111 protein-coding genes and 2 pseudogenes (2 of these 113 only partly in view) are annotated in these 112,115 nt (G+C 70.2%); 69 read left to right on the top strand and 44 right to left on the bottom strand.

The window, feature by feature from the left end; genetic code table 11:
* From ASC56_RS14120 to ASC56_RS14110, 3 genes are all read right to left on the bottom strand, one after another.
* Positions 1-371 carry the start of a pseudouridine-5'-phosphate glycosidase gene (locus ASC56_RS14120; RefSeq protein WP_055491715.1) on the bottom strand. The gene continues 535 nt to the left of window position 1, outside the view, so 371 of the gene's 906 nt are visible here — the first part of the coding sequence; the start codon lies at positions 369-371; its stop codon lies beyond the left edge, outside the window.
* A 108-nt stretch (positions 372-479) separates the two neighbouring features.
* On the bottom strand, positions 480-1,034 hold the full coding sequence (locus ASC56_RS14115; protein ID WP_055491714.1) for a methylated-DNA--[protein]-cysteine S-methyltransferase: 555 nt from the start codon (positions 1,032-1,034) through the stop codon (positions 480-482).
* An 82-nt stretch (positions 1,035-1,116) separates the two neighbouring features.
* Entirely contained in the window at positions 1,117-1,986 is an 870-nt protein-coding gene (locus ASC56_RS14110) for a glycerophosphodiester phosphodiesterase family protein (RefSeq protein WP_055491713.1), read from the bottom strand.
* Between the two features lie 278 nt (positions 1,987-2,264).
* On the opposite strand from ASC56_RS14110, the gene ASC56_RS14105 reads away from it, so the two are divergent.
* The 6 genes from ASC56_RS14105 to ASC56_RS14080 all read left to right on the top strand — a co-directional run bounded on the left by ASC56_RS14105 (position 2,265) and on the right by ASC56_RS14080 (position 10,584).
* A complete protein-coding gene (locus tag ASC56_RS14105; RefSeq protein ID WP_055491712.1) occupies positions 2,265-3,137 on the top strand; it encodes an MHYT domain-containing protein in 873 nt (290 codons plus the stop codon).
* Between the two features lie 40 nt (positions 3,138-3,177).
* Positions 3,178-5,322, top strand: coding sequence for an excinuclease ABC subunit UvrB (gene uvrB, locus ASC56_RS14100; protein WP_055491711.1), 2,145 nt, complete (start codon positions 3,178-3,180; stop codon positions 5,320-5,322).
* A 161-nt stretch (positions 5,323-5,483) separates the two neighbouring features.
* Positions 5,484-6,062: a TerD family protein gene (locus ASC56_RS14095; protein WP_055491710.1), complete on the top strand. Its 579-nt coding sequence runs from the start codon at positions 5,484-5,486 to the stop codon at positions 6,060-6,062.
* Between the two features lie 45 nt (positions 6,063-6,107).
* Entirely contained in the window at positions 6,108-8,072 is a 1,965-nt protein-coding gene (locus ASC56_RS14090) for a TerD family protein (protein WP_055491709.1), read from the top strand.
* A gap of 294 nt (positions 8,073-8,366) precedes the next feature.
* Positions 8,367-9,365, top strand: a complete 999-nt coding sequence (locus ASC56_RS14085; RefSeq protein WP_055491708.1) for a TerC/Alx family metal homeostasis membrane protein — start codon at positions 8,367-8,369, stop codon at positions 9,363-9,365.
* Between the two features lie 118 nt (positions 9,366-9,483).
* Entirely contained in the window at positions 9,484-10,584 is a 1,101-nt protein-coding gene (locus ASC56_RS14080; protein ID WP_055491928.1) for a calcium:proton antiporter, read from the top strand.
* 25 nt (positions 10,585-10,609) lie between these two features.
* Here ASC56_RS14080 and ASC56_RS14075 read toward each other — a convergent pair whose 3' ends face one another.
* A complete protein-coding gene (locus ASC56_RS14075) occupies positions 10,610-11,881 on the bottom strand; it encodes an MFS transporter (protein WP_055491707.1) in 1,272 nt (423 codons plus the stop codon).
* Between the two features lie 283 nt (positions 11,882-12,164).
* Between ASC56_RS14075 and aroQ the strand changes: the two genes are divergently transcribed.
* Together aroQ and ASC56_RS14065 are read left to right on the top strand one after the other, a co-directional pair.
* Entirely contained in the window at positions 12,165-12,638 is a 474-nt protein-coding gene (aroQ, locus tag ASC56_RS14070; RefSeq protein WP_055491706.1) for a type II 3-dehydroquinate dehydratase, read from the top strand.
* Positions 12,639-12,699: 61 nt separating this feature from the next.
* The gene (locus tag ASC56_RS14065; protein WP_055491705.1) at positions 12,700-14,484 is read left to right on the top strand and encodes an ankyrin repeat domain-containing protein; all 1,785 of its coding nucleotides are present in this window, start codon (positions 12,700-12,702) and stop codon (positions 14,482-14,484) included.
* 55 nt (positions 14,485-14,539) lie between these two features.
* On the opposite strand, the gene ASC56_RS14060 is transcribed toward ASC56_RS14065, so the two are convergent.
* From ASC56_RS14060 to ASC56_RS37940, 4 genes and pseudogenes are all read right to left on the bottom strand, one after another.
* Complete coding sequence (locus ASC56_RS14060) at positions 14,540-15,268, bottom strand: amino acid ABC transporter ATP-binding protein (protein ID WP_055491927.1); 729 nt, start codon at positions 15,266-15,268, stop codon at positions 14,540-14,542.
* A gap of 65 nt (positions 15,269-15,333) precedes the next feature.
* Positions 15,334-16,272: an amino acid ABC transporter permease gene (locus tag ASC56_RS14055; protein ID WP_055491704.1), complete on the bottom strand. Its 939-nt coding sequence runs from the start codon at positions 16,270-16,272 to the stop codon at positions 15,334-15,336.
* Positions 16,269-17,153: an ABC transporter substrate-binding protein gene (locus ASC56_RS14050; protein ID WP_055491703.1), complete on the bottom strand. Its 885-nt coding sequence runs from the start codon at positions 17,151-17,153 to the stop codon at positions 16,269-16,271. Before ASC56_RS14050 ends, ASC56_RS14055 begins: the two co-directional genes overlap by 4 nt.
* A 486-nt stretch (positions 17,154-17,639) precedes the next feature.
* Positions 17,640-17,825: pseudogene (locus ASC56_RS37940) on the bottom strand (MBL fold metallo-hydrolase); the annotation flags it as partial.
* Between the two features lie 32 nt (positions 17,826-17,857).
* Between ASC56_RS37940 and ASC56_RS14045 the strand changes: the two are divergent.
* The 17 genes and pseudogenes from ASC56_RS14045 to ASC56_RS13975 all read left to right on the top strand — a co-directional run bounded on the left by ASC56_RS14045 (position 17,858) and on the right by ASC56_RS13975 (position 29,568).
* A complete protein-coding gene (locus tag ASC56_RS14045; protein WP_055491702.1) occupies positions 17,858-18,376 on the top strand; it encodes a recombinase family protein in 519 nt (172 codons plus the stop codon).
* Complete coding sequence (locus tag ASC56_RS14040) at positions 18,333-19,430, top strand: hypothetical protein (protein ID WP_199835985.1); 1,098 nt, start codon at positions 18,333-18,335, stop codon at positions 19,428-19,430. The genes ASC56_RS14045 and ASC56_RS14040 overlap by 44 nt, the downstream gene beginning before the upstream one ends.
* Before the next feature lie 142 nt (positions 19,431-19,572).
* Positions 19,573-20,676, top strand: coding sequence for a DUF4037 domain-containing protein (locus tag ASC56_RS14035; RefSeq protein WP_055491701.1), 1,104 nt, complete (start codon positions 19,573-19,575; stop codon positions 20,674-20,676).
* A 207-nt stretch (positions 20,677-20,883) separates the two neighbouring features.
* Positions 20,884-22,517, top strand: a pseudogene (istA, locus tag ASC56_RS14030) (IS21 family transposase).
* Positions 22,514-23,326 carry an IS21-like element helper ATPase IstB gene (istB, locus tag ASC56_RS14025; protein ID WP_055491700.1) on the top strand — a complete coding sequence of 271 codons (813 nt, stop codon included), beginning with the start codon at positions 22,514-22,516 and terminating at the stop codon, positions 23,324-23,326. Before istA ends, istB begins: the two are co-directional and overlap by 4 nt.
* Before the next feature lie 486 nt (positions 23,327-23,812).
* Positions 23,813-24,190 (top strand): hypothetical protein, encoded by a 378-nt coding sequence (locus tag ASC56_RS14020; protein WP_055491699.1) that lies wholly within the window; start codon positions 23,813-23,815, stop codon positions 24,188-24,190.
* A gap of 93 nt (positions 24,191-24,283) precedes the next feature.
* Positions 24,284-24,514 (top strand): hypothetical protein, encoded by a 231-nt coding sequence (locus ASC56_RS39655; RefSeq protein WP_159039650.1) that lies wholly within the window; start codon positions 24,284-24,286, stop codon positions 24,512-24,514.
* A complete protein-coding gene (locus ASC56_RS40600; RefSeq protein WP_159039649.1) occupies positions 24,511-24,711 on the top strand; it encodes a hypothetical protein in 201 nt (66 codons plus the stop codon). Before ASC56_RS39655 ends, ASC56_RS40600 begins: the two co-directional genes overlap by 4 nt.
* Before the next feature lie 130 nt (positions 24,712-24,841).
* The gene (locus tag ASC56_RS14015; protein WP_055491698.1) at positions 24,842-25,366 is read left to right on the top strand and encodes a helix-turn-helix domain-containing protein; all 525 of its coding nucleotides are present in this window, start codon (positions 24,842-24,844) and stop codon (positions 25,364-25,366) included.
* Complete coding sequence (locus ASC56_RS14010; protein ID WP_055491697.1) at positions 25,363-25,620, top strand: hypothetical protein; 258 nt, start codon at positions 25,363-25,365, stop codon at positions 25,618-25,620. The genes ASC56_RS14015 and ASC56_RS14010 overlap by 4 nt, the downstream gene beginning before the upstream one ends.
* The gene (locus tag ASC56_RS14005) at positions 25,610-26,128 is read left to right on the top strand and encodes a hypothetical protein (RefSeq protein WP_055491696.1); all 519 of its coding nucleotides are present in this window, start codon (positions 25,610-25,612) and stop codon (positions 26,126-26,128) included. The genes ASC56_RS14010 and ASC56_RS14005 overlap by 11 nt, the downstream gene beginning before the upstream one ends.
* On the top strand, positions 26,125-26,364 hold the full coding sequence (locus tag ASC56_RS14000; RefSeq protein WP_055491695.1) for a hypothetical protein: 240 nt from the start codon (positions 26,125-26,127) through the stop codon (positions 26,362-26,364). Before ASC56_RS14005 ends, ASC56_RS14000 begins: the two co-directional genes overlap by 4 nt.
* Positions 26,364-26,747, top strand: coding sequence for a helix-turn-helix domain-containing protein (locus ASC56_RS13995; RefSeq protein WP_055491694.1), 384 nt, complete (start codon positions 26,364-26,366; stop codon positions 26,745-26,747). Before ASC56_RS14000 ends, ASC56_RS13995 begins: the two co-directional genes overlap by 1 nt.
* Positions 26,729-27,460: a hypothetical protein gene (locus ASC56_RS13990; RefSeq protein WP_159039648.1), complete on the top strand. Its 732-nt coding sequence runs from the start codon at positions 26,729-26,731 to the stop codon at positions 27,458-27,460. The genes ASC56_RS13995 and ASC56_RS13990 overlap by 19 nt, the downstream gene beginning before the upstream one ends.
* Positions 27,457-27,933 (top strand): hypothetical protein, encoded by a 477-nt coding sequence (locus ASC56_RS13985; protein ID WP_159039647.1) that lies wholly within the window; start codon positions 27,457-27,459, stop codon positions 27,931-27,933. Before ASC56_RS13990 ends, ASC56_RS13985 begins: the two co-directional genes overlap by 4 nt.
* A gap of 245 nt (positions 27,934-28,178) precedes the next feature.
* Complete coding sequence (locus tag ASC56_RS13980) at positions 28,179-28,712, top strand: hypothetical protein (RefSeq protein WP_055491691.1); 534 nt, start codon at positions 28,179-28,181, stop codon at positions 28,710-28,712.
* A 343-nt stretch (positions 28,713-29,055) separates the two neighbouring features.
* Positions 29,056-29,568, top strand: coding sequence for a hypothetical protein (locus ASC56_RS13975; protein ID WP_055491690.1), 513 nt, complete (start codon positions 29,056-29,058; stop codon positions 29,566-29,568).
* Between the two features lie 168 nt (positions 29,569-29,736).
* On the opposite strand, the gene ASC56_RS13970 is transcribed toward ASC56_RS13975, so the two are convergent.
* The 4 genes from ASC56_RS13970 to ASC56_RS13960 all read right to left on the bottom strand — a co-directional run bounded on the left by ASC56_RS13970 (position 29,737) and on the right by ASC56_RS13960 (position 31,733).
* The gene (locus tag ASC56_RS13970; RefSeq protein ID WP_055491689.1) at positions 29,737-30,093 is read right to left on the bottom strand and encodes a hypothetical protein; all 357 of its coding nucleotides are present in this window, start codon (positions 30,091-30,093) and stop codon (positions 29,737-29,739) included.
* A gap of 536 nt (positions 30,094-30,629) precedes the next feature.
* Positions 30,630-30,758, bottom strand: coding sequence for a hypothetical protein (locus tag ASC56_RS42790; RefSeq protein WP_267887626.1), 129 nt, complete (start codon positions 30,756-30,758; stop codon positions 30,630-30,632).
* Positions 30,759-30,775: 17 nt separating this feature from the next.
* A complete protein-coding gene (locus ASC56_RS13965) occupies positions 30,776-31,237 on the bottom strand; it encodes a hypothetical protein (RefSeq protein ID WP_055491688.1) in 462 nt (153 codons plus the stop codon).
* Positions 31,238-31,403: 166 nt separating this feature from the next.
* Positions 31,404-31,733 carry a DUF6415 family natural product biosynthesis protein gene (locus ASC56_RS13960; protein WP_055491687.1) on the bottom strand — a complete coding sequence of 110 codons (330 nt, stop codon included), beginning with the start codon at positions 31,731-31,733 and terminating at the stop codon, positions 31,404-31,406.
* 203 nt (positions 31,734-31,936) lie between these two features.
* Here ASC56_RS13960 and ASC56_RS13955 point away from each other — a divergent pair, with 203 nt between their 5' ends.
* A complete protein-coding gene (locus tag ASC56_RS13955) occupies positions 31,937-33,184 on the top strand; it encodes a helix-turn-helix transcriptional regulator (protein WP_234376955.1) in 1,248 nt (415 codons plus the stop codon).
* Between the two features lie 122 nt (positions 33,185-33,306).
* Here ASC56_RS13955 and ASC56_RS13950 read toward each other — a convergent pair whose 3' ends face one another.
* The 9 genes from ASC56_RS13950 to ASC56_RS13925 all read right to left on the bottom strand — a co-directional run bounded on the left by ASC56_RS13950 (position 33,307) and on the right by ASC56_RS13925 (position 38,851).
* Positions 33,307-35,508, bottom strand: coding sequence for an FtsK/SpoIIIE domain-containing protein (locus ASC56_RS13950; RefSeq protein ID WP_055491686.1), 2,202 nt, complete (start codon positions 35,506-35,508; stop codon positions 33,307-33,309).
* A gap of 86 nt (positions 35,509-35,594) precedes the next feature.
* Positions 35,595-35,765 carry a DUF6257 family protein gene (locus ASC56_RS40595; protein ID WP_159039646.1) on the bottom strand — a complete coding sequence of 57 codons (171 nt, stop codon included), beginning with the start codon at positions 35,763-35,765 and terminating at the stop codon, positions 35,595-35,597.
* A gap of 14 nt (positions 35,766-35,779) precedes the next feature.
* Positions 35,780-35,965: a hypothetical protein gene (locus tag ASC56_RS13945; protein ID WP_055491685.1), complete on the bottom strand. Its 186-nt coding sequence runs from the start codon at positions 35,963-35,965 to the stop codon at positions 35,780-35,782.
* A gap of 21 nt (positions 35,966-35,986) precedes the next feature.
* Complete coding sequence (locus ASC56_RS13940) at positions 35,987-36,334, bottom strand: hypothetical protein (RefSeq protein WP_055491684.1); 348 nt, start codon at positions 36,332-36,334, stop codon at positions 35,987-35,989.
* On the bottom strand, positions 36,331-36,504 hold the full coding sequence (locus ASC56_RS41180; RefSeq protein WP_199835984.1) for a hypothetical protein: 174 nt from the start codon (positions 36,502-36,504) through the stop codon (positions 36,331-36,333). The genes ASC56_RS13940 and ASC56_RS41180 overlap by 4 nt, the downstream gene beginning before the upstream one ends.
* On the bottom strand, positions 36,501-37,613 hold the full coding sequence (locus ASC56_RS37935; protein WP_234376954.1) for a hypothetical protein: 1,113 nt from the start codon (positions 37,611-37,613) through the stop codon (positions 36,501-36,503). The genes ASC56_RS41180 and ASC56_RS37935 overlap by 4 nt, the downstream gene beginning before the upstream one ends.
* 155 nt (positions 37,614-37,768) lie before the next feature.
* Positions 37,769-37,939, bottom strand: coding sequence for a hypothetical protein (locus ASC56_RS40590; protein ID WP_159039645.1), 171 nt, complete (start codon positions 37,937-37,939; stop codon positions 37,769-37,771).
* Positions 37,929-38,378, bottom strand: coding sequence for a hypothetical protein (locus ASC56_RS13930; protein WP_159039644.1), 450 nt, complete (start codon positions 38,376-38,378; stop codon positions 37,929-37,931). The genes ASC56_RS40590 and ASC56_RS13930 overlap by 11 nt, the downstream gene beginning before the upstream one ends.
* Before the next feature lie 14 nt (positions 38,379-38,392).
* Positions 38,393-38,851: a hypothetical protein gene (locus tag ASC56_RS13925; protein ID WP_055491925.1), complete on the bottom strand. Its 459-nt coding sequence runs from the start codon at positions 38,849-38,851 to the stop codon at positions 38,393-38,395.
* A 229-nt stretch (positions 38,852-39,080) separates the two neighbouring features.
* Between ASC56_RS13925 and ASC56_RS13920 the strand changes: the two genes are divergently transcribed.
* Positions 39,081-39,299 (top strand): hypothetical protein, encoded by a 219-nt coding sequence (locus tag ASC56_RS13920; protein ID WP_055491682.1) that lies wholly within the window; start codon positions 39,081-39,083, stop codon positions 39,297-39,299.
* An 83-nt stretch (positions 39,300-39,382) separates the two neighbouring features.
* On the opposite strand, the gene ASC56_RS13915 is transcribed toward ASC56_RS13920, so the two are convergent.
* Positions 39,383-40,033 carry an MBL fold metallo-hydrolase gene (locus ASC56_RS13915; RefSeq protein WP_055491681.1) on the bottom strand — a complete coding sequence of 217 codons (651 nt, stop codon included), beginning with the start codon at positions 40,031-40,033 and terminating at the stop codon, positions 39,383-39,385.
* Positions 40,034-40,195: 162 nt separating this feature from the next.
* The gene (locus ASC56_RS13910) at positions 40,196-40,882 is read right to left on the bottom strand and encodes a maleylpyruvate isomerase family mycothiol-dependent enzyme (protein WP_055491680.1); all 687 of its coding nucleotides are present in this window, start codon (positions 40,880-40,882) and stop codon (positions 40,196-40,198) included.
* A 223-nt stretch (positions 40,883-41,105) separates the two neighbouring features.
* On the opposite strand from ASC56_RS13910, the gene uvrA reads away from it, so the two are divergent.
* Entirely contained in the window at positions 41,106-44,144 is a 3,039-nt protein-coding gene (uvrA, locus tag ASC56_RS13905) for an excinuclease ABC subunit UvrA (protein ID WP_055491679.1), read from the top strand.
* 3 nt (positions 44,145-44,147) lie between these two features.
* The gene (locus ASC56_RS13900; RefSeq protein ID WP_159039643.1) at positions 44,148-44,555 is read left to right on the top strand and encodes a hypothetical protein; all 408 of its coding nucleotides are present in this window, start codon (positions 44,148-44,150) and stop codon (positions 44,553-44,555) included.
* A 52-nt stretch (positions 44,556-44,607) separates the two neighbouring features.
* Here ASC56_RS13900 and ASC56_RS13895 read toward each other — a convergent pair whose 3' ends face one another.
* Positions 44,608-45,513, bottom strand: coding sequence for a carbohydrate kinase (locus ASC56_RS13895; protein WP_055491677.1), 906 nt, complete (start codon positions 45,511-45,513; stop codon positions 44,608-44,610).
* Positions 45,510-46,661 carry a LacI family DNA-binding transcriptional regulator gene (locus ASC56_RS13890; RefSeq protein ID WP_055491676.1) on the bottom strand — a complete coding sequence of 384 codons (1,152 nt, stop codon included), beginning with the start codon at positions 46,659-46,661 and terminating at the stop codon, positions 45,510-45,512. The genes ASC56_RS13895 and ASC56_RS13890 overlap by 4 nt, the downstream gene beginning before the upstream one ends.
* A gap of 191 nt (positions 46,662-46,852) precedes the next feature.
* Here ASC56_RS13890 and ASC56_RS13885 point away from each other — a divergent pair, with 191 nt between their 5' ends.
* Entirely contained in the window at positions 46,853-47,281 is a 429-nt protein-coding gene (locus tag ASC56_RS13885; protein ID WP_055491675.1) for a Rieske (2Fe-2S) protein, read from the top strand.
* 17 nt (positions 47,282-47,298) lie between these two features.
* Here the strand turns inward: ASC56_RS13885 and ASC56_RS13880 are convergent, their stop codons facing one another.
* Positions 47,299-48,246: a hypothetical protein gene (locus tag ASC56_RS13880; RefSeq protein WP_055491674.1), complete on the bottom strand. Its 948-nt coding sequence runs from the start codon at positions 48,244-48,246 to the stop codon at positions 47,299-47,301.
* 681 nt (positions 48,247-48,927) lie between these two features.
* Between ASC56_RS13880 and uvrC the strand changes: the two genes are divergently transcribed.
* The 12 genes from uvrC (at position 48,928) to pgi (ending at position 64,744) form a co-directional block, all read left to right on the top strand.
* On the top strand, positions 48,928-50,961 hold the full coding sequence (gene uvrC / locus ASC56_RS13875) for an excinuclease ABC subunit UvrC (RefSeq protein ID WP_055491673.1): 2,034 nt from the start codon (positions 48,928-48,930) through the stop codon (positions 50,959-50,961).
* The gene (gene rapZ / locus ASC56_RS13870; RefSeq protein ID WP_055491672.1) at positions 50,958-51,971 is read left to right on the top strand and encodes an RNase adapter RapZ; all 1,014 of its coding nucleotides are present in this window, start codon (positions 50,958-50,960) and stop codon (positions 51,969-51,971) included. Before uvrC ends, rapZ begins: the two co-directional genes overlap by 4 nt.
* Positions 51,968-53,035, top strand: a complete 1,068-nt coding sequence (gene yvcK / locus ASC56_RS13865) for a uridine diphosphate-N-acetylglucosamine-binding protein YvcK (RefSeq protein WP_055491671.1) — start codon at positions 51,968-51,970, stop codon at positions 53,033-53,035. The genes rapZ and yvcK overlap by 4 nt, the downstream gene beginning before the upstream one ends.
* Complete coding sequence (gene whiA / locus ASC56_RS13860; protein ID WP_055491670.1) at positions 53,026-54,015, top strand: DNA-binding protein WhiA; 990 nt, start codon at positions 53,026-53,028, stop codon at positions 54,013-54,015. The genes yvcK and whiA overlap by 10 nt, the downstream gene beginning before the upstream one ends.
* Before the next feature lie 149 nt (positions 54,016-54,164).
* Complete coding sequence (locus ASC56_RS13855) at positions 54,165-57,119, top strand: M14 family metallopeptidase (protein WP_055491669.1); 2,955 nt, start codon at positions 54,165-54,167, stop codon at positions 57,117-57,119.
* 225 nt (positions 57,120-57,344) lie between these two features.
* Positions 57,345-58,352 (top strand): type I glyceraldehyde-3-phosphate dehydrogenase, encoded by a 1,008-nt coding sequence (gap, locus tag ASC56_RS13850; RefSeq protein ID WP_055491668.1) that lies wholly within the window; start codon positions 57,345-57,347, stop codon positions 58,350-58,352.
* 166 nt (positions 58,353-58,518) lie between these two features.
* The gene (gene pgk / locus ASC56_RS13845; RefSeq protein WP_055491667.1) at positions 58,519-59,730 is read left to right on the top strand and encodes a phosphoglycerate kinase; all 1,212 of its coding nucleotides are present in this window, start codon (positions 58,519-58,521) and stop codon (positions 59,728-59,730) included.
* 6 nt (positions 59,731-59,736) lie between these two features.
* Positions 59,737-60,513, top strand: a complete 777-nt coding sequence (tpiA, locus tag ASC56_RS13840; RefSeq protein WP_055491666.1) for a triose-phosphate isomerase — start codon at positions 59,737-59,739, stop codon at positions 60,511-60,513.
* Between the two features lie 149 nt (positions 60,514-60,662).
* The gene (secG, locus tag ASC56_RS13835; RefSeq protein WP_107309249.1) at positions 60,663-60,899 is read left to right on the top strand and encodes a preprotein translocase subunit SecG; all 237 of its coding nucleotides are present in this window, start codon (positions 60,663-60,665) and stop codon (positions 60,897-60,899) included.
* A 213-nt stretch (positions 60,900-61,112) separates the two neighbouring features.
* Entirely contained in the window at positions 61,113-61,448 is a 336-nt protein-coding gene (locus tag ASC56_RS13830; RefSeq protein ID WP_078066843.1) for an RNA polymerase-binding protein RbpA, read from the top strand.
* Between the two features lie 299 nt (positions 61,449-61,747).
* The gene (locus ASC56_RS13825; RefSeq protein WP_079102489.1) at positions 61,748-63,019 is read left to right on the top strand and encodes an MFS transporter; all 1,272 of its coding nucleotides are present in this window, start codon (positions 61,748-61,750) and stop codon (positions 63,017-63,019) included.
* A 72-nt stretch (positions 63,020-63,091) separates the two neighbouring features.
* The gene (pgi, locus tag ASC56_RS13820; RefSeq protein ID WP_055491664.1) at positions 63,092-64,744 is read left to right on the top strand and encodes a glucose-6-phosphate isomerase; all 1,653 of its coding nucleotides are present in this window, start codon (positions 63,092-63,094) and stop codon (positions 64,742-64,744) included.
* Between the two features lie 186 nt (positions 64,745-64,930).
* Here the strand turns inward: pgi and ASC56_RS13815 are convergent, their stop codons facing one another.
* The 3 genes from ASC56_RS13815 to ASC56_RS13805 all read right to left on the bottom strand — a co-directional run bounded on the left by ASC56_RS13815 (position 64,931) and on the right by ASC56_RS13805 (position 68,539).
* Positions 64,931-67,213 (bottom strand): FtsX-like permease family protein, encoded by a 2,283-nt coding sequence (locus ASC56_RS13815; protein ID WP_055491663.1) that lies wholly within the window; start codon positions 67,211-67,213, stop codon positions 64,931-64,933.
* Between the two features lie 64 nt (positions 67,214-67,277).
* The gene (locus ASC56_RS13810; protein WP_055491662.1) at positions 67,278-68,027 is read right to left on the bottom strand and encodes an ABC transporter ATP-binding protein; all 750 of its coding nucleotides are present in this window, start codon (positions 68,025-68,027) and stop codon (positions 67,278-67,280) included.
* Positions 68,024-68,539, bottom strand: coding sequence for a PadR family transcriptional regulator (locus ASC56_RS13805; protein WP_055491661.1), 516 nt, complete (start codon positions 68,537-68,539; stop codon positions 68,024-68,026). The genes ASC56_RS13810 and ASC56_RS13805 overlap by 4 nt, the downstream gene beginning before the upstream one ends.
* A gap of 125 nt (positions 68,540-68,664) precedes the next feature.
* Here ASC56_RS13805 and ASC56_RS13800 point away from each other — a divergent pair, with 125 nt between their 5' ends.
* The 5 genes from ASC56_RS13800 (at position 68,665) to ASC56_RS13780 (ending at position 75,342) form a co-directional block, all read left to right on the top strand.
* Positions 68,665-69,942, top strand: a complete 1,278-nt coding sequence (locus tag ASC56_RS13800; protein WP_055491660.1) for an ABC transporter substrate-binding protein — start codon at positions 68,665-68,667, stop codon at positions 69,940-69,942.
* A 182-nt stretch (positions 69,943-70,124) separates the two neighbouring features.
* Positions 70,125-71,756 carry an alpha-amylase family glycosyl hydrolase gene (locus ASC56_RS13795; RefSeq protein ID WP_055491923.1) on the top strand — a complete coding sequence of 544 codons (1,632 nt, stop codon included), beginning with the start codon at positions 70,125-70,127 and terminating at the stop codon, positions 71,754-71,756.
* A 56-nt stretch (positions 71,757-71,812) separates the two neighbouring features.
* The gene (locus tag ASC56_RS13790; protein WP_055491659.1) at positions 71,813-73,138 is read left to right on the top strand and encodes an ABC transporter substrate-binding protein; all 1,326 of its coding nucleotides are present in this window, start codon (positions 71,813-71,815) and stop codon (positions 73,136-73,138) included.
* Positions 73,139-73,144: 6 nt separating this feature from the next.
* Positions 73,145-74,506, top strand: coding sequence for an ABC transporter permease subunit (locus ASC56_RS13785; RefSeq protein ID WP_055491658.1), 1,362 nt, complete (start codon positions 73,145-73,147; stop codon positions 74,504-74,506).
* Positions 74,503-75,342, top strand: coding sequence for a carbohydrate ABC transporter permease (locus tag ASC56_RS13780; protein ID WP_055491657.1), 840 nt, complete (start codon positions 74,503-74,505; stop codon positions 75,340-75,342). Before ASC56_RS13785 ends, ASC56_RS13780 begins: the two co-directional genes overlap by 4 nt.
* Before the next feature lie 139 nt (positions 75,343-75,481).
* Here the strand turns inward: ASC56_RS13780 and pgl are convergent, their stop codons facing one another.
* The 5 genes from pgl to tkt are packed head-to-tail and all read right to left on the bottom strand — an operon-like array spanning position 75,482 to position 82,093.
* Positions 75,482-76,264 (bottom strand): 6-phosphogluconolactonase, encoded by a 783-nt coding sequence (pgl, locus tag ASC56_RS13775; protein ID WP_055491656.1) that lies wholly within the window; start codon positions 76,262-76,264, stop codon positions 75,482-75,484.
* Entirely contained in the window at positions 76,261-77,319 is a 1,059-nt protein-coding gene (gene opcA / locus ASC56_RS13770; protein ID WP_055491655.1) for a glucose-6-phosphate dehydrogenase assembly protein OpcA, read from the bottom strand. Before opcA ends, pgl begins: the two co-directional genes overlap by 4 nt.
* A complete protein-coding gene (gene zwf / locus ASC56_RS13765; protein WP_055491654.1) occupies positions 77,316-78,848 on the bottom strand; it encodes a glucose-6-phosphate dehydrogenase in 1,533 nt (510 codons plus the stop codon). Before zwf ends, opcA begins: the two co-directional genes overlap by 4 nt.
* 4 nt (positions 78,849-78,852) lie before the next feature.
* Positions 78,853-79,971 (bottom strand): transaldolase, encoded by a 1,119-nt coding sequence (gene tal, locus ASC56_RS13760; protein ID WP_055491653.1) that lies wholly within the window; start codon positions 79,969-79,971, stop codon positions 78,853-78,855.
* Positions 79,972-80,005: 34 nt separating this feature from the next.
* Positions 80,006-82,093 carry a transketolase gene (tkt, locus tag ASC56_RS13755; RefSeq protein ID WP_055491652.1) on the bottom strand — a complete coding sequence of 696 codons (2,088 nt, stop codon included), beginning with the start codon at positions 82,091-82,093 and terminating at the stop codon, positions 80,006-80,008.
* Between the two features lie 369 nt (positions 82,094-82,462).
* On the opposite strand from tkt, the gene ASC56_RS13750 reads away from it, so the two are divergent.
* From ASC56_RS13750 to ASC56_RS13740, 3 genes are all read left to right on the top strand, one after another.
* Positions 82,463-83,416, top strand: a complete 954-nt coding sequence (locus ASC56_RS13750) for a heme o synthase (protein WP_055491651.1) — start codon at positions 82,463-82,465, stop codon at positions 83,414-83,416.
* Between the two features lie 109 nt (positions 83,417-83,525).
* Positions 83,526-83,882, top strand: coding sequence for a hypothetical protein (locus tag ASC56_RS13745; protein WP_055491650.1), 357 nt, complete (start codon positions 83,526-83,528; stop codon positions 83,880-83,882).
* Positions 83,883-83,952: 70 nt separating this feature from the next.
* A complete protein-coding gene (locus ASC56_RS13740; RefSeq protein ID WP_055491649.1) occupies positions 83,953-85,059 on the top strand; it encodes an amidohydrolase family protein in 1,107 nt (368 codons plus the stop codon).
* A 43-nt stretch (positions 85,060-85,102) separates the two neighbouring features.
* Here the strand turns inward: ASC56_RS13740 and ASC56_RS13735 are convergent, their stop codons facing one another.
* From ASC56_RS13735 to ASC56_RS13720, 4 genes are all read right to left on the bottom strand, one after another.
* Positions 85,103-86,110 carry a heme A synthase gene (locus tag ASC56_RS13735; protein ID WP_055491648.1) on the bottom strand — a complete coding sequence of 336 codons (1,008 nt, stop codon included), beginning with the start codon at positions 86,108-86,110 and terminating at the stop codon, positions 85,103-85,105.
* Between the two features lie 91 nt (positions 86,111-86,201).
* Complete coding sequence (locus ASC56_RS13730; protein WP_234376961.1) at positions 86,202-86,918, bottom strand: ABC transporter permease; 717 nt, start codon at positions 86,916-86,918, stop codon at positions 86,202-86,204.
* Positions 86,919-87,009: 91 nt separating this feature from the next.
* Positions 87,010-87,933: an ABC transporter ATP-binding protein gene (locus ASC56_RS13725; RefSeq protein ID WP_055491646.1), complete on the bottom strand. Its 924-nt coding sequence runs from the start codon at positions 87,931-87,933 to the stop codon at positions 87,010-87,012.
* 52 nt (positions 87,934-87,985) lie between these two features.
* Entirely contained in the window at positions 87,986-88,777 is a 792-nt protein-coding gene (locus ASC56_RS13720; RefSeq protein WP_055491645.1) for an aminoglycoside N(3)-acetyltransferase, read from the bottom strand.
* Between the two features lie 160 nt (positions 88,778-88,937).
* On the opposite strand from ASC56_RS13720, the gene ASC56_RS13715 reads away from it, so the two are divergent.
* From ASC56_RS13715 to ASC56_RS13655, 13 genes are all read left to right on the top strand, one after another.
* Positions 88,938-89,702: a metalloregulator ArsR/SmtB family transcription factor gene (locus tag ASC56_RS13715; RefSeq protein ID WP_055491644.1), complete on the top strand. Its 765-nt coding sequence runs from the start codon at positions 88,938-88,940 to the stop codon at positions 89,700-89,702.
* Positions 89,699-91,120: a Fe-S cluster assembly protein SufB gene (gene sufB / locus ASC56_RS13710; RefSeq protein WP_055491643.1), complete on the top strand. Its 1,422-nt coding sequence runs from the start codon at positions 89,699-89,701 to the stop codon at positions 91,118-91,120. Before ASC56_RS13715 ends, sufB begins: the two co-directional genes overlap by 4 nt.
* A gap of 86 nt (positions 91,121-91,206) precedes the next feature.
* Positions 91,207-92,430, top strand: a complete 1,224-nt coding sequence (gene sufD, locus ASC56_RS13705; protein WP_199835983.1) for a Fe-S cluster assembly protein SufD — start codon at positions 91,207-91,209, stop codon at positions 92,428-92,430.
* Complete coding sequence (locus tag ASC56_RS13700) at positions 92,427-92,747, top strand: bifunctional 3-phenylpropionate/cinnamic acid dioxygenase ferredoxin subunit (RefSeq protein ID WP_055491642.1); 321 nt, start codon at positions 92,427-92,429, stop codon at positions 92,745-92,747. The genes sufD and ASC56_RS13700 overlap by 4 nt, the downstream gene beginning before the upstream one ends.
* 7 nt (positions 92,748-92,754) lie before the next feature.
* Positions 92,755-93,519, top strand: a complete 765-nt coding sequence (sufC, locus tag ASC56_RS13695) for a Fe-S cluster assembly ATPase SufC (protein WP_055491641.1) — start codon at positions 92,755-92,757, stop codon at positions 93,517-93,519.
* Complete coding sequence (locus tag ASC56_RS13690; RefSeq protein ID WP_055491640.1) at positions 93,516-94,772, top strand: cysteine desulfurase; 1,257 nt, start codon at positions 93,516-93,518, stop codon at positions 94,770-94,772. Before sufC ends, ASC56_RS13690 begins: the two co-directional genes overlap by 4 nt.
* 10 nt (positions 94,773-94,782) lie before the next feature.
* On the top strand, positions 94,783-95,250 hold the full coding sequence (gene sufU, locus ASC56_RS13685) for a Fe-S cluster assembly sulfur transfer protein SufU (protein ID WP_055491639.1): 468 nt from the start codon (positions 94,783-94,785) through the stop codon (positions 95,248-95,250).
* A complete protein-coding gene (locus ASC56_RS13680) occupies positions 95,247-95,579 on the top strand; it encodes a metal-sulfur cluster assembly factor (protein WP_055491638.1) in 333 nt (110 codons plus the stop codon). The genes sufU and ASC56_RS13680 overlap by 4 nt, the downstream gene beginning before the upstream one ends.
* Before the next feature lie 132 nt (positions 95,580-95,711).
* A complete protein-coding gene (locus tag ASC56_RS13675) occupies positions 95,712-96,032 on the top strand; it encodes a multidrug efflux SMR transporter (protein ID WP_055491637.1) in 321 nt (106 codons plus the stop codon).
* Complete coding sequence (locus ASC56_RS13670; RefSeq protein ID WP_055491636.1) at positions 96,032-96,601, top strand: TetR/AcrR family transcriptional regulator; 570 nt, start codon at positions 96,032-96,034, stop codon at positions 96,599-96,601. Before ASC56_RS13675 ends, ASC56_RS13670 begins: the two co-directional genes overlap by 1 nt.
* A 65-nt stretch (positions 96,602-96,666) precedes the next feature.
* Positions 96,667-97,656 (top strand): 2,3,4,5-tetrahydropyridine-2,6-dicarboxylate N-succinyltransferase, encoded by a 990-nt coding sequence (gene dapD, locus ASC56_RS13665; RefSeq protein WP_055491635.1) that lies wholly within the window; start codon positions 96,667-96,669, stop codon positions 97,654-97,656.
* 216 nt (positions 97,657-97,872) lie between these two features.
* Entirely contained in the window at positions 97,873-98,853 is a 981-nt protein-coding gene (locus tag ASC56_RS13660; protein WP_055491634.1) for a threonine/serine dehydratase, read from the top strand.
* 111 nt (positions 98,854-98,964) lie between these two features.
* Positions 98,965-99,816, top strand: a complete 852-nt coding sequence (locus ASC56_RS13655; RefSeq protein WP_055491633.1) for a phosphotransferase enzyme family protein — start codon at positions 98,965-98,967, stop codon at positions 99,814-99,816.
* A gap of 137 nt (positions 99,817-99,953) precedes the next feature.
* Here the strand turns inward: ASC56_RS13655 and ASC56_RS41875 are convergent, their stop codons facing one another.
* Positions 99,954-100,115 (bottom strand): hypothetical protein, encoded by a 162-nt coding sequence (locus tag ASC56_RS41875; protein ID WP_234376953.1) that lies wholly within the window; start codon positions 100,113-100,115, stop codon positions 99,954-99,956.
* A 390-nt stretch (positions 100,116-100,505) separates the two neighbouring features.
* Here ASC56_RS41875 and ASC56_RS13645 point away from each other — a divergent pair, with 390 nt between their 5' ends.
* A complete protein-coding gene (locus tag ASC56_RS13645) occupies positions 100,506-101,141 on the top strand; it encodes a helix-turn-helix domain-containing protein (protein WP_055491632.1) in 636 nt (211 codons plus the stop codon).
* Between the two features lie 28 nt (positions 101,142-101,169).
* On the top strand, positions 101,170-101,904 hold the full coding sequence (locus ASC56_RS13640) for an SRPBCC domain-containing protein (protein ID WP_055491631.1): 735 nt from the start codon (positions 101,170-101,172) through the stop codon (positions 101,902-101,904).
* 83 nt (positions 101,905-101,987) lie between these two features.
* Here the strand turns inward: ASC56_RS13640 and ASC56_RS13635 are convergent, their stop codons facing one another.
* A complete protein-coding gene (locus ASC56_RS13635) occupies positions 101,988-103,814 on the bottom strand; it encodes an endonuclease/exonuclease/phosphatase family protein (RefSeq protein WP_055491630.1) in 1,827 nt (608 codons plus the stop codon).
* Positions 103,815-104,146: 332 nt separating this feature from the next.
* Here ASC56_RS13635 and ASC56_RS13630 point away from each other — a divergent pair, with 332 nt between their 5' ends.
* From ASC56_RS13630 to ASC56_RS13615, 4 genes are all read left to right on the top strand, one after another.
* Positions 104,147-105,583 (top strand): hypothetical protein, encoded by a 1,437-nt coding sequence (locus ASC56_RS13630; protein WP_055491629.1) that lies wholly within the window; start codon positions 104,147-104,149, stop codon positions 105,581-105,583.
* Positions 105,584-105,784: 201 nt separating this feature from the next.
* Positions 105,785-106,438 carry a GntR family transcriptional regulator gene (locus ASC56_RS13625; RefSeq protein ID WP_055491628.1) on the top strand — a complete coding sequence of 218 codons (654 nt, stop codon included), beginning with the start codon at positions 105,785-105,787 and terminating at the stop codon, positions 106,436-106,438.
* A gap of 13 nt (positions 106,439-106,451) precedes the next feature.
* On the top strand, positions 106,452-107,468 hold the full coding sequence (locus ASC56_RS13620) for a 1-aminocyclopropane-1-carboxylate deaminase (protein WP_055491627.1): 1,017 nt from the start codon (positions 106,452-106,454) through the stop codon (positions 107,466-107,468).
* Positions 107,469-107,785: 317 nt separating this feature from the next.
* Positions 107,786-108,352, top strand: coding sequence for a TetR/AcrR family transcriptional regulator (locus ASC56_RS13615; protein WP_055491626.1), 567 nt, complete (start codon positions 107,786-107,788; stop codon positions 108,350-108,352).
* A 55-nt stretch (positions 108,353-108,407) separates the two neighbouring features.
* On the opposite strand, the gene ASC56_RS13610 is transcribed toward ASC56_RS13615, so the two are convergent.
* From ASC56_RS13610 to ASC56_RS13595, 4 genes are all read right to left on the bottom strand, one after another.
* Positions 108,408-109,610 (bottom strand): TerD family protein, encoded by a 1,203-nt coding sequence (locus tag ASC56_RS13610; protein WP_107309248.1) that lies wholly within the window; start codon positions 109,608-109,610, stop codon positions 108,408-108,410.
* Positions 109,611-109,735: 125 nt separating this feature from the next.
* Entirely contained in the window at positions 109,736-110,725 is a 990-nt protein-coding gene (locus ASC56_RS13605; protein WP_055491624.1) for a zinc-dependent alcohol dehydrogenase family protein, read from the bottom strand.
* Entirely contained in the window at positions 110,722-111,567 is an 846-nt protein-coding gene (locus tag ASC56_RS13600) for a carbohydrate ABC transporter permease (RefSeq protein ID WP_055491623.1), read from the bottom strand. Before ASC56_RS13600 ends, ASC56_RS13605 begins: the two co-directional genes overlap by 4 nt.
* On the bottom strand, positions 111,564-112,115 hold the 3' portion of the coding sequence (locus ASC56_RS13595) for a carbohydrate ABC transporter permease (RefSeq protein WP_055491622.1). The gene runs 387 nt beyond the window's last position; only the last 552 of its 939 coding nucleotides appear in the window; its start codon lies off the right edge, out of view; its stop codon occupies positions 111,564-111,566. Before ASC56_RS13595 ends, ASC56_RS13600 begins: the two co-directional genes overlap by 4 nt.

Here is a 112,115-nt window from a genome sequence, read left to right as displayed (position 1 = left end):
CCGAGCCCGCCCGTCGCGAACACCCGTACGCCTGCCAGAGAGGCCAGCAGCGCCGTCGCGGACACCGTCGTCGCCCCGCTCACGCCCGCCGCCATCGCGAGGGGAAGATCGCGATGACCCAGCTTGCGGATCCCGTCCTCGTTCGCGACCCGCTCCACCTGCTCCTTGTCCAGGCCGACATGGGCCCGGCCGTCCAGGACGGCGATCGTCGCCGGTACGGCGCCCTCTCGCCGTACGAGGTCCTCCAGCTCCAGAGCCACCTGGAGGTTGCGCGGACGTGGCAGCCCGTGCGCGATGATCGTCGACTCCAGAGCCACCACCGGCCGGCGAGCGGCGAGCGCCTCCCGCACCTCTTCGGACACCACCAGCACGCGCCTGCCTCCTGTCGTTCGGTCTTCCCTCATCTCTGGCGAGCGGCGCCCCCGGCCAAACCCTTGCGAGCGAGCGGACAGGACACGGGGAACGCTCGTCGGGCCGGTTCAGAACAGCGGCTCAGGCAGTACCCCCTCAAGCGCCAACAGCTTCCGCTTGGTCTCCAGCCCGCCGCCGAACCCACCGATGCCCCCGTCGCTCTCGACCACGCGGTGGCACGGGACAACCACCGGCAGCGGGTTGGAGCCCATCGCCACGCCTACGGCCTGGGCGGCTCCCGGCTGACCGACCCGGCCTGCCAGGTCGCCGTACCCGACCACCGTGCCGTACGGCACCCCGGACGCCAGCTCGCGCAGCACCTGGCGGTTGAAGCCGCTGATCAGGGACCAGTCCAACGGCAGCTCGAAGTCATGCCGCTCACCCGCGAAGTACGCCGCCACCTGGCGTATCGCCTCGGCCAGGAGCGGGGAGCCGGGGTCTTCGACGGGCGCCGTCCCGAGCCGGGACGCAAGCCGCTCCAGCGCCTTGTCGCGCACCGCGTCCGAGGCGTGGAACACCACGTTCACCAGGCCGTCGCGCGTTGCGGCAAGCAGCAGGGGACCGATGTCCGTGGTGACGACGGCCCACACCAGCTGCTGCTCGCACTGCCCATGACTGTCCATGCGCCCACGGTACGGCGCGGCACCGACAACGCCCCCGGGGCGCCGACCGCACCGCCGCCCGTACCCCGAAGGCACCGTGGGGTCAGTGGGCGCCGACCGCTCTGCTCACGACGTCGGGGGCGTTCGTGATGATGCCGTCCACGCCGAAGCCGGCTGTCCGCCGGGCCAGGTCCGCGCTGTTGACGGTCCAGGCGAAGACCTTCACCGGCTTGGCATGCGGTCCCTTCATCGCGTGGACGGCGGAGACGTAACGGGCCGAGAGTTTGGTGTAGGTCGAGTTGATCTGGTCGGCGAACCGCGCGTACGCCGGCAGCTCGGTGACCTGAGGCGTGCCCAGGTACGCCGTCCTGATCGCGGGACCGAGGGCGTGGACCGTCCGCACGCTGTCCGCGCTGAAGCTCTGGACGACCAGTCGGTCCCTGAGGTGACCGGGGTCGAGCCAGCCTTCGTTGGCCAGCAGCTTGAGGGTCTGGCGTTCGATACCCGGATACAGCTCGGGGTTCTTGATCTCCAGAACCAGCTTCTGGTGATTGTGTGAGATGCGGTCCATGTACTGCCGCAGTGTCGGTACCCGTGTCCCGGCGAACCGGCGGCCGAACCAGCTGCCCGCGTCCAGGCGTGCGATCTCCCCGGCGGTGAAGTCCTTCACCCGCCAGGGTGCCCGGTGCGGGAACAGTCGCTTGACGTCGGTCGTGCGGTCCAGGGTGGCGTCGTGGATGACGACGAGCCGGCCGTCCTTGGTGCGCTGCACGTCGTTCTCGACCCAGCTGAAGCCCATGGCGGCCGCCCTGTCGATGGCGGCCAGGGTGTTCTCGGGCGCGTACGCGGAGGCGCCGCGGTGGGCGACGACGACCGGGCCGTCGCCGTCTGCGGCACCGGCGTGGTGAGCGGGCAGTATGGCGACGCTGAGTCCCAAGAGCGTGGCGGTCGCGACGGCTACGCGCGCGTGCATACGTTCCTCCTCGCATCGGCAATCACACACAGCACCAGGATGGCAGCGCAGAGTCAAGTGGGCGCAGGTGCAGGAAGGTCACAGATTGACTGGAGTTGCCCAAACCTGCTCACAGGCGCCGCACAAGTGCGGCAGCGCCGTGATTCTTTGCCGGATAATCGTTCGACCGTTCCGGTGCGGGTCATACTCTTCGCCTCGACTCGGACCGTCGTCACGGTCGCGGGGACGGGGGCAGTTCCCGAATTCAGGACGCATCAGGGTGGGGAGGGCAGCCGCACATGCAAGGCACCGTCGACGGCTTCAGCTACGGACTCGTCACACCGGTGGTGGCGTACCTCATGGCCTGCCTCGGCGGCGCGCTCGGTCTGCGCTGCACCATGCGATCGATGCTGGTCGCCCACTCCTGGCGCATCGGCTGGCTCACCCTGGGGTCGGCTGCCATCGGGTCCGGGATATGGACCATGCATTTCATCGGAATGATGGGGTTCACCGTCAAGGAGACCCCCATCCACTACGACAAGACAATGACATTCGCCAGCCTCGCCGTCGCCATCATCATGGTCGGCGTCGGTGTCTTCATCGTGGGCTGCCGGGGGGCGACCGGCGTGGCGCTCTTCACGGGCGGGACCATCACCGGCCTGGGCATCGCCTCGATGCACTATCTGGGTATGGCCGGGATGCAACTCAACGGCGTGCTCGAGTACAACACCCTCATCGTCGCCGCCTCGGTCGTCATAGCGGTCGTCGCCGCGACCGCCGCTCTCTGGGCGGCCGGACAGGTCCGCGGGTTCCTCTGGAGCGTCGGCGCGAGCCTCGTCATGGGGCTCGCCGTGAGCGGCATGCACTACACGGGCATGGCCGCCCTCACCGTCCATCTGCACGGCTTCGCAGGCACCCCGGCCGGTGACAGGCCCGCGGCCCTGCTCGCCCCGATGATGATCGGCCCCCTCGTCTTCCTGTGCCTGGCCGGCGTCGTCGTGATGTTCGACCCGCAGGTGGTCATGGGCAGGCCCGACCGGGCCCCCGTGGAGCGCAAGCCCGGTGTTCCGGCCCGCCCCGAGGTCACCCACACCGGACGACGTCCGCGACCGCTGTCCAGCTCCGGCCGACGCGCAGGCCCCCGGGGCTCCCGCACCCCACAGAACCGGTGACCGACCCCCGTTGTCAGTGGGGGGTCGTACGGTTGATGACATGCGGCCCGTTTCACAGATCGAACGCACGGTGGCGCCTTTCGAGGTCGTCAGCCCCTACCAGCCCAGCGGTGACCAGCCCACGGCCATCGCCGAGCTGGACAAGCGCATCCGCGCAGGTGAGAAGGACGTCGTCCTGCTGGGCGCGACCGGTACCGGAAAGTCCGCCACCACCGCGTGGATGATCGAGAAGCTCCAGCGCCCGACCTTGGTGATGGCGCCGAACAAGACGCTGGCCGCCCAGCTGGCCAACGAGTTCCGCGAGCTCCTGCCGAACAACGCGGTCGAGTACTTCGTCTCGTACTACGACTACTACCAGCCCGAGGCATACGTGCCGCAGTCGGACACGTACATCGAGAAGGACTCCTCGATCAACGAGGAGGTGGAGCGCCTGCGTCACTCCGCGACCAACTCGCTCCTCACTCGTCGCGACGTCATCGTGGTCGCCTCGGTCTCCTGCATCTACGGCCTGGGCACACCCCAGGAGTACGTGGACCGCATGGTCAGCCTCAGGGTCGGCGACGAGATCGACCGGGACGAGCTGCTGCGTCGCTTCGTCGACATCCAGTACACGCGCAATGACATGGCGTTCACGCGTGGCACCTTCCGGGTGCGCGGCGACACCATCGAGATCTTTCCGGTCTACGAGGAGCTGGCCGTCCGGATCGAGATGTTCGGCGACGAGATCGAGGCCCTCTCCACCCTCCACCCGCTCACCGGCGAGGTCATCAGCGACGACCAGCAGCTGTACGTCTTCCCGGCCTCCCACTACATCGCCGGCCCGGAGCGCATGGAGCGCGCCATCAACGGCATCGAGAAGGAGCTGGAGGAGCGCCTGGCCGAGCTGGACAAGCAGGGCAAGCTCCTGGAGGCCCAGCGGCTGCGCATGCGCACCACGTACGACATCGAGATGCTCCGCCAGATCGGCACCTGCTCTGGCGTGGAGAACTACTCGATGCACTTCGACGCGCGCGAGCCCGGCTCCCCGCCGAACACGCTGCTGGACTACTTCCCGGACGACTTCCTGCTCGTCATCGACGAGTCGCACAACACCGTCCCGCAGATCGGCGCCATGTACGAGGGCGACGCCTCCCGCAAGCGCACCCTCGTCGAGCACGGCTTCCGGCTGCCCTCGGCCCTGGACAACCGTCCGCTAAAGTGGGAGGAGTTCCAGGAGCGCATCGGCCAGACGGTGTACCTGTCGGCTACCCCCGGCAAGTACGAGCTCTCGCGTGGGGACGGCTTCGTCGAGCAGATCATCCGCCCCACCGGCCTCGTCGACCCGGAGGTCGTGGTCAAGCCCACCGAGGGCCAGATCGACGACCTGGTGCACGAGATCCGCAAGCGCACCGAGAAGGACGAGCGCGTCCTGGTCACCACGCTCACCAAGAAGATGGCCGAGGACCTCACCGACTACTTCCTCGAGCTCGGCATCCAGGTGCGCTATCTGCACAGCGACGTGGACACCCTGCGCCGGGTCGAGCTGCTGCGCGAGCTGCGGTCGGGCGAGTTCGACGTCCTGGTCGGCATCAACCTCCTCCGGGAGGGCCTCGACCTGCCCGAGGTCTCCCTGGTGGCGATCCTCGACGCCGACAAGGAGGGCTTCCTGCGCTCGGGCACCTCGCTGATCCAGACCATCGGCCGCGCCGCGCGCAACGTCTCCGGCCAGGTCCATATGTACGCCGACAAGATCACCCCGGCGATGGAGAAGGCCATCGAGGAGACCAACCGCCGACGGGAGAAGCAGATCGCGTACAACACCGCGAACGGCATCGACCCGCAGCCGCTCCGCAAGAAGATCAACGACATCGTGGCGCAGATCGCCCGCGAGGACGTCGACACGGAGCAGCTGCTCGGCACGGGCTACCGCAAGGTCAAGGACGGCAAGGGCGCCAAGAGCCCCGTCCCCGCGCTGGGCGGCCAGGCCGCGAAGGGCGCCAAGTCCGCCAAGGGCAAGGGGAAGGCCAAGGAGGTGGTCCCGACCGACCGGCCCGCGGCGGAACTCGCCGGGCAGATCGAGGAGCTGACGGATCGGATGCGGGCCGCCGCCGCGGACCTGCAGTTCGAGATCGCGGCCCGGCTGCGCGACGAGGTCTCCGAGATGAAGAAGGAACTGCGTCAGATGAGGGAGGCGGGCCTGGCCTGACGTTCCCCCGACTCGTGCCGGACCTCGGTATATGCGCAGTGTGTTGCAACACCGACACAAAGCGCGGTCCGGGGTTCGGCACTGTCAGTGCCCCTGCGTAGGGTTTTGCCATCCGCGGAGTACGCGGCCAACAGGGGAACAGCTCGAGAGGGGAACAGCGCGTGACGGTCAACTTGGCCAAGGGTCAGGCCATCAGTCTGCAGAAGAACGACGGAGGCACGCTGACCGCGGTGCGCATGGGGCTCGGCTGGCAGGCCGCCCCCCGGCGTGGGCTGTTCGGTTCGCGCACCCGGGAGATCGACCTCGATGCGTCCGCCGTGCTGTTCGCGGACAAGCAGCCCGTGGACGTGGTCTTCTTCCGCCACCTGGTGAGCGACGACGGCTCCGTGCGGCACACCGGTGACAACCTCGTCGGCGGTGCGGGCCAGGGCGGCGACGACGAGGCGATCCTCGTCGACCTGCAGCGCGTCCCGGTCCACATCGACCAGATCGTCTTCACCGTGAACTCGTTCACGGGCCAGACGTTCCAGGAGGTGCAGAACGCGTTCTGCCGCCTGGTCGACGAGACCAACGGCCAGGAGCTCGCCCGCTACACGCTCGCGGGCGGCGGCGCGTACACGGCGCAGATCATGGCGAAGGTGCACCGTGCGGGCCCCGGCTGGACGATGACGGCCCTGGGCACCCCGGCCAACGGCCGTACGTTCCAGGACCTGATGCCCGCGATCCTGCCGCACCTGTAGGCGGCCGGACGCCTGGGCACACGAGCGAGGTAGGGGGACGAGGCGATGACGGCCGAGCTGGTCCGGGGGCAGAACCATCCGCTTCCCCAGGTCCGACTTGAGATCCGGGTGTCGGCCGGCAAGCCGATCGTGGCAGGGGCCACGCTCGGCGACGCGCAGGGCAAGGTGCGCGGCATCGAGTGGGTGGCCCATCCGGGCGCGCCCACGCTGCCGGGCGTCGAGGTCTCCGAGCAGGCTGCGGCCGACCATCGTCTCGCGTTGGACCTGGACGCCCTGCCGGAGGGCGCGCACCGGGTCCATGTGCTGCTCGCCCTTCCGACGGGGATGGGGGGCCCGGTGCGGTTCGGCACCGTTGCCGCCCCCTTCGTGGCGGTCACCGCGCTCGACGGCTCCGAGGTCGCCAGCTACACCCTCACCGGCCTGGACTCCGAGTCCGCCGTCATCGCGCTGGAGCTCTACCGCAGACAGGGCGCCTGGAAGGTCCGAGCGGTCGGCCAGGGATACGCGGGCGGGCTCGCCGCGCTCCTCGCGGACCAGGGTCTGCCCGAGGCCCGGCAGCTGGCGGGAACCATCGATGACGCGGTGGCGCGCAGCCTGGCCCGCTCGGTGGCACCGCCCCCGGCGCGTCTGCCGGACAGCGACCGCACGCGGCAGACGGCCGCCCCGGCGGCTCCCCAGGGCGCCGCCACCGTACCGCCGCAGCAGGGCCCGTCCGGCGTGCCGCAGCAGGGCAGTCCGTATGACGACCTCCCCGGCTCGCCGGACCCGGTCCCGCAGTCCGGCCCCGGCGGACCGATCAACTACCACCACCCCGGCCGGCAGACGGCGGCGCCGCCCCCGCCCCCGCCGACCGTGCCTCCGGCCCCTCCCGGACAGCCCGCGCAGCCCGTCGCGGGCGACGCGACCGGTTGGTCCATGGAGGAGCGGCTCTACAACCAGGTGTGGGGCATGTTCGAGGACCTGGCACGCACGGCGGCCGCGTACCGCAGTGCCGTCGATTTCGCCGACTCGCGCATGGAGCAGGAACTGGACAGGGTCCTGTCCGATCCGCGCAGCCGCGTCGGCAGGCAGGGTGACGCCGCCCGTGAGGCGGCCCAGGCCAAGCACGCCCAGCTCGTCGACCAGGCCAAGGCCGCGCTCGACCGCGACCTCACCCAGCTCATCGCCGAGTCCGATGTCGTCGAGCCAGCTCTGCCTCCGGCGTTCGCACGCTGGGACAGCCCGGTCTGGCACGGCTATCAGGTGCCGATGGAGATCCCCATGGCGGTGCGCCTGGGCGACCTCCTTCTCCCCGAGAGCGAGAGCCTGCGCATCCCCATGCTGGTCCGGCTGCCGCTGGAGCGGGGTCTGTGGATCGACAGCGGCCGCGCCGGATCCCTCGACCCGCTCGCGGACTCGGACGAACTGCGCCGCCTGGCCATGGAGACGGCGGTGACGCACTCGGCACGACTGCTCGCCGTGTACCCGCCCGGGGAGTTCACGGTGCACGTCGTCGACCCGGCGGGTTCCGGCGCTGCGGTGCTCGCGCCCCTGGTGCAGTCAGGGGCGCTCGCCGCTCCGCCTGCCGCGGGCGCGGCCGGGGTGGCAGACGTGCTGACCCGGCTCACCCGGCGCGTCGACCTGATGCAGATGGCGGTGCGCGGCGGTGCCTCCGACTCCCTGCCGCCCGATCTCGACACGGCGGAACAACTGCTGATCGTCAACGACTTCCCGCACGGTTTCGACGACCGGGCCGTGACGCAGCTGCGCTATCTCGCCGACGAGGGCCCGGCCGTGGGTGCGCATCTGATGATGGTCGCCGACCGGGAGGACGCCACCGCCTACGGGCCGCTGCTCGACCCGCTCTGGCGCTCCTTGCTGCGTCTCACCCCGACGCCCGACGACCACCTCGCGGACCCTTGGGTGGGTCACTCCTGGACGTACGAGCCGCCGCGCGTCCCGCGGGGCAGCCAGGTGCTCCACCAGGCGCTCGCGCGGGTGGCCGAGGCCCGCCGAGCCTGGGGCCACTGACGCCGTCCCGCCAGCCACCAAGAACGGGTAAATCGGCTTCCATCAGTCAACTTGACGATTCCTTTGCTATTTCCTTTACCTGCTCTTGGTGATTGGGTACTCTCTTTCACACGGAGGGGAGTACTCCCTGACTGCTGCGGCGCACCCGTCAGTACGGATCAGGCAAGATCTCGGGGCGTCGGCCCGCAGGCACCGGGCGCACCACGCGCCCGGGCGTCCTCGGGTGGAAGAGACCTCCGGCAGCGACGACGCTGACGACGCTGACTCATGCCGTGACGTACTGCCGGAGGCGCAGTGAATGTTTCCCCGACCCTGTGGGTCCTGACGATCGTGGGCCTCGCTGCCCTGATCGCGGTCGACTTCTTCATCGGCCGCAAGCCGCACGACGTGTCCGTCAAGGAAGCCGGTATCTGGACGATCGTCTGGATCGCCCTCGCCGGACTGTTCGGACTGGGACTGCTCTTCTTCGGCGGTGGCCGACCCGCCGCAGAGTTCCTCGCCGGCTTCATCACCGAGAAGTCGCTGAGCGTCGACAACCTCTTCGTGTTCGTCCTGATCATGGCGAAGTTCGCGGTGCCTCCGCGGTACCAGCAGCGCGTGCTTCTGGTCGGTGTGCTCATAGCCCTGGTCCTGCGGGCCGGCTTCATCGCCGCGGGAGCCGCGATCATCGCGTCCTTCTCCTGGGTCTTCTACCTCTTCGGCGCGTTCCTGATATGGACCGCCTGGAAGCTGGTCCAGGAGGCCAGGGCCGATGAGGAGGACGAGGAGTACGAGGAGAACAGGCTGCTGAAGACGGCCGAGCGCCGCTTCGGCGTGGCCGACCGGTACCACGGCACCAAGCTCTGGATCCGGGAGAACGGCAAGCGCGTCATGACGCCGATGCTTGTCGTGATGCTCGCGATCGGTACCACTGACGTGCTCTTCGCCCTCGACTCCATCCCGGCGATCTTCGGCCTGACCCAGGACCCGTACATCGTCTTCACGGCCAACGCGTTCGCGCTGATGGGCCTGAGGCAGCTGTACTTCCTCATCGGCGGCCTGCTCAAGAAGCTGGTCCACCTCTCGTACGGCCTGTCGATCATCCTCGGCTTCATCGGCGTCAAGCTGGTGCTGCACGCGCTCCACGAGTCCGGGGTCCACGTCCCCGAGATCTCCATCCCGGTCTCCCTCGGGGTGATCTGTGCGGTCCTGATCGTCACGACGATCACCAGCCTGATGGCTTCCCGGAAGGACGCGGCCAGGGCGGCACAGCAGGACGCCGAAGGCGCTCGGAAGGACGGCGTCGAGATATGACGGCATGGGGCGTCAACGTGACCGCGGGTCCCCCGGCGCGCAGCCGGGCACCCCGTTCGAGGACGCCGATGACCGGAGCGGGAATGCGCGCCAGGGGTACGTCTGCGACGATCGCAGCATGATCGTCGGGCTCCGGTCACTCGTGGCGCGGTGGACGACCGTCGTGCCGGTGGCTGCGGTGGTCCTGCTGGCCTTCACCTGGGGGCGCGATCTGCCCGGCGCGGTCGTCGCCCTGGTGACTTTGGTCCTCGCCGGATCCGTCCTGGCCGCCGTCCACCACGCCGAAGTGGTCGCACACCGGGTCGGTGAGCCCTTCGGCTCGCTGGTTCTGGCGATCGCCGTCACGATCATCGAAGTGGCGCTCATCGTCACCCTCATGGCGGACGGCGGGGGCAAGAGCGCGACCCTGGCCCGTGACACCGTTTTCGCGGCGGTGATGATCACCTGCAACGGCGTCCTGGGACTGAGCCTCCTGGTCGCCTCACTACGGCACGGAATCGCGGTCTTCAACCCCGAGGGCACCGGAGCGGCACTCGCCACCGTCGCGACCTTGGCCACCCTCAGCCTGGTCCTGCCCACCTTCACCACGAGCAGGCCCGGCCCGGAGTTCTCCCCGGCCCAGCTCACCTTCGCCGCGCTCGCCTCACTGGTGCTGTACGGCCTGTTCGTGGCGACCCAGACCGTACGTCACCGCGACTACTTCCTCCCGATCACCCGGCAAGGGCAGGTGATCACCGCGGACGAGCACGCCGACGTGCCGTCCGCTCGCACCGCGGCCCTCAGTGTGGGCCTGCTCGCCCTCGCCCTCATCGGCGTGGTCGGACTCGCCAAGGGGGTGTCACCGACCATCGAGTCAGGTGTGGCTGCGGCCGGTATGCCGCAGGCCGTCGTCGGTGTGATCATCGCGCTGCTCGTGCTGCTGCCCGAGACGATCGCCGCGCTGCGGTCGGCGCGCCGCGATCGGGTCCAGACCAGCCTCAACCTCGCCCTCGGCTCCGCGATGGCCAGCATCGGCCTGACCATCCCCGCCGTCGCGCTGGCGTCCGTGTGGCTGTCCGGACCACTCGTCCTCGGCCTCGGCCCCCTCCATATGGCGCTGCTCGCGCTGACCGTGGTCGTGGGCTCTTTGACGGTGGTGCCCGGGCGTGCCACGCCGCTGCAGGGAGGCGTCCATCTGGTGCTGTTCGCGGCGTACCTGGAGCTGGCGGTCACCCCGTAGACGTGCGCGCGGCGCCGACGTGGGCTCAACCGGGTGCGGGTTCCGTCACCGCGACCGGGACGGGGCGGGTCTCCGGCAGCAGTGCGAAGCACCCCAGGCTGAGCAGGGCCACGGCGGTCAGATAGGCGCCGACACCCCAGGGCACCCGGCCTCCGTGCTCGGCCAGCGCTGTGGCCACGATGGGGGTGAGGGCGCCACCGATCACTCCGCCGAGGTTGTAGCCCACGGCCGCGCCTGTGCACCGCACCCGGGGCTCGTACAACTCGGGCAGATACGCGGCGATCACGGCGAACATCGTGATGAAGGAGAGCATCGCCCCGAGGAAGCCCAGGAACATCCACAGGGGTTCGCCCGTCGACAGCAGGGCGACCATGGGAAACATCCACAGGGCGACGCCGGCGCAGCCCGCCAGGCACAGCGGCCGTCGCCCGTAGCGGTCTCCCGCGAGCGCCAGCACCGGGGTCATGGCGCCCTGCACAGCGACGGTGGCCATGACACACGCGAGCATGACCGTACGGCTCACGCCGAGCCGCTCCGTCGCGTACGCCAGGGACCAGGTGGTCACGGTGTAGAAGACCGCGTAGCCCACCGCGAGCGCGCCTGCGGTCAGCAGGACGAGCCGCCAGTGGCGGCGCACGACCTCGGCGAGCGGCACGCGCGCGTGGTCGTCGATCTCAAGGAAGAGCGGGCTCTCCGCGAGCGAACCGCGCAGCCACAGACCCGCTGCCGCCAGCACCCCCGCGCCCCAGAACGGGATCCGCCAGCCCCAGGAGGCGAACTGCGCGTCCGACAGTGCCGCCGACAGCCCCAGCATCACGCCGTTGGCCAGTACGAACCCGAGGGATGGCCCCACCTGCGGAAAGCTCGACCACAGTACGCGCCGCCCGGCCGGCGCGTGCTCCGCCGTCAGCAGCACCGCGCCGCCCCACTCCCCGCCGAGGCCGAGCCCCTGGAGGAAACGCAGCACGAGGAGGAGCACGGGAGCCGCCGTACCGATCGTGCCGTACGTCGGTACGCAGCCGACCGCCACCGTCGCGGCCCCGGTCAGCAGCAGGGAGACGACGAGAACGGGCCGTCGCCCGCGCCGGTCACCGATGTGCCCGAACAGCACCGAGCCGAGGGGCCGCGCCACGAAGCCGACCCCGAAGGTCCCGAAGGCGGCCAGCGTGCCCGCCAACGGCGAGAACGTCGGGAAGAACAGGGGTCCCAGGACCAGGGCGGCCGCGGTCCCGTAGGCGAAGAAGTCGTAGAACTCGATGGCCGTTCCGGCGAGCGAGGCGGCCGCGAGGCGGAGCATGGAGGGAGCCCTTACGGTGCGTACGTCGTGCATGCCGAGTCAACTACCCAGGGTGACGGCGACTTACGGGGGCGCGTGGGGGCTCGGCGCATCCGTGGGGTGGGGCGGGCGTGCGCCGGTCAACCGGAACGACAGCTTCGGACGGGCGCGTGGCAACTCCTGGTCCGACTCGGCCCGTTCGACGGCGGGAGCAGGGGTGATCGCCTGCCCGGCACATCGTGATAGACCGGGCCGAGCAGCGGTCCTTCATTGGGCCGGCAGATCCGAACGGACCGGAGGAACCGTGCCCCACACCCTCGCCAACGCCCCGATCATGATCCTCAACGGCCCCAACCTGAACCTGCTCGGGCAGCGGCAGCCCGAGATCTACGGCTCCGACACGCTCGCTGACGTCGAGGCCCTGTGCGCGAAGACGGCGGCCGCGTATGGAGGCACGGTGGACTTCCGGCAGTCCAACCATGAGGGCGAGCTGGTGGAGTGGATCCACGAGGCGCGGTCGAACCACGCCGGGATCGTGATCAACCCGGCCGCCTACTCGCACACCTCCGTCGCGATCCTCGACGCGCTCAACACCTGTGACGGGCTGCCGGTGGTGGAGGTCCACATCTCCAACATCCACCAGCGCGAGCAGTTCCGGCACCACTCGTACGTCTCCCTGCGCGCCGACGGTGTCATCGCGGGCTGCGGTGTGCAGGGGTACGCGTTCGCGGTGGAGCGGGTCGCGGCACTCGCGGGGGCGGGGCAGAAGGAGGCGTGAGACGCCTGTGCCGGACACGAGCGGAGGACCGGTTGTCAGTGGCGGGTGTCACGATCAACTCATGAACTTCTTCGACGGATTGATCGTGCCGGACCCGCCGTGCGAGCCGCGGTCCGAGACACGTCGACTGGGCGCTTATCGCCAGGCGGACGACGAGGCGTACCCGCCCCAGGACTGGTTCGTGCCGGCGCAACTGTCCCAGGTCATCGAGGTCGGCGCCGGTCCCGACGCGCGGATCGTGCTCACCGGCTGGGAGGTGTGGCCGGGCTCGGTGACCTTACGGCTGGGTGTCTTCCTGCGGACCGTGCGGGAGGGCGGCGCGGAGCACCCCGTCCACTGGGGCGGCGGCCGGGGCGGTGCCGGAGCCCTGCGCTGCGGGGTGCTGCTCGCCGACGGGCGGCGGGTGACCACCCTGGACGGCCGGCCGTGGCCCGCGCCCGCCGAAGGACCGCCCCGACCGACTCTCCAACTGCGGGCAGGGGGAGGTGGCGGGTTCCACTACGACATCCAGCTGCACCTCTCGCAGCTGCCGCCCGCGGGCCCGATGCACCTGGTCGTGGAATGGCCCGACAAGGGCGTGCCCGAGACACACACGCAGATCGACGCGACGGCACTGCGGGACGCGGCCGCCGACGCGGTGGCGGTCTGGCCGGTGGAGGAGGACGACTCGCAGCAGGAGGAGTCAGTTGCCGCCGCCGCGACCGAGGACAGCGGCAGGGGCTTCCTGATCGCCGGTACGGGTCCCTTCGAGATCATGGCCGCATCCGCCACGGCCGTACCCCTCGGCCCCTCCGGGCGCCTCGGACACCGTCCGGAGGGCCCGCCCAGGTCCGACCCGGACCGCGGCGACTGGGAGGGGATGGCAGGGGAGAGGTGGAAGGACGCCGGGCTGATCAGGTCACGACTGGCCCATGGCGCGGATCCCGTGGGACCGGTCGGATCATGGACCGAGGAGACCCCACTGCACCTCGCCGCACAGCACGGCTCACCCGAGGCCGTCGCCGAACTCCTGCGCCACATCGAGGACGTGGACATCCGGTCGCCCACCGGGCGTACGCCGCTCTGGGAGGCCGTCTCCCATGGTGCGCGTGAGGCCGTGGAACTGCTCCTCGCCGCGGGCGCCGACGCCTGGAGTCCGCAGCTGGGCGGCCGCTCACCGGGGCGGCTGGCGCTCACCACCGAACTGGCCGGCGTCTTCGAGGCGTTGCCGGGCGCGGTGCCGCTCACCGCGCAGGAACGCGCGGCCCAGGAGGACGCCGACCGCAGGGCCGCCGTCTTCTGCGGCATCCACACCGAGGGCCTCTCGGTCGCCTTCGTGGCGGGAATCGACGAGGAGACGGCGATCCGGCGCCTGGGTGCCGACCCGGCCGCCGCGCCCCCACTGGACCTGGACTCGGAGCCCGGCCCGTACGGCACCGGGCCTGACGGCTTCGACCCCTACGACGAGGAGGCCGAGCGGTTCGTGGGGGTGACCGGCGTCCCGGGCGGCTGCGTGCTGCTCCAGCCCTCGTGGTTCACGGTGAGCACGGAGGCGGTGCTGGACGCACTGTCACCCGGCACCACCGCGTACGGGCTGTATTTCAACCCCAAGGGGGGCACGTTCGGCCAGTTCTCGCGCGACGGCCCTGGCGAACGGCACGAGGAGCTCGGGTCCGTGTGGGGCGACGAGCCCGACCTGCACTGGCTGTACCGCTTCTGGCAGTGGGAGAAGGTGGAGATGTGGGACGCCTATCGTCTGGCGTACGCCTCGCAGATGGGTGGCCTGCGTCTGACCGACGGGCGTGCGGTCGCCGGCCCGCCCCGGCGCTGGGCGGCGATACCGGAGGGCAGCCCGCTGCTGCCGTGAGCCGCCCGGAGGCGCCTCTTGCCACGCAGGCTCCCCGGCCGGAAGCGCGCCTGTCTCAGAGCCGTCCCGCCTCCACGATCCGGCTCAGGAAGCGCCGCGTACGCTCCTGCCGCGGGTCGCCGAAGATCTGCTCGGCCGTGCCGCGTTCCAGCACCACTCCGCCGTCCAGGAAGCAGACCTGGTCCGCGACCTCGCGGGCGAAGCCCATCTCGTGGGTGGCCAGCACCATCGTCATGCCGTCCTCCTTCAGATCCCGGACGACGGTGAGGACCTCGCCCACGAGTTCCGGATCGAGGGCGGCGGTGATCTCGTCCAGGAGCAGCAGCCGGGGGCGTACGGCCAGCGCGCGCACGATCGCGACCCGTTGCTGCTGGCCGCCGCTGAGCCGGTCCGGGTACTCGGCCGCCTTGGCGCCGAGGCCGAGACGCTCCAGCAGCTCGCGTGCCTGCTGCTCGGCCGTCGCGCGGTCCACGCCGTGCACCCGGCGCGGGGCGAGCGTGATGTTGTCCAGGACGGTCATGTGCGGAAACAGGTTGTAGGCCTGGAACACCACGCCGATGCGGCGGCGTACGGCGTCCGGGTCGGCACGCGGGTCGGTGATCTCCTCGCCGTCCAGCCAGATCGCGCCGTCGTCGATCTCCTCCAGCAGGTTCGCGCAGCGCAGCAGCGTGGACTTGCCGGAGCCCGAGGCGCCGATCAGCGCCGTCACCGTGTGCGGGGCGACCTCCAGGTCGACGTCCCGCAGGACGACGGAGGCGCCGAAGGACTTGCGGACGGACTCCATGCGCAGCACGGGCGCGTCGGCGGACCGTGGCTCTTCCGGTGCGTCCTGCTTCCGGAGGATGTCGCTCACAGGTTTCCTCCCTGCGCCCGCTGCCGGTCCATCCGGGCGGTCGCCCAGTCCGTGAAGCGGGTCATCGGAATGGTCAGTGCCACGAAGATCAGCCCCGCGACGATGTACGGTGTGTAGTTGAGGCTGCGCCCCACGATGATGTCGGCGGCCCGTACGGCGTCCACCGCGCCGCCGATCGAGACGAGCCCCGTGTCCTTCTGCAGGGACACGAGGTCGTTGAGGAGCGGCGGCACCTGACGGCGGACCGCCTGGGGGAGCACCACGTGACGCAGCGCCTGCCGGTTGGTGAGACCCAGCGAGCGGGCCGCGGCGCGCTGCGAGGGATGGACGGACTCGATGCCGGCGCGGAAGACCTCGGCGACGTATGCCGAGTACGTCAGCGTGAGCGCCGTCCCGCCGAGCAGTACCGGGTCGACGGTCACGCCCTGCAGCCGCAGCGCGGGAACACCCAGGACCACGATCATCAGGTTGATGATCAGCGGAAGTCCACGGAAGAAGTCCGTGTACGCGGCGGCCAGCACGCGCAGCGGGAAGAACACCGGGCCGCGCAAGGTGCGGGCGATGGCGATCAGCATGCCGAGGACCAGTACCGCGACCCCGCACACCAGCAGCAGACGGACGTTGAGCCACAGCCCCTCGAGGACCTTCGGAAGCGCCTCGCGCGCGTACTGCGCGTTGAAGAACGTCTCCTTGGTGCGGGGCCAGCCGGGCGCGTTGACGACGACCAGATAGAGGACGGCGCCGGTGAGGAGGGTCGAGAGCGCCGCGACGGCGGTGGCACGACGGGCGCGGGCACGCTTGTGGCGCTCCCGCTCGATCCGCCGCTGCGAGGGAACGTACGCGTCACCCCCGCGTGGCATGTCTCCCGGGTCGGCCACGGCCGTCGTATCGCCCTCGCCGGAGTCCTCCCCCGACTCCTGCCTGGGCACCGTCACTTGAGCACCGGAGCGTCGACGGCGTCGGAGAGCCACTGCTTCTCCAGCTTCGACAGCGTGCCGTCCTTGCGCAGGGCGTCCACGGCGGAGGTCACGCACGAGGTGAGCGCGCTGCCCTTGTCGAGCACGAGCCCGAACTGCTCGGGGGAGCCGCCCTGGTTCTCGAACTGGCCGACGATCCTGGCGTCGGTCACCTCGGCCGCGGTGATGTAGAAGGCGGTCGGCAGGTCGGTGACGATGGCGTCGACCTGACCGTTCTTCAGGGCGGACTTGGCCTGGTCGTTCTTGGCGTAGGCGGCGGGCTGCCGCTTCGGCTTCACCACGTTGTCGATGTAGTCGAGGCTGGTGGTGCCGACCTGCGCGCCCAGCTTGATGTCCTTCAGGTCCGCGATGGTCTTCGCCTTCGCGGCCTTGGACCCCTTGAGGGCGATGACGGCCTGGCGGACGTCGTAGTAGCCGGACGAGAAGTCCACGGCCTTCCTGCGCTCGGTGCTGATCGACACCTGGTTGATGTCGAAGTCGAAGGTCTTCTCACCGGGCGCGAAGGCCTTGTTGAAGGGGACGGTCTGCCAGACGACGGCGCTCTTGTCATAGCCGAGCTGCTGCGCCACGGCGTAGGCGACCGACGACTCGAAGCCCTTGCCGTTGGACGGCTTGTCGTCCTTGAACCAGGGCTCGTACGCGGGTTCGTCCGTGGCGATCGTCAGCTTGCCCGACGTCTTCGTGGCCAGCTTGCCCTTCGCGCAGCTCCCGGCGCTCGCTGCGGAGGCCTTGGCGGAGGCGTTCCCCTCCGGCTGAGGGGCGCACCCCACGGCGAGGGCGAGCAGGGCGACGGTGGCGCCGGACGCGGCGCGGCGCAGGGCGCGTTGGGCGAGTTGCATGGCGGGAGAGTGACAGTGCGACATCCTCTTTGTCGAGGTCACGTGGGCAACTGTCCGCATGGTGGGAACCGGTGTTGCATTCCTGTGAACGCTCCGGCGGTGCGCATGCCGGGGCCGCCGGTCGAGGGCGGGGGTGGAGGGACCGGCGGCCCGTACCGCGCGGGAGCCGTCACCCCGCGCGGGGCTGCCTCCAGTTGACTGCGCAACCACATGCACCGGGAGCGCGCACGGGACGCGAGAGCGTGCGAACGGTTCACACGGGGCGTGTGCGCCCGGTTCTCACGCCCTGGCGCAGGCGGATGACTTGTGGGGCGCGGGCCGAGTGGCCCGCACGGGGTGCGCACTCCCGCACACCGCACGGCCGCCCGCACACCGCGCACCCGCACACCGCACGGCCGAAGTCCGTGTCCGGCGCTCGCGCTCATGCCCCTGCCCGGAATACGCGCCCAGCGCTCACCGCCGGGCCGGCCGGAACAGGCCGGGCGCTCACCACCCCCGCGCGTGCCACTCCGGCAGGTGGGGACGCTCGGCGCCCAGCGTGGTGTCGTTGCCGTGCCCGGGATAGACCCAGGTCTCGTCCGGAAGTACGTCGAAGATCTTCGTCTCGACATCGTGGATCAGGCTGGCGAATGCCTTCGGGTTCTTGTGGGTGTTGCCGACTCCGCCCGGGAATCCTAGGGGTCCTGGGTGGGTAATACTGGGGCATGGCCGCAGTCGTCACCGCACTCCGCATCCTCGTCTTCCTGTACGCCCGCATCAGCGAAGACCCCCTCGACCAACGACGCGGCGTCGGGCGGCAGATCAAAGACCTGCGCCGGTGGGCCCTCGAGGACATCGGGGGCGAGGTCGCCGGCGAGTGGATCGAGAACGACCGCTCCGCTCACTCCGGGGAGGAACGCCCGGAGTACGACAAGATGATGGCTGCCGCGCTCGCCGCGGCTCAACAGCCGGGCGTGCGGGTCTTTGTGGGCGCCTACCACCCTTCCCGGCTGTGGCGGCAGCGCGTCGAGCGGGCGCAGGCCATCGAAGACCTGCGGGCTGTGAAGGCGTTCGTCGGCTTCGAGTCCGGCGGCTACTTCAACATGGCCAAGGCCTCGGACCGGTCGCAGCTGGCGAACCTGGGGGAGTCCGACACCGCGGAGTCCGAGGTGAAGTCGGAGCGGGTCACTCGCGCCGCGCTTGAGCGGGCCGAGGAAGGGGGCGCCGAAGCGCACCGCGCCTAGAGACATCAAGTCCTGGGCAACGCAGGCGTTTAACTCCTGGGCCCTATGCATCGACAACGTCTCGATCATCTCCGACTGGCTGTCCGACGCGCTCTGCCGTGCCGTCACCGGAGACGGGATCGTCGACCGCGCCTTGTACACCGACGATGACGTCGTCGTCCTCGAGTTCCGGCGCGTGTTGGCGATGACCACCATCGACGCCGGAGCCCTCGCCGGTGACCTCGCCGAGCGACTGCTCACGATCGAGTTGAGCACGATCCCGGACCGCGATCGGCGTGAAGAGGCCGAACTCGACGAGGCGTATGCCGACGCCCACGCCGGAATCCTGGCCAGCCTCTTCGATCTGCTGTCCCAGGTACTCAAGGTTCTGCCAGACGTGCAGCTGACGGAGCGCCCGCGCATGGCCGACTTCGCCCGTGTCCTCGCCGCTGTCGACCGCGTGCAGAGCTGGAAGACGTTGGAGTCGTACAAGGCCAGCGCACGGGATGCAGTGGCAGACGTCCTCGATGGCGAACCGTTCGCGCAGGCCGTCGTCAAGCTCGTCGACGAGGCCGGACCGACAGGGCTGAAGCTCACGGCTCAGCAGATCCTCGACAAGGTGGATGCCCCGGACAAGCTGCCGAAGAAGTGGCCCAAGGACGCCACCCGAGCTGGCGGGCAGCTCAAGCGTCTGGCCCCGGTGCTGCGCACGATCGGTGTCGAGGTGGACGACTCCGAGCGCGGTCCGGCACCCAAGCGTCAGCGGATGTACCGCCTGATGGCGACAGAAGAGAGAAGGTGCGAAACAGCGTCCACAGCGTCCCAGAGCGGCCTCAAACAGGCTCCGAGCTGCGGCGATGGGGTGGACGCTAGCGAAGGTGCCGCAGCGTCCACCCCCCGGGAAGGCGTGGACGCTATGGACGCTGAGATGGACGCTGGACTGTTCGCAGCGTCCACCCCTCACACCGTCTCCGGCCTGCGTAAACCGTCCGGCGTGGACGCTAGGGACGCTAGGGACGCTGAAATGCACCTTCTCTCTGATTCCCGCCCCAAGACTCCCTGCGCATGTTTGTAAGCACTTCTCTGGGCTCCACTACACGGATGGAAAGTGGCTCCGCCGTGTACGAAGTTGATCTGGCTCCACGGGTGAGGCGGGCGGGGCTGTCAAGGGAGATAACCGGTGGCCTCGGGGTGAGTAGGTCCAGCACAGTTGGGATATGACGATCTCCGGAGCCCAGTTCATGCCTGGCATCGAGTTGTCTGAGGTCTTGTACGAGGAGGCGGTAGAACCGATCCTTCGGGATGCGTTTCCCGGGCTGCGCTACGCGGCTGCCCGGATCGGTAGCGGCTCTGAGGTGCTGGGCTTCGACACACCGCGGTCGGCCGATCACGAGTGGGGCCCGCGGCTGGAGATCTTCCTGACAGCCGAGGACCAGACTCAGCACGGTGCTGCAGTCCGCCGCACCCTGACCGAGAGGCTGCCGAAGGAAATTCGGGGCTGGCCCACCCACTTCCAGGAAAGCGACGATCCGCTGGATCCGGTCGGGCGTATGCAGTTGACTGACGGCCCGGTAAACCATCGCGTAGACGTGCATGATGTGGACGGATGGCTGACCGAACAGCTCGGAGTGCGTTCGGCCGGTGCAGAGCTGACCACGCGTGAATGGCTGGCGATGCCGCAGCAGCGGCTTGCTGAGACCACCGGTGGAGCGGTGTTCCATGACGGGCTTGGCACTCTCACCAACGTCCGACGGCGGCTGACGTGGTACCCGGACCAGGTATGGCGGTATCTACTGGCTTGCCAGTGGCAGCGCATCTCACAGGAAGAAGCGTTCGTGGGCCGCTGCGCGGAAGTCGGCGACGACATCGGTTCGGCCGTCGTGGCCGCTCGCCAGGTGCGTGATCTGATGCGCCTCTGCCTGTTGCTGGAGCGCCGCTACGCCCCCTACAGCAAGTGGCTTGGCAGTGCCTTCGGCCAGCTCCCTGCGGCGAAGTCGCTCAAGCCGGCTCTTCGTGGCGCGCTGGCCGCGACGGACTACCGAACCCGGGAGGCACATCTGTGCGATGCCTATGAGAGTGTCGCGGCTCTTCAGAACGCATCGGGGCTCCACACACCCGTGGACCCGAAGCGGCGGCTCTACCACTCGCGCCCGTTCCAGGTTCTGCGCGCTGAGCGTTTCGCGCAGGCGCTTGCGGAGACGATCACGGACCGGGACCTTCGGACGTTGGCGCTCGTGGGAAGCGTGGACCAGTGGGCAGACAGCACTGATCTGCTCAACCAGCCTCAAGCCATTCTGGCCGCAGTACACGCTCTCAAATGAGAGGCGGCAGGGCTGAGACGGGCGCTGCCCGAACGGCTGTGACTCGTTCCGGCTTGAGCGGTCGCGGCCGGACATCGGGATCCGACGACGTGCCCTCTTTGGAGTGAATGCGCTGCTCCGTCCGCCCGACGACGGCAGGGTTTGTGCGTCGATCACGGTCATGTCGGAGGCCGTGTTGCTTGATCACGGTCATGTCGGGAGGCCGGGATGGGTTTGTCGCGGACAGAGCTGTTCGCTGCGATCCGGAGGGACAAGCGTCTTGATCCGGAACTGTCGCAGCGGGCTCTTGCGGAGAAGTACGGAGTGCATCGCCGGACGGTGAGGCAGGCCCTTTTGTCTGCTGTTCCGCCGCCGCGGAAGAAACCGGCTCCCCGGGCGACGGTCCTGGACCCGGCCAAGCCGTGGATCGACGAGATGTTGCGGGAGGACGCGACCGCGCCGCGAAAGCAGAAGCACACCGCCCGTCGGATCCATCAGCGTCTCGCCCAGGAGTACGACTTCGACCTGGTGTCCTACTCCACGGTCTGCGACTACGTGCTGGCAGGCGCCCGCAAATCGAGGCCGAGGTGCTGGAGGGACGCCGGCATCTGACGGGCATGGTCCCGCAGGTTCACCTGCCCGGTGAGGAAGCCGAGGTCGACTTCGCCGATGTCTGGGTCCGTCTGGCGGGCGAGGTCGTCAAGTGCCACCTGTTCACGCTGCGGCTGTCGTACTCCGGCAAGGCCGTCCACCGCGTCTACGCCTCGCAGGCCCAGGAGTCCTTCATGGAAGGGCACGTCGAGGCGTTCAACGTCCTGGGCGGAGTGCCGACCAGGCACATCCGATACGACAACCTCAAGCCCGCGGTGAACCGCATTTGCACCGGCCGCAGCCGCATCGAGTCCGAGCGGTGGGTGTCTTTCCGGGCCCACTACGGCTTCGACGCCTTCTACTGCATCCCCGGCGAGGACGGCGCCCACGAAAAGGGCGGCGTCGAGCACGAGGGCGGCCGCTTCCGCCGCACCCACCTGGTCCCGGTTCCCGAGGTTGCCACGCTGGAAGAGCTGAACGCGAAGATCACCGAGATCGACGCGGCCGAGGACGAACGGATCCTTGCAGGCAAACTAACCACCGTCGGCTTCAACTTCTACACCGAGGCTGACCAGCTGGCGCCGCTGCCACTGGAGGAGTTTGAGTGCGGCGTCACCCTGACGCCAAAGGTCGACCGCAGCAGCCGGATCACGGTGAGGCAGTGCCACTACTCGGTGCCGGCCCGTTTCATCGGCCAGAACGTGCGGGTGCTGCTGCGGGGCAACGAACTGCTCATCTTCGAACGGCGCAACGTCGTCGCCCGCCACCCGAGGCTGACCCGCCGGGGTGACTTCCGCGACGAACTCGACCACTACCTGGAGATCCTGCTGGTCAAGCCCGGCGCCATGGCCGGATCGACCGCGCTGGTCACCGCCCGGCAGAACGGATCGTTCACCGAGGTCCACGAAGCCTTCTGGGCCGCGGCCCGCGCCGCCCACGGCGACGCGGCCGGAACACGAGCCCTGATCGAGGTCTTGCTGCTGCACCGGCGGATGCCCGCGACCGCGATCGAGCAGGGCATGGCCGCCGCGATCCGGGCGGGCGCGGTCACCGCCGACGTGGTGGCCGTCGAGGCCCGCAGGGCCGCCGCACTGGCCCCGCCACCGCCTGAGGACCTGGACGACGAGTGCGAGCCGCCGCCCTGGGCCGAGCCCAGCGGCGTGGTGTCTCTGACGGCCCGCCGGGCCCAGCTGCCCGAGGACAACCGGCCGCTGCCGACCGTCGCCCACTACGACCAGCTCCTGACACGTCAACCGAAAGGCACCGCATGAGCACGACCGACACCACGGCCACCCAGATCCCTTCGCCCCGCCGAGACATGGGGCCGGAGGAGGCCGTGGATACAGCCATCGACGAAGCCTGCCGGGCCCTGCACCTGCCCACGATCCGCAGCAGGGTCCAGGAGATGGCCGCCGACGCCATGCGGCAGCGGTCCAGCTACAAGGACTTCCTCGCCGACCTGCTGGAAGCCGAGTGCGCCGAACGCGAGGAACGGCGCAAGCAGCGGCTGGTCAGGGACGCCAACTTCCCCCGGCCCAAGCGGCTGGAGGACTTCGACTTCGCCGAGAACCCCAACGTCACCCCCGAACTCGTCGGCACCCTCTCCGACCCTGCCTGGGTCCAGGCCGGACAGCCGCTCTGCCTGATCGGCGACTCCGGAACCGGCAACTCCCACCTGCTGATCGGCATCGGCACGGCCATGGCCGAGGCCGGACTCAAGGTCCGCTACACGACCACCGTCAACCTGGTCAACGAGCTCGCGGAAGCCGCCGACGAGAAGAAGCTGACCCGTCTCATCGCCCGCTACGGCCGCGTCGACCTGCTATGTCTGGACGAGTTCGGTTACCTCGACTTGGACAAGGCTGGCGCCAAGCTTCTGTTCCAGATCTTCACCGAGCGGGAGGAGCGGCGGGCCATCGCCATCGCGTCGAACGCCCCGTTCTCGGAGTGGAAGCAGACCTTCACCGACCCCCGGCTCTGCACGGCGATCGTTGACCGGGTCACCTTCAACGCGCACATCGTCGAGACCGGGACTCAGTCCTACCGATTCGCGCAGACCCAGCGGAAACGCCGTCGCTGACCTGCACCGACAACCGCGGCCAGCCTCCCTCACGGGAGACCGGCCGCAGCCATTTCGGGCCCAGCCGTCAAGTCCCAGTGCCGGCCGCACCATCGCCCGTTCTCGTCCAGCCGCCGCGGTCACCGGGACGTCCGCGGCTTGAGCCGAGCCGGGTCGGCAACCCTCCACGCACCTGTCGGGGATGCGTATGCGGAGGTCCACCGAGGCTTCAAAACTACCGTCAACCCCCCCATCCGGGCCAGCGGAACCACCCGATCGAAGTGGGGCCAAATCACCTTGCTACCGGGGCGTAAATCACACCAATACACGCCCCCTCCACCCCGGCAGTGGAGCCAAAACAACTCCGTGCACTGGAACCCAAACAAGTGCTTACAGACACTGCGCACGGTGCAGCCGCCTGCAGTGGAACGCCATGGGATCACCCCTCTGCGGCGCCTGCCGCAACGCCGCCTGAACCCGCCAACACCACGAAGGAGAACCAGCAGCATGACCGAACGCATCCTCACCCCAGGCCCGCTCACCGCAGCCATCGACGACATTCGCGACCACGGGTACGCCATCGTTCAGACCCGCATCGAGCGCGTCCCGGCCCGCTACCGCAGCACCCAGTGCGCCGGGCCGGACGGATGCTCCCGGCCCGCAACCCTCGTGACCCTTGCCCTGGCTGCGGTCACCGACGAGGGCCCTGACACGACCGGCTTCGGCTTCGCGAGGGACGGCGCCGACGAGATCGTCCGCATCCCGGTCTGCGACGAGCACCGATGCCAGGCGAGCCACGACCTGTACTACGCGCTGACCGGCCGGATGCGGCCGGACGGCATCCGCGCGTTCGACGTGCCCGGCCAGCACATGCAGTGGACCTGAAGACGCCGGCCGGGCCCGCGGATATCGGGCCCGGCCTCCCACCCAGCATCCCCGAAGGGAGCGTCATGACCTATCGCATTGGAGGGGGTCGCCATGACCAGCTCAGTTGAGGCCGCGGTGAAGGCCCGCATAGCCGCAGCGAAGCGGCGGACAGATGACATGCGCCGGCAGCGCGCAGAACTCGCCGCAGCCCGTAAAGCCGGCCTCGCCCGCAGGAACGCGCAGAAGCTTCGCCGCCAGGCGCAGGCGGAGGTTCTCCCGGGATCCCAGGAGAACCCCGACACCGTCACGCCTAGCCGTAACGGCGAGGGTGATGCCGCGTGACCCGCCACGAACTGATGCTCGCCGCCCTCGCCGGCGACCTCGCCCTCGTCGCCCTGGCCAGCGTGCAGGTGGCCGCCGAGTGGCGTTGGCGGCGCCGCTGCGCACGACGCAGTCTCACGGCTGCCACAGACCGCCACACAGCCCCGGAACCCCATCGACCGGAACACCCAGACCACAACCTCACGGCAACCCCATGAAGACCCGCCAGCGCCGCCCCAGAACACACGCCGCGCAACCCGCCACAAGCGCCGCACGCGGAACACCCCCACCGACACTGAACGCGCACGTTCCCGCCCCGTGCTACGCGCGCGAAGAGAGGTGATCGCTTTGCTGTCCGACGAGAAGCGGTTGCGGCTTGCCGAGCTCGCCGAGGCCGGCATGTCGGTGCGGCAGATCGCCGAGGCCCTGAACGTCGCCCCGTCGACGGTGACCCGGAACGCGAAGGTCATGGGTGTGGCCTTCGACCGGTCGGCGACGGAGCGGGCGACGGCCGCCCGTGTCGCCGATGCCAGCGCCCGACGCGCGGAGATGGCCGTGCGGCTGCTGGAGTTGACCAGTGCCGAGCTGGATCGCCTGGCGCGCCCGCACCGGGTGTACGCGTTCGTCGGTGGCCCCTCCCCGCAGTACATGGAGCACGTTCTTCCGCAGCCGGATCCGTCGGCTCGTCTGGCGATCGCGCAGACGGCGGCGACCCTGCTGGACCGGCACGCGCGGCTGGTGGCCATGCAGAGCGACACCAGCACCGACGACGCGCGCAGCATGATTGGCAGGCTTCAGGAAGCCCTCGGGGCGTACTACGAGCAGACGCAGGGCGCGGCCGGCACCGAGGACGCTGCGGGAGGTGCCGAGTGAGACGCGAGGACCTGGCCCGTGCGGTCGCGCTCGTCGGCGCCCGGCTGCGCCGCGATGCCGAGGGCGAGCGGGCTCTGATCGGGTCCTGCTCCTGCGACTGCAGGCCGCTCGTCGATGGGCTGCTGATGGTGGTGGAGCTGTCCGTGTCCCTGATGGCCGACCACGACCAGGTGAGCCGTGAGCAGGCCGCGGAGCGCACCAGGGAGCTGCTGCGGTCCCTGATGGGCACCGAGGGGGCTTCCGATGGGCGGTGAACGTTCAGGGGCGGCGCACGCACGCGCGGGTGGGCAGCGTCCGCTGTCGGATGAGCAGCGGGCGCAGATCATCGCCCTGGCGCAGCAGGAGTTTCCGGTACGGCAGATCGCGGCGGAGGTGGGCTCCTCGACCGGCTCGGTGTCGACGGTGTGCCGGCTTGCCGGGGTGGTCCTGGATCGCCGACAGACGCAGGCCGCCACCCGGGCCCGTCAGGTGGATGCGGCTGCGCGCCGCGCCGAGCTGGCCGAGGAACTCCTCGCGCTGTCCCGGGATGAGCTGGCGCGGCTGCGACGTCCGCACACCGAGTACTGGGGCGTCGGCGGCAGCACGCCGACGGTGCTGTCCCGGACGATGCCGGAGCCGCCGCCAAGGGCGCGCCGGGATCTGATCGGCGGGGCGGTCGCGTTGCTCGACAGGTACATGAGGTTGATCGAAGCGGACCGGGGCCGCTCGGACTACTCGGACGTGGACCGATGGCTTGCCGGGATGACGGGCGGCGAGCAGTGAGCGCCATCGACCCGCCGACGCGGGACGCCCTAGCGGTGATGGCCGCTCAGCTACGCGGCGATGACGTCGCGGTGGCGACGCTGCTCGATGACTGCGATGTGCGGGCCGTGGCCGAGGTCCTCGCCGATTACGCGGCGGAGGCGGTGCGCCTGGCGGGTGGCCGCACGGTCGCTGACGGCGACCTGGCCGAACTGTTGGGGTCGCATCTGCGTCGGATAGCGCGGGAGGCGGGCTGATGCGGGTGGTTGAGGACGAGCCGGGCGGGGTGGTGGTGCCGCTGGAGCTGGCTGGGCTGGTCGCTGTCCTGCTCGGCTACGGCCTCGACGTGTTCGAGGCCCGCAACGGCGGTCTGCCGGCTCTTCCTGGGCTGCGGCTGCTGCGGGCGCAGCTGTCCGCCGCTAGCGGAACCCGTGGGCGCAGGGTGGTTCCGCCAGTCCAGCCGGCCGTCACGTATCTGACGTCTGGTGAGGCAGCGAAGGTGATGGGCCTGTCAGCTCGGCGGGTTCGGGAGCTCGCCGCGGACGGGGTTCTGCGCTCCCGCAAGAGCGGCCGTGACTGGCAGATCGAAGCGGACAGCGCCTACGACAGGAGACGACGGCGATGGCAGGAAGCAGCGTGAAGGACCCCGAGGCGGCCGTACAGCAGGCCACCGTCGAGGTGAGGCAGGCTGAGGCGCGGCTGGCGTCCGGGGACCGGAGCGTGACCGCGGAGGCGCTTCACAAGCTGCGGGACAAGTTCCGGCACGCGACCCTGTCCGCCCAGGGCGCGCAGGCCCGTGCCGAGCAGGATCGGCAGAAGGCCCGCCTCGACTACCTCGCCGAGGTCGGCGCCGGCGTCGACCGGCTCGCCGCGGACGACACCGCGGGGACGATCCGCGCGGCCCTGCAGGACGCCGCGAAGGCCATCGCGCGGGTACGGGAGATGGCCGCAGCCCACGACGGGCGGGTGGCGGATCTGATCGCCGCCGCCGCTGAATTCGGCGTCGAGCCGCTTGCCCCCGGCGGGCCGCGGCGTACCTCGGCGCAAGTGGCGGTCGACCGGGAGTCGATCATCCACAAGGATCAGCGGGTGACGCCCGTCCGGCAGCAGGTCGAACTCGCGCTCGGCCTGGTGCTCCGCGGCGACCTCGAGGCCGCCGCGGCGGAGGTGCGGCCGGTGGTGCCGCTGCGGGCCGTCGAGCGGCCGGAGCGTCTGCTCCGGGGCCGTGGCGGCGCGCTCGTGCCGCTGTACAAGGACCCGAACACGCACCAGCTGGCGCTACTGCGGTCGGGGGACCTGCTCGAGCTCGGTCAGCGCGACATCGATCTGTGGCTGGCGGGTGAGCTTCAGTGAGCACAGACAGGCCGGTACCGGCGGCAGCGGAGTTGGCCGTGCATCTGGCGGCGACGGAGCAGGGCGCGGACGCTGCGGCGCTGCTCGACTCGCGGGACCTGATGCAGCGGGTTGCCGCGCTCGGCCCGGACACGTCGGGCTATCTGGGCAGGGTCACCGAGGCGGTCCGGGAGGCCGTCCAGACCAACGCCGCCTACCGGCTTGCCGGCGAGCAGCCGCAGCCGCAGCCGCCGACGAACGGCCAGGAGACCCCCACACAGCCTCAGGAGCAGGCGCCGGGCGCGCCGCGCACCTACAACGACCTGCTCGCGTATCGGGCCAGCGGCCGGGCGCTGCTGACTCGGGACTACGCGGGCGAGATCACCGCTCAGGACGTACAGGACGCCGATCCGCGGGTGGTCGGCGAGTGGGCCACGACAGGCAGGCTGGCCCACCTCGATATCGCCGCCCAGAAGCGGCGGGGCCGCCGCTGAGACCTCAAGCCCCCGCTGGTGTGCGGTTTGACATGGGCCGCGCTCCTGACTCCAGCGGGATTGCACGGCCCAGGGGTGGGACCGTGCAGCGCCCCGCCTCCCCGGAACCCTCCGAGCCGGGTAGGCGGGGCGTACTGCGTTGCAGGCGCCATGACCGCTCGTCACGTTCTGGCAACGGTGTGCGCCCGATGCCTTCACGGCTGTCACAGTGTCTGCACCAAATCGCGCCACTTCTGGGGGGAATCGTGCGCCGCACCGTCTCGGCTGTCGTCCTGCTCGCCTGCCTGCCTGTCACTGCCTGCGCCGCCACAACGGCCTCCCGGGCAACTCCGGCCGTCACCGTGACGCGCACCGTGCCGTCCTCGGCGTCGCCCAGCCCGACGCCCGCAACCGCCAGCCCCACGCCGTCGTCGCTGGCACCGGCTACGACGGCCGCCGCGGTCCGCACGGCGGCCCCGGCTCCGCCTCCCGCCAGGCCGCAGCTGTCCAACGCCTCGGCGGTGGTCTCGCAGTACTACCAGGACATCACCGATCACGACTACAGGGCCGCGTGGGCGCTCGGCGGCTCCAACATCGCGGGTACCACTTACGGCCGGTGGGTGTCCGGGTTCGCCACGACCGAGAGCATCACCCTGGGCACCGTCAGCGGTTTCGGGGCGTCTCGTGTCCACGCCGTGCTGTACGCCACCCAGACCGACGGCACGGTCAAGACGTATGAGGGCACGTACACCGTCGCCGATGGCGTGCTCGTCGGCGCCTCGATCCGTCAGAGCTACTGACGTCGGGCGCCCGTCCCGTCAGAAGCCGCCGAGGGTGAGGCCCATCTCCCGCTTGAGAGCCGCCATCTGCTCCGCATTGGGGTATTGCGTCCCAGTCCGCTAGCGGACGCTCACCGCGCGGGGCCAGCGGAGGGCAGCCGAAACCGCGAACACAGAAGACGTGCGAACCGGATCGGGGCTCGACCAGATGCTTAACGGTGGCTGGGCGCAACAACGTGTATGCAGCAAATTCTTCTCGAGGGGTATTGCGCCTGGTCACCGCGGTGCGGCAACATCAGCGCGCATTCTGCACACAGCTGCCACTGTGGCCGCACACAATCACCACACTGCCCAGGGGGGCCTCGTGCGTCGCTTCGTCCTGCCCATCGCCGCCGCCGTACTGCTGCTGACCACCGCCTGCAACAACGGGAAAGCAACGCCTACCGTCGACGGCAGCGTCCCGATCGGGAAGCCGGCTGCATCCAAGCTGGACGCCACCAGCGCGTTCAAGCAGTTGTCCGCCGCGGTGCCCACGGCGAAGCTCTCCGGCACCGTCACCGCGGACAACGACCCGAACCACCTGCTCGGCCGCCCGAACCAGTACACGTCGAAAATCACGTTCACGGACTCGCGGATCAAGGCGAGCGACGTGCAGTTCACGAAGCCGGGCGACGTCGACCGCGGCGGCGCCATCGAAGTCTTCACCGACCCGACAGACGCTGCCGCCCGCGCCAAGTACATCCAGGCCGTCACCAAGTCGATGCCCGCGCTCGCCGAGTACGACTACGTGCACGGGACGGTGCTCGTGCGGGTGTCGCACTACCTGACTCCGGCACAGGCCGCCGCGTACAAGGCGGCGGCAGACGGACTCAGCTGACAGCTCCTCGACGAGGCCGGTTATGCTCCTGCCGTCCCGCCGAGAGGGTGCTCGGGACTGCCGGGGCCTCCGATAGGCCCCGGCTCAGTCACGACAAGGCTGCGACGGACCTGCGTGGTGCAGAGGGCCACGCAGGTTACGCCACGGCTGGCCTACACCAGCGACCGACTACAGGGCGTAGCAGTCCGCGTAATTGGGCGTGCCACCAGGCACAATACGGCAGGAGACATACGACTCAAGGGTGCGGCCGTTGTGGCGGCCGACCCCGTGGACGGTCACGGATCCTCGCCACCACCAGTTGGGAACGCGCGTCCAGGCGTTGGGTGTCGCAATCCAGCCCGTTTCCACGTAATTGCCGTACTGGTTGATGCCCGACACCTGGATGTCGTCGGCGTAGTTCGTGTGAACCGTTACCTGTAGTTCCCCCGCCGCGGATGCGGTGGTCGGCACAGCCATGGCAGCCGCACTGAATCCGATCAGGGAGGCACCAACCGCGAGCCCCCGCTTAAAAGCGCCCCGTTTCATCCGGAATCTCCTTCTCCTCGGTGGTTCTAGTCACTGACGTGGCCGCTCGTGCTGCCGGCGTCACCTCGCGCCAGCGGAAGCGGACCGCGCCGCGCAGGGATCTCGTGGTCACTGGGATCCCGAACCCAAGACCAGGCGAGCCTGCCAGTGGAGGACGCGGGTGTCTTGGAGAAATCCGCACGATGCGGTGCGACCGGCTGAATCTCCTCGGTGCACATGTGCTGCACTCGCCCGCGTAGTCTGCGTAGTCGGCTGCACTACGGGGTCGCGATCGGCCGTGACCCTTGGCTGGAACTTGGGGGACGGCGCTGCCCTCTTGGCTCTGGATCCCTACCTAGTTGATGCGATCCGCAACGGCATCGTCATGAGGAAGCCGAGCGCTCCAGAGTCAGCAACTCGCGAGGATCAAACCTTGGATGCGGTTCGGCGGCTTTGACCAGCAGGTTCGCGGGGTGTCGGCACGTCTGCGGCACGCCCGGGGAGACGTGGAACGGCCCCGGCGGGAGGCTGTCCTCCGACCGGGGCCGTCGTGCAGGTCAGGGCTTGCGCGGGATCAGGAATCCGCGTTCTGCCCTGGGTTCCTGCGGGTTGCGGGAGTCCGGTTGTTGCGCGCGTTTCCACGCCGCGACCAGCTGCGCGTACCGCGGGTCAATCCACTCATCCATACGGGCACCTCCAGCGCTCAGACTACGGGCGGCTCGGGCTTCGGCATGGGGCGGATGGTGCATTCCGGAGCGTGCTGGCACTTCGCCGCCACGGACACGAGCGTCTCGTCCGACGGCGGCCCCCACAGTTCCGGGTCCGCGCTCCAGCCGAGTTCCGCGATCTTCTCGCGGGTACGGTCCAGGATCGGCGGGTCGTAGTTCGTGGGGTCCCAGCCCGGGTAGTGGTGGACGAAGGCGCCGCCCAGCCGCTGGCACAGGTCGGCGTACATGGCGGTGTGCAGGATCAGGGCGTGCCAGCCCTCATCCACGATCCGAGACGGGGCCAGGCCGACGCCCGGGTTCTTCGCGCAGGCCGCCACGAACTTCAGCGCCTCGTCGACGATGCGGCCGGCCATCTCCTCACCCATGTCCGGGTTGGCGTCCATGACCGTGCCGCGGCAGCTGGCGAACCGCTCGTCGGTGATGAGCATGCGGGCCATGACAGGGATGGGCTCCGGGTCGGGTCCGGGGTTCGGAGGTACGCTCACGGTGATCTCCGTTCGCTTGAAGCGGTTGGGGATGACCCGCCCGGCCGTGGTTCTTCGCGGGATTCACCGGCCGGGCGGGAGCTCTGTTGGTCGCGCGCCTACACGCTTCGCGCATCGGTCATGCTTGATCGCCGCCCAAGTTCTCCAGGTGGTCGCAGAGGGCGTTCACGGAGCGGGCGAGGCGCTGCGCGTGCGCGATGCCGGCGGGCAAGCCGGGCCCCGGCTCGAGACCCAGGCGCATCCGGGACTCGCCGACGCAGGCCAAAGCACAGGCCCGCGGAACATCGTCTTTCGGCAGGCCGAGCGTGGCCTTCTCCACCTCGGGGATCATCAGCATGATGTTTCCGCGCAGCAGCAGCGTGAGCGTCTCCAGCTCCTCGACGCTGGGCAGTTCGGCGTCCTCGTCGAGCAGGCGGCGGGCGGCGGTGCGCATGGTGGCGATGTCCACCGGAACATGGGCGAACTCTGCCGTTGCGGATGGCGCGGGGGTACGGTGCGGCACGTCGACTCCAACCAGTCGGCCGGCCCCGGGGCCGTTCGCGCGGTCGCCGGGGCGCTGTACGGGCTGTCATCGAATCGCGGGTGACGTGCTGGGGAAGGAGCCCCGAGGGGGGCCAGGAGGGGGCCACACTGGCTGCAGGAGGGGGCCTCGTGGGAGATGACTGCAGACGCCAGTTCGGGCTGTATCTGGCAAGGCTGCGCCGCCACACCGGCAAGTCTCAGCGGCAGTTGGCCGCTCTCCTGTGTGCGCTGTCGGGGACGCAGTCCATCACCCGTAACGAGGTGTCCCGCTGGGAGCGGGGCGGACGCGTGCCGGACACGTGGCTTCCGTTCCTCGCCGCCGCCCTGGCTACGCCTGAGACGCAGTTACGGCAGGCGGTGGCCTACGCCCGCGGTGACCGCCTGGCGCAGCTTCCAGGGGCCGCCGCGACCTTCGCTCAGCTCCTGCCTCCCGGAGACCCGCTCGAGCCGCTACAGGCGCGTACAGGTCGCCGCATCGGCGCGGACACGGTTACCGGCCTGGCGGGTCGAGTGCACGGTCTGCGCCTCGCCGACGACCTTGTGTCGGGTGGAGATCTGATCGTGCCCGCCTTCCGGGAACTGTCCGCGGCCGTGGCCCTGCACCGCGAGTCCACGTACACCGACGGCGTGGGGCGCGGACTGCTGGTGCAGATCGGGGAGCTGGCACAGATCACGGGATGGATCGCGTCGGACGCGGGCCGCCTCGAGGACGCCGAGCGCGCCTACCGGCTCGGTATCTCCGCGGCGCGGCAGGCGGGCGACGGGCCGCTGACGGCGAATCTTGCCGGATCGCTGGCCTACCAGTGGAGCAACACCGGGCGGGAGCAGGACGGTATCGCCCTGGCGCAGGCCGCTGTCGACGAGGCCGGCGAGGACGCCCCGGGCATAACGCGCGCCCTGTTCCTTGACCGGGTGGCGTGGGCGCACACCAGGGCCGGGGAAGCACAGCCAGCGATTCGGGCGCTGGGCGAGGCACACGACGCCCTCACCGACGAGGCCGGCGGCGAGGCGCCGCTCTGGGCGTACTGGGTCAGCCGCGAGGAACTTGAGGTGATGGACGCCCGCGTATTCACAGAGCTGCACCGGCCGCTGCGCGCCGTGCCCCTTCTGACGGACGTCCTGGCCCGCTACGACGCCACGCACGCCCGAGAGTTGGCGCTGTACCGGTCGTGGCTGGCGGTGGCCCTGGCCGACGCCAACGAGCCCGAGCAGGCCGCAGCCGAGGCGCTGCGCGTCATCGAACTGTCCGGCGACCTCACGTCGGACCGGACGGCCGTGCGCACCCGCACGGTCCTCGAGCGGCTGCAGGAGTTCGGCGACGTACCCGAAGTCCGGGCGGTCCTCGTCGACCACGGGCATCTGCTGCTCGCCCCCTGAACGCAGAAAGGCCCCCCGTCCGCAGGTTCGGACGCGGGGCCTCTGTACCCCTCTACGGGCACTACTTTGCAGGTGGGGGCCCTCTACCAAGGTCACTACCGGGGTAGCGGGGGGCCTCTACATCAGGCGCCCTCGGCGGTGTCGCCGGAAGGGGTGTCCGTAGCGGGGTTCGTAGAGGGGGTGGCCTCTACCCGCCGTGCGGCGAGCAGGAGTTCGGCGGGCACGGCCGCCTCGAGGTCGCTCCTGCGGTAGCCGGCGAGGTTCTTTCCGCCGACCTTAACCTGCTTGGTGGTGCGGTCGACGCCCGCGGCCTCGAGTTCGGCGGCCAGGCGCTCGGCGTCCCAGTCGCCGTAGCGGTCCTCGTCGACGTTGACGAGCCGGTCGAGGAGGTCGACGGTGTGCATCCGGTCGGTGTGCCGCATCACGTCGAGGCAGTCCGACAGCACGGGGGCGATCGTCAGGCCCGCAGAGTCGGCCGCGGCGGTGATGTCGCCGGCCGCGTCCCCGGTGAGCTGCCCGTGCTTCACCCGCAGCGCACGGCCGCGCTGGCATAGCTCGGAGAACGCCGGGCCGTCGAGGAAGTCGGCCCGCACCGTCACGAACGACGCCGGGCCCGTGACCAGCACACCCGTGCCCTTGTGCTCCTCTGACAGCACGGACGCGTCGGCGCCCTGTGCAGCCTTACCCTTGCCCAAGATCATGTCCGAGCTGGTCTGGTCGACAACCTGCGTCGAATACCGCAGCGTGATGATCTCCCGCAGCTTGGTCGGGACGCTGTCCGCGTCGGGCCGCTGGGAGGCAAAGTTGCAGATGAACCCGGCCGCGGGCCCGCGCCGTGCGATACGGCACAGGTCATTGATGACCTGCTCGCGGTCGTCCTTCTCCATCGCTGTGAAGTACTCCTGCAACTCGTCGATCGTCACGAAGATGACCGGCACGTTGTACTTCTCGACGATCGCCGGGGTCAGCTTGCCCTCGGGGCAGACGGAGACGGGCAGGCCGCGCAGCAGCACGAACCGGCGCTCCATCTCCGCCAGGAGCTCCTTGAGCATGGCCTTCAGCGCCTCGACGGCGTCATCCTCGGCGCCCATCACGAGCCGGTGCGCGACCGCCTTCATCGGCATCCAGTCGGCGCCGCCCTTGCCGTCGGCGATGTAGTGCCTGACGAAAGGGTCCAGCAGGCCCGCCGCGGTCATGAGCCTTTGGGTGAAGGTTTTGCCGCGCCGGGGCAGGCCCCCGAAGAACAGGGACTGCCACATGACCGGCACGGTGATCCGGGTACCGCGGGCGTCCTGCCCGAACGGCAGCGCCTCCCAGATCGAGAAGCGCTCCATCTTGACCAGCGGCGACGGCACCGGGTCGCCCAGGTACGGGTCATCGTCAGCAATCCACATCGACACCCGCCCGGCGTGCCCGCCACCAGCTGCGCGGACGCGGGCGGCGATGACCTGGATCTCGTCGACGCCGAGCTCGGCGGCGATCGTGGTGCGCTTCGCGAGGACGTCAGCGGCCGTCTTCCCGCCGCCCTTGGGCAGGTCGAAGATGACGGACCAGCCGCGGCCGTGGCGCACCGGGCCCATGACGCAGGTGATGCGCGGTCCTTCGTCGTCGCCCTTGCCCTGCTTCAGCAGGCCCGCGGCGCGCAGAGCGTCGTTGAGCTGCTGGGCGTTCATGTCGACGCGCAGCGGCGGCGTCGGGTTGTCGAGCAGCTTCGCGTCCTCGCCCCGACCGAGGTAGGCCAGGGGCGCGGTCACCGCGGCCGCCATGGCGGCCTGCAGCAGCGGATCGGCCAGCTCCCAGCCGACGGCGGCGCCGGCCACCGCGACGGCGGCCGTACCGAACCGCCAGCGTCGGGCCATGGTGCGCTCGCGGTGCAGTAGCGCGTACCGCACGGCCATCTCGACGTCTTCGGGGCGCTCGCGGACCTGGGCGCGCAACGCCTTCACGGCAGCACTGCGATCGTGCGCGGTGAGGGTGGGCCACAGGCCGCGGGTTGCCCGCCAGGCGCCCTTGGTCGCCAGGTAGGCGAGCCGGAACGCGTACTTGGGGATGCGCAGCGAGTGGTAGCGGGCGTGCCAGACGCACAGGCGGGCCGCGGCGGCGGTGTTGGCCTTCAGAGAGGCCGCCGAGCGGGCCCACACGGGCAGGATCGGCACGTCGGGCACGGTCAGCCAGTCGGCGAGCGCGTTGTCCGGGCGGTCGACGGCCTCGACGGCGGCCTGCGGCTCGACGACGGGCGCGGCCGGCTGCTCGGGCCCGAACTTCAGCAACGACACCCGTGGCTTGTCGTGCCCGTTGACGGCACCGATCAGGGTTTCGGTCATGATGGTCTTCTCCTGTCGTCTGTGAGGCGGTCAGGGGCCCGGGGACGGCGTCTGCTTGGTCGTGGTGCGCCGTCCCCGGGGCGGATCTACTGCTTGCCGTTGGCGGCCCGCTTCCGGGCCCGTTCGCGGATGCGCTCGATGCCGCGGTCGATGTCCGGTTGGTGCTCGATGCCGGCGGCCGCGCGGCGCAGACCCCGCAGCTCCAGGCGGACGATGGCGGCCTTCTCGGCGATGGTCAGCTTCGGGTCGTCGGGCATGGGTCTCCTCCTGGTCAGCGGTGCAGGCCCATGCGGGCGAGGACGGTGCGGACCTTGTCGGGTGACGTCTTCATGCCGGCACTGATCGCGATCCACGTGACGTCGTCGGGGCGGACGCGGCCGTGGTCGCGGTTCATCTGCCGGGCGATGCGGCCGATCCGTGTCTGCCGCTCACGGACGGCACGAGAACGAGCACTCATGGGGGTGGGCTCCTTTGCTGGTCAGCGGGTGTTGAGGTAGTCGCGCCACAGCGAGCGCAGGATCAGGAAGCAGCCCGTGGCACAGGCGCCGCCGATGCCGACAGCGACCGCGGCCACGGCGAACGCCATCGCCAGGAAGCAGGCGACGCAGCCGCCGACGATCGCGAGGCCGCCGAGCGTCAACCACTTCCGCGCGTTGAAGTCCTGGCCGTGGTGGTGCTGACAGCCCTGCTGCTGGAAGGTCTGTTGCTGGGCGGCGGCCGTCTTGGCGAGCTCGACGGCGGCGAGCGCCAGCTGTACGGCGGCCGAGTTGTTCTCCGCCTCCGACACGGCGGCCTCCGCCTTCGCGAGCGGGGTCGGCTCGTTCATGCCGTCCACCTCCTCGACCGGCGCAGGCGGACACCGGCGATCAGGCCGAGGGCGAACGCCACCGGAACCGGCTTCGACAACAGGGCGACCACAACCGCGGCGACCAGCGTGACCAGCGACGGGTACACGATCAGCAGCCCGATCAGGGCACCGAACAGGAGCCACCTCATGACCGCACCCCCGGCACGATCTCCCGCCGCAGCTCGGTCGCCTCACGGCGCGACAAGCCGAGTTCGTCCTGCAGGGTCTTGATGGTCACCGGGCGACTGGTCTCGGCGAGCGCCTGCCGGTTGAGTCGGCGCGCCTGCCGCCGCAACTCCACCGGGGTCAGCGTGACCGTCTCCGTGATGACCTGCCGCGGCACTTCCGCAGCGACGGCAGTGGTCACCTTGGCGGGCCACTCGGCCCCCTCCACGTCCTCCCAGCGAAACGGAACGGCAGCCAGCTCCCCCACGGGCGGGATGACCACCTCGAGCGCCGCCGGGACGGCGGGCGGCTGGTCGTCGTCGGCCCGCTCGACGGTCACCTCGCCCGGCTCGACGGCCGCAGGCTCGGTGACCGGCTCACTGTTCCGGTCATCCTCTCCGCCGCCGGCCGCGGGCAACTCCAGCCCGGCGGTCACGCCGAACATGTCGGCCAGGGCGGCGTCGGCTCCGTCGCACAGACGGTCGCGCTGCACCTCCACCAGACGCGCGCCCAGCTCCGCATCTCCGACGCCGACCCGCTTCGCGAGTCGCCACGACGCCCGCTCTGAGCGCCAGCGGGCGCCCTTGCTCGGGTGGTTCGCGGCACGGGCCCGGTGGTAGGCGAGCCGCTGAACCGTCTCCGCGTTCCGCCGCTGCGCCTCCATGTCGACGCCCGTGCGGTGCACGACGATGCGGCGGGCCAGCAAACCGAGGCCCTCGGCGCTCACGGTCATCGCCAAGGGGGTGACGGCGAAGATGACAGCGTCCGTCGGATGCGGGGCGACGATCGCCCCTGTGATGGACGCGGACGCCGGCAGCAGCCACAGCCCGAGGCGGACAGGCGCCGGGGCGGTCTGCCCGAGCATCGTGAGGCCGACCAGGACGAGGGCCAGGACGAGGGTGGCGCCCTCGCCGGCGGCGACGACACCCAGCGCGGTCGCCGACCGGTGGAAGACGGACGTGATGTTGCTGTACGTGCCGACGGCACCGGCCACGCCCCCTCCGATCATCGGGAGCGTGGCGGCGGCCAGGATCCAGGCCTGGCCCCTGGTAAGCCGGGCACGGGGCCCGGTGGTCATGTCGTTGGTGTTCATCGTTCGCCCAACTCCTTTGGGGCGGCGGCCCGCACCACCAGGTGCGCGGCAAGACAGATGCCCTCTCGGTCCCGCTGGTCGACGGCATCGATCAGCGCGGCCAGCAAGGCGGGGACGGGCGGCGGCGGCCCCGTACAGGGGGTGTCGTGGCTCGGTCACCGGTCCGCCTTCCGCACGTGCAGGTCGCTGCAGCGGTCCCGCCAGTCGAGGTGGATCGGGCGCTCCGGCTCCGGCACGGACCAGGCGGTCTCGCGGTGGATGGCGCGCAGCAGATCGTCGGAGAACTCGACGGCATACCCGGGATGGCCTCGGTCATCACGCCGCACGCTCCCGGCCGGCGATGAACGCGGAAACGGTCTGCAGCCGCTCGATGGGGCCCTGTTCCTGAGGGACGATCACGTAACCGTGGCCGCCGGGGGTCTCCATGACCCAGCAGGCCAGCCGGTCGGCGAGGTCGTCGTTGACGTCCGCCAGCTTGTCCAGGGGCGCCTCGATCAGGCTCAGATCATGCTCGGCGAGGATTGCGCGCAGCGTGTCGATAGCCTCGTACTCGTCGGCCAGCCGCTCGAACTCGTCGAGCTTGGCGCGGGCCTCGGCGACCATCCGCCGCAGACGGGCCGGGCAGACCTCGCCGAAGTCGGCCATGTGGTGGTCGGTGCTGGCAACCAGCGACAGCATGCCGGTGTCGGCGTCCATCATCACCTCGGCCTCGAGGACCAGGCTCACGGAACGCTCCGCGGACACGGCGGTGGTCTTGTTCGTCATGTTCAGCACCCCGATCAGACCGTGACGGCCGCGGACGCGGCGGTGTGGGCGGACTCGGACTCGACCTGCTCGACCTTCAGCGACGGCGCGCACGGCTTCATCGGCACGGGGCCGAGGTTGAGCCGCTTGTAGGTGGCGGTGATGGCGGCCAGGTCGGGCGTCTGGCGCGAGGACGGGGTGCGGAAGATCCGGAAGCGGCCGTACAGGCCGGCGGGCAGCCGGTCGAGGACCTTGCGGGCGGCGCGCTTCGACCTGTCGGCGCGGCGGGCCTGGTCCGCGGCACGCTCGAACGCGGCGGCAGCGGCCTCGATCACGTCGGTGTCGGGCATCTCTTCCGGCTCGTACAGGCCGGCCGGGTCCGGGGCCTCCGTCTCCTCGACCGGTGCGGCGAGAGAGCGGACCGCGTCAGCGGCCGACTCGACGAGGGTCCCGATCAGGCCGCGGACCGTGCGGACCCTGCGGGGGGGGGACATGAGAAGGTTGAGCACAGCGGACTCCTGTTGCGTCAGGTTGTTCCGTCAGGCCCCTGAACCGGTGTGTGAGAGCCCGGGTCGGGGGCCGCTTGCGTTGTCGGCTGGTTCCCCTGTCGACAACTCCACTCTAGGGAACATTGTGTTCCATCGTCAAGCGGTTTGACGCTGGACAATGCTGCCAGTCTGCGTAACATCAGGTTCCATGATGACGGATGGAACACTATGTGTCATGGATAAGCGATCACTGACGCAGATGGCCCAGCGCTTCAGAGAAGCGGAGACGCGGGCCGAGATCTTGCGGCAGGAGCTAGCGGCGGCGATCAGGCAGGCGGACGCTGACGGCGTCGCGCAGAAGGACATCTGCGAGGCGACGGGGTACACCCGTCAACAGGTGCGCCGAATCGTGCTGGCGGGAGACTCGGAGGCCGGTGAATCCGGCACGGCCTGATGGCACACAAGGCGGAAGCCCCCAGCCGTGCGGCTGGGGGCTCCTTTGCGATCGCGTGGAATCAGGTGGTGGGGCTGGGCGGTCTACCAGCCGCGCGCCCACCATGCGGCAATGTGCGGCCGTTCATCCCCGAGCGTGGTGTCGTTGCCGTGGCCCGGGTAGATCCAAGTCTCGTCTGGCAGAGTGAAGACCTTCTGTTCGAGCCCGGTCATCAAGCTGCGGAAATCCTCGGGCTGTGTTGTCCGGCCAGGACCGCCAGGGAAGAGGCAGTCCCCGGTGAAGACGTGCGGATGCCCGTGCGGGTCGTCGTAGACGAGGGCGATCGACCCCGGCGTGTGGCCCACCAGATGGCGCGCGGTGAGCTCCACGCGACCCACCCGGATCGTGTCCCCGTCCTCGACCGGGACGTCCGTCGGCACCGGGATGCCCTCGGCGTCGTCCCGGCCCGCGTACGTCCGCGCGCCGGTGGCCGCCACCACCTCGGCGAGCGCCTGCCAGTGGTCCCCGTGCCGATGTGTGGTGACGACGGAGGCGATGCCGTCGTCGCCGATCATGCCGAGCAGGGTGCGCGCGTCGTTGGCCGCGTCGATCAGCAACTGCTCGTCGGTGGCCCGGCAGCGCAGCAGATAGGCGTTGTTGTCCATCGGGCCGACCGCGATCTTGGTGATCATCAGGTCCTGCAGCTCGTGCACGTCGGCAGGGCCGCCGACCTTCACCGCTCCGCTGTACGTCATGGCGGCAGCCTATAGCGGGGACGGGCAGAGAGTCGTCCGTGGCTGAGGCGGCAGGGACGGGCCGAACCTTCCGGCAACGCAGCTGGGCGTACCCCCTGCTCGAAGAGCTTGGGGGGAGTGCCAGCCGCCGTGAGCTGATCGGAACGCACATTGTTCGGAGCTCTAAAGCGGGGGCAGCGTCGGCAGCGGTCCTCCCTCGACCTTCAGGGCGGAACCGTCGCGGCGGCCGCAGAGCCAGCCGAGCAGTTCCGGCGCGGGACCCTGGACGGTGACCTCGGGCTCGGCCGCCTGCCGGCCCGTGCTCCACGCGCGCGTGCCGTCCGTGACACGGGTGGGCGGTACGTCGGGACCTCCTGTGAACCGCGCCGCGAGGAAGTCGATCTCCCGCTCGACGAACTCCGGAGCCAGATCCTCCAGCTCGTACCCGATGCCGAGATCGACGTGGTGCAGCTCGACCTCGATCCACCGCCGGAACGGCAACCGGCCCGCGGTGTCGGTGACCCCGTTGCGCAGCTCGACCGTGCGCGACCAGTCCGCGACTGCGGCCCCCGCCTCCTCGAAGCGGGCCGCGCTCTCGCGCAGGTCGGCGAGGTGCAGGTCCAGCGGACGCGGGGCGTCCCGCTCGATGTCGGCGTCCCGGGCCTGCGCGGAGACGTACATGGGGCGCCCCTGCAGCACGTTCACGAGCGCGTCCGCGTTGCGGGCGAGGTGGGCGAGGACATGGCCGCGGCTCCAGCCGGGCAGCCGTGACGGCTCGGCCACGGCGGCGTTGTGCAGTGCGGCGGATGCGGTGAGGAGTCGGTCGGTCGCGTCACGTACAGACGCCAGGTCGCGCGCGTGATCCGTCATGAGGCCGACCCTAGCCGCACCACTCCTTCGGGTGAAGGAGGTGAACCGGGCCCGCTAATCGAATGCGCGTGCTATATGGTCGAGTGCGGCGTCGGGCATGCTGGATGGGCGGGGATTGTTATGAACCCTGGAATCCGACCGGCGTTGTCAGTGGCTCCCCCTAGTCTGAGAAAGCACAGGGGCCCCGCCCCTGTCGCTTCTCTCAAGAAAGGTGCGGACCGGCGTGGCCGACCGTCTCATCGTCCGTGGCGCGCGCGAGCACAACCTGAAGAATGTCTCGCTCGACCTGCCGCGCGACTCGCTCATCGTCTTCACGGGCCTGTCGGGGTCGGGCAAGTCCTCGCTGGCCTTCGACACGATCTTCGCCGAGGGCCAGCGGCGTTACGTGGAGTCGCTGTCCTCGTACGCTCGGCAGTTCCTCGGTCAGATGGACAAGCCGGACGTCGACTTCATCGAGGGCCTCTCGCCGGCGGTCTCGATCGACCAGAAGTCGACCTCGCGCAACCCGCGCTCGACGGTCGGCACGATCACCGAGGTCTATGACTACCTGCGTCTGCTCTTCGCGCGCATCGGCAAGCCGCACTGTCCCGAGTGCGGCCGCCCGATCTCGCGCCAGTCGCCGCAGGCCATCGTCGACAAGGTACTGGAGCTGCCGGAGGGGAGCCGGTTCCAGGTGCTCTCGCCACTGGTGCGCGAGCGCAAGGGAGAGTTCGTCGACCTCTTCGCCGATCTCCAGACCAAGGGTTACAGCCGCGCGCGCGTGGACGGCGAGACGATCCAGCTCTCGAACCCGCCCACGCTGAAGAAGCAGGAGAAGCACACCATCGAGGTGGTCGTCGACCGCCTCACGGTGAAGGACTCCGCCAAGCGCCGTCTGACCGACTCCGTGGAGACCGCGCTCGGTCTCTCCGGCGGCATGATCGTGCTCGACTTCGTCGACCTCCCCGAGGACGACCCCGAGCGCGAGCGCATGTACTCGGAGCACCTGTACTGCCCGTACGACGACCTGTCCTTCGAGGAGCTGGAACCCCGCTCCTTCTCCTTCAACTCGCCCTTCGGCGCCTGCCCCGAGTGCACCGGCATCGGCACGCGCATGGAGGTCGACCCCGAGCTGATCGTCCCGGACGAGGAGAAGACCCTCGACGAGGGCGCCATCCACCCCTGGTCGCACGGACACACCAAGGACTACTTCGGCCGCCTGATCGGCGCCCTCGCGGACGCGCTCGGCTTCCGGACCGACATCCCCTTCGCGGGCCTGCCGCAGCGCGCCAAGAAGGCCCTGCTCTACGGCCACAAGACGCAGATCGAGGTCCGCTACCGCAACCGGTACGGACGCGAGCGCGTGTACACGACGCCTTTCGAAGGCGCCGTCCCCTTCGTGAAGCGCCGGCACAGCGAGGCCGAGAGCGACGCCAGCCGTGAGCGCTTCGAGGGCTACATGCGCGAGGTGCCCTGCCCCACCTGTGAGGGCACCCGCCTCAAGCCGGTCGTCCTCGCCGTCACGATCATGGACAAGTCGATCGCCGAGATCTCCGCGATGTCGATCAGCGACTGCGCGGACTTCCTGCGGGAGCTGAAGCTCGACGACCGCGACAAGAAGATCGCCGAGCGCGTCCTGAAGGAGGTCAACGAACGGCTGCGGTTCCTGGTCGACGTCGGCCTGGACTACCTGTCGCTGAACCGCGCGGCGGGCACGCTGTCCGGTGGTGAGGCCCAGCGCATCCGTCTGGCCACCCAGATCGGCTCCGGACTCGTCGGCGTCCTGTACGTGCTCGACGAGCCGTCCATCGGCCTGCACCAGCGGGACAACCACCGGCTGATCGAGACCCTGGTCCGGCTGCGGGACATGGGGAACACGCTCATCGTCGTCGAGCACGACGAGGACACCATCAAGGTCGCCGACTGGATCGTCGACATCGGCCCCGGCGCCGGCGAGCACGGCGGCAAGGTCGTGCACAGCGGCTCCCTGAAGGAGCTGCTGGCCAACGCCGAGTCGCAGACCGGCCAGTACCTGTCGGGCAAGAAGTCGATCCCGCTGCCCGACATCCGGCGCCCGCGGGACCCGTCCCGGCAGCTCACGGTGCACGGCGCCCGGGAGAACAACCTCCAGGACATCGACGTGTCGTTCCCGCTGGGCGTGTTCACGGCCGTCACGGGCGTGTCCGGCTCCGGCAAGTCGACGCTGGTCAACGACATCCTGTACACGCACCTGGCCCGCGAACTGAACGGCGCGAGGAACGTGCCCGGGCGGCACACGCGCGTGGACGGCGACGACCTCGTCGACAAGGTCGTGCACGTCGACCAGTCGCCCATCGGCCGCACCCCGCGGTCGAACCCGGCGACGTACACCGGTGTCTTCGACCACATCCGCAAGCTGTTCGCCGAGACCACCGAGGCGAAGGTCCGCGGCTATCAGCCCGGCCGCTTCTCCTTCAACGTCAAGGGCGGCCGCTGTGAGAACTGCGCGGGCGACGGCACCATCAAGATCGAGATGAACTTCCTCCCGGACGTGTACGTCCCCTGCGAGGTCTGCCACGGCGCCCGCTACAACCGGGAGACCCTGGAGGTCCACTACAAGGGCAAGTCCATCGCCGAGGTCCTGAACATGCCGATCGAGGAGGCCCTGCACTTCTTCGAGGCCGTCCCGGCGATCGCCCGTCATCTGACGACGCTGCACGACGTCGGCCTCGGCTACGTCCGCCTCGGCCAGTCCGCGACCACCCTGTCCGGCGGTGAGGCCCAGCGCGTGAAGCTCGCCAGCGAGCTGCAGAAGCGGTCCACCGGACGCACGGTCTACGTGCTGGACGAGCCGACCACCGGTCTGCACTTCGAGGACATCAGCAAGCTCCTCAAGGTGCTCGGCGGGCTGGTGGACAAGGGCAACACGGTCATCGTCATCGAGCACAACCTCGACGTCATCAAGACCGCCGACTGGGTCGTCGACATGGGTCCCGAGGGCGGCGCGGGCGGCGGTCTGGTGGTCGCCGAGGGCACGCCCGAGGAGGTCGCCGGGGTCCCGGCGAGCCACACCGGCAAGTTCCTGCGCGAGATCCTCGGCGCCGACCGCATCAGCGACGCGGCGTCGGTGAAGGCCCCGCGCAGGACCGCGGCCAGGAAGACGGCCGCGGCCACGTCCACGGCGAGGAAGACGGCGACGGCCAAGGCCGTGAAGACGGCCAACAACACGGCGACCAAGAAGGCGGCCGGAGCCACGAAGAAGGCGGCACCCGCGAAGAAGACCACGCGGGCGCGCAAGGCCTGAGCGGTGACACCGGACGAGGCCCGACCCGTCCGAAGAGAGTACGGCGCCCCGTGGGAACTCCCCGCGGGGCGCCGCTCGTTGCACGGTCAGCCGCCCTGTTTCCGCGGCTCACACGAACTGCATGTCCGGCTGAATCCGCATGTCGCCGCGCGGGCCGACGAGTTGACGGTGACCGCGGACGCTCCCTCCGCCGACCGGCTCTCCGCCGTGCCTTCCATGCCCCTGCGCAGCGGGACCGGCCTCGTCGCGCACCCGGAGGCCGGTGTACTGCGTCTCGCGTACGAGACACTCGCCCTGCCCGACGAGGGCCGGCGCCTGGTGGTCCTTCTCCCGGCCGACGAGGCCACGGCCACGGCCCTGGACCGGCTGAGCGGACGCACACCCGGGGACCTGCGGGCGGTGCGCGGCTGAATGGGGCGTGTCCGACCACGGTCCAGGCCGTCGCCGGGTCCTCGACGGCGGTCTAGGTCAGTTCGGACGCGTACGGCGGTTCCGCACCGGCCCTGGAACAGGTGATCGCCGCGGCGCGGGCCGCGAAGCCCAGCAGTTCGGTCCAGCCGTCGGCGTCCAGGGCGGCCACCGCCTCCGGGGAGAGGGCATCGCGGGCGGCCAGGCCGTGCAGCAGGGCCGCGTTGACCGTGTCGCCGGCGCCGATCGTGTCCACGACGCCGACCCGCACGCCCGGCACGGAGTGCTCCGCTCCGTCGCGGGTGAAGGCCGTCAGTCCGTCACTGCCATGGGTGATCACCACGGCGGCCGGGCCGGAGGCCAGCCACTCGCGTGGGGTGCCGCCCAGCCACTGGGCGTCCTCCGCGGAGAGCTTGAGCAGCGACACGGACGGCAGCCAGCTCTTGAAGCGGGCCCGATAGGCGTCGGGATCCGGGATCAGCCCCGCGCGGATGTTGGGGTCGAGCGACGTGAACACGCCCTGGGCGGCGGCGCTGCGCATCAGCTCCTCGTACGCGCTCGCACCCGGTTCGAGGACGAGCGAGCAGGTGCCGAACGACACGGCCCGCGTGCCCTGCGGAAGGCGGGCCGGCGCCGTGAACAGCCGGTCGGCGGTGCCGTCCACGTAGAACGAGTACATGGCCGAGCCGTTCTCGTCGACCGTGGCGACCGCGAGTGTGGTCGGCTCGGCGCCCCGCTGCACGGCCGAGACGTCCACGCCCGCCTCGCGCAGCCCGTCCAGCAGGGCCTCGCCGAAGGCGTCGTACGAGGTACGGGAGCAGAAGGCCGTGGGGGATCCGAGCCGGCCGAGCGCCACGGCGGTGTTGTACGGGCCCCCGCCGAGCGCGGGCTTCAGCTGTGCCAGCGCGCCCGCTCCCTGCGGGACCAGGTCGATCAGGGCCTCACCGGCGACGACGATCACGAGACGGTTCCCTTCTCGGCGGGGGTGTCGGGGCAGCCGCACGAGGTGCGGTGGACGAACGTGCAGGGCAGGCGCAGGGTACGGGAGGGGCGGTCCGGCGCCTCCAGCCGGTCCAGGAGCAGTCGTACGGCCTGGGCGCCGATCTCCCTGCTCGGCTGGGAGATCGCGGTGAGCCGGGGCGAGAACAGATCCGCCCAGGCGAAGTCGTCGAAGCAGCACAGAGCCAGGTCGTCCGGTACGGACAGACCGCGGTCACGCAGGGCGCGCAGCGCTCCGATGGTCATCGCGTTGTTGGCGGTGACCAGGGCCGTCGGCGGTGCCGCGAGCGACAGCAGGGCGGCGGTGGCGCGCTCGGCGCCCTCGGCGGCGGAGTCGCCCCGCGCCATCAGCCGCTCGTCGTAGGGCAGTCCGGCGGCCGCGAGACCGTGCCGGTAGCCGCTGATCCGCTCGGTCGTGGTGCTGAACCCGGGCAGGCCCGCGACCAGTCCGATGCGCCGGTGGCCGAGCCCGGTGAGATGGGCGACCAGGCGGGCCATGGGTTCGGCGTTCTCCGCGCAGACCTGGTCGAAGCGGAAGGGCGCGTCGGCGTCCTCGTCCCACACTGATGTGTCCCCGGCGTCCCGCGTTGATGTGTCCCCGGCGTCCCGCACTGATGTGTCCCCGGCAGTGGCGCGGCGCGGGGGCACTCCCGCGGGGATGCCGTCGACCAGCCGGTCGAGGAACACGGTCGGTACGCCGTGCCGCCCCAGCAGCGCGAGAAGTCCACGCGGGTCCGCCGACGGGGCGACGATCATGCCGTCGACGCGGCGCTCGTGCAGGAGCTGGACGACCTTGCGCTCATGGACGGGGTCGTCATGCGGATCGGCGATGAGCAGACCGTAGCCGTGTTCCAGGGCCCCGGCCTCCACTCCCTGGAGGATCTCGGTGAAGTACGGGTTGCTGATCGCGGAGACCGCCAGACCGATGGACCGGGTGCGGGAGGTCACCAGGGAGCGGGCGAGTGTGTTCGGTGTGTAGCCCAGCTCGTCGATGGCGTCCAGCACCGCCTGGCGGGTGCGGGGGAGCACCGGGCGGGTGCCGTTCAGCACGTGCGAGACGGTCGCCACGGAGACGCCCGCGCTCCGTGCGACATCGACCATGGTCGCCATCGCGTCCCCCTCCTCGGGCCTTCTGGCGGGGAAGGTATCCCATTCGGCCACGGACGTAAACGCTTGCGCAAACGTTTACGTCCTCTGACCGCCCACCAGGCTCCCCGCCCTACCCGAAATGGAACCATCGCTACCGGTATCGTCGGCGTGCCCCGTCCCGGGGTGCGCCGCCCCTGACCTGTGGAGATCTCATGCCCGCCCGTCCCTCCGCGACCCGTCGTACCGTCCTGCGCGGGGCCGCGCTCACCCCGGTCGCCGGGTTCGGCCTCGCGGCCTGTTCGGCGGGCGGAGACGGCGGTGCCGCGCCCGTGACGCCGACCGCGCCGGTCACGCTGGGGGCCGCGAGCGAGGTCCCCGAGGGGGGCGCGAGGCTCTACCGGGACGAGAACGTCGTGGTGAGCCGTGCCAAGGACGGCTCCCTGAAGGCGTACAGCACGATCTGCACGCACGCCGGGTGCGCCATCGACAAGCTGTCGGGGACGACGCTCGTCTGTCCCTGCCACGGCAGCCGGTTCGACGCCGTCACCGGCAAGGTGGTGCAGGCCCCGGCCACCGAGCCGCTGCCCGAGCTGGCCGTCGAGATGAAGAGCGGCCACATCGTGGCGGGCCCGGTGGCCTGAGGTTCAGGAGGGCCGGGTCACTCCCACTGCCATCCGATCCCCACGATCCCCGACCGCACCCGCGGCTCCACCAGGTGCACCGAGCGGTGGCGTCCGCTCAGGGGCAGCTCCTGGCGGCCGCTGCGCGGCGCGGCGGGGGAGTGCTGGGTGAAACGGTGGCAGCGCACCGGGAGCGCCTCCCGGTCGAAGCGGACCTGGAGCGCGTACTGCCCGCCCGCCAGGCCGAATCCACGGACGTACTCGCAGGACGTGCCGGCGGTGCCGTCCTCGAAGCCGTAGCGAAAGAGAAACGTATCGCCGGTGCGCAGCCGTGTGTCGAAGAGCAGCTCGGCGACCAGGACGCCCGTCTCGTGGTGCCACCGGACGCGGCCGGTGCGGCAGTTCTCCAGCGCGTGCACCCTGATGCGCTCCGGGGTGCATCCCGGGTCGCCGTGGTGGATGGCGACATAGCGGTCCACGCCGTCCCGGTGGGCGCGCACGATGTGGTGCGAGTCGCGGGCCAGCAGCTCCCGGCGCGCCCCGATGCGGACGCGTTCGTGGTGGCCGATGGTGTGCAGTCCGCCGTCGAGCGGTGACTCCAGTTCGGCGAGGAGCCGTTCCAGCACGTCCGAGGCCTCCACCAGGGAGCGGTACGAGCGGCCCGGGGGGCGGTCGGAGCCGGGGCGCTCGTCGTCCTTGGTCAGCAGCCTGATCAGTGACTCGTCCGGCAGCTGGAGTATCTCCTCCAGGGCGCGTACGGCGCGCAGGGACTCGGGGCGCTGAGGGCGGCGGGCGCCTTGCTGCCAGTAGCTCAGGCTCGTCACACCGACCTTGACCCCGTACCGCGACAGATGGTGCTGCACGCGCTGGAGCGGCAGCCCGCGGGCGGCGATCGCGGCCCGCAGCGCCACATGGAACGGGCCGCCGCGCAGCGCCGTCTCCAACTCCGCCGGGACGAGGTCCGCGTGTTGTGTGCCGTGCCGCATGCAGAGGGCCTTTCTGTGAATGTTCACGACGGCTGGTCAGACCGTGCGCGTAGGTCGTTCCGGGCCGCCCGGGGGGCGTGCGGGGCTCGTTCACAAGCGGACCCCGCCGTTGGCGGCGCGCAGTTTCCCCGCATTGAAGCGTGTTGACCAAGCCCCGACAACACTTGATGCTCACCGCACGCAAGACTCCTCTCCGCGTCCGTCCCGCTGGTGTCCGACCCACCCGGCCGGAAGGCAGCCGCGGTGGGGCGTCTGTCAGCCGTCCGCCGCGGGGCCGCGTGATCGTGGGGCGCCCCGGTGGATGCCGCCCGTGCCGGACGGGGCGCGGCACGCGGGCGAGGTACGACCGGAGGACGGGACGCGGCACGCGGGCCAGGCACGAGCCGGGAGCCGCCGTGCCGGTTACGCCGCCGGGCACGCGCGGGGGCCGGCGCGCGCGCTCGCGTGCCGACGTCCGGCGCGCGGCCGCACGACGCTCGCCGCGTACCGGGCGGGGCCCACGGGCCGGAGAGGAAAGGCGGCTGGACACTTCCGGCAGGTCCCGTCAAGGGCGCACCCTGAGGGGTACCGGCGGCACGTCTGACGTCGCCCGGGGCCCGCGCATCACCCGTCCCCCGCGTCACGTCGGCCCTTGTCCACAGGGGCGCCACGGTGTCGGTGGCCGCCAGTAGGGTGTGAGACATGGCCGACCCCTCCAGCTACCGCCCCAGGCCGGGAGAGATCCCGGACTCCCCCGGGGTCTACAGGTTCCGGGACGAGCATCGCCGGGTGATCTACGTCGGAAAGGCGAAGAGCCTGCGCCAGCGCCTGGCGAACTACTTCCAGGACCTGGCGAGCCTCCACCCGCGCACCCGCACCATGGTCACCACGGCGGCGTCCGTGGAGTGGACCGTCGTGTCCACCGAGGTCGAGGCCCTGCAGCTGGAGTACACCTGGATCAAGGAGTTCGACCCCCGGTTCAACGTCAAGTACCGCGACGACAAGAGCTACCCGTACCTCGCGGTGACGATGAACGAGGAGTTCCCCCGTGTGCAGGTGATGCGCGGCCAGAAGCGCAAGGGCGTGCGGTACTTCGGGCCCTACGGGCACGCGTGGGCGATCCGTGACACGGTGGACCTGCTGCTGCGTGTCTTCCCCGTGCGCACCTGCTCGGCCGGCGTCTTCAGGAACGCCGAGCGCACCGGCCGCCCCTGCCTGCTCGGCTACATCGGCAAGTGCTCCGCGCCCTGCGTCGCCCGGATCTCTCCCGAGGACCACCGGGAACTGGCCGAGGAGTTCTGCGACTTCATGGCCGGCCGCACGGGGACGTACCTCCGCCGTCTCGAGAAGCAGATGATGGAGGCGGCCGACGACATGGAGTACGAGCGGGCCGCCCGGCTGCGCGACGACATCGAGGCCCTGAGGAAGGCCATGGAGAAGAACGCGGTCGTGCTCACCGACGCGACCGACGCCGACCTCATCGCCGTCGCGGAGGACGAGCTGGAGGCAGCCGTGCAGATCTTCCACGTGCGCGGCGGACGGGTGCGCGGCCAGCGCGGCTGGGTCACCGACAAGGTGGAGGACGTCACCACGGGCGCCCTCGTCGAGCACGCCCTCCAGCAGCTCTACGGCGAGGAGACCGGCGACTCAGTGCCCAAGGAGGTTCTCGTCCCGGCGCTGCCCGACCCCATAGAGCCCGTCCAGGAGTGGCTCACCGGCCGTCGTGGGTCCAACGTGTCGCTGCGCATCCCGCAGCGCGGCGACAAGAAGGCACTCATGGAGACGGTGCAGCGCAACGCCCAGCAGGCGCTCGCACTTCACAAGACCAAGCGCGCCTCCGACCTCACCACCCGCTCGCGTGCCCTGGAGGAGATCGCCGGGGCCCTCGACCTGGACAGCGCCCCGCTCAGGATCGAGTGCTACGACATCTCGCACCTCCAGGGCGAGGACGTGGTGGCCTCCATGGTCGTCTTCGAGGACGGGCTGCAGCGCAAGAGCGAGTACCGCCGCTTCCAGATCAAGGGCTTCGCGGGCCAGGACGACGTCCGGTCCATGCACGAGGTGATCACCCGCCGCTTCAGGCGCTACCTCGCCGAGAAGGAGCAGACGGGGGAGTGGGCCGACGGTGACGCCCTGACGGAGGACGACGGGCGGCCCAGGCGCTTCGCCTACCCGCCGCAGCTCGTCGTGGTCGACGGCGGGCAGCCGCAGGTCGCGGCGGCCAAGAGGGCCCTGGACGAGCTCGGCATCGACGACATCGCCGTGTGCGGTCTCGCCAAGCGTCTGGAGGAGGTCTGGCTGCCGGACGAGGAGGACCCGGTGGTGCTGCCTCGCACCAGCGAGGGCCTCTATCTGCTCCAGCGCGTCCGGGACGAGGCGCACCGCTTCGCGATCACCTATCAGCGCGCCAAGCGGGGCAAGCGTCTGAGGGCGAGCCCCCTGGACGACGTGCCAGGACTCGGCGATACCCGCAAGCAGGCGCTGATCAAGCACTTCGGCTCGGTGAAGAAGCTGCGATCCGCGACGATCGACCAGATTCAGGAGGTTCCCGGCATCGGCCGCAAGACGGCCGAGACGATCGCCGTGGCCCTCGCCCAGGCGGCCCCGGCCGCACCCGCCGTGAACACGGCGACTGGAGAGATCATGGAAGAGGAGGAACCCGAGACGACGGTGGGTTCCCCCGGGGATCCCGTGTCCGCGGGCGTCCCGGACGACCGACGGGGGCAGGAGACATGACCGAGCACGAACAGCGCGCGGAAGAGCGCCCAGCGCAGGGCCAGGCCGCCCACAAGGAGGCGGGCGATGATCTGGCGCGGCAGCAGGCGGTCCAGGAAAACGGAGCACAGGTGAGTACGGGCATCGAAACAGCCGGGGTCCCCGAAGCGGCCATCCCCGAGCTGGTGATCATCTCCGGCATGTCCGGCGCCGGCCGCTCGACGGCCGCCAAGTGTCTGGAGGACCTCGGCTGGTTCGTCGTCGACAACCTGCCGCCCGCGCTGATCCCCACCATGGTGGAACTGGGCGCCCGCTCCCAGGGCAACGTCGCCCGGATCGCGGTCGTCGTCGACGTCCGCGGCAGGCGCTTCTTCGACAACCTCCGTGAGTCCCTGGCGGACCTGGAGGCGAAGAACGTCACCCGGCGGATCGTCTTCCTGGAGTCCTCCGACGAGGCCCTGGTACGCCGTTTCGAGTCCGTCCGCCGTCCCCACCCCCTCCAGGGCGACGGCCGCATCGTCGACGGCATCGCCGCCGAGCGGGAGCTGCTGCGCGAGCTGCGCGGCGACGCCGACCTCGTCATCGACACCTCAAGCCTCAACGTGCACGAACTGCGCGCCAAGATGGACGCCCAGTTCGCCGGCGAGGAGGAGCCCGAACTGCGGGCCACCGTCATGTCCTTCGGCTTCAAGTACGGCCTCCCGGTCGACGCCGACCTGGTCGCGGACATGCGCTTCCTGCCCAACCCGCACTGGGTCCCGGAGCTGCGCCCGTACACCGGGATCAACGAGGAGGTGGCCGCGTACGTCTTCAACCAGCCCGGCGCCAAGGAGTTCCTGGACCGGTACGCCGAGCTGCTGCGGCTCATCGCCGCCGGGTACCGCCGCGAGGGCAAGCGCTATGTGACCATCGCCATCGGCTGCACGGGCGGCAAGCACCGCTCCGTCGCCGTGTCCGAGAAGCTCGCCGCCCGCCTGGCGGCCGAGGGAGTGGAGACCGTGGTGGTGCACCGGGACATGGGGCGCGAGTGACTGGACGTGCTCTGCGGCTGAGCAGGCTGCGCCGGGTGGTGCCCGAAGGACGCGGGGGCACACCTGCCGAGGTCCGTGGCGGCCGGGCGCGCCGCCGTGGTGCCCAGCCCAAGGTGGTCGCACTCGGCGGCGGCATGGGCCTGTCCGCCTCGCTCGCCGCGCTGCGCCGGATCACCGGCGACCTCACCGCCGTCGTCACCGTCGCCGACGACGGCGGCTCCAGCGGCCGGCTCCGCGACGAGCTGGGTGTGCTCCCGCCCGGAGACCTGCGCAAGGCGCTTGCCGCGCTGTGCGGCGACGACGACTGGGGCCAGACCTGGGCCCGCGTCATCCAGCACCGCTTCCAGTCGAAGGGCGACCTGCACGAACACGCGGTCGGCAACCTGCTGATCGTCGCGCTCTGGGAGCAGCTCGGCGACCACGTCCAGGCGCTCGACCTGGTCGGCAGGCTCCTGGGCGCGCACGGGCGCGTCCTGCCCATGTCAGCCGTGCCCCTGGAGCTCCAGGCCCTGGTCAAGGGACACGACCCGGAGCGTCCGGACGAGGTCGGCACCGTACGGGGGCAGGCGACCGTCGCCCTCACCCCGGGCGAGGTGCAGTCCGTACACCTCGTGCCGCCGGACCCGCCCGCCGTCCCCGAGGCCGTCGCCGCGGTGCTGGACGCCGACTGGGTGGTCCTGGGGCCGGGCTCCTGGTTCTCCTCGGTGATCCCGCACCTGCTCGTGCCCGAGCTCCTGGACGCCCTCACGGAGACGAAGGCGCGCCGGGTGCTCTCCCTGAACCTCGCCCCGCAGCCCGGAGAAACCGAGGGCTTCTCCCCGCAGCGTCATTTGGAGGTTTTGGGACGACACGCCCCTAAACTCGCCCTGGACGTGGTGCTGGCCGACCAGGCCGCCGTGCCCGACCGCGCCTCGCTGAACGAGGCCGCGAAGCGGTTCGGGGCCGCGGTCGAGCTGGCGCCGGTGGCCCGTACCGACGGGTCCCCGCGGCACGACCCGGAGCTGTTGGCCGCCGCGTACGACCGTATTTTTCGGATGCATGGAAGGATCGGCCCATGGCGATGACGGCAGCGGTGAAGGATGAGATCTCCCGGCTTCCCGTCACCCGGACCTGCTGCAGAAAGGCGGAGGTCTCGGCGATCCTGCGGTTTGCGGGCGGACTCCACCTGGTCAGCGGTCGCATCGTGATCGAGGCGGAGCTGGACACGGCGATGGCGGCCCGGCGTCTGAAGCGGGACATCCTGGAGATCTTCGGCCACAGCTCCGAACTCATCGTGATGGCGCCCGGCGGTCTGCGCCGCGGCTCGCGCTACGTGGTGCGCGTGGTCGCGGGTGGTGACCAGCTGGCGCGCCAGACCGGTCTCGTCGACGGCCGTGGCCGACCGATCCGCGGGCTTCCTCCGCAGGTGGTCTCGGGGGCCACCTGCGACGCGGAGGCGGCCTGGCGCGGCGCCTTCCTGGCACATGGTTCGCTGACGGAGCCCGGCCGCTCGTCGTCCCTGGAGGTGACCTGCCCCGGTCCCGAGGCCGCGCTCGCCCTGGTCGGCGCCGCCCGCCGCCTGTCGATCGCCGCGAAGGCCCGCGAGGTACGGGGCGTGGACCGCGTGGTCGTCCGGGACGGCGACGCGATCGGCGCGCTGCTCACCCGCCTCGGTGCGCACGAGTCCGTGCTGGCGTGGGAGGAGCGCCGGATGCGGCGCGAGGTCCGTGCCACGGCCAACCGTCTCGCCAACTTCGACGATGCCAACCTGCGCCGCTCGGCCCGCGCCGCCGTCGCCGCCGGTGCGCGGGTCGCCCGTGCGCTGGAGATCCTCGGAGAGGAGGTCCCCGAGCACCTCGCCGCCGCGGGCCGTCTGCGCATGGAGCACAAGCAGGCCTCCCTGGAGGAGCTGGGCGCCCTCGCCGACCCGCCGCTGACCAAGGACGCGGTCGCCGGCCGTATCCGCCGTCTGCTGGCGATGGCCGACAAGCGCGCCGCGGACCTCGGGATCCCGGGCACGGAGTCCAACCTCACCGAGGAGATGGCGGACAACATGGCGGGGTGACCCAGCGAGGCTCATGACGCCGGTGCCGACGCCCCCACGAGGCGCGACACCGGCGTTTGTCTGTCCTTGAGGCGCCCTTGACTCGATCATGAATTGTCATGAGCCTGGCAACGGCTCGCCGCTGGGGCGAACCACGGCTAGGGGGCTTCATGAGACACAGAGCGAGATCGATCCTCGCTGTCGGCGCGCTCCTGCTCGGCGGAGCGGGCCTCGCACCCATCGCCCAGGCACAGACCGGAGGTTCCTCGCAGTCCGACCCGGACGAGGTGAGAGTCTTCCGCGCCGACGTCACCCAGAAGCAGATACCCCTGTTGCTCAAGGCCGGGCAGGACGGCCACGAACTCGGCGAGCAGGTGACCGGGAACGGCAAGTCCACCGTCGAGGTCTACCTCACCGCACGACAGGCCGAGCAGCTGGAGAAGCAGGGCGTCACCCTCACAGAGCACACCGTTTCCGCCAAGGCGGAGGCACGGGCCGAGGACGCCGCCCAAGGAGTGTTCCGCCCCTACAGCGGCACGGGCGGTCTCAAGGAGGAGATCGTCAGGACGGGCCGGACCCACCCGGACCTCACCAAGGTCGTCTCCATCGGCAGGACCGTGGGCGGCCAGGACATCCTCGCGCTCAAACTGACCGGGAACGCGAAGAAGTCCGGGGACGGCTCCAAGCCCTCCGTGCTGTATCTGTCCAACCAGCACGCGCGTGAGTGGATCACACCGGAGATGACCCGCCGGCTGATGCACTACTACCTGGACCACTACGCCACGGACAAGCGGGTCAAGAAGATCGTCGACTCCACCGAGCTGTGGTTCGTCATCTCGGCCAACCCCGACGGCTACGACTACACCTTCAAGGGCCCCGGCACCCGTCTGTGGCGCAAGAACCTGCGGGACGTCAACGGCGACGGCGTCATCGGCATCGGCGACGGCGTCGACCTCAACCGCAACTTCGCCTACAAGTGGGGCTACGACGACGAGGGTTCCTCCCCCAACCCCACCAGCGAGACCTACCGCGGCGCACGCCCCGAGTCCGAGCCCGAGACACGGGCGCTCGACTCCTTCGAGAAGCGCATCGGGTTCACGTACGGCGTCAACTACCACTCCGCCGCCCAGCTGCTCCTCTACGGCGTCGGCTGGCAGGTGGCCACACCGACCCCGGACGACGTCCTCTACAAGGCGCTCGCCGGCACCCCGGACAAGCCGGCCATCCCCGGCTACCGCTCACAGGTCTCCTCGGAGCTGTACACCACGAACGGCGAGGCGGACGGCCACGCGTCGAACGTCAACGGCATGGCGATGTTCACTCCCGAGATGTCGACCTGCCAGACCGCGTCGAACATCGACCCCAACGACGCCTGGAACGCGGCCGACTGCCGGTCGGTCTTCAACTTCCCGGACGACGAGAAGCTGATCGAGCAGGAGTTTGAGAAGAACATCCCGTTCGCACTCTCCGTCGCGGAGACGGCGTCCCACCCCGACCGGCCCTCCTCCTCGGTCGGTATCGAGGCGCCGGACTTCACCCCGGCCGCCTTCTCCACGTCCTACGCGCGCGGCGGCGACCAGGAGGTCTCGGTCGTCGCCCGGAAGTCGGTGCGCGACAAGGAGCTCAAGTACCGCGTCAACGGAGGCCGCGTCCAGGAGCGGGCACTCAGGCCCTGGAAGGGCGGCCGGACGTACGGCGGCGGCGACAACCGCTACTTCGACGAGTACCGGGCCACGGTGCGCGGCGGTCACCCGGGCGACAAGGTCGAGGTCTGGTTCACCGGGAGGGCGAAGAGCGGCGGGAAGACCTCTGGCCCGCACTTCACCTACACCGTGGCCCAGCGGCCCGGGGCCGACATCCTGGTGGTCGCCGAGGAGGGCGCCAAGGCCACCCAGGCCCAGACGTACGTCGACGCCCTGAGGGCCGGCGGCCGCAAGGCGATCGTCTGGGACGTCGCCACCCAGGGCGCGCCCGACGCGCTCGGCGTGCTCGGCCACTTCAGGACGGTCGTCCACTACACGGGCGCGAGCGTCCCGGGCAACGCCACCCAGCTGCAGCTGCGCGCCTTCCTCAACGAGGGCGGCAGGCTGATCGAGGCGGGCGAGCAGGCCGGTGGCGCGGTCGACCTCGGCGGCGGCACCCTCTCCGACGACTTCAGCCAGTACTACCTGGGCGCCTACTCGCGTACCTCGACCCCGGGGGCCACCGCCTTCAGCGGCTCAGGCAGGCTGGCCGGCTTCACGGGGCCGCTGGGCGCCGCGCCCGGCAACCCGCTGGACAAGGCGGGCACGTACGGCGTCACCTCCGACGAACTGCCGGTCGGCAAGTACCCCCAGTTCGCGAGTGCCGGGGCGGGCCGGTTCGCCGGCACCGCCAGTCCCTACGCGCCGTACGCGGGCTCGTACATGGCCGCCGCCGTCCACACCGACGACGCGTACAAGCGTCTCACCCGCACCGTCGACCTCACCAAGGTGAGCGCGGCCGACAAGCCCACCCTGCGCACCCAGCTGCTGTGGGACACCGAGACGGGCTATGACCACGCCGTGGTCGAGGTCCACACCACCGGGGCCGACGACTGGACGACACTGCCGGAGGCAGGCGGCGCCACCAGCGACGCCGTGCCGACCGACTGCCCGGCCGGGTTCCTCGTGGGGGAGCACCCCTGGCTCAAGCACTATCTGACCGTGGCGGCGAGCGGCTGCGCCGCGACCGGCACCACCGGCACATGGCACAGCCTGACCGGCTCCTCGGACGGCTGGCGGCAGGTGAACTTCGACCTGAGCGCCTACGCCGGGAAGACGGTCGAGGTCTCGCTGAGCTACATCACCGACTCGGGCAGCGGCGGCCACGGCGTCCTCGCCGACGACGCCTCGCTCGTCGTCGCCGGTACGCCCACCGGGACCGAGGGCTTCGAGGCGTCCCTCGGCGCCTGGAGCGTGGCCGGGCCGCCGCCGGGCAGCCCGGCCGTCCTCAAGGACTGGGCCCGCACCGGGGCACTGTTCAGGACATACGGAGCGGTGACCACGGACCGCACCGTGCTGCTGGGCTTCGGCCTGGAACACGTCACATCGGCGGCCGACCGGACGGCACTGCTCAACAAGGCACTGGCCGCACTCCGCGGGTGATCCTGCGCGGTCAATGGCAGTTGGTCACGTATCACCGAAAGGAGTGACCGGGCCTTCGTGCCAGGGCGGTCCGTACCCCTACTGGCGGGTACGGACCGCGCTGCCGTGTATGAGGCATCTCGATGTCACTCCGGCGGCCTGCGGGGGGTAGGGTCGTAGGCGGTCGGGGACATCCCATACAGCTCGCCGGCGTCGAAACCGGCGTACCAACGAGGAGATCGGTTCGTGACGATCCGCGTAGGCATCAACGGCTTTGGCCGCATCGGTCGTAACTACTTCCGCGCGCTGCTGGAGCAGGGTGCAGACATCGAGATCGTGGCTGTCAACGACCTGGGTGACACCGCGACCACCGCTCACCTGCTGAAGTACGACACCATCCTGGGCCGCCTCAAGCAGGAGGTCTCCCACACCGCCGACACGATCAGCGTCGACGGCCACACCATCAAGGTGCTGTCCGAGCGCAACCCGGCCGACATCCCGTGGGGCGAGCTGGGCGTCGACGTCGTCATCGAGTCCACCGGCATCTTCACCAAGCGCGCGGACGCCGCGAAGCACCTCGAGGGCGGCGCGAAGAAGGTCCTCATCTCGGCCCCGGCCAAGGACGAGGACATCACGATCGTGATGGGCGTCAACCACGACAAGTACGACGCGGCGAACCACCACGTCATCTCCAACGCCTCCTGCACCACCAACTGTGTGGCGCCGATGGCGAAGGTCCTCGACGAGAACTTCGGCATCGTCAAGGGTCTGATGACGACGGTGCACGCGTACACGAACGACCAGCGCATCCTGGACTTCCCGCACAAGGACCTGCGCCGCGCCCGTGCCGCCGCCGAGAACATCATTCCGACCACCACCGGTGCCGCGAAGGCCACCGCCCTGGTCCTGCCCCAGCTCAAGGGCAAGCTGGACGGCATCGCCATGCGCGTCCCGGTCCCGACCGGCTCGGTCACCGACCTGGTCGTGGAGCTCGGCCGCGAGGTCACCAAGGAAGAGGTCAACGCCGCCTTCCAGAAGGCCTCCGAGGGCGAGCTCAAGGGTCTCCTCGACTACACCGAGGACCAGATCGTCTCCTCCGACATCGTGCACGCCCCGGCGTCCTGCACCTTCGACTCCTCCCTGACCATGGTCCAGGAGGGCAAGAACGTGAAGGTCATCGGCTGGTACGACAACGAGTGGGGCTACTCCAACCGCCTCGTCGACCTGACGGTCTTCGTCGGCAACCAGCTCTGATCGCCGAAGCAGGCACCTCGATGTGAGAGCAGGGCTCGGGCAGCGCACGGTCGCGCTGTTCGAGCCCTGACTCACGTACAGCGAGCCGACCCGCTCACCGCGGGGCCGGCTCGCGTGCAGATCGATCAGCCCTCCTACGATCAAGAGCCCTTCTCAGGAGCCCCTTATGAAGACGATCGACGAACTGCTCTCCGAAGGCGTGGACGGCAAGCGGGTCTTCGTCCGCGCCGACCTCAACGTGCCGCTGGCCGACGGTGTGATCACCGACGACGGCCGAATCCGCGCCGTCCTGCCCACCATCGAGGCCCTCACCGAGGCGGGCGCCAAGGTGGTCGTCGCCTCCCACCTGGGCCGCCCCAAGGGCGCCCCGGACCCTGCCTTCTCCCTGCGGCCCGCCGCCGAGCGCCTCGGTGAACTCCTCGGCGCGCCCGTGGCGTTCGCCCAGGACACCGTCGGCCCCGCTGCCCACGGCGCGGTCGACGCCCTCCAGCCCGGCCAGGTCGCGGTCATCGAGAACCTGCGCTTCAACCCCGGCGAGACCTCCAAGGACGACACCGAGCGCGGCGAGTTCGCCGACCAGCTCGCCGCCCTCGCCGACGTGTACGTGGGCGACGGCTTCGGCGCGGTCCACCGCAAGCACGCCTCCGTGTACGACCTCCCGGCCCGTCTGCCGCACTACGCCGGCTACCTCATCGCCACCGAGGTCGGCGTCCTGAAGAAGCTCACCGAGGACGTCAAGCGGCCGTACGTCGTCGTACTGGGCGGCGCCAAGGTCTCCGACAAGCTGGCCGTCATCGACCAGCTGCTCGGCAAGGCCGACCGTCTGCTCATCGGCGGCGGCATGGCCTACACCTTCCTCAAGGCCAAGGGTTACGAGATCGGCAAGTCCCTCCTGCAGGAGGACCAGATCCCGGCCGTCCAGGAGTACATCGAGCGCGCCGAGAAGACCGGCGTCGAGCTGGTGCTGCCCGTCGACACGCTGGTCGCGCCCGAATTCCCGGACCTGAAGACCAAGGCCCCGGCCCATCCGACGGTCGTTGCCGCGGATGCGATCCCGGCCGACCAGGAGGGCCTGGACATCGGCCCGGAGACCCGCAAGCTGTACGCCTCGAAGCTCGCCGACGCGGCCACCGTCTTCTGGAACGGCCCCATGGGCGTCTTCGAGCACCCCGACTACGCCGAGGGCACCAGGGCGATCGCCCAGGCCCTGATCGACTCCCCGGCCTTCACGGTCGTCGGCGGCGGCGACTCCGCCGCGGCCGTGCGCCAGCTGGGCTTCGACGAGTCGGCATTCGGCCACATCTCGACCGGTGGCGGCGCCTCCCTCGAATACCTTGAGGGCAAGACGCTCCCCGGACTCGCCGCACTGGAGGACTGACCCTAGATGAGCACGCGCACGCCGCTGATGGCGGGCAACTGGAAGATGAACCTCAACCACCTCGAGGCCATCGCGCACGTCCAGAAGCTCGCCTTCGCCCTCGCGGACAAGGACTACGAGGCCGTCGAGGTCGCCGTCCTGCCGCCCTTCACCGACCTGCGCTCCGTGCAGACCCTGGTCGACGGCGACAAGCTCAAGATCAAGTACGGCGCCCAGGACGTCTCGGCGCACGACTCCGGTGCCTACACCGGCGAGATCTCCGCCTCGATGCTGGCCAAGCTGAAGTGCAGCTATGCGGTGATCGGCCACTCCGAGCGCCGCCAGTACCACTGCGAGACCGACGAGCTGGTGAACGCCAAGGCCAAGGCCGCCTTCAAGCACGGTCTGACCCCGATCCTGTGCGTCGGCGAGGAGCTGGACGTCCGTGAGGCGGGCGATCACGTCACGCACACGCTCGCGCAGGTCGAGGGCGGTCTGAAGGACCTGCCGGCCGAGCAGGTCGAGTCGATCGTGATCGCGTACGAGCCCGTCTGGGCCATCGGCACCGGCAAGGTCTGCGGTTCCGACGACGCCCAGGAGGTCTGTTCGGCGATCCGCGGCAAGATCGCCGAACTGTACTCCCAGGAGGTGGCCGACCAGGTCCGCATCCAGTACGGCGGCTCGGTGAAGTCCGGCAATGTCGCGGAGATCATGGCGAAGCCGGACATCGACGGCGCCCTGGTCGGCGGTGCTTCGCTGGACGCCGACGAGTTCGTCAAGATCGTCCGATTCCGGGAGCAGTGAGCCGCGCTCCCCGGGCGGTCCGAAGCGTCGCGAGTATGCGGTAGGGGCGATCCGTCGTACCCTTGCGGGGGCTGGTGGTCGATACGCGGCTGCGCCGCGTGGTCACCGGCCCCCGTCGTCCATCCGAATCCGAGGAAGTTGGTCCAGCCGTGGTTTTGGGGTTCTCGATCGCCCTGATCGTCTTCAGCCTGCTGCTGATGCTGCTGGTGCTGATGCACAAGGGGAAGGGCGGCGGCCTCTCCGACATGTTCGGTGGCGGCATGCAGTCCTCCGTCGGTGGCTCCTCGGTCGCCGAGCGCAACCTCGACCGGATCACCATCGTGATCGGTCTGCTGTGGTTCGCGTGCATCGTGGTGCTCGGCATCCTGATGAAGGCCAACCACTAGCGTCGGGCGCAACCGGTGCAGACCGCACATTGAGCACGTAACGCCCCATGTTCGGTACGCGTCTTCGGACGCGGCCTATCATGGGGCTTGCGTCTGGGGGCGGGGGTAACTCCCATCACTGGACGCGCGTTGGGCCTTACGTAGACTGAGGCGCTCGCAGCGAAGCGAAACGCCGACTCGCTTCGCGGCACCATCACGCAGGGAGTTACGACCGTGGCAAGTGGCAACGCGATCCGAGGAAGCCGGGTCGGGGCGGGGCCGATGGGCGAGGCCGAGCGCGGCGAGTCCGCGCCGCGTCTGCGCGTCTCCTTCTGGTGCTCCAACGGGCACGAGACGCAGCCGAGCTTCGCCAGCGACGCGCAGGTTCCCGACACCTGGGACTGCCCGCGCTGCGGCTTTCCGGCCGGACAGGACCGGGACAACCCGCCGGACCCGCCGCGTACCGAGCCCTACAAGACGCACCTCGCGTACGTCAGGGAGCGGCGCAGCGACGCGGACGGCGAGGCGATCCTCGCCGAGGCGCTCGCCAAACTGCGGGGCGAAATCTAGAAGTTGAGTCCGAACCGGGTGTCTTCGGGCGCCTGGCGGACGTGTTTGCCACGGCGTACGGCTGTGGATGCCCGGTGAGCGGCGCAGAGCCGTGCCCTCATGCGGTCTGGCAGTCCCGGCAGCAAGCCGCCGCGGTGAACGGCCCGCTGCCGCGCCATCGCACGGCTCCCCCGCCGCCACCCCAAATCCGCGGCGCACTGGCCTGGCCGCCCGCGCCGGGCTCGCCATTTCCCCTGGTCAGCCCCGTTGTCAGTGGTGCCCTTTACGGTTTGTGCATCGACGAATCGTGAGGGGGGACGATGGCAGCGATCGACGTGGCGGACGTCGTACGGCGGCCCGCGTGGCGCGGGGGGTTCGGGCGGCTGTGGACCGCTGCCGTGGTCTCCCGCTTCGGGGACGCGCTGCGCACGGCCGCGCTGCCCCTGCTCGCCGTACGCCTCACGGACGAACCGCTCCTCGTCGCCTCCGTCACCGCCTGCGGCTATGTGCCCTGGCTGCTGTTCGGGTTGCTCGGAGGGGCCCTGGCGGACCGTGTGGACCAGCGGCGGGCGATGTGGGCCGTCGACACCGTGCGCGGTCTGCTCGTCGCGTGCTTCGCGCTCGCCGTCGGGCTCGGGCACACCTCGGTCCCGCTTCTGCTTGCGCTCGCCTTCTCGCTCACCACCCTCCAGACGCTCTTCGACAACGCCTCGACGGCCCTGCTGCCCTCTCTGGTGGACCGTGCGGCGCTGGGCAGTGCCAACGCCCGGCTGATGACCGGCCAGCAGATCGCGGGCGGCCTGCTGGCGGGCCCGTTCGTGCCACTGCTGCTGACGGCCGGGGCCTTCACGCCGTTCGCGGCCGACGCCGGCACCTATCTCCTGGCCGCCGCCCTGGTGGCCTCCCTGCGGACACGGCCGCCCGCGCGGGAGCCGCGCCCGTCCGGCAGCACCCTGAGGGCCGAGATCGGCGAAGGGATGGGCGCCCTGTGGCGCGACCGGGCGCTGCGAGCGGTCTGCGGGGCCACCCTGTTGTGCAACATCGGCATGGGCGCCCTGATCGCGACGCTGGTGCTGCACGTGACGCGCTGGCTGCACGCGGGCACCGCACAGTACGCCGTGGCGATGACGGCGTACTCGGCCGGCAGCCTGGTCGGCGGCTTCGCCGCCCAGCGGATCGCCCGCCGCACCGGACGCCTCGGCGCGCTGCTCCTTGCCGGAAGCGTCCAGACGGCGTCGCTGCTGTTCATGGGGACCGTCCGCCACCTGGGCGCCCTGCTGATCGCGTTGCTGCTGCTCGGCGCCATGGGCATGGTGTGGAACGTCCATCAGACCACACTGATGCAGCACCGCAGCCCCGAGGCGATGCTGGGCCGCATCGCCTCCGCCTTCCGCACGGCCTCGACATCCGGAGCCCCGCTCGGTGCCCTGCTCGGTGGAGCCGTGGCACGGACGTACGGGCTGAACGGGCCCGCGCTGCTGGCCGCCGCGCTCTTCGGGCTCGCCGTCATCTCGTTGATACCCGCCCGTAAGCCGGACGTACCTGTTGTTGTGCCGGACGACGGCGTGACGAGAGCTCACCCCACGCCCTGATCAATTAGGTTGGGACCCGCAGCGGGGCGAGGTACGCAGCAGCACAGGCAAGGAAGAAGGCTGAAGTCCGAGATGAACGCAGACAGCCGTACCAGGCTCAACCAGACGCCCGAGTGGACCGCGCTGGCCAAGCACCGCGAGGAGCTCGGCGAGGTGCACCTGCGCGACCTGTTCGCGGCGGACCCCGGGCGCGGCAGCGGATACACGCTGCAGGCCGGTGACCTGCACATCGACTACTCCAAGCACCTGGTCACCGACGAGACGCTGCGGCTGCTGCGCGAGCTGGCCGCCGCGCGGGACGTGTTCGGCCTCAGGGACGCCATGTTCCGCGGTGAGAAGATCAACACCACCGAGAACCGCGCGGTCCTGCACGTCGCGCTGCGCGCCCCGCGCGACGCGGTGATCGAGGTCGACGGGGAGAACGTCGTCCCCAAGGTGCACGCCGTCCTGGACAAGATGGCCGCCTTCACCGAGCGCGTCCGCTCGGGCGAGTGGACCGGGCACACCGGCAAGCGCATCAAGAATGTGATCAACATCGGCATCGGCGGCTCCGACCTCGGACCGGCGATGGCGTACGAGGCGCTGCGCGCCTACACGGACCGCGATCTGACGGTCCGCTTCGTGTCGAACGTGGACGGCGCCGATCTGCACGAGGCCACCCGCGACCTGGACGCGGCCGAGACGCTGTTCATCGTCGCCTCCAAGACGTTCACCACGATCGAGACGATCACCAACGCGACCTCGGCCCGCAAGTGGCTGCTGACCGGGCTGAACGCCGGTCAGGAGGCCGTGGCCAAGCACTTCGTGGCCGTCTCGACCAACGCCGAGAAGGTGGCGGAGTTCGGCATCGACACCGCCAACATGTTCGAGTTCTGGGACTGGGTCGGCGGTCGCTACTCGTACGACTCGGCGATCGGCCTGTCCCTGATGATCGCCATCGGGCCGGACCGCTTCCGCGAGATGCTCGACGGCTTCCACCTGGTGGACGAGCACTTCCGCACCGCGCCCGCCGAGTCCAACGTGCCGCTGCTGCTCGGCCTGCTGGGCATCTGGTACGGCAACTTCCACGACGCGCAGACGCACGCCGTCCTCCCGTACTCGCACTACCTGTCCAAGTTCACCTCCTACCTGCAGCAGCTCGACATGGAGTCCAACGGCAAGTCCGTCGACCGCGACGGCCGCGAGGTCGAGTGGCAGACCGGGCCGATCGTGTGGGGCACCCCGGGCACCAACGGCCAGCACGCCTACTTCCAGCTCATCCACCAGGGCACCAAGCTGATCCCGGCCGACTTCCTCGGCTTCGCGAATCCGGTCGCCGAGCTCAGCGACGAGCTGAAGGCCCAGCACGACCTGCTGATGGCGAACTTCTTCGCCCAGACCCAGGCGCTGGCCTTCGGCAAGACCGCCGACGAGGTGCGCGCGGAGGGTGTGCCGGAGGAGCTGGTGCCGCACAAGACGTTCAAGGGCAACCGCCCGACCACCACGATCCTCGGCAAGGAAGTCACCCCCTCGGTCCTCGGCCAGCTCGTCGCCCTCTACGAGCACAAGGTGTTCGTGCAGGGAGCGATCTGGAACATCGACTCCTTCGACCAGTGGGGTGTCGAGCTCGGCAAGGTCCTCGCCAAGCGCGTGGAGCCCGCGCTCACCGAGGGAGCCGAGGTGGAGGGTCTGGACGGGTCGACCAAGGCCCTGGTCGCCAAGTACCGCGAGCTGCAGGGCCGTTAGCGGCTGCCGGACGGGAAGGGATGGCCGCCGCGCGGCCACTCCCTTCCCGTCCAGGGCACGGCTGTGGCATACGGCTCACCGCGTACCCCGCGCTGGTCCCCGACGTACACGCGACGGATCCGGCGCCGTGCGGCCAGGGGCGGCCCCTACGGCCCCCACACCCGCCGGCCCGCGGCGGCTTCCCGCTCAGGCCACCGCGCTCAGGGTGTCCGCGAGTCGGCGGCGGGCCGCCCGGGCCGCGGGCACGGCGGCGAGGGCGGCGGCGCCCAGCACGGCCGCGGCCCCGAACAGCACCAGAAGGGCCGGCGAGGGGCCCTGGGCAAGCCCGGCGCCCATACCGCTGGAGCGGCCCTGGGCGTCGATCAGCCAGTGGGCCAGGGGGATGCCCAGCGCCGTGCCGACGCAGACCGCGGCCAGCGCGGTGCAGGCCGTGGCGGTGACGGTGATCGCGGTGATCTGCCGCGGGGACAGGCCGATCGCCTTCAGCGCCAGCAGATCCCGCTCGTCCTCGCGGACCGTGCCGCCGATCGCGGTCAGCAGTTCGATGAGTCCGATGAGGGCGAGGACGGCGATCAACCCGGCAACGACTCCGCGCAACGGCGAGAGCCCGTCCGCCGGATTCGTCACGGGGTGCACGTCCAGGTGCCCGCGGGCGGCCGCGGCCAGCTCGCCGGCGACCTGGTGCGGGTCGGCTCCGGGGCGCAGACGGAGCTGATAGAGGGTGGGCCGCAGCCGTGGGTCGTTCTCGCGGAGCGTGTCGAGCGAGGTGGAGATGACCCGGCCGGCGTTCTCCGGTTCGATGCTGCGGCCCACGATGTGCAGGATCTGCGGCTGGTCGCCCACCGTCATCCGCACCCAGTCCCCGACGCGCACGTCCAGCAGGTCGAGCAGCCCCTGCCCGGCGACCGCCTCGTCGGGGCCCCGCGCGGGCCGGCCCTCGGCAATGGCGTAGGGGTACGGGTCCTGGCGGGTGCCCAGACCGCGCAGGGCGATCGTGGCCGTCTGGCCCGGAACGAGGGCCGCGACCTCCACGCCCGGGTAGGCGGCGGCGACCCGCGGACTTCTCTCCAGCAGGGAGCGGGCCGCCTCCTCGCCGAGGCCCCCGTCGGGGCGGACGGTGAGGGCGGCGGCGAGGCCCACCTGCTCCGGTCTGCTGTGGAAGCGGTCGATGGTGGTCCATGCGCTCATCGCCACCACCATCAGCAGCAGAGGCAGCGCCAGCCGGGCGACCGCGGCCAGCGACCGGGGGCGGCGCGTGAACGCCTTGTGCCAGCCGAGGACCAGCGCGGGCGGCAGCCGAAGGCCGAGGGCCCCGCGCGCCGCGCCCGAGAGCCGGCCGGACGGCGATGCCGCGGGCCGGGGTACCGGTACCGGGGGCACCCGTCCCGCCCGCCAGGCCGCGAGCCCGGTGGTGGCGGCGATGAACAGCACGGCGCCCACCGGCACCGCGAACAGTGCCACGGTGTGCCCGGGCAGCCCCTGCCAGACGCCGACCGCGTCCCCGAGGCGCCCGGGGATCCTGCTGCCCAGCCCCTGGGTGAGCGCCGCCGCGGCCACCGCGCCCAGCAGGGCGTAGGCCACATGCTGGAGCAGGAAGATCCGGACGACCTGGCCGGGCGTGAAGCCGATCGCCTTCAGGACCGATATGTCCCTCAGATGCCCGCGGATGCGGGTGCCGATCGCCCCGTGCACGGCGAACCCGGCGGCGACGAGCGCCCCCAGCCCGAACAGGCCCAGCACCTGGCCCAGCAGCCGGTTGTCGCCCTGCGCCTCGGCCCGCGCCTGCTGCCAGGTCGAGACCTCGCTGACCGCGCCGGCACCCAGCACGGTGACGGCGCGCTGGACGGCGTAGTCCGTGTCACCGGGGTCGGTCAGGCGCAGTCCGGTGACCTGGCCGCCGGAGTCGCGCACGGCGGACGGCAGTGCCCAGACGAGCCCGGGCTGTTCGCCCGGGCGGTAGCGGGGTTCGGCGCTGTCGGCGATGCCCACGACGGTCAGCGTCCGGGCCGCGCCGGCCAGGGTCAGGGTGTCCCCGGGTTCGGCCAGCAGAGCGCGGGCGAGCCGGCTCTCCAGCACCACGCCCCCCGGGTCCCGCGGATCCAGCCAGTGGCCGGAGGCCAGGATCGGCCGGCCGACGGAGGGGAGGCCGGCGGTGCCGCGCAGCTCGACGGAGGCGCGGGTGCCCCGGGAGGCGAGGGTCGCGGACTCGGTGGGGTAGGGGCCGGCGACGGACTCGACTCCGTCCAGCCGGGCCAGCTTGGCCGCGTCGGCGCTGCGGTCGGTGTGGATCCACACGTGCGCGCCGTGCGCCTGGGTGAAGACCCGCTGCCAGGGGTTGGTCGCGTACCCGAAGAGCGCCGTGGCCAGCAGGAGCGAGGCGACGATGCCGGCGGTGGCGAGCACGATGAACAGCGCCTCGCCGCGATGCGTCCGCAGATCGGAGTGCGCCCAGCGCAAGGTGGCCCGCACCGCCTCAGCCTCTCGGCTCGGGCGGGGCGTACGGGGTCCCGCTCGGACGTTCGTACACCGCGGATCAGTCCTTCAGTTCCAGCACGCCGGAGATCCCCGCCCGGCCGGGCGAGGTGCCGTCCAGCTCCGCGTCGTCGACGATCCGGCCGTCGAAGAAGCTGATCACCCGGTCGGCGGCGCTCGCCAGCCGGGCGTCATGGGTGACCAGCAGGATGGTCTGGCCGCGCTGGTGGAAGCGGGACAGCAGCCGCATCACCTCGCGGGTGCCCTTGCTGTCGAGGCTGCCCGCGGGCTCGTCGGCGAGCAGCAGCGGCGGATGGTTGACCAGGGCCCGGGCCAGCGCGACCCGCTGCTGCTCACCGCCGGACAGCTGGCTCGGCATGCTCCGCTCCTTGCCCGCGAGGCCCAGTTCGGCCAGCAGTTCCTCCCGCTCGGCCCGCGCCTGCTTCGGCGAGCGGCCGGCGAGCAGCGCGGGCAGCTCGACGTTGTCCGCGACCGACAGGTTGGAGACCAGGTTGAAGAACTGGAAGACGATCCCGATGCGCTTTCGGCGCTCCACGGCCCAGCGCGCCTCGGTGTAGGAGTCGGTGCGCTCGCCGTCCAGCCAGATGCTGCCGTCGTCCGGTCGCTGCAGCCCGCCCAGCAGATGGAGCAGGGTCGACTTCCCGGCGCCGGACGGGCCGGTGACGGCCACGAACTCGCCTCGCGTCACGCGCAGGTCGACCCCGCGCACGGCATGGGCGGGCGCGCCCTCGCCGTGGTGGGTCTTGACCAGGCCCTCGGCCCGCAGCAGAGGAGTGGGGCGGTCGTTCACTCCGGCTCCTCCAGTTCCTCCTGGCACCGCTCCAGCCAGTCGAGGTCGGCCTGCAGATGCAGCATCGCGCCCTCGATCAGCAGATGGGCCATTCGGTTGTCACGGTCTTCGGCGGCGGCCAGTTTCGACAGGCTGCGCATGGTGTTGAGGTACTGGCGCCGCTGCTTGTTGATCAGGGCGATCTGGTCGGCGAGCCCGGTCTGCGGGGCGAGCGCGAGCTTCATGAAGAACTCGTCCCGAACCCGCGGCTCGTCCTCGGTCTCCTCGTACCAGGCGCGCAGCGCCTCCCGCCCGGCCTCGGTGAGGTGGTAGATCTTCTTGTTGGGCCGGCTGGACTGCTCGACCTCCTCGCCCTCGATCAGTCCGGACTTCTCAAGGCGGCCGAGGGTCACGTAGACCTGGCCGACGTTCGGCTGAGGGTACGCGGAGCCCAGCAGTTGCTCAAGGTCCTGCTTGAGCTCGTAGCCGTGGGCCGGGCCGCGCGCGAGGAGTGCCAGGAGGGGCAGGCGCACTCGTGCTGTCCTCCTCGGGTCCTCGTACTGTGCTCCAGGCCCTAGTATCGCCCATACCTAACAGGTATACATGGCCTCTGACCCCGGGCGACGGTGCCCGGTGCCCGGTGTACAGGGAGGAACCTATGCGGTGGATACATGCCGCAGGTAGGGGCCTCCTCGTCCTTGTCGTGGTGCTGACCGGCTATGTCGCCTCGGGCGCCCGCGCCGACGACGCGGCCGTGGGCGTGGCCGGCCGTGGGCCGCTCACCCTGGCAACCGCCGGTGACCTGACCGGCTACCTCGGCCCGCTCCTGGAGGGCTGGAACCGCACCCACCCCGGTGAGAAGGTCACCCTCGTCGAACTCCCGGACTCCGCCGACGAGACCCACGCCCAGATGACCACCGACCTGCGCGGCGGCGACCGCAGCAGGTTCGACGTCCTCAACATCGACGTCGCCTGGACCTCCCAGTTCGCGGCGGCCGGCTGGATCCGCCCGCTGCCGCGCGACCGCTTCCCGCTCAAGAGCTTCCTGCCACCGGTCGTCGACACGGCCACCTACGACGGACGGCTGTACGCGGTGCCGTACGTCACCAACGCGGGCCTGCTCCTGTACCGCAAGGACATCCTCGCCAAGGAGGGCATCCGGCCCCCGCGCACCTGGGCCGAACTGGAGCGGGACGCGAAGGCCATCGCCCCGAAGTACGGACTCGACGGTTACGCGGGCCAGTTCCTGCCGTACGAGGGTCTCACCGTCAACGCGGCCGAGGCGGTGTACTCGGCGGGCGGCACGATCCTCGGGGACGAGGGCGAGCGCGTCACCGTGAACTCGGCCGCGGCCCGTGAGGGCATCGGGTTCCTCGCCCGCGGCGTGCGCGAGGGCTGGATCCCCGCGAAGGCGCTGACGTACAAGGAGGAGGAGTCCAAACAGGCCTTCCAGGACGGCCGGCTGCTCTTCCTGCGCAACTGGCCGTACGCGTACGTCGTCGCCTCCGCCAAGGGATCCAAGGTGGCCGGAGAGGTCGGTGCCGTACCGCTGCCGGGGCCGAACGGGCCGGGGACCAGCGTCCTCGGCGGTTCCAACCTGGCGGTCAACACCCATGCGCGCCACCCCGAGTCGGCCGCGCGCCTGATCGCGTACCTCACCAGCGAGCGCGTCCAGCGCCAGGTCCTCACCCGTGGCGCGCTGCCGCCCGTGCGCGCCGCGCTCTACGACGACCCCGAGCTGGTACGGGAGTTCCCCTATCTGCCGACCCTGCGCGCGAGCGTCCTCGCGGCCGCCCCGCGTCCCAAGAGCCCGCGCTACGACCAGGTCAGCCTGGCGGTGCAGGCGGTCGTCCATGACGCGCTGACCGGGCACGAGACGCCCGAGAACGCGGTGCGGCGGCTGGCGAGGGAGCTGGCTGCCATCTCTCGGCGATAGTTACCTGTTAGGTAACGCGGATATCTCATCTAGGATCCTGACGACCTGATATGTCCGAATATGCCTGGTCAACTCTGCAGTATCTTGCGCCTGTTCGTTGACACCTCTGCGACATGCCTACTTAACATGCATGCATAACCGTAAGCACGCACAGACAGGTCGACGGGGTGAGTCTCCAGCGCATCGACACCCACCACTGGTGGCGCGACGCAGTGATCTACCAGGTGTACGTCCGCAGCTTCCTGGACAGCACCGGCGACGGCATCGGCGATCTGGCCGGAGTCAGGGCGGGACTGCCGTATCTGAAGAAGCTCGGCGTCGACGGGATCTGGCTGAGCCCCTTCTATCCCTCGCCCCAGCACGACCACGGCTACGACGTGGCCGACTACCGCGAGGTCGACCCGCTCTTCGGCGACCTCGCCGAGTTCGACCTGCTGATGGCGGCCGCCCGGCGGCTGGGCATCAAGGTGCTCCTCGACATCGTCCCCAACCACTGCTCCAGCGAGCACCCGTGGTTCCGCGAGGCGCTCGCCTCCGCCCCCGGCAGCCCGGCGCGCGCCCGCTTCCACTTCGCCGACGGCCGGGGCCCGGACGGTACCGAGCCGCCCAACAACTGGCACGCCATGTTCGGCGGTCCGGCCTGGAGCCGCGTCACGGAGGCGGACGGCCGTCCCGGCCAGTGGTACCTGCACATGTTCACACCCGAACAGCCCGACTGGAACTGGCGCGACCCCGAGGTCGCCGCCCACTTCGAGCAGGTGCTCCGCTTCTGGCTGGACCGGGGCGTCGACGGCTTCCGCATCGATGTCGCCGCCGGCCTCTTCAAGCACCCGGACCTGCCCGACTCCCCGGACCCCGAGGCCGACGCCCGCACCCGCGACTCGGTCAACCCGCTCGCCTGGAACCAGCCCGAGGTGCACGACGTGTGGCGGCACTGGCGTGCGGTGTGCGAGGAGTACACGGCGCACGACGGACGCGAACGCCTGCTGGTCGGCGAGGTCTCGGTGCCGAGCGCGCGCGAGCACGCGAAGTACGTCCGCCCGGACGAACTCCACCAGGCCTTCTTCTTCGACCTGCTCAGCGCCCCCTGGAACGCCGACGCCTTCCGCAAGGTCATCTCCGAGGCCATGCAGGACATAGCCGGCACCGGCTCCACGGTCACCTGGGTCCTCAACAACCACGACCAGGTCCGCACCGTGACCCGCTACGGCGAACCCCTCGTCGGGGGCAGCGGACTCGGCGCCGCCCGGGCCCGCGCCGCCGCGCTGCTGATGCTGGCGCTGCCCGGGGCCGCGTACATCTACCAGGGCGAGGAGCTGGGCCTGCCCGAGGTCGTCGACCTGCCCGATGACGTGCTCACCGACCCGATCTTCCACCGGACCGGAAGCCGCGCCCGTATCCGCGACGGCTGCCGGGTGCCGCTTCCCTGGTCGGGACAGGCCTCCCCGTTCGGCTTCACCTCCGGGGCCGAGGGCGCCAAGCCATGGCTGCCGCAGCCGCAGTGGTTCGCCGAGCACGCCACCGACCGGGCCCTGGCCGACACCCGCTCCTTCTGGCACCTGTACCGCGAAGGCCTCCACCTGCGCGCCTCCCTGCCTCAGTTGGGCGAGGGCACGCTGCGCTGGCTGGACACGCCGCCGGGTGTCCTCGGCTTCGTCCGCGGCGACGGCCTGGTCTGCGCCGTCAACTTCGGTACGGCACCCACGCCCGCCCCGGTCTCCGGCACCCCTCTGCTCACCAGCGGCCCCTGCCCGCCCGGGGTCCTCGCCGGCTCCTCGGCCGCCTGGTGGATCAGCGACGGCACCGACCTCTGACCACGACCGCTCGAAGCTCTCCCGTCAACTCCCCATTCCCCGAAGGGACATCAACGATGATGCGACGACGTACCACCCTGCTCACCGGCTGTACCGCACTCGCCCTCGCCCTCGGCGCCACCGCCTGCGGCGGCGGCCCGGTCGCCGCGGGCGGCGGCGAGAAGGCGCTCAGCGGCCAGACGGTCACCGTGGCCGGTGTCTGGACCGGCAGCGAACAGAAGAACTTCCAGAAGGTGCTGGACGCGTTCACCGAGAAGACCGGCGCCAAGACGCAGTTCGTGTCCACCGGCGACAACGTCTCCACCGTCGTCGGCAGCAAGATCGAGGGCGGAAACGCCCCTGACGTCGTGATGGTCCCGCAGATCGGTGTGCTCCAGCAGTTCGCGAAGAAGGGCTGGCTCCAGCAGCTGTCCGCCACCACCCAGCAGTCGGTCGACGCCAACTTCGCGAGCGTGTGGAAGAAGTACGGCAGCGTCGACGGCACCCTCTACGGCCTGTACTTCAAGGCCGCCCACAAGTCCACGGTCTGGTACAGCCCCGACGCGCTGACGCAGGCGGGCGTCAAGCCGCCGAAGACGTACGACGAGATGCTGAAGGCCGGGCACACGGTCGCCGACTCGGGCCTCGCCGCCTTCGCGGTCGCCGGGCAGGACGGCTGGACGCTCACCGACTGGTTCGAGAACATCTACCTCTCCCAGGCCGGGCCCGAGAAGTACGACGCCCTCGCCACCCACAAGCTGAAGTGGACCGACGCGAGCGTGGTGAAGGCCCTCACCACGCTCGGCAAGCTCTTCAAGGACAAGCAGCTGATGGCGGGCGGCCAGCAGGGGGCCCTCAACACCGACTTCCCGGGCTCCGTCGAGAAGGTCTTCGGGCCCAAGCCGGCGGCGGGCATGGTCTACGAGGGCGACTTCGTGGCCGGGGTCGCTCACGACCAGTTCGGCAGGACGATCGGCAAGGACGCGAACTTCTTCCCGTTCCCGGCGGTCGACGGCGGCACGGCGCCCGTGGTCAGCGGTGGTGACGCGGCGGTCGTCCTCAAGGACGGCAAGAACTCCAAGGCCGGTATGAAGCTCCTGGAGTACCTGGCGACCCCGGAGGCCGCGGCCGTCTGGGCGAAGTCGGGCGGCTTCCTGTCCCCGAACAAGAAGCTCGACCTCGCCTCCTACGGCGACGACGTGACCCGCGCGACCGCCAGGTCCCTCGTCGACGCCGGGGATTCGGTCCGCTTCGACATGTCCGACCAGGCACCGGCCGCCTTCGGCGGCACCAAGGGCGCCGGCGAGTGGAAGCTCCTGCAGGACTTCCTGCGTGACCCGTCCGACCCCAAGGGCATCGCGGCCCAGCTGGAGGGCGCGGCGGCCAAGGCGTACCAGGGCTGACCCGACATGACCGCCACCACGTTCGCTGAAGAGGCGAGCCCCCCGGCCGTCGCGCTCGCCGCCCGTGCGCGGCGCACGCGACGGCGCGGGCGGATCATCGCCCTGCTCTTCGTCTTCCCGGCACTGCTGCTGCTCGGCGCGCTCGTCGTCTATCCGGTGCTGTTCTCCGTCGGCCGCAGCTTCTTCGACGCCACCGGCATCCGATTCGTGGGCGGCGACAACTACACCGAGATGTTCCGTGACCCGGCGACGCTGAAGGCCGTCCGGAACACCACGATCTGGGTGGTCGTCGCCCCGGCGCTGCTGACCGGCCTGGGCCTGATCCTGGCCGTGCTGGTGGAGAAGGTCCGCTGGGCGACCGCGTTCAAGCTGCTGCTGTTCATGCCGATGGCGGTGTCCTTCCTCGCCGCCGGCATCATCTTCCGCCTCGCCTACGACGAGGACCCCAACAAGGGTGTCCTGAACGCCGCCGCGGTCTCCGTCCACGACGCCTTCGAGGGCACCTCGTCCTACCCGACGGCACGGGCCCGCCTCGGACAAGGGCTGACCCAGGGCCGCGACGGTTCGTACACGACGGGCAAGAGCGTGTCACCGGGTGGCACGGTGACCCTGCCGATGGTCGGCGTCCTGCCGAAGGACCTGCCCAAGGGTGCCTCGCCCGCGTACGCGGCGGCCCACGAGAAGGCCGCCTCCGGCGAGCTGCGCGGGGTCGTCTACCTGGACTTCACCCCGGGCGGGGGAGGCAGGCAGGGCCAGGTCGACCCAGGGGAGAGCGGGCTGCCCGGGATGAGGGTCGAGGCAGTGCGTGACGGGCGCACGGTCGCGAGCACGACGACCGCGTCCGACGGCTCCTTCCGCTTCCCGGAGCTGGGCTCCGGCTCGTACGAGGTGAAGCTGCCGGCGTCCAACTTCGCGCAGCCGTACCAGGGCATCTCCTGGCTCGGGCCCACGCTGGTCACGCCCGCGATCATCGGGGCCTATCTGTGGATCTGGACCGGCTTCGCGATGGTCCTGATCGGGGCGGGCCTGTCGACGCTGCCACGGGACGCGCTGGAGGCGGCGCGGATCGACGGGGCGAACGAGTGGCAGATCTTCCGCCGGATCACCGTGCCGCTGCTGGCACCCGTGCTGACCGTGGTGTTCGTGACCCTGGTGATCAACGTGATGAAGGTCTTCGACCTCGTCTACATCATCGCGCCCGGGCCCGTGCAGGAGGACGCGACCGTGCTCGCGACCCAGATGTGGCTGGTGTCCTTCGGCGGCGGCAACAACCAGGGGCTCGGCAGCGCGCTCGGAGTGCTGCTCCTGCTGCTCGTGGTCCCCGCGATGGTCTTCAACGTCCGCCGTTTCCGAAGGAGTCAGCGATGAACGCGGTCAGGCGGGGCCTGAGCAACGGGCTGGTGCAGGCCTTCCTGGTGGTGATCGGCCTGATCTGGCTGACTCCGCTGGCGGGACTGTTCCTGTCGTCGCTGCGGTCGGCCCAGGACACCGCGAAGGGGGGCTGGTGGACCGCACTGGCCGGCCCCGGGCAGCTGTCCTTCGACAACTACTCGGCGCTGCTGAAGAACGCCGGGATCACACGGGCGCTCTGGAACACCGTGCTGATCTCGGTGCCGGCGACGGTGCTGGTCGTCGTCCTCGCGGCGCTCGCCGGGTACGCCTTCGCCTGGCTGGACTTCCCGGCGCGTGAGCCGCTCTTCCTGCTGGTGGTGGCCCTGCTGGTGGTTCCCGTGCAGATCGGGCTGCTGCCGGTCGCGAAACTCTTCGGGCAGCTGGGGCTGTTCGGCACGATTCCCGGGGTCGTGCTCTTCCATGTGGCCTACGGTCTGCCGTTCGCCGTGTTCCTGCTGCGGAACTACTTCGCCGAGATGCCGAAGGAGATGCTGGAGGCGGCGCGGATGGACGGCGGCAGCGAGTGGCGGATCTTCACGCGGCTCGTGCTGCCCGTGGGGCGGCCCGCCATCGCCAGCCTCGCCATCTTCCAGTTCCTGTGGGTGTGGAACGACATGCTGGTGGCGCTGCTCTTCGCCGACAGCTCCTCACAGCCGCTGACCGTGCAACTCCAGTCGCAGATACGGCAGTTCGGCAGCAACATCGATGTGCTGGCCCCGGGGGCGTTCCTGTCGCTGATCGTGCCGGTCGTGGTGTTCTTCGCGTTCCAGCGGCACTTCGTGCAGGGGGTCATGGCGGGGTCGGTGAAGTAGCCCCGCTCCGAACGCCGAACGCCGAACGCCGAACGCCGAACGCCGAACGCCGAACGCCGAACGCCGAACGCCGAACGCCGAACGCCGGACGGGCTCGATCTCAGCCCGTCCGGCGTTCTCGTGCGACAGGGGCCGTCCCTCAGGGCGAGGCCGGCGGATACAGCGACCTCGGCAGCTTCGAAGCCGCCGCGGCGTCCAGCAGCCACAAGGTGCGTGACCTGCCCCGCGCGCCCGCCGCCGGGGCCTGGATCTCACCCGCGCCCGACAGGGCGATGGCCACGGCCTGTGCCTTGTCCTCACCGGCCGCCAGCAGCCACACCTCGCGCGCCGACCGGATGGCCGGAAGCGTGAGCGTGATCCGGGTCGGCGGGGGTTTCGGCGCACCGTGCACGCCGACCACCGTCCGCTCCGTCTCCCGCACCGCGGGCATCTCCGGGAAGAGCGACGCCACGTGCGTGTCCGGGCCGACGCCCAGCAACAGGACGTCGAAGGTGGGCACCGCGCCGTGGTTCTCCGGACCCGCGGCCTTGGCCAGCTCCGCCGCGTACGCCTCGGCCGCCGCGTCCACGTCATTGCCGTACGGGCCGTCCGACGCGGGCATGGGGTGCACGCGCCTCGGGTCCAGCGGCACCGAGTCGAGCAGGGCCTCGCGGGCCTGGGTGTAGTTGCGCTCCGGGTCACCCTCCGGCAGGAACCGCTCGTCGCCCCACCACACGTCGAGCCGGCCCCAGTCGACGGCGTCCCGGGCGGGAGCGGCGGCGAGCGCCGCGAGCAGCCCGTTGCCGTTGCGGCCACCGGTGAGCACGACCGAGGCGGAGCCGCGCGACGCCTGCGCGTCCACGACCTTGGTGATCAGCCGGGCCGCCGCGGCCTGGGCCATCAGCTCCTTGTCCCGGTGCACGACGAGCTGGGGAGTACTCACTTCACGGCCGCCTTCTTCGACGGGGCCTTCCGGGCGGCCTTCTTCGCGGGCGCCTGCGGGGCGGGCGCCCCGTCGAGCGCTGCCTCGTCCGCGGGCTCCACGTCCGCGGGCTCCTCGGCTGGCTCGGCGGCGGCGGTCAGCCGGTCCACGCCGTACCGCAGCGCCGACGCGTATGTGTCGTCCGGGTCCAGCCGACGCAGCTCCTCCGCGATCAGCTCGGCCGTGTCGCGGCGCTTGAGCGCCACCGCGCGGTCGGGCTGTCCCTCGATGGAGAGCGTGGCGAGCGAGCCGTCGGCCCGGCCGAGGACGATCGGGCCGCGGCTCGTGTCCATCCGGACGGCGGTGAGGCCGGGGCCGGAGGACAGGGAGCGCCTGACGGGGACGTCCAGCCGGTCCGCGAGCCACATCGCCAGCAGCTCGCAGCTCGGGTTGAACTCCTCACCCTCCACCTCGACCGCCTTGACCTCGCAGGTCACCTGGTCGAGGGCCGCGGCCAGCATCGAGCGCCAGGGCGTGATGCGGGTCCACGACAGATCCGTGTCACCGGGCGTGTAGGCGTCGGCGCGGGCGCTCAGCTCCCGTACCGGCGCCTCGGCCGTGTAGGAGTCCGTGACCCGGCGCTGCGCCAGCGCGCCGAGCGGGTCGCTGGCCGGGTCGAGCGGCGCGTTCACCGGCCACCAGACCACCACCGGGGCATCCGGCAGCAGCAGCGGCAGCACCACCGAGTCGGCGTGGTCCACCACCTCGCCGTACAGCCGCAGCACCACCGTCTCGCCGGTGCCCGCGTCCGCGCCCACCCGCACCTCGGCGTCCAGACGCGAGGACGTGCGGTCGCGCGGGGAACGCGAGACCCGCTTGATGACCACCAGCGTGCGCGAGGGGTGCTCGCGCGAGGCGTCGTTGGCGGCCTTCAGGGCGTCGTAGGCGTTCTCCTCGTCGGTGACGATCACCAGGGTGAGGACCATGCCGACGGCGGGCGTGCCGATGGCACGGCGGCCCTGCACCAGTGCCTTGTTGACCTTGCTGGCCGTGGTGTCCGTGAGGTCTATCTTCATGGCCGGCGCCAGCTCCGTCCGTCTCGTTCGAGCATCTCGTCCGCCTCGACGGGCCCCCACGTGCCGGCCGGGTACTGCGCGGGCTTGCCGTGCTTGTCCCAGTACTCCTCGATCGGGTCGAGGATCTCCCAGGACCGCTCGACCTCCTCGGTGCGCGGGAAGAGGTTCGAGTCGCCGAGCAGGACGTCCAGGATCAGGCGCTCGTAGGCCTCCGGGCTGGACTCCGTGAAGGACTCGCCGTAGGCGAAGTCCATGGACACGTCCCGGATCTCCATCGAGGTGCCCGGCACCTTGGAGCCGAAGCGCACGGTGACGCCCTCGTCGGGCTGGACGCGGATGACGACCGCGTTCTGGCCCAGTTCCTCGGTGGCGGTGGTGTCGAAGGGGGAGTGCGGGGCGCGCTGGAAGACGACCGCGATCTCGGTGACCCGGCGCCCGAGCCGCTTGCCGGTGCGCAGGTAGAAGGGGACGCCCGCCCAGCGGCGGTTGTCGATCTCCAGCTTCACCGCGGCGTAGGTGTCGGTCTTCGACTTGGCGTCGATGCCCTCCTCCTGGAGGTAGCCGACCGCCTTCTCGCCGCCCTGCCAGCCGGCCGTGTACTGCGCGAACACGGTGTCCCGGCCCAGGTCCTTCGGCAGCCGCACGGCCCCGAGCACCTTGGTCTTCTCGGCGGCGAGCGCGTCCGCGTCGAAGGAGGCGGGCTCCTCCATGGCCGTGAGGGCCATCAGCTGGAGGAGGTGGTTCTGGATGACGTCACGCGCGGCGCCGATGCCGTCGTAGTAGCCGGCCCGGCCGCCGATGCCTATGTCCTCGGCCATCGTGATCTGCACGTGGTCCACGAAGGACCGGTTCCAGATCGGCTCGAACATCGTGTTGGCGAAGCGCAGTGCCAGGATGTTCTGGACGGTCTCCTTGCCCAGGTAGTGGTCGATGCGGAAGACCTGGTCCGAGGCGAAGACCTCGTGGACGATCGCGTTGAGCTCCTCGGCCGACTTCAGGTCGTGACCGAAGGGCTTCTCGATGACCGCGCGCCGCCAGGATCCGCCCTCCTGGTCGGCCAGACCGTGCTTCTTGAGCTGCTGGATGACCACCGGGAAGGACTTCGGCGGCACGGAGAGGTAGAAGGCGAAGTTGCCGCCCGTGCCCTGTGCCTTGTCCAGCTCCTCGATCGTGGAGCGCAGCCGCTCGAACGCGTCGTCGTCGTCGAAGCTGCCCTGGACGAAGCGCATCCCCTGGCTGAGCTGCTGCCAGACCTCCTCGCGGAACGGCGTACGGGCGTGCTCCTTGACCGCGTCGTGGACCTCCTTCGCGAAGTCCTCGTCCTGCCACTCGCGGCGGGCGAAGCCGATGAGCGAGAAGCCCGGCGGCAGCAGACCGCGGTTGGCCAGGTCGTACACGGCAGGCATCAGCTTTTTACGTGACAAATCGCCTGTAACGCCGAAGATGACCAGGCCCGACGGCCCCGCGATACGCGGGAGCCGTCGGTCCGCGGCGTCACGAAGCGGATTCGCTCCGTGGTCGGATGTCAAGGTGTCAGCCCTCCGAGGGGGCGAGGCGCTGCAGTTCCGCCTCGGTCGACTTGAGCAGGTCGTTCCAGGAGGACTCGAACTTGTCGACGCCCTCGTCCTCCAGGAGCCGGACCACCTCGTCGTACGAGATCCCGAGCTGCCCGATCGCGTCCAGCTCGGCGCGCGCCTGCTCGTAGGTGCCGGCGATGGTGTTGCCGCGGATCTCTCCGTGGTCCTCGACGGCCAGCAGGGTGGCCTCGGGCATGGTGTTCACCGTGTTCGGCGCCACCAGTTCCTCGACGTACATGGTGTCCTTGTAGGCCGGGTCCTTGACTCCGGTGGAGGCCCACAGCGGGCGCTGCTTGTTGGCCTGCGCCTTGTCCAGGTCGAGCCAGCGGTCGCTGCCGAACACCTCCTCGTAGGCCTGGTAGGCGAGGCGCGCGTTGGCGATGGCCGCCTTGCCGCGCAGTGCCTTGGCCTCGGGCGTGCCGATCGCGTCGAGCCGCTTGTCGATCTCGCTGTCCACGCGGGACACGAAGAACGAGGCCACCGAGTGGATCTTGGACAGATCCAGGCCGCGCTCCTTCGCCTTCTCCAGGCCGGTCATGTAGGCGTCCATGACCTTGCGGTAGCGCTCCAGGGAGAAGATCAGCGTGACGTTGACACTGATCCCGTTGGCGATGGTCTCGCTGATCGCCGGCAGACCCGCCTCGGTGGCCGGGATCTTGATCAGCGTGTTCGGGCGGTCGACCAGCCAGGCGAGCTGCTTGGCCTCCGCGACGGTGGCCCGGGTGTTGTGCGCCAGACGCGGGTCGACCTCGATCGACACCCGTCCGTCCTTGCCCTGCGTGGCGTCGAAGATCGGGTGCAGGATGTCGGCGGCGTCCCGGACGTCCGCCGTCGTGATCATGCGGACCGCTTCTTCGACGGTGACCTTGCGGGCGGCGAGGTCGGCGAGCTGCTGCTCGTAGCCGTCGCCCGACGAGATCGCCTTCTGGAAGATCGTCGGGTTGGTGGTGACGCCCACGACGTGCTGCTGGTCGATCAGTTCGGCGAGGTTGCCGGACGTGATCCGCTTGCGCGACAGGTCGTCCAGCCAGATCGCGACGCCTTCCTGGGAGAGGCGCTTGAGTGCGTCTGTCATGGAAATTGCATCTCCTACGTGTCGTATATCAGCGTCAGCGCTGGGCTGCGGCGATCGATTCCCGAGCGGCGGATGCGACGTTCTCGGCAGTGAAACCGAACTCGCGGAAGAGCACCTTTCCGTCGGCCGAAGCACCGAAGTGCTCCAAGGAAACGATGCGGCCCGCATCTCCGACGAACCTGTACCAGGTCAGGCCGATCCCGGCCTCCACAGCGACCCGCGCCGTCACCGACGGCGGCAGGACGCTGTCCCGGTACCCCTGCTCCTGCTCCTCGAACCACTCCACGGACGGCATCGACACCACGCGCGTCGGAATGCCCTCGGCCTGGAGCTGCTCACGCGCCTCGACGGCCACGTGCACCTCGGAACCGGTGGCGATCAGGATCACCTGCGGTTCGCCGCCCTCTGCCTCGAACATCACATAACCGCCGCGCACGGTGTCCTCGTTGGGCTCGTACGTGGGCACGCCCTGACGGGTCAGAGCGAGGCCGTGCGGGGCGCCCTTGCCGAACTCCTTGGTCCAGCGGCGGAAGATCTCGCGCCAGGCGATCGCGGTCTCGTTGGCGTCGGCCGGGCGGACGATGTTCAGGCCCGGGATCGCGCGCAGCGCCGCGAGGTGCTCGATGGGCTGGTGGGTCGGGCCGTCCTCACCGAGGCCGATGGAGTCGTGCGTCCACACGTACGTCACCGGCAGGTGCATCAGGGCCGACAGGCGCACGGCGTTGCGCATGTAGTCGGAGAACACGAGGAACGTGCCGCCGTAGACGCGGGTGTTGCCGTGCAGCGTGATGCCGTTCATCGCCGCGGCCATCGCGTGCTCGCGGATGCCGAAGTGGATCGTGCGGCCGTACGGGTTCGCCTCCGGCAGCGGGTTGTCCGCCGGAAGGAAGGAGCTGTTCTTGTCGATGGTCGTGTTGTTCGAACCGGCCAGGTCGGCGGATCCGCCCCACAGCTCGGGGATGACCGCGCCCAGCGCCTGCAGCACCTTGCCGGAGGCGGCACGGGTGGCGACACCCTTGCCCGCCTCGAAGACCGGCAGCTTCTCCTCCCAGCCGGTGGGCAGCTCGCCCTTGCTGATGCGGTCGAACTCGGCGGCGCGCTCCGGGTTGTTCGCGCGCCACTCCTGGAACGACTTCTCCCACTCGGCCTTGGCCGCACGGCCGCGCTCCAGCGCCTTGCGGGTGTGGCCGATGACCTCGTCGGAGACCTCGAAGCTCTTGTCCGGGTCGAAGCCGAGGACGCGCTTGGTGGCCGCGACCTCCTCGTCACCCAGCGCCGAGCCGTGCGCGGCCTCGGTGTTCTGCGCGTTCGGGGCGGGCCAGGCGATGATCGAGCGCATCGCGATGAAGGACGGCCGGTCCGTGACCTTCTTGGCCTCCTGGATCGCGTCGTAGATCCCGTGCGGGTCCAGATCGCCGTCCGGCTTCGGCGCCACGCGCTGCACGTGCCAGCCGTAGGCCTCGTAGCGCTTGACCGTGTCCTCGGAGACCGCGGTCTCCGTGTCGCCCTCGATCGAGATGTGGTTGTCGTCCCACAGCAGGATCAGATTGCCGAGCTTCTGGTGACCGGCCAGCGAGGACGCCTCGGCGGAGATGCCCTCCTGGAGGCAGCCGTCACCGGCGATGCAGTAGACGAAGTGGTCGAAGGGGGAGGCGCCCTGCGGGGCGTCCGGGTCGAACAGGCCGCGCTCGTAGCGGGAGGCCATGGCCATGCCCACGGCGTTGCCGACACCCTGGCCGAGCGGCCCGGTCGTCGTCTCCACACCCCGCGTGTGCCCGTACTCGGGGTGGCCGGGAGTCTTGGAACCCCAGGTGCGGAAGGCCTTCAGATCGTCCAGCTCCAGACCGAAACCGGCCAGGTAGAGCTGGGTGTAGAGGGTCAGGGACGTGTGGCCGGCGGACAGCACGAAGCGGTCACGGCCCACCCAGTCGGGGTCGGCCGGGTCGTGGCGCATCACCTTCTGGAAGAGGGTGTAGGCGGCCGGAGCCAGGCTCATCGCCGTACCCGGATGGCCGTTGCCGACCTTCTGTACGGCATCGGCGGCCAGGACGCGGGCGGTGTCGACGGCCCGCTGGTCCAACTCGGTCCACTCGAGGTCTGTGGTGGTCGGCTTGGTGCTCACCCTGGGTCAGGGCTCCTCTCCACATGTCGAATGCCGGTGCACTGGGCGCCCACCGGCCGTTGCTGAGCCTACCCCCGTAAGTACGTGCGTCTTTTCGAGTCATTCCAGACTGCCGGGAGTCCCCCCGATCCGCCTCCCGACCAGCCTGATCCGCATTCGGCAAATGAATACGGAGCCGCTCATCCGACTGCTCAATCGAGCGGTACCCGGCTCGTGCTCCCGGGCCCCTCCACCGCCCCGCGGTCGCCCGCCAACACGGTCCACCCCGGCGGAGGGCGGGCTGTGGGCAACGTCTAAAGTTGCGTGGGTACGCGCGAGCCTTTACCGGGAATTCACGGCCGGTGGTTCGCTGGGATGTCTCTGTCAGGGGTGTACGTGACGGCCGTCGAATCCCGTCCTCCGGGAGTGCTGGGGACGAGCAGCAGCCGGGGCCAGCGGCCGTTTGGGGCCCGTGTCAAGGGGTTCGTGGCGCTGACCAAGCCGCGGATCATCGAGCTGCTGCTGATCACCACCGTCCCGGTGATGTTCCTCGCCCAGCAGGGCGTACCCAGCCTGAGGCTGGTGCTGCTCACCTGCATCGGCGGCTACCTCTCCGCGGGCGGCGCGAATGCCCTGAACATGTACATCGACCGCGACATCGACGCGCTGATGGAGCGTACGTCGCAGCGTCCGCTGGTCACCGGCATGGTCAGTCCCGGCGAGTGCCTCGCCTTCGGCATCACGCTGGCGGTCGTCTCGACGCTGCTGTTCGGTTTCACCGTCAACTGGCTGTCCGCCTGGCTGTCGCTCGGAGCGCTCCTCTTCTACGTCGTCGTCTACACGATGATCCTCAAGCGGCGCACGTCGCAGAACATCGTCTGGGGTGGCATCGCCGGCTGCCTCCCGGTCCTCATCGGCTGGTCGTCGGTCACCAACTCGATGTCATGGGCGCCGATCATCCTCTTCCTTGTCATGTTCTTCTGGACGCCGCCGCACTACTGGCCGCTGTCCATGAAGGTCAAGGAGGACTACGCGCGCGTGGGCGTGCCGATGCTGCCGGTCATCGCCTCGAACAAGGTGGTCGCCCGGCAGATCGTGATCTACAGCTGGGTGATGGTCGTGGTCTCGCTCCTGCTCACCCCGCTCGGCTACACCGGCTGGTTCTACACGGCGGTCGCCCTGGCGGCGGGCGGCTGGTGGCTGTGGGAGGCGCATGCCCTGCAGAACCGGGCGAGGGCCGAGGCGTCCGGCGTGAAGCTGAAGGAGATGCGGCTGTTCCACTGGTCCATCACCTATGTGTCGCTGTTGTTCGTCGCGGTGGCCGTGGATCCGTTCCTGCGCTGAGGGACCCATCCACCGCCGAGGGACGCATCCAGGCAGCTCACCCACGACCGACGTACGTCACAGAGCCCTGCTCTCGCCAGTGGATCTACCCGTGAGTAGCATCCTGGCCATGGCAGACACCAAGCAGGTTGACGAGGGCACCGACGCCAAGCAGACCGCCAGGGCCGAGCGCAGGGCCGCCCGGCTCGCCAAGGAGATCAACGCCTTCGCCAAGGCGCACGGCGGGGCCGAGGCGCACGTGGCGTACATCGGCGAGGGGGGCGCCCGGATCGTGCTCGTGGGCGAGGACGGCCACTGGGGCGACCTCGTCGCACCCACGTACGCGATCGCCGGGAAGGCCGTACAGAAGGCGGGGATCACCGTCCACGAGGCCTTCGACGGCGAGTTCGCGGGCAAGGTGAAGACCGGCCCGTACGAGTGGACGCGCATGGCGGGGATCCAGCTGGGCGGCAAGCGCACCGTCTGAGAGCAACACCTCACGCCCGGTTCACCCGTTAGGACCTGAAGGAGGCACGGTCCAGTCGCGGGGAGTCCGGATGATCGAAACGCCGTCCCTGGTGGACCAGTACTGCCACGGTGTGCTCCGCACCGAGCTGGGCCTCGGCACCTTCGAGGCCCATCTGGCCCGCACCGAGGGCCCGCCCGCGGCCGGCACCACCCTCTTCGACACCCAGACGGGGTTCGCCGTACGCCGCTGGTGTCCGCCGCTGCTCGGCCTGGAGCCGCACTGCCCACCCGCCCGCTACCTCGCCAGGCGCCGCGAACTCGGCGTCCTGGAGGTGGGGCGCAGGCTGCTGCGGGGCAGCGGCATCACCACGTACCTGGTCGACACCGGGCTGCCCGGCGACCTCACCGGGCCTGCCGAGATGGCCTCGGCCGGAGCCGCGGAGGCGCACGAGATCGTCCGCCTGGAGCTGCTCGCCGAACAGGTGGCCGACACCTCCGGCACGGTCGAGGCGTTCCTCGCGAACCTGGCCGAGTCCATCCACGGGGCGGCGGCGCACGCGGTGGCGTTCACCTCGGTGGCGGGCGTACGGCACGGCCTGGCGCTCGCGCCGGAGCCGCCGGGGCCGGGGGAGGTACGGGGCGCGGCCGGGCGCTGGCTGGCGGGCCGCCGGGTGGGAGGCGCACTCTCGGACCCGGTCCTGCTGCGCCATCTGCTGTGGAGCGCGGTGGCCTCAGGCCGTCCCCTCCAGCTCCACTCGGGCCTCGGCGAACCGGGCCTGCGCATCGACCGCACCGACCCGGTCCTGCTCACCGACTTCGTGCGCGCCACGGCAGGACTCGGCACGGACCTCGTCCTGCTGCACGGCTACCCGTACCACCGGCACGCGGCGCATCTGGCCGGGGTGTTCCCGCATGTGTACGCGGACCTGGGCGCGGCGCTCGTGCGCACGGGTGCCCGGGCCGCCGACGTCCTGGCCGAGCTCCTGGAACTGGCCCCCTTCGGCAAGCTCCTCTTCTCCAGCGGCGCACACGGCCTGCCCGAGCTCCATGTGATCGGCGCCCGTCTGTTCCGCCAGGCGCTCTCCCGGCTGCTGGGCACCTGGGTCGCCGAGGGCGCCTGGTCGCTGGCGGACGCGCAGCGGGTGGCAGGGCTGATCGCCGCGGGGAACGCACGGCGGGTGTACGGGCTGGGGTGAGCCGTACGGCTTCGGTGAGCCGTACGGCTCAGGAGGGCGGGCGTCACGCCGTGGTGAGGGCCGACTCCGCCGCGGGACCTGGAAGGTCCGCCGTCACCTCGGGGCGTTCGCGCAGCGACAGCAGCACCCGCAGCACCCCGATCCACACCAGGCAGGAGCCGAACATGTGGAGGCCGACCAGGACCTCGGGAAGGTGCGTGAAGTACTGGACGTAACCGATGACGCCCTGGCCCAGGAGGATCAGGAACAGGTCCCGGGTGCGGTGCAGCGGGCCGCTGGGCGAATCGACCGCCTTCAGGACGAACCACAGCGCGAACGCCAGTGTCACCACGATCCAGGCGAGCACGGCGTGCAGCTTGGCGACGGACTCCCAGTCGATCGGAATGCGCTTGACGTCCCTGGAGTCGCCCGCGTGCGGGCCCGCGCCGGTGACCACCGTGCCGACGGCGATCAGCAGCAGCGAGGCGACGACCAGGACCCACACCAACTGCTGCACGGCCCTGCCGGCCAGCGGACGCGGCGCCGCGTCGCCCTCCCGGGTGCGCTGCCACATGAGCGCGGCCACCGTGATGAGCGCGGTGGAGAGCAGGAAGTGGGCGGCGACGGTGTACGGGTTGAGGCCGACCAGGACCACGATGCCGCCGAGGATCGCGTTGCTCATGACGATCCAGAACTGCGCCCAGCCGAGCCGGGTCAGGCCGCGCCGCCACGGCTTCTGCGAGCGGGCTGCGATGATCGCCCAGCCGACGGCCGCGCACAGCACGTACGTCAGCATGCGGTTGCCGAACTCGATGGCACCATGCACGCCCATGGCGCTGGTCGTGGTCAGCGAGTCGTCCGTGCACTGGGGCCAGGTCGGGCAGCCGAGCCCGGAGCCGGTCAGGCGCACGGCACCGCCGGTGACGACGATGGCCACCGACATGACGAGCGCGGCGAGCGCCGCCCGCCGGACCGTCCGGGGTTGCGGGGTCCAGCGTGCGGCGATGAAGGCGAGCGGGTTGCGCACGGCCGCTACGGCATCGGCGCGGGTCACGTTTGGCACGCCCCTCATGGTAGATGGCCGCTTGTGCACGGTTTCACGAGGGGTCGGCGCGACGGACGGACCTCACACCGGGACGTCACCTGGACCGCACGCCCGCCCGTCACTCCCAGCGGAAGAACCTCCCGGCCGCGGCCAGCCCCACGACGGCCCATGCCCCCAGGATCCCCAGGTCGCCCCAGGGCATCCCGGCACCGTGCTGCAGGACGCCGCGCAGCCCGTCCGAGAGCGCGGAGATCGGGAGCAGCCCGAGCGCGTCCTGGGCTCCCGGGGGGAACTTGTCCAGCGGGACGATCACGCCGCCGCCGACGAGCAGCAGCAGGAAGACAAGGTTGGCGGCGGCCAGGGTCGCCTCGGCCTTCAGCGTGCCCGCCATCAGCAGACCGAGCCCGGAGAAGGCCGCCGTGCCCAGGACCAGCAGGAGCAGCACGACGAACGGGTTGCCGTGCGGGGACCAGCCCAGCGCGAAGGCGATCACCGTCAGCAGGATCACCTGGAGGATCTCGGTGACCAGGACGGATGCCGTCTTGGCGGTCATCAGTCCCCAGCGGGGCAGCGGCGAGGAGGCGAGCCGCTTCAGCACCCCGTACCGGCGCTCGAAGCCGGTCGCGATGGCCTGTCCGGTGAAAGCGGTCGACATCACGGCGAGCGCGAGAACGCCGGGGGTGAGGAAGTCGACGGCCCTGCCGGATCCGGTGTCCACGATGTCGACGGAGCTGAAGAGGACCAGCAGCAGTGTCGGGATGACGACCGTCAGCAGCAGCTGCTCGCCGTTGCGCAGCAGCATCTTCGTCTCCAGCGCGGCCTGCGCCGCGATCATGCGCGGGAGGGGCGCGGCGCCGGGCTTCGGCGTGTAGGTACCGGCAGTGGTCACGGACGCAGCTCCTTGCCCGTGGGCTCCGGGGCCAGAATCATGAGCGCAACTCCTTGCCGGTCAGCTCCAGGAACACGTCTTCGAGGGTGTGGCGTTCGACCGAGATCCTGTCCGGCATCACGCCGTGCTGGGCGCACCAGGAGGTGACCGTCGCCAGCAGCTGGGGGTCGACCTTGCCGACGACGCGGTACGCGCCCGGCGTCAGCTCCGCCGCCGTGCAGTCCGCCGGGAGCGCCTTCAGCAGGGAGCCCACGTCCAGGCCGGGGCGGCCGGTGAAGCGCAGTGTGTTCTCCGCGCCGCCGCGGCAGAGCTCCTCGGGGGAGCCCTGGGCGATGACCCGGCCCGCGTCGATGATCGCGACGTCGTCGGCGAGCTGCTCGGCCTCGTCCATGTAGTGCGTCGTCAGGATCACGGACACGCCGTCGGTGCGCAGATCGCGCACGAGGTCCCAGGTGGCCCGGCGTGCCTGGGGGTCGAGACCGGCGGTCGGCTCGTCCAGGAAGACCAGGTCCGGGCGGCCGACGACGGCCATGGCGAGGGCGAGCCGCTGCTGCTGCCCGCCCGACAGGCGCCGGTAGGCCGTGCGTCCGCAGCTGCCGAGCCCCAGCCGTTCGATGAGCGCGTCGACGTCCAGCGGGTGGGCGTGCAGCTTGGCGACATGGCGGAGCATCTCGTCCGCGCGGGCCCCCGAGTAGACGCCGCCGGACTGGAGCATGACACCGATGCGGGGACGCAGCGCGGTGGCCTCGCGGACCGGGTCGAGGCCCAGGACGCGCACCGTGCCGGAGTCCGGTTTCCGGTACCCCTCACAGGTCTCGATCGTGGTCGTCTTGCCCGCTCCGTTGGGACCGAGTACGGCGGTGACACCCGCCCGGGCCACCAGGTCGAGGCCGTCCACCGCGGTCTTCGGGCCGTAGCGCTTCCTCAGGGCCCGGACCTGGACGACCGGCTCGCTTCGCATGGCTCCAGAGTCTAGGTAGGCCGCGCGGGCGGCGGACGCGCGGGTCCGAGATCTACTCCTCGCCCGGCCGGTGCAGCGCCAGCCACCGCTCCGCGTACGCCACCGCGTCCGCGACGGGGAACAGGCGTACGACGGCCGTGCCCACCCTGCCCCGTACGACCGGACGGTCCCGCTCGAAGTCATGGCCCAGCTCGTCGAACCGTTCCGAGGAGATCGCCACCTCGCTCACCACCTCCCAGCCGGCCGGACCCGGCCGCCCCACCGCGACGAGGGGTGCGGGGATCCGGTACTCGGCCAGGTGGAAGCTCGTGCACGTCTCGTAGCCCGCGCCCAGCAGCAGGACGCGGGCGCCCAGCTTCTCCAGCCGGGCCAGGGGACTGCGCTCGCCCAGCCGGCAGTCGGTCGCATGACCCTCGATGATCTCCGCTGCCCGTGCCCCGACCGCGGCGAACGAGGTCTGCGGGTGCGCGCTGCGCAGCGCACCCGGCCATCCGCGCACGGTCTCCGGGACCACTCCGACCCCGCGGGTGGGGGTCACCAGCGGGTCGTACGCGGGCATGGTGGCCCGGATCGTCTCCCACCACTCCTCGGGCACCGGCGGGTTTCCCCACTCGGCGGGGTCCGTCAGATCGCCGGACTGGGTGGGGACCACCAGCGTCCCGTCCGGACCGAGGGCGTCGAGGAGGCCCTGGACGACGGCGAGGGCCCCTCCGCACACCCAGCCGAGGGAGCTCAGGGAGGAGTGCACGAGGAGCGTCTCGCCGGGCTCGACCCCGAGCGCGCCCAACTGCGAGGCGATGGTGGCCCGAGTGACAAGAGGGCCGGTCGGAGGCGGTGTCGACATGATCGGGCAGTCTCCCGGAAGGCCCCGGCGGACGCCACTCCTCCGGCCGATCGGAGATCGTTTCCGCAGGTCATTTTAGGTATACCTAAGTGATGTACGGCACCGTCGGGCGTCGGGGCGACGCTTGTCAGGCTCCGAGGAATTACGCAACAATGGCGTTGTGAAAAACGTCGGCGAGGCTCGGGAGACCCCTACGGGGGCCCCGCAGGAGGAGCTCGCGACCGGGGAGCGCTCGACGCGCAACCGGGTCGCGCGGTCCATCCTGGACCACGGCCCGTCGACCGTCGCCGAGCTCGCCGGACGGCTGGGACTCACCCAGGCGGCCGTACGACGGCATCTGGATGCGCTGGTCGCCGACGATGTCGTGGAGGCCCGGGAGCAGCGTGTGTACGGGGCGCGTACGCGCGGTCGCCCGGCCAAGGTCTTCGCGCTCACCGACTGCGGCCGCGACGCCTTCGACCAGTCGTACGACCAGCTCGCCGCGGACGCGCTGCGCTTCATCCGCGAGCGGTTCGGCGGGGACGAGGCCGTCGTCGCCTTCGCCCGCGCGAGGATCGCCGCACAGGCGACCGCCTACCGCGCGGCGATCGAGGCCGCCGACCCCGCACAGCGCACCGAAGCGCTGGCCAGGGCCCTGAGCGTGGACGGGTACGCTGCAACGGCGCGCAGCGCACCGGTCGGCGAGCAGCTCTGCCAGCACCACTGCCCGGTCGCCCATGTCGCGGAGCAGTTCCCGCAGCTGTGCGAGGCCGAGACGGAGATCTTCTCCCAGCTCCTCGGAACGCATGTCCAGCGACTGGCGACGATCGCGCACGGCGACGGCGTCTGCACGACGTTCATCCCCAAAGCGCCACCCAAAGCTTCAGAGATTTCCGAGACCACTCACAACGCATCTGCCAGCACGGCCGGGAGGAACCCCGCATGACTCTCCCCACGGAGACTGCTCACCCCGAACTCGAGGGCCTGGGCAAGTACGAATACGGCTGGGCCGACTCCGACGAGGCCGGTGCCGCGGCGAAGCGCGGTCTGAACGAGGACGTCGTCCGCGACATCTCGGGCAAGAAGTCCGAGCCGGAGTGGATGACCAAGCTGCGCCTCAAGGGTCTCAAGCTCTTCGAGAAGAAGCCCATGCCGAACTGGGGCTCGGACCTGTCGGGCATCGACTTCGACAACATCAAGTACTTCGTGCGCTCCACGGAGAAGCAGGCGGAGTCCTGGGAGGACCTGCCCGAGGACATCAAGAACACCTACGACAAGCTCGGCATCCCCGAGGCTGAGAAGCAGCGCCTCGTCGCCGGTGTCGCCGCCCAGTACGAGTCGGAGGTCGTCTACCACCAGATCCGCGAGGACCTGGAGGAGCAGGGTGTCATCTTCCTGGACACCGACACCGCGCTGAAGGAGCACCCGGAGCTCTTCAAGGAGTACTTCGGCACCGTCATCCCGCCCGGTGACAACAAGTTCGCCTCGCTGAACACCGCCGTGTGGTCGGGTGGCTCCTTCATCTACGTCCCGCCGGGCGTTCAGGTGGAGATCCCGCTCCAGGCCTACTTCCGTATCAACACGGAGAACATGGGCCAGTTCGAGCGGACCCTGATCATCGTCGACGAGGGTGCCTACGTGCACTACGTCGAGGGTTGTACGGCCCCGATCTACAAGTCGGACTCGCTGCACTCCGCGGTCGTCGAGATCATCGTGAAGAAGAACGCCCGCTGCCGTTACACGACCATCCAGAACTGGTCGAACAACGTCTACAACCTGGTCACCAAGCGCGCCGTGGCCTACGAGGGCGCGACCATGGAGTGGATCGACGGCAACATCGGCTCCAAGGTGACGATGAAGTACCCGGCCGTCTACCTCATGGGCGAGCACGCCAGGGGCGAGACCCTCTCCATCGCCTTCGCGGGCGAGGGCCAGCACCAGGACGCGGGCGCCAAGATGGTCCACATGGCGCCGAACACCTCGTCCAACATCGTCTCCAAGTCGGTGGCGCGCGGTGGCGGCCGTACCTCCTACCGTGGTCTGATCGAGATCGGCGAGGGCGCTCCGGGTGCCAAGTCGAACGTGCTCTGCGACGCCCTGCTCGTCGACACGATCTCGCGGTCCGACACGTACCCGTACGTCGACGTCCGCGAGGACGACGTCTCCATGGGACATGAGGCCACCGTCTCCAAGGTCTCCGAGGACCAGCTCTTCTACCTGATGAGCCGTGGTCTGAGTGAGTTCGAGGCGATGGCGATGATCGTGCGCGGCTTCGTCGAGCCGATCGCCAAGGAGCTGCCCATGGAGTACGCGCTGGAGCTCAACCGGCTGATCGAGCTGCAGATGGAAGGCGCGGTCGGCTGACCGACCCCCTCCGAGCAGCGACGGCCCGCCCGTACGGGGCGGGCCGAGGATCACAACTGACGTAGGAAGAGAGCACAACGACAGCCATGGCTGAGGCCCAGAACTCCCCCAAGCCCTCGACTTCGCTCGGCCAGGGGGCGCCCCCACCGCTGGGCAGCACCACCGCCGGCTCGATCGCGGTCGCCGCCGAGTCGACCGTCGCCACGCGCATGAGCGCGCCGCCGTCCTTCGACGTGGCGGACTTCCCGGTTCCGCACGGCCGTGAGGAGGAGTGGCGGTTCACGCCGCTGGAGCGGCTGCGCGGGCTGCACGACGGCACCGCCGTGGCCAACGGCGAGGGCGTGAAGGTCACCGTCGAGGCCCCCGAGGGCGTCACCGTCGAGGCCGTCGGCCGCGACGACGCCCGGCTCGGCAAGGCGGGCACCCCGGTGGACCGCGTCGCCGCCCAGGCGTACTCCGCCTTCCAGCAGGCCTCGGTCGTCACCGTGCCGAAGGAGACCGTCCTCACCGAGCCGATCCGCATCGCGGTGCAGGGCCAGGGCGGGGTCGTCTACGGCCACCAGGTCATCGAGCTCGGCGCCTTCGCCGAGGCCGTCGTCGTCATCGACCACACGGGCGACGCGGTGATCGCCGCCAACGTCGACTACCTGCTGGGCGACGGTGCCAAGCTGACCGTCGTCTCCGTCCAGGACTGGGACGACAAGGCGGTGCACGTGGCCCAGCACAACGCGCTGGTCGGCCGTGACGCCTCCTTCAGGTCGATCGTCGTGACCTTCGGCGGCGACGTGGTCCGTCTTCACCCGCGCGTGACGTACGCGGGCACCGGCGGCGAGGCCGAGCTGTACGGCCTGTACTTCACCGACAAGGGCCAGCACCAGGAACACCGGCTCTTCGTCGACCACAACACCCCGCACTGCAAGTCGAACGTCGCCTACAAGGGCGCGCTCCAGGGCGACGACGCGCACGCCGTGTGGATCGGTGACGTGCTCATCGAGGCCAAGGCCGAGGGCACGGACACCTACGAGATGAACCGCAACCTCGTCCTCACGGACGGCGCGCGCGTCGACTCGGTCCCCAACCTGGAGATCGAGACCGGCGAGATCGTCGGCGCCGGCCACGCGTCCGCCACCGGTCGCTTCGACGACGAGCAGCTCTTCTACCTGATGGCCCGCGGCATCCCGGAGCACGAGGCCCGCCGTCTGGTGGTCCGCGGCTTCTTCGCCGAGCTGGTCCAGCAGATCGGCGTCCAGGACATCGAGGAGCGCCTGATCGCCAAGATCGAGGAAGAGCTGGAGGCGTCGGTCGCATGACCACCTTCGTACGCGTCTGCGGGCTGAGCGAGCTGGAAGAGGGCGCCCCGAAGCGGGTGGAACTCGACGGCACGCCCATCTCGGTCGTGAAGACCGAGGGCGAGGTCTTCGCGATCTACGACATCTGCTCCCACGCGAACGTCTCGCTGTCCGAGGGCGAGGTGGAGGACTGCCAGATCGAGTGCTGGCTGCACGGCTCCAGCTTCGACCTGCGCACCGGTAAGCCGTCCGGCCCACCCGCGACGCGCCCCGTCCCCGTATATCCCGTAAAGATCGAAGGGGACGACGTTCTCGTCTCCCTCACCCAGGAGTCCTGAGGCACCCATGGCAACGCTTGAAATCCAAGACCTGCACGTCACCGTCGAGGCCGACAACGCCACGAAGGAGATCCTCAAGGGCGTCGACCTCACCGTGAAGCAGGGCGAGACGCACGCCATCATGGGCCCCAACGGCTCGGGCAAGTCGACCCTCGCCTACTCGCTCGCGGGCCACCCGAAGTACACGATCACCAGCGGCACCGTGCTGCTCGACGGCGAGGACGTCCTGGAGATGTCCGTCGACGAGCGTGCCCGCGCGGGCCTGTTCCTGGCGATGCAGTACCCGGTCGAGGTCCCCGGCGTCTCGGTCTCCAACTTCCTGCGCACCTCCGCCACCGCGATCCGCGGCGAGGCCCCCAAGCTGCGCACCTGGGTGAAGGAGGTCAAGGAGACCATGGAGCGTCTCCACATGGACCCGTCCTTCGCCGAGCGCAATGTCAACGAGGGCTTCTCCGGCGGTGAGAAGAAGCGCCACGAGATCCTCCAGCTGGAGCTGCTCAAGCCGAAGATCGCGATCCTCGACGAGACCGACTCGGGTCTGGACGTCGACGCGCTGCGCATCGTCTCCGAGGGCGTCAACCGCGTCCGCGAGACCGGCGAGGTCGGCACCATGCTCATCACGCACTACACGCGCATCCTGCGCTACATCAAGCCCGACTACGTCCACGTGTTCGCCAACGGCCGCATCGCCGAGTCCGGCGGCCCCGAGCTCGCGGACAAGCTGGAGAACGAGGGCTACGAGGCATACGTGAAGGGTGGCGCATCCGCGTGACACAGCTGCCGGGCCTCCTCGACACCGAGGCGATCCGCAAGGACTTCCCCGTCCTGGACAGACTGGTCCACGACGGCAAGAAGCTCGTGTACCTGGACAACGCAGCGACCTCGCAGAAGCCGCGCCAGGTGCTGGACGTCCTCAGCGAGTACTACGAGCGCTACAACGCCAACGTCCACCGCGGTGTGCATGTGCTCGCCGAGGAGGCCACGGCGCTGTACGAGGGCGCGCGCGACAAGGTCGCCGCGTTCATCAACGCGCCGAGCCGCGACGAGGTGATCTTCACCAAGAACGCCTCCGAGTCCCTCAACCTCGTGGCGAACATGCTCGGCTGGGCCGACGAGCCCTACCGGGTGGACCACGACACCGAGATCGTCATCACGGAGATGGAGCACCACTCCAACATCGTCCCCTGGCAGCTGCTCGCGCAGCGCACGGGCGCGAAGCTGAAGTGGTTCGGCCTCACCGACGACGGCCGGCTCGACCTGTCGAACATCGACGAGATCATCACGGAGAAGACGAAGATCGTCTCCTTCGTGCTGGTGTCCAACATCCTGGGCACGGTCAACCCGGTCGAGGCGATAGTGCGCCGCGCCCAGGAGGTCGGCGCCCTGGTCTGCGTCGACGCCTCACAGGCCGCGCCGCACATGCCGCTGGACGTCCAGGCTCTGGGGGCCGACTTCGTGGCCTTCACCGGCCACAAGATGTGCGGTCCGACCGGCATCGGCGTGCTCTGGGGCCGCCAGGAGCTGCTGGAGGACCTGCCTCCGTTCCTGGGCGGCGGCGAGATGATCGAGACGGTGTCGATGCACTCGTCGACATACGCCCCGGCGCCGCACAAGTTCGAGGCGGGTACGCCGCCGATCGCGCAGGCCGTGGGCCTGGGCGCGGCGATCGACTACCTGACCTCGATCGGCATGGACAAGATCCTCGCCCATGAGCACGCGCTCACCGAGTACGCGGTGAAGCGGCTGAGCGAGGTCCCCGACCTGAGGATCATCGGCCCGACCACGGCCGAGGACCGGGGCGCGGCGATCTCCTTCACGCTCGGTGACATCCACCCGCACGACGTGGGGCAGGTTCTCGACGAGCAGGGCATCGCGGTCCGGGTGGGCCACCACTGCGCCCGCCCCGTCTGCCTGCGGTACGGAATTCCTGCGACCACGCGAGCGTCGTTCTATCTGTACTCCACGCCGGCCGAGATCGACGCACTGGTCGAGGGGCTGGAGCACGTACGGAACTTCTTCGGCTGAAGGGCTGGTCGTGAAGCTTGATTCGATGTACCAGGAAGTCATCCTGGACCACTACAAGAACCCCCACGGGCGTGGTCTGAGGGATGGCGACGCCGAGGTGCACCATGTCAATCCGACCTGCGGCGACGAGATCACGCTGCGTGTGAAGTACGACGGCACGACGATCAAGGACGTCTCGTACGAAGGCCAGGGCTGCTCCATCAGCCAGGCCTCGGCCTCCGTACTGAACGAGCTCCTCGTCGGCAGGGAACTGGCCGAGGCGCAGAAGATCCAGGAGACCTTCCTGGAGCTGATGCAGTCCAGGGGCCGGATCGAGCCCGACGACGCGATGGAGGACATCCTGGAGGACGCGGTCGCGTTCGCGGGTGTGTCCAAGTACCCGGCGCGGGTGAAATGCGCCCTCCTGAGCTGGATGGCGTGGAAGGACGCGACGGCTCAGGCGCTGGGCGGAGCCGACGCCGAAAGGAAGACGGCATGAGCGACACCGTGGAGATGAAGCCGGCCTCGGAGGAGGAACTCCGTGAGGCCCTGATGGACGTCGTCGACCCCGAGCTGGGCATCGACGTCGTCAACCTCGGCCTGATCTACGGCATTCACATCGACGAGGCCAACATCGCCACCGTCGACATGACCCTGACCTCCGCGGCCTGCCCGCTGACGGACGTCATCGAGGACCAGGCCAAGTCCGCCACGGACGGCCTCGTGAGCGAGTTGCGGATCAACTGGGTCTGGATGCCGCCGTGGGGTCCCGACAAGATCACGGACGATGGCCGCGAGCAGCTTCGGGCGCTCGGCTTCAACGTCTGAGGTCCACTGGCTCGAGGAGACGGCGACGCCCGACGGGCGTCGCCGTCTCCCGTGCTCGGGCCAGCCCCGGCCGAGCCGCATGGCGACCCGGTGTGCGTACGGGCGTACGCATCGATGCGTACACTCGTACACATGGAATACGCCTTCCTCGCCGGGGCCATCGGGGCCGAGGTCGTCGCCACGACCGCCATGAAGTACAGCGACGGTTTCAGCAGGCCCTGGCCGTCGCTGGTGACCGTCATCGGTTACGTCGTCTCCTTCGTGCTGCTAGCCCGGGCTCTGAAGAGCATGTCGATCGGTACGGCCTATGCGATCTGGTCAGGAGTCGGCACCGCGACGGTCGCCGCGATCGGGCTGGTGCTCTTCGGTGAGGGGCTGGGCCTCGCGAAGATCGCCGGGATCGCGCTGATCGTCGGCGGGGTGGTGGTTCTGAACCTGGGAGGTGCGCACTGATGGCCCGGCGCTACGACCCCGAGCGACGGCAGCGGATCATCGACGCGGCGATCCGCGTCGTGGCGGACAAGGGCATCGCGGGACTGAGCCACCGCTCGGTCGCCGCCGAGGCCGATGTGCCGCTCGGTTCCACGACGTACCACTTCAAGACCCTCGACGAGCTCATGGTCGCCGCGCTGCGGCAGGCGAACGAGGGCTTCGCCAAGGCGCTCACCGCGAGCGGCCTGCTGGAGGACGCGGAGGGCGACCTCGCCGCGGACCTCGCCCGGGTCATGGGGGAGTGGCTGGGCGGCGACCGGGCCGGCGTCGAGCTGGAGTACGAGCTCTACCTCGCGGCCCTGCGCCGCCCCGCCCTGCGCCCGGTCGCCGCCGAGTGGACCGAGGAGACCGCCGAGCGGCTGGCCCGCCGCACCGACCCGGTCACCGCGCGGGCCCTCCTCGCGCTGATGGACGGGATCTGTCTGCAGGTGCTGCTGACGGGGGCGGCGTACGACGAGCAGTACGCGCGGGAGGTACTGGGCCGGGTGATTCCCCGATCCGCGGCCGGGGTGGCCCTGACCGGGGGCTGACCGGTACCTGAGACGCCCCCGGCACCGGTTCGCCCACGCGACCCTCGCCACGTTAGGTTTCCCCTATGAGCGACACGACTGCCCCCCGTACCACCGGTGCCGTGGCCGCCGGCCTTGCCACCATCGCCGCCGACGGCACCGTTCTCGACACCTGGTTCCCCGCGCCCGAGCTGTCCGCCGAGCCCGGCCCGTCCGGCACCGAGCGGCTGTCGGCCGAGCGTGCCATGGAACTGCTCGGCGAAGGCGCCGCGAAGGCGATCGGCCGGGACGCCCGCCGGGGCGTCGAGGTGGTCGCGGTCCGCACGGTCATCGCCTCGCTGGACGAGAAGCCGATCGACGCTCACGACGTCTATCTGCGCCTGCACCTCCTCTCGCACCGCCTGGTCAAGCCGCACGGCCAGAGCCTGGAGGGCATGTTCGGCTTCCTCGCCAACGTCGCCTGGACCTCCCTGGGGCCGGTCGCCGTCGACGACATCGAGAAGGTGCGCCTGAACGCCCGCGCCGAGGGCCTGCACCTCCAGGTGACCTCCATCGACAAGTTCCCGCGCATGACCGACTACGTCGTGCCGAAGGGCGTCCGCATCGCCGATGCCGACCGGGTCCGTCTGGGTGCCCACCTCGCCGAGGGCACCACGGTCATGCACGAGGGCTTCGTGAACTTCAACGCCGGCACGCTCGGCACCTCCATGGTCGAGGGCCGCATCTCCGCGGGCGTCGTGGTCGGCGACGGTTCGGACATCGGCGGCGGTGCCTCCACGATGGGCACGCTCTCCGGCGGCGGCAACGTGATCATCTCCATCGGCGAGCGCTGCCTGGTCGGCGCCGAGGCGGGCGTCGGCATCGCCCTCGGCGACGAGTGCGTCGTCGAGGCCGGTCTGTACGTCACCGCCGGCACCCGGGTCACCATGCCCGACGGCCAGATCGTCAAGGCCCGTGAACTCTCCGGCGCCTCCAACATCCTCTTCCGCCGCAACTCGGTCACCGGCGCGGTCGAGGCCCGCCCGAACAACGCGGTCTGGGGCGGTCTGAACGAGATCCTGCACAGCCACAACTGACGCCCCCGGCCGACGAGCGCCCCGACACCTCACCTGGCGGGGCGCTCGCTCATGCGGTCACGGCGTCCGCGAACCGCGCCAGGGCCGCGAAGTCCTCCTGCCGCAGTCCGAACGGTGTCCTGGCCGAGCGCCAGGAAGACGCAGCCTGATCATGCGGCAACCGGCTTACCACTCAATTGCTCATGGAATGGCGCCGACGGTCCTACGCTGCTGTGTATGCAGCAAACGCGCCTCGACATTGCTCGGATCAGGGCGGCTCGCCGGGTAATCGACCCGATCTTTCTCGACACTCCGCTGTACCCCTGCGAGGCGCTGGAGCCCGACCTCGGGTGCACGGTGAGCATCAAACTCGAGACGGCGAACCCGGTCCGCAGCTTCAAGGCCCGCGGCACCGAGGTAGTCATGAGCCTGCTCGCCGACAACGGCCCGCGAGCCCTGGTGTGCGCCAGCGCGGGCAACCTCGGCCAAGCCCTCGCCTGGTCCGGTCGGGGCCGGGGACTCGACGTCACCGTCGTGGCATCCCGCTTCGCGACGGTGGCCAAGCTTGATCGCATCCGCGCGCTGGGCGCCAGGCTGGAACTGGTGGACGGCGACCACGAGATGGCTCGCGAGCGGGCGGCGGCCATCGCGCAGTACGACGGCATCCGGCTAGTCGAAGACAGTCTGGACATCGAGACCTGCGAGGGCGCGGCGACCATCGGCCTGGAACTGGTGGACACCGCACCGTCGTTCGACGCGGTCCTGATCGCTCTCGGCGGCGGGGCGCTGGCCACCGGCGTGGGGCACGTGGTGAAGGCCATGGCGCCGGGGGCCGAGGTGATCTGCATCCAGCCGCTGGGCGCACCGGCGATGACACACTCGTGGCGCAGGCGGCGCGTCGTCACCACCGACTCGGCCGACACCATCGCCGACGGCGTCGCCGGCCGGTGTCCCATCCCGGCCGTCCTGGACGACCTCCTCCTGGTCGCCGACGACGCAGTCCTGGTCCGGGAGGCGTCGATCATCGTCGGTATGCGGATGCTCCTTGACCACGCCGGCCTCGTCGTTGAACCGTCGGCCGCGCTCGGCATCGCGGCGATCCTCGAAGACCGCGACCGCTTCGCCGGCCGACACGTGGTCACCATCGTGTGCGGCAGCAACGTTGACGTAGACGCCTATCACCGCTGGGTCGGTGCGGCTTCCGTCCACAGGTCTTGACAATTACTCCGTCGCCGCCACCGCAGCTCTCTATCGGCAACTTGGTATGGTGCGCAGGTTGTACCGCTTGGAGAGTTGCGGCAGCGCTCAAGGGAGAGGGGCCAGGCGACGATGCAGGTGTCAGAGGTCGGGCGGGCGGTTGCCGCGGCCATGTCGACCGCCTCATCACTTGGCCTGCCAGTCGACGACGTGATCGTTCTTCATGACTCGAACAAGCTCACTCTGCGTCTGCTGCCTTGTGACGTCCTGGCCCGGGTGGCACCTGTAGCGCATCAAGTCGCACAGTTCGAAGTCGAGCTTGCTCAGCGGCTCGCCGAATCCGGGTGCCCTGTGGCTGCTCTCGAACCTCGAGTGGAGCCACGCGTCTACGAGCGTGACGGCTTCGTGGTCACGCTATGGACCTACTACGAACCCGTGACACCTCGAGAGGTCACACCAGCCGACTACGCCAATGCGCTCGAGCGGCTGCATGCCGGCATGCGCAAGCTCCATGTCCCGACGCCGCATTTCACGGCTCGAGTCGAGCAGGCTCAACAACTTGTGGCGAACCGCGACCGCACTTCGGCGCTCGCCGACGCGGACCGGGAGCTGCTCGGCGACACGTTACGAAGCCTCAGACGAGCGATCTGCGGGCGCCGCGGCACTGAGCAGCTGCTGCACGGCGAACCGCACCCGGGCAACGTGCTCAGCACGAAGAACGGGCTGCTGTTCATAGACCTTGAGACGTGTTGCCGTGGGCCCGTCGAATTCGACCTCGCCCATGCGCCCGAAGAGGTCAGCGAGCACTATCCGGGTGTCGATCAAGACTTGCTGCGCGAGTGCCGGATCCTCGTGCTGGCGGTGATCACAGCGTGGCGTTGGGATCGAGGCGACCAACTCCCGAACGGGCGCCGGCTGGGCACAGAGTGGCTCAGCCAGATCCGAGCAGCACTCGATCGCAACGGCCTGGATACCTATGGCTGATCGCGGACCTTCGAGGTCACTTGACGCTGGTTGCTTCCGCAGTGGAGAGCATGACCGCATTCATCAAGGCGTGTGGCAACGACGTGTCTCACCGGCCTCGGCGGGTGAGACCACCGTCTGAATTCGTCCGAGGTGATTCAGCGCACCGTTGAATCGGCCAAACGGAGGTTGGAGCGAGCGGCCTTGAGCCGCTCGTCGAGGGTGCGGTTGTCGGCCGTCATCTGGCGGACCCTCTGCTTGAGTGTGGCGTTCTCGGTGGTGATCCGTTGGATGGCTTCCTCGGTCCATTCGGCCTGCAAGTCACGGATTTCCGAGGAGTTCGCCGATGCGGGTGCGCTGGGCGAGGATCTCGGCGTGGGCTGCCTTGAGGGCGTCCTCGGCGTTGAGCGTGGGGTGCCCGACGGCCTGGGGTGCCCGCCCGCCTGGGGGTGCCCGGACTCGTCGCCGAAGTGGCCCTCCTTCAGGCCCGGCGCGACCGGTTCCAGGGCCGGTTGGCGCGGCTGGAGGAGCGCGGACCGCAGCGTAGGCGGCCCCGGTGACGCCCGCACCGGCCCGGGGGTGAGCCCGGCCTCCTCGGCGGGTGCTCGCCTCCTCCTCGTCCCTCTCTTCCTGACCGGTGCCCGGCACGCCTCCTTGCCGAAAACTCAGTTCTCCTGGACAAGTATCCTTTTCGGTGAGAAGGTGGGGCCATGTTGGACGTCACCGTGATCGAGGACCCCGAGGCCGCAGCCGTGTCGCTGGACCCCGTGCGGGCCCGGCTGCTCGCCGAGCTCGCCGGCGGCCCCGCGTCGGCCGCCATGCTGGCCGGCAAGGTCGGGCTGCCCCGGCAGAAGGTGAACTACCACCTCAAGACCCTGGAGCGGCACGGGCTGGTCGAGCTGGCCGGCGAGCGCCGCAAGGGCAACGTCACCGAGCGGCTGATGCGGGCCACGGCCGCGTCGTACGTCATCAGCCCACTGGCGCTCGCCTCCGTGCAGCCCGACCCGGACCGCTTCCGCGACCAGCTCTCCGCGCGCTGGCTGCTCGCCCTCGGCGCCCGGCTGGTGCGGGACGTCGGTTCACTGCTCACCGGTGCGGCGAAAGCCCGCAAACGACTCGCGACGTACGCGCTCGACGGTGAGGTCCGCTTCGCCTCGGCCGCCGACCGCGCGGCGTTCATCCAGGAGCTGACGGCGGGCGTCGGCGCCCTCATCCGCAAGTACGACGCCCCGGACGCCGAGGGCGGCCGCGACCACCGGATCGTCGTCGCCGTTCATCCCACCGTGCGGCCGGGGGCCGCGGAATCCGGGTCGGCCGCCGCACCCGCCCCCGAACTCACCGACTGACACGCCTACTTGACGCGCAGGAGCCATCATGTCCAAGGAATTCGAGATCGCCCGAGAGTTCGAGGTCGACGCCACCCCGGAGCAGGTATGGGACGCCATCACGACCGGCACCGGTGGCTGGCTGTGGCCGATGGAAGCCCCCGAGCCGCGAGAGGGCGGCAGGGGCCCCTTCGGGTCCACGATCACCGCCTGGGACCCGCCGCACCGCTACACCAACCGCGTCGCGGACGTCGAGGGCATCGGCCAGCAGACCCTCAACCAGCTCGACCACACCATCGAGCCGCGCGAAGGCGGCCGGCATGCCTGGGTGCGGTACGTGCACAGCGGCATCTTCGTCGACGACTGGGACAACCAGTACGACGGCGCCGACAAGCACACCGACTTCTACCTCCACACCCTGCGCGAGTACCTGACCCGCTTCGCGCCCCGACCGGTCGCCTTCGCGACCCTGAACGGTCCCGAGGCGTCCACGGCGGCCGACGCCTTCACCGTCGTGGGGCGGGCGCTCGGGCTCGCGGACGACACCGCCGAGGGCGCCCGCGTCCAGGCCCGCGGCCCTGAGGGCCGGATCGTCGACGCCGTGGTCGACTACCGCAACCCGTACTTCATCGGACTGCGCACCGGGGACGCCCTCATCCGCTTCTTCGGCCGCAACCATTGGGGCGCTCCGGTGGGGATCAGCGTGCACGACTTCGCGCCCGGCGCCGACGCGAAGGCGAACGAGGTCGCCTGGCAGGGCTGGCTGACCGAGGTGTTCGCCTGACCCCGCCCACACGGGACGAGCTCGGCCCCCGGACGAAGGGGCCGGGCTCGTCGGCATGGGACGCCGTGCGCCGGATGCCGGGATTACGGCCGGAACCGCAGCACCTGCGGGTCGTGGTCGCTGATCTGGTCGTGGAACTCCGAGTTGATGTGCACGCTGTCGTAGTCGAGGCCGCAGCCGCGGCGGATGGACGGGCTGACCAGGATCTGGTCGAGGACCTGGCTGTTGCCCTGGTAGTCGTACGTGTAGCGCTCACTCTTCGGCAGCGACTTGATCGCCGACCACAGCTCGCCGTCGCCCTCCAGGATCTTCGTGGTGTCGGAGAACTGGAAGTCGTTCATGTCGCCGAGCGCGACGACCTCGGCGTTCTTCTGCGTGTCCAGGATGTCCTTGACGAAGGCGTGCACCTCGGTGGCCTGAAGGTGGCGCTGGATCTCCGAGCTGCGCGTCGGCGGCTGGTACTGCGCGTGCAGCGACTGGTCGCCCCCCTTCGAGTTCAGGTGGTTGGCGATCACGAAGACCGTCCTGCCGTGGAAGACGAACTCGCCGGCGAGCGGCTTGCGGCTGCTCTTCCACGCGTCGCTCGCCGGGTCGACACGGCCGGGGGAGACCGTCAGCTGCGCCTTGCCGTGCACCTTGGTGACACCGACCGCGGTCGTGGAGTCGCCGCCCGGGCGGTCGGTGAAGGAGACCCGCTCGGGGTTGAAGAGGAAGACCTGGCGGATGTTGCCGCCCGGCTGGCCGCCGTCCTGGTCGTTGACCGGGTTGATCGAGCGCCAGTCGTACTTCGGGCCGCCCGCCGCGACGATCGCGTCGATCAGCTTGTTCACCGTCTGACTGGCGTCGACCGTGCCGTCGTCCGTGGCGCCGTTGTTGTCCTGGATCTCCTCCAGGGACACGATGTCGGGCGACTGCAGGTTGTTCACGATCGCGGAGGCATGGGCCGCGAAGGTGGTGTCGGACGGGTCCAGGTTCTGCACGTTGTACGTCGCCACGGCCAGCTCGCCACGCGCCTGCTTGCGGGTGGTCTCCCGCTGCAGACCGCCGCTCTCGAGAGTGCCGAGCTTGCTCGCCACGAGGGTGTAGCCGCCGAACTGGGTGTAGTCCAGCGGGCCGGTGGTCGTTCCGGTGAGCGTGTCGCCGACGTTCGCGGCCGGGAAGTCCCCGGCCGGGCCGAGCGACTGGATCTGCAGCCGACCGGTGTTCTGGGAAGCGTACGAGCCGTAGACCGTGCCACCGCGGCGGTTGGCGTGCTCATGCGGCTTCAGCGTGACCCACAGCTCGCTGTACGGGTCGGTGGCGGTGACCACACGGGCATCGGCGACCTGGACGTTCATGCCCTCCAGCGACTCGTAGTAGTCGAGGGCGTACTTCGCGGGTTCGAGGGTCAGGCCGTTGATCGAGCCGTTCGCCGCCGTGTCGCCCGCCGGGGCGTACGCGGCCGGTACGGACGCCGCGTCGATGACGACGGGCGCCGGGACGGCGTTGCCGCTCGAGAGCACCGTCACCGTCGGCTTGGTGATCTCCGTGACCGACTGGTTGCCGGAGGTGGTTCCGCCGGGGACGTACTCCGAGACCGTGCCCGTCACCGTGACCGAGTCGCCGACGGCGACCTTCGGAGTGGAGCTCGTGAAGACGAAGACGCCCTCACTGGTGGCCGGGTTGTCGTCCGGGGTCGGGTCCTGCATCCAGAACCCTCTCGACGAGCCGTACGTCCGCACGCCCGTGACGATTCCGGCCACGTCCGAGACCTTCTGGCCCGCGAGCGGGGATGTGCGGGTGGTGCCCTGGATGTCGTGGATGCGCACGGTGTCCGCGTGCGCCGGCGTGGTGATCACCACTCCGGACACGGTGGTGCAGACGGCGGCGACGGTGAGCGCGGCGAGGCGCGCGGAAGACTTGCTCGGCAACGGAATCCCTCCGGGGACATACGTGGGCGCCGGGACGAGGGTGGAGCGTGGGACCGTGGAGCCGCGACCGGCGGGGCGGTGGCGACGCGCGTAGAAGGCGGTGGACCTCGGTGACCGTCCTTGGACTTCGGTGGACGTCGGTGAACAGGTGTCCGCCGACTTCTACGCGCGTCAATCTCCTGTGTTCTCAGGCCAGTTGTCAAGGTTTCGGCCATGTACACCTCCTGGCGAGGAGATGAACCGGGCGGCATGGGTGGAAATCCGTCTAGGCTGAGCGTGTGTTTCGGGGCGCCCCCCTCGGTCACTACGTACGTCCCAAGGAGACCCAGCCGATGTCAGACAGCTCCCCCTTGCCGCCGGTTCGGCTGCCCTCCGAAGCGGAGCTCGCGCGGGACGCGCTCGCCACACCGTTGCTCTCCCGCGCCGCCCGGCTCGCCCGCTGGGCCGGCCCCGGCACCCGTGTGGGCGCCGGGGGCGAGCTGGTCGAGGAGCAACTGCCCGCCGCGGCGGAGGCCCTCGGACTGACCGGCGAGGACGCCGCCGCCAGCGTCGGCGAGGCCTGGCGGGTCGCCGTCGACGTCGGCCTCGTCGAGGTCGTCGACGAGGAGGAGGGCACGGTCACCACGGGTGCCGACCTCGCGCTGCTCACCTCCGGCAGCCCCCACGACGTGCTCGACGTGTGGCGCGCGGCGCTGGAGGCCGTGCTCGCCGACGCGAGCGTGCCCGACCTCGACGACCTCGTCGACGCCGTGAGCGCTGCGGACGAGGACGGCGGGATCGACTTCTCCTCCCTCGACTGGGACCCGGAGGTGGAGGCCGAGTTCCTCGACGGGGTGCTCGGCAACCTCTATCTGCTGACGGTCAGTGAGGAAGGGCCCGGTGGCAACCCGGTGCCGCTGCCCGCGCTCGCCGCGTCCATGATCGTGCCCGACGGCATGGGCGAACCCACCAACGACGTTCTGGAAGAGGTGTCGGACGCCATGATGCGGCTCGACGACCAGTTCCGGATCCTCGAACCCATCGGGCTCGTCGACTTCCAGCCGGTCGACGAGGCGTTGCTGGCCGACACCGACGAGGAGCCCGCGGCGTCCGTCGACGAGACGGATGTCAGCCGGTACGGGATGGTGCGGCTGACCCCCCTCGGCCTCTACGGAATGCGTACGAGGCTGATGGAGGCCGGGATGACCGTGCCCGCGGTGGGGGAACTCGCGGACAAGGGCGCGGACGCGCTGCTCGACGGAACGTCCGCGTTCGGGCCGGCGGCGGCGCAGGCCGAGACGGAGCAGTGGCTGGCCCGTCGTGAACCGCTCACCGCGGCACGGGAGTTGCTCGCAGCGGCGGGCGGCTCGGACGCCGGGGCGCCGCTGCGCCGGCTGCGCTGTCAGCAGGCGCTGTCCCTGGTCGGGGCGGAGGCGGAGCCGGCGCTGCGGGAGGTCCTCGACGACGCGGAACTGGGCGGCCTGGCGCGGGTCTGGCTCACCGAGCGGGGGGCGGCGGAGGTGCCCGCGCCGCCGGAGTCGATGGTCTTCTGGCTGACCATCGACACGGTGGCCGCGCAACTGGCTGCCGAGGGCAACTCGGCGGAGCTGCAGGGCCTGGTGGAGGGCCTGGCGGCACAGCACAGCGGCTTCTTCGCGACGGCATGGCGCGTGGACCACCCGGCCACTGCGGAGGTCCTGGAGGCGATGGGTCGTCTGCACCCGGACAAGAAGGTGGCGAAGGAAGCCCGGAAGGCGGCGTTCAAGGCCCGTTCCCAGCAAGGGGGTTGACGGCGACCGGGGCGGCGACCCGCCTGGATCGGGCGCGCGTGCGGTGAGGATGGAGGCGCTCCAGCCGCCTGACGGGCCGCGCGAGTGACCGCCGCCCCGCTGATGTCCGTGTCTGGGCGCCCCAGGTGCGGGCCCCTGTCCGCGCTCCTCCTTCGCGCGCCTCTTGTCCGGACGTGCTCCTGATATCTAACATTTCAGTTCGTGGAGGCCATCCGACCCGTGCGCCGCACCCTGCTGCGGGACCGCGCGTACGAAGCGATCCGGGACGCCATCGTGGCCGGCGAGATCGAACCCGGCACGGTGGTGCGGGACACCGAGCTCGCGGAGCGGCTGGGGCTTTCCCGGGCACCCGTGCGCGAGGCCTTCTCGCGGCTCGTGGACGAGGGGCTCCTGGAGAGCAAGCCGCAGAGCCACACCCGGGTGACTCCGGTCGTGGCCGCCGACGTACGCGACGCCGCGGCCGTCGTCGGCGCCATGCACGAGTTGATCACGAGGGTCGCGGTGCCCCGGCTGCGCGGCGTGGACGTCGACGCGATGCGCGCGGCCAACGAGCGGTTCGCCGCCGCCGTGCGCACCGGTGACGTCGACGTGGCCCTGGCCGCCGACGACGAGCTGCATGGCGTTCTCGTGCGGGCCGACGGCAATCGGGCGGCCGCCGCGACCATCGCCCGCTACACGCCGCTCATCCGCCGTCTGGAGCGGCGACGCTTCGGCGAGGGCGGCACCTGCCGTTCGGCCGGGCTGCACGAGCGGCTGATCGAGGCCTGCGCCGACGGTGACGTGGACGAGGCGGTCCGCGTCACCGCTCGGATCTGGCGGGGCCTGGAGGAGCTCGCCGACGAAGACGCCCACTGACCGGGAGGTTCCCATGGCCCTTGCCTCGTACGAGCGTTACCCCCTGCTCTTCGGGCCCTCGCCCGTCCACCCTCTGGAGCGGCTCACCGAGCACCTCGGCGGTGCCTCGCTGTGGGCCAAGCGGGAGGACTGCAACTCCGGTATCGCGTACGGCGGGAACAAGACGCGCAAGCTGGAGTACCTGGTCGCGGACGCGCTCGCGAAGGGCTGTGACACGCTCGTCTCGATCGGCGGGGTGCAGTCCAACCACACGCGTCAGGTCGCCGCCGTCGCCGCCCGCGTGGGTCTGAAGTGCGTTCTCCTTCAGGAGAGTTGGGTGGAATGGCCCGACTCCGTGTACGACAAGGTCGGCAACATCCTCGTCAGCCGGCTTGCCGGGGCGGACGTACGGCTGGTCAGGGCCGGGTTCGGGATCGGCTTCAAGGAGAGCTGGGAGCAGGCGCTGCGGGAGGTCGAGGAGGCGGGCGGCACGCCGTACGCCATCCCCGCCGGCGCCTCCGACCACCCGCTCGGCGGCCTCGGGTTCGCCAACTGGGCGTATGAAGTCGTCGAGCAGGAGCGGGAGTCGGGCGTCTTCTTCGACACCGTGGTCGTGTGTTCCGTGACCGGTTCCACCCAGGCCGGGATGGTCGCGGGTTTCCGTGCGTTCGAGGAGGCGGGCGGGCGCCCGCGCCGGGTGATCGGCATCGACGCGTCGGCGGAGCCCGCCCGCACCCGGGAGCAGATCGCCCGGATCGCCCGCAACACCGGGCAGCTCATCGGTGTACGCAAGGAGCTGACGGAGGCGGACGTCGAGCTGGACGAGAGGTACCACGCGGGCACGTACGGCATCCCGGACGAGGCCACGCTGGAGGCGATGCGGCTGGCGGCCCGTACCGAGGGGATGGTCACCGACCCCGTGTACGAGGGGAAGTCGATGGCCGGGCTCGTCGACCTGGTCGCGCGCGGGGAGATCCGCCGGGACTCCACGGTCCTCTACGCACACCTGGGCGGGCAGCCCGCGCTGAACGCGTACAGTGCGCTCTTCTAGTGCTGTGGCCGGAAAGGTTTGCCGGGAAGCTCGCGGCGTCCGGTGCGGTGCATCGCAAGGCGGAGCGTCGCCCGCGTACTGGATGTACTCGGGCGATGCGACAACGCGGCGAGGTGCCGTGCCGGGCGTCGCGAGCCGGTGAACCTTTCCGGTCGCAGCACTAGGTGTCCCCGGACGGATGGTGCGGGCGGCGTGGAGGAACGGTGCGTGGGCGGCGCGAGCGCGGCCCACGGGGATGGCCGAGGTGACCGGGGACTGTCTCCACTCGATGCTCGATAAGGTGCCGGGAGGGTCCCCGGTTCGCAAGGAGTATCCGGATGTCGCAGGTCAAGCCCATGCGCGCGGACGCCCGGCGCAACTACGAGCGGTTGCTCAAGGCGGCGGCCGTCGCCTTCGCCGAGCATGGGGAGAACGCGTCGCTCGATGACATCGCGAAGCGGGCAGGGGTCGGATCCGGCACGCTGTACCGGCATTTCCCCACGCGTCAGGCCCTGTTGGAGGCGGCGTACGTCGACCGGATCGAGGAGATCGCCGCTCGGGCCGACGAGCTCGCAGAGGAACTGCCGCCGGGCGAGGCGCTGGTGGAGTGGCTGAACGAGCTCTGCGTCGGCACGATCCAGGTGCGCGGTCTGAAGGCCTTGCTGGGGTCGGCCGTCACGGACGGCAGTTCCGCCGCGGTCACGGCCTGCGGCACCTCGATGAAGGGGGCGGCGACACGCCTCGTGGAGGCGGCCCAGCAGGAGGGGACCCTGAGGGCGGACGTCGAGCCGATCGAGATCCTGCGGCTGGCACACGGGGTGGCCACGGCCTCGGAGCTGGCGAACGGCCAGGGCAAGCACCTGCGCCGCTATCTGTCCCTGCTGACGGAGGGCTTGCGGCCGTAGGGCGCCGGCCCCGCACCTGCGGGTCCCCAGCGACCCGCAGGTGCCGTACGACCGCCTACAGCGCTTCGGCGGCCGGCTTCACCATCCCCCTGACCGTGCGGGACTGCGCGAAGTCGCCCATCGCGGTCATGTCCCACTCTCCGGAGAACTGCCGGACGAGCTTGGCCATCATGACGCCCGTCTGCGGCTCCGCGTGCGTGAGGTCGAAGCGCACCAGTTCCTGGTCGGTCGCGGCGTCCACCAGGCGGCAGTACGCCTTGGCGACCTCCGTGAACTTCTGGCCGGAGAAGGAGTTCACGGTGAAGACCAGGCCCGTTACCTCCTGCGGAAGCCGTCCGAGGTCCACCGTGATGACCTCGTCGTCGCCCGCGCCCTCACCCGTGAGGTTGTCGCCCGAGTGCTTGATCGCGCCGTTCAGGATGGTGAGCTTGCCGAAGTAGCAGCTGTCGATGTGGTTGCGCTGCGGGCCGTACGCGATGACGGACGCGTCCAGGTCGATGTCCTTGCCGTGGAAGGCGGGTTCCCAGCCGAGGCCCATCCTGACCCGGGAGAGCAGCGGGCGGCCGCCCTTGACCAGGGAGACGGTCTGGTTCTTCTGAAGACTGACCCGGCCCTTGTCGAGGTTGATCTTCCCGGCGCCGGGTGCCGGGGCGGGAGGCATGGCGGGCGCCGGGGGAGCGGCCGGGGAGGGGGCGGCCGGGGAGGCGGCGGCCGGGGGCTGCGCCGGAGGCGGTGGCGCGGCGACGGGCTGCGCGGTCGCGGCCGGCTCCTCGACCGTGACGCCGAAGTCGGTGGCGATGCCCGCCAGACCGTTCGCATACCCCTGGCCGACGGCGCGCGCCTTCCACGCGCCGTTTCGCAGGTAGATCTCCACGACCACCAGAGCCGTCTCGGTGCCGAGCTGCGGGGGAGTGAACGTGGCCAGGATGCCGTTGTCGTCCGCGTTTCGGATGGTGGCCGTCGGCTCGATGCCCTGGAAGGTCTGGCCCGCGGCGTCGGGGCTGGCCGTGACGACGATCTTCTCGATGCCCGGAGGGACGGCCGTGGTGTCGACCGTGATCGAGTCGGGGTTCGTTCCGCCGCCGGAGCGGTAGGTGACGCCCGGGCCCATGGGCTGGTTGTAGAAGATGAAGTCGTCGTCGGAGCGCACCTTGCCGTCGGCGGTGAGCAGCAGGGCCGACACGTCGAGCCGCACCGGTGCGGCGACGTCGACCGTCACGCGGGTGGCTCCGAGGGGGATGTTCGAGCCAGGGGTCATAGCTGTCATGTGGAGGCTAACGAGCGGGGGCGCTTTACCGTTCCCTTACCTGGCAATCGAGTGCGGCGCCCCCGTCAGAAGGGCCCTGATCCAGTGATCCCAACCCCGCACAGACCCTTAGAGCTCTAAGGCACTACGACGATCTTCCTTCCCACACCCGCCGCGAACTGCTCCAGCGCCCGCGGGTAGTCCGTCAGCGGCAGGCGGTCGCTGATGAAGACCGCCGGATCCAGCACGCCCGTCGCGAACAGCTCCGCCGCGCGTTCGAAGCTGTGCAGGACCGCCATCGAACCGGTGATCGTGATCTCCTGGTTGTAGATCCGATACGGGTCGATCGTGACCCGCGTCGCGTAGTCCGCCACGCCGAACTGCAGGAAGGTGCCCGCCTTCGCGACCCGTCCGAGGCCGTCCTGGATCGCCGCCGCGTTGCCCGTGGCGTCCACCACCAGGTCCCAGCCCTGCGGGCGGTCCAGTTCGTCCGCGTTCGCCGCGGACCCGGCCACGCCCAGCCGCCGCGCGGTCTCCAGGCGCGCCGGGTTCACGTCCACCACCTCCACGCTCGCCGCGCCCGTCCGCTTCGCCAGCTCCAGCATCATCAGGCCCATCGTTCCGGAGCCGTAGATCAGGACATGCGCGCCGAGCTGGGACTTCAGCACGTCGTAGCCGCGTACGGCGCAGGACAGCGGTTCGATCAGCGCCGCGTCCTCGGTGCGGACGTGCTCAGGAAGCTTCACGCAGTTCGCCACCGGCGCCACCGCGAACTGCGCCGCCCCGCCGGCCGTGGTCACCCCGATCGCGGCCCACCGCTCACAGAGGTTGTTGTGGCCGGTACGGCAGTATCGGCACTCGTAGCAGTACAGCGACGGGTCCACGGCCACCCGGTCGCCGACCGACAGCTCGGTGACCTGGGTGCCCACCCCGACCACCTCGCCCGCGAACTCGTGCCCCGGCACGATCGGCAGCTTGGGCGCGAACTCGCCCTGGAGGATGTGCAGATCCGTACCGCACAGACCGCAGGCCGCGACCTCCACGACGACCTCACGGGGTCCGGGCGTCGGGTCCGGGACCTCCGAGACGACGGCCCGGCCCACGGACTCGATGACGGCGGCCTTCATTTCACGGCTCCCAACGACAGGCCCTGGACCAGCTTGTCCTGGGCGGCGAACCCCGCGGCGAGCACCGGCAGGGAGATGACGAGCGACGCGGCGCACACCTTCGCCAGGAACAGGCCCTGGCTGGTGATGAAGCCGGTGAGGAAGACGGGCGCGGTCTCCGCGACCACGCCCGTCAGCACCCGGGCGAAGAGCAGTTCGTTCCAGCTGAAGATGAAGCAGATCAGGGCCGTCGCGGCGATGCCGGGCAGCGCGATGGGGGCGACCACCCGTGCGAGGACCGTCGGCAGCCGGGCGCCGTCGAGTTGCGCCGCCTCGATCACCGCCACCGGGACCTCGGCGAGGAAGGACTGCATCATCCACACCGCGATCGGCAGGTTCATGGAGGTGTAGAGGATGACCAGCAGCCAGATGTTGTCCAGCATCCCGGCGTTCTTCGCGAACAGGTAGATCGGCAGCAGACCGGCCACGACGGGCAGCATCTTCGTGGACAGGAAGAAGAACAGGACGTCCGTCCACTTCTTCACCGGGCGGATGGAGAGCGCGTACGCCGCCGGAAGGGCCAGCAGCAGCACGCACAGCGTCGAGACCACCGACGCCACCGTCGAGTTGATCAGCGCCGGCCAGGGGCTCGCGCCGCCGCCCACGCCGAAGAAGTCACGGTAGCCGCCCAGCGTCAGGGCGGCCCCGAAGGACGGGGGGTTGGTCGCCGCGTCCGTCTCCGAGTGGAACGACGTCAGGGCCATCCAGGCGATGGGCAGGAAGAACAGCAGACCGACCAGCCAGGCCAGCAGACCCAGTCCCACTCCGCGGCGGTTGCGGATGCGTACGGCGACGGAGCTCATGCGCGGGACACCTCCTCGCGGAACAGGGACGACACCACGCGCAGGGCGAAGGTCGCGATGACGATCGAGCCGATGACGACCAGGACGCCGGCCGCCGAGGCGAGGCCGTTCTCGTGCGCCTGGTAGAAGCTCTGGTAGACGGTGTAAGGGAGGTTCGCGGTGCCGAGACCGCCCGAGGTGAGCGTGAACACCGCGTCGAAGTTCTGGACGATGTAGATCGAGCCCAGCAGGGCGCCGAGTTCGAGGTAGCGGCGCAGATGCGGGAGCGTGAGGTGGCGGAAGATCTGCCAGTCGCTCGCGCCGTCCACCCGCGCGGCCTCGATCTGCTGGTGGTCGCGGCTCTGCAGGCCCGCCAGCAGGATCAGCATCATGAACGGCGTCCACTGCCAGACCAGGGAGGCCTCGACCGCGAGCAGCGGGGTGTTCGAGATCCAATCGGGCTGGGGGCCGCCCACATAGTGCAGCAGCCCGTTGAACAGGCCGTATTCGGGGTTGTACAGCACATGCTTCCACAGCAGGGCCCCGGCGACGGGGACCACCAGGAAGGG

The sequence above is a fragment of the Streptomyces sp. TP-A0356 genome, from assembly GCF_001417775.1.
In the GTDB taxonomy this organism is placed as follows: Bacteria; Actinomycetota; Actinomycetes; order Streptomycetales; family Streptomycetaceae; genus Streptomyces.
Note: the sequence above shows the minus strand (reverse complement) of the source record. Positions and strands in the feature narration are given on the sequence as shown.

Excerpts from the sequence above, each read along its gene's own strand:
- sufB (WP_055491643.1), top strand. The coding sequence starts at position 89,699 with ATGACTCTCCCCACGGAGACTGCTCACCCCGAACTCGAGGGCCTGGGC.
- sufD (WP_199835983.1), top strand. The coding sequence starts at position 91,207 with ATGGCTGAGGCCCAGAACTCCCCCAAGCCCTCGACTTCGCTCGGCCAG.
- uvrC (WP_055491673.1), top strand. The coding sequence starts at position 48,928 with ATGGCCGACCCCTCCAGCTACCGCCCCAGGCCGGGAGAGATCCCGGAC.
- ASC56_RS13740 (WP_055491649.1), top strand. The coding sequence starts at position 83,953 with ATGATCGAAACGCCGTCCCTGGTGGACCAGTACTGCCACGGTGTGCTC.
- ASC56_RS13945 (WP_055491685.1), bottom strand. The coding sequence starts at position 35,965 with ATGAGTGCTCGTTCTCGTGCCGTCCGTGAGCGGCAGACACGGATCGGC.
- ASC56_RS13920 (WP_055491682.1), top strand. The coding sequence starts at position 39,081 with ATGGATAAGCGATCACTGACGCAGATGGCCCAGCGCTTCAGAGAAGCG.
- dapD (WP_055491635.1), top strand. The coding sequence starts at position 96,667 with ATGAGCGACACGACTGCCCCCCGTACCACCGGTGCCGTGGCCGCCGGC.
- ASC56_RS13675 (WP_055491637.1), top strand. The coding sequence starts at position 95,712 with ATGGAATACGCCTTCCTCGCCGGGGCCATCGGGGCCGAGGTCGTCGCC.
- ASC56_RS13940 (WP_055491684.1), bottom strand. The coding sequence starts at position 36,334 with ATGAACGAGCCGACCCCGCTCGCGAAGGCGGAGGCCGCCGTGTCGGAG.
- ASC56_RS13730 (WP_234376961.1), bottom strand. The coding sequence starts at position 86,918 with ATGATCGCGGCGCAGGCCGCGCTGGAGACGAAGATGCTGCTGCGCAAC.
- ASC56_RS13910 (WP_055491680.1), bottom strand. The coding sequence starts at position 40,882 with ATGACGGATCACGCGCGCGACCTGGCGTCTGTACGTGACGCGACCGAC.
- pgi (WP_055491664.1), top strand. The coding sequence starts at position 63,092 with ATGAACGCAGACAGCCGTACCAGGCTCAACCAGACGCCCGAGTGGACC.
- ASC56_RS37935 (WP_234376954.1), bottom strand. The coding sequence starts at position 37,613 with ATGAACACCAACGACATGACCACCGGGCCCCGTGCCCGGCTTACCAGG.
- ASC56_RS14110 (WP_055491713.1), bottom strand. The coding sequence starts at position 1,986 with ATGCACGCGCGCGTAGCCGTCGCGACCGCCACGCTCTTGGGACTCAGC.
- ASC56_RS42790 (WP_267887626.1), bottom strand. The coding sequence starts at position 30,758 with ATGGATGAGTGGATTGACCCGCGGTACGCGCAGCTGGTCGCGGCGTGG.
- ASC56_RS13785 (WP_055491658.1), top strand. The coding sequence starts at position 73,145 with ATGACCGCCACCACGTTCGCTGAAGAGGCGAGCCCCCCGGCCGTCGCG.
- ASC56_RS13660 (WP_055491634.1), top strand. The coding sequence starts at position 97,873 with ATGCAGCAAACGCGCCTCGACATTGCTCGGATCAGGGCGGCTCGCCGG.
- ASC56_RS14050 (WP_055491703.1), bottom strand. The coding sequence starts at position 17,153 with ATGCAACTCGCCCAACGCGCCCTGCGCCGCGCCGCGTCCGGCGCCACC.
- ASC56_RS14020 (WP_055491699.1), top strand. The coding sequence starts at position 23,813 with ATGACCGAACGCATCCTCACCCCAGGCCCGCTCACCGCAGCCATCGAC.
- istB (WP_055491700.1), top strand. The coding sequence starts at position 22,514 with ATGAGCACGACCGACACCACGGCCACCCAGATCCCTTCGCCCCGCCGA.
- ASC56_RS13970 (WP_055491689.1), bottom strand. The coding sequence starts at position 30,093 with ATGAAACGGGGCGCTTTTAAGCGGGGGCTCGCGGTTGGTGCCTCCCTG.
- rapZ (WP_055491672.1), top strand. The coding sequence starts at position 50,958 with ATGACCGAGCACGAACAGCGCGCGGAAGAGCGCCCAGCGCAGGGCCAG.
- ASC56_RS14060 (WP_055491927.1), bottom strand. The coding sequence starts at position 15,268 with ATGGAGTCCGTCCGCAAGTCCTTCGGCGCCTCCGTCGTCCTGCGGGAC.
- ASC56_RS14090 (WP_055491709.1), top strand. The coding sequence starts at position 6,108 with ATGACGGCCGAGCTGGTCCGGGGGCAGAACCATCCGCTTCCCCAGGTC.
- uvrB (WP_055491711.1), top strand. The coding sequence starts at position 3,178 with ATGCGGCCCGTTTCACAGATCGAACGCACGGTGGCGCCTTTCGAGGTC.
- ASC56_RS13995 (WP_055491694.1), top strand. The coding sequence starts at position 26,364 with ATGCGGGTGGTTGAGGACGAGCCGGGCGGGGTGGTGGTGCCGCTGGAG.
- ASC56_RS14080 (WP_055491928.1), top strand. The coding sequence starts at position 9,484 with ATGATCGTCGGGCTCCGGTCACTCGTGGCGCGGTGGACGACCGTCGTG.
- ASC56_RS13615 (WP_055491626.1), top strand. The coding sequence starts at position 107,786 with ATGTCGCAGGTCAAGCCCATGCGCGCGGACGCCCGGCGCAACTACGAG.
- ASC56_RS13880 (WP_055491674.1), bottom strand. The coding sequence starts at position 48,246 with ATGCGGCACGGCACACAACACGCGGACCTCGTCCCGGCGGAGTTGGAG.
- ASC56_RS13855 (WP_055491669.1), top strand. The coding sequence starts at position 54,165 with ATGAGACACAGAGCGAGATCGATCCTCGCTGTCGGCGCGCTCCTGCTC.
- ASC56_RS13655 (WP_055491633.1), top strand. The coding sequence starts at position 98,965 with ATGCAGGTGTCAGAGGTCGGGCGGGCGGTTGCCGCGGCCATGTCGACC.
- ASC56_RS13790 (WP_055491659.1), top strand. The coding sequence starts at position 71,813 with ATGATGCGACGACGTACCACCCTGCTCACCGGCTGTACCGCACTCGCC.
- ASC56_RS13605 (WP_055491624.1), bottom strand. The coding sequence starts at position 110,725 with ATGAAGGCCGCCGTCATCGAGTCCGTGGGCCGGGCCGTCGTCTCGGAG.
- tpiA (WP_055491666.1), top strand. The coding sequence starts at position 59,737 with ATGAGCACGCGCACGCCGCTGATGGCGGGCAACTGGAAGATGAACCTC.
- ASC56_RS13885 (WP_055491675.1), top strand. The coding sequence starts at position 46,853 with ATGCCCGCCCGTCCCTCCGCGACCCGTCGTACCGTCCTGCGCGGGGCC.
- ASC56_RS14075 (WP_055491707.1), bottom strand. The coding sequence starts at position 11,881 with ATGCTCCGCCTCGCGGCCGCCTCGCTCGCCGGAACGGCCATCGAGTTC.
- ASC56_RS13930 (WP_159039644.1), bottom strand. The coding sequence starts at position 38,378 with ATGACGAACAAGACCACCGCCGTGTCCGCGGAGCGTTCCGTGAGCCTG.
- ASC56_RS13600 (WP_055491623.1), bottom strand. The coding sequence starts at position 111,567 with ATGAGCTCCGTCGCCGTACGCATCCGCAACCGCCGCGGAGTGGGACTG.
- ASC56_RS13965 (WP_055491688.1), bottom strand. The coding sequence starts at position 31,237 with ATGGCCCGCATGCTCATCACCGACGAGCGGTTCGCCAGCTGCCGCGGC.
- ASC56_RS39655 (WP_159039650.1), top strand. The coding sequence starts at position 24,284 with ATGACCAGCTCAGTTGAGGCCGCGGTGAAGGCCCGCATAGCCGCAGCG.
- ASC56_RS13800 (WP_055491660.1), top strand. The coding sequence starts at position 68,665 with ATGCGGTGGATACATGCCGCAGGTAGGGGCCTCCTCGTCCTTGTCGTG.
- ASC56_RS14105 (WP_055491712.1), top strand. The coding sequence starts at position 2,265 with ATGCAAGGCACCGTCGACGGCTTCAGCTACGGACTCGTCACACCGGTG.
- ASC56_RS13620 (WP_055491627.1), top strand. The coding sequence starts at position 106,452 with ATGGCCCTTGCCTCGTACGAGCGTTACCCCCTGCTCTTCGGGCCCTCG.
- ASC56_RS13680 (WP_055491638.1), top strand. The coding sequence starts at position 95,247 with ATGAGCGACACCGTGGAGATGAAGCCGGCCTCGGAGGAGGAACTCCGT.
- ASC56_RS13915 (WP_055491681.1), bottom strand. The coding sequence starts at position 40,033 with ATGACGTACAGCGGAGCGGTGAAGGTCGGCGGCCCTGCCGACGTGCAC.
- ASC56_RS13735 (WP_055491648.1), bottom strand. The coding sequence starts at position 86,110 with ATGAGGGGCGTGCCAAACGTGACCCGCGCCGATGCCGTAGCGGCCGTG.
- ASC56_RS13725 (WP_055491646.1), bottom strand. The coding sequence starts at position 87,933 with ATGCGAAGCGAGCCGGTCGTCCAGGTCCGGGCCCTGAGGAAGCGCTAC.
- ASC56_RS13890 (WP_055491676.1), bottom strand. The coding sequence starts at position 46,661 with ATGGCGACCATGGTCGATGTCGCACGGAGCGCGGGCGTCTCCGTGGCG.
- ASC56_RS13780 (WP_055491657.1), top strand. The coding sequence starts at position 74,503 with ATGAACGCGGTCAGGCGGGGCCTGAGCAACGGGCTGGTGCAGGCCTTC.
- ASC56_RS13640 (WP_055491631.1), top strand. The coding sequence starts at position 101,170 with ATGTCCAAGGAATTCGAGATCGCCCGAGAGTTCGAGGTCGACGCCACC.
- ASC56_RS14045 (WP_055491702.1), top strand. The coding sequence starts at position 17,858 with ATGGCCGCAGTCGTCACCGCACTCCGCATCCTCGTCTTCCTGTACGCC.
- ASC56_RS13700 (WP_055491642.1), top strand. The coding sequence starts at position 92,427 with ATGACCACCTTCGTACGCGTCTGCGGGCTGAGCGAGCTGGAAGAGGGC.
- sufC (WP_055491641.1), top strand. The coding sequence starts at position 92,755 with ATGGCAACGCTTGAAATCCAAGACCTGCACGTCACCGTCGAGGCCGAC.
- ASC56_RS13990 (WP_159039648.1), top strand. The coding sequence starts at position 26,729 with ATGGCAGGAAGCAGCGTGAAGGACCCCGAGGCGGCCGTACAGCAGGCC.
- ASC56_RS13645 (WP_055491632.1), top strand. The coding sequence starts at position 100,506 with ATGTTGGACGTCACCGTGATCGAGGACCCCGAGGCCGCAGCCGTGTCG.
- ASC56_RS13745 (WP_055491650.1), top strand. The coding sequence starts at position 83,526 with ATGGCAGACACCAAGCAGGTTGACGAGGGCACCGACGCCAAGCAGACC.
- ASC56_RS14115 (WP_055491714.1), bottom strand. The coding sequence starts at position 1,034 with ATGGACAGTCATGGGCAGTGCGAGCAGCAGCTGGTGTGGGCCGTCGTC.
- ASC56_RS13825 (WP_079102489.1), top strand. The coding sequence starts at position 61,748 with ATGGCAGCGATCGACGTGGCGGACGTCGTACGGCGGCCCGCGTGGCGC.
- ASC56_RS14065 (WP_055491705.1), top strand. The coding sequence starts at position 12,700 with ATGAACTTCTTCGACGGATTGATCGTGCCGGACCCGCCGTGCGAGCCG.
- tal (WP_055491653.1), bottom strand. The coding sequence starts at position 79,971 with ATGACAGACGCACTCAAGCGCCTCTCCCAGGAAGGCGTCGCGATCTGG.
- ASC56_RS13720 (WP_055491645.1), bottom strand. The coding sequence starts at position 88,777 with ATGTCGACACCGCCTCCGACCGGCCCTCTTGTCACTCGGGCCACCATC.
- whiA (WP_055491670.1), top strand. The coding sequence starts at position 53,026 with ATGGCGATGACGGCAGCGGTGAAGGATGAGATCTCCCGGCTTCCCGTC.
- ASC56_RS14005 (WP_055491696.1), top strand. The coding sequence starts at position 25,610 with ATGGGCGGTGAACGTTCAGGGGCGGCGCACGCACGCGCGGGTGGGCAG.
- ASC56_RS13950 (WP_055491686.1), bottom strand. The coding sequence starts at position 35,508 with ATGACCGAAACCCTGATCGGTGCCGTCAACGGGCACGACAAGCCACGG.
- ASC56_RS41180 (WP_199835984.1), bottom strand. The coding sequence starts at position 36,504 with ATGAGGTGGCTCCTGTTCGGTGCCCTGATCGGGCTGCTGATCGTGTAC.
- ASC56_RS13925 (WP_055491925.1), bottom strand. The coding sequence starts at position 38,851 with ATGTCCCCCCCCCGCAGGGTCCGCACGGTCCGCGGCCTGATCGGGACC.
- opcA (WP_055491655.1), bottom strand. The coding sequence starts at position 77,319 with ATGAAGATAGACCTCACGGACACCACGGCCAGCAAGGTCAACAAGGCA.
- ASC56_RS40595 (WP_159039646.1), bottom strand. The coding sequence starts at position 35,765 with ATGCCCGACGACCCGAAGCTGACCATCGCCGAGAAGGCCGCCATCGTC.
- ASC56_RS13610 (WP_107309248.1), bottom strand. The coding sequence starts at position 109,610 with ATGACCCCTGGCTCGAACATCCCCCTCGGAGCCACCCGCGTGACGGTC.
- ASC56_RS13670 (WP_055491636.1), top strand. The coding sequence starts at position 96,032 with ATGGCCCGGCGCTACGACCCCGAGCGACGGCAGCGGATCATCGACGCG.
- ASC56_RS13630 (WP_055491629.1), top strand. The coding sequence starts at position 104,147 with ATGTCAGACAGCTCCCCCTTGCCGCCGGTTCGGCTGCCCTCCGAAGCG.
- ASC56_RS14035 (WP_055491701.1), top strand. The coding sequence starts at position 19,573 with ATGACGATCTCCGGAGCCCAGTTCATGCCTGGCATCGAGTTGTCTGAG.
- pgk (WP_055491667.1), top strand. The coding sequence starts at position 58,519 with ATGAAGACGATCGACGAACTGCTCTCCGAAGGCGTGGACGGCAAGCGG.